Origin of the sequence: Streptomyces caeruleatus (assembly GCF_001514235.1) — a bacterium.
In the GTDB taxonomy this organism is placed as follows: domain Bacteria; phylum Actinomycetota; class Actinomycetes; order Streptomycetales; family Streptomycetaceae; genus Streptomyces; species Streptomyces caeruleatus.
This window is the reverse complement of record NZ_KQ948940.1, coordinates 1-111,293: the sequence shown is the minus strand read 5'-3', so window position 1 is coordinate 111,293 and position 111,293 is coordinate 1. Positions and strand designations below refer to the sequence as shown.

Sequence of the window (111,293 nt, the reverse complement as noted above, 5' to 3'; positions counted from 1 at the left end):
ATCGACTCCAGAAGCAGGGGCTTCTCGTCGATCTTGTGGGGCCGGTCGTAGAACGTCCGCACCGAGAAGACCTGCTGGTCGCCCTCGCCACGGAACATGAAGTACGTACGGAACTGCTCCCACGGCGCCGCGAGGTCACCCTCGTCGTCGACGACGTACTTCAGCTCCATCTGGTCCAGGAGCTGCTTCACGAGGTCCTGATCCGGAACGACGGGGCCGGCCGGCTGTTGCGGCTGCGGCTGCTGGCCCCCGAAGTTCGGAATCGAGGACGGGTCGATGGTCACCGTGATTTTCCCTTCGTACGGATTCAGTCATCCTCCCCCATGCGGGGTAGGGGGTGGCAACCCCCGACGGCCCTGTCAGCCCTGGGCTGACACGATCCGGTCACCCCCGGATGACGGTGCCATGACCGGCGCGCGGCATGATCGCGACATGCGGAGGAGAAGAGAACTGCGGTGGCTGCTGTGGGGCCTGTGGCTGGTGTGCCTGGGGGTCGCCATCTGGTTCGTCGTGGTCGTGATCATGCTGTGGGCGGACGCGACGCCGCTCGGCCAGCTGCAGAACTGACACCGGCCCGCCGCCCCGGCCGGGTACCCCGGATCACAGCGTCTTCCCGCTCGCCGGCCCCACGATCAGACCGTCCCCGAAGGCGTCCACCCGGACCGTGTCGCCGTCCTTGACCTCACCGGAGAGGATCTCCTTGGCCAGACGGTCGCCGATGGCGGTCTGGACGAGGCGGCGCAGGGGGCGGGCGCCGTAGGCCGGGTCGTTGCCCTCGTCGGCGAGCCAGGCCAGGGCCTCGTCGGTGATCTCCAGGGTGAGACGCCGCTCAGCCAGGCGCCCCGCGAGCCGGTCGATCTGGAGCCGCGCGATCCGGCCGAGCTCGTCCTTGCTGAGGGCCGAGAAGACGACCAGGTCGTCGAGCCGGTTGAGGAACTCCGGCTTGAAGGAGGTGCGGACCACCTCCAGCACCTGTTCCTTCTTCTCCGCCTCGCTCGTGACCGGGTCGACCAGGAACTGGCTGCCCAGGTTGGACGTCAGCACCAGGATGGCGTTGCGGAAGTCGACCGTACGGCCCTGCCCGTCCGTCAGCCGCCCGTCGTCCAGCACCTGGAGCAGGATGTCGAAGACCTCGGGGTGCGCCTTCTCCACCTCGTCGAGCAGGACGACGCTGTACGGCCTGCGCCGCACCGCCTCCGTGAGCTGGCCGCCCTCCTCGTAGCCGACGTACCCGGGGGGCGCGCCGACCAGCCGGGCCACGCTGTGCTTCTCGCCGTACTCCGACATGTCGATGCGGACCATCGCCCGCTCGTCGTCGAAGAGGAAGTCGGCGAGGGCCTTGGCGAGTTCGGTCTTGCCGACGCCGGTGGGGCCGAGGAAGAGGAAGGAGCCGGTGGGGCGGTCCGGGTCGGCGATGCCGGCGCGGGTGCGGCGTACGGCGTCGGCGACGGCCTGCACGGCCTCCGTCTGCCCGATGAGCCGGCGCCCCAGCTCCTCCTCCATGCGCAGGAGCTTCTGGGTCTCGCCCTCCAGGAGCCGGCCGGCCGGGATACCGGTCCAGGCGGCCACGGTGTCGGCGATGTCGTCGGAGCCGACCTCCTCCTTGACCATGGTGTCCTTGGCGGCCTCCTCCTCGGCCTGCGAGGCGGCCTCCAGGTCGCGCTCCAGGGTGGGGATCTCGCCGTAGAGCAGCTTGCTCGCGGTGTCGAAGTCGCCGTCGCGCTGGGCGCGTTCGGCCTGTCCGCGCACCTCGTCCAGCCGTTCCTTCAGCTCACCCACGCGGTTGAGGGACTCCTTCTCCTTCTCCCAGCGGGCGGTCAGGCCCCGCAGCTCCTCCTCCTTGTCGGCGAGGTCGCGGCGCAGCTTCTCCAGGCGCTCGCGGGAGGCCGGGTCGGTCTCCTTGCCGATGGCCAGCTCCTCCATCTTCAGCCGGTCGACCGACCGCTGGAGCTCGTCGATCTCGACGGGGGAGGAGTCGATCTCCATCCGGAGCCGGGAGGCGGCCTCGTCGACGAGGTCGATGGCCTTGTCGGGGAGGAAGCGGGAGGTGATGTACCGGTCGGAGAGGGTGGCCGCGGCGACCAGCGCGCTGTCGGCGATCTGCACCTTGTGGTGGGCCTCGTAGCGCCCCTTGAGCCCGCGGAGGATGGCGATGGTGTCCTCGACGGTCGGCTCGGCGACCAGGACCTGCTGGAAGCGCCGCTCCAGGGCGGGGTCCTTCTCGATCCGCTCGCGGTACTCGTCGAGGGTGGTGGCGCCGACCATGCGCAGCTCACCGCGCGCGAGCATCGGCTTGAGCATGTTCCCGGCGTCCATGGCGGAGTCGCCGCCGGCGCCTGCGCCCACGACGGTGTGCAGCTCGTCGATGAAGGTGATGATCTGCCCGTCGGAGTTCTTGATCTCCGCGAGCACGGTCTTCAGCCGCTCCTCGAACTCACCGCGGTACTTGGCCCCGGCGACCATGGCGCCGAGGTCGAGCGCGACGAGCCGCTTGTCCTTGAGGGACTCGGGCACGTCCCCCTTGACGATGCGTTGGGCGAGCCCTTCGACGACGGCGGTCTTGCCGACGCCGGGCTCACCGATGAGGACGGGGTTGTTCTTGGTGCGGCGGGAGAGCACCTGCACGACCCGCCGGATCTCCTGGTCCCGCCCGATGACAGGGTCGAGTCGCCCTTCCCTGGCGGCGGCCGTGAGGTCCGTCCCGAACTTCTCCAGCGCCTTGTACTGCCCCTCGGGGTCGGCGGTGGTCACCCGGCGCGCGCCACGCGCCTTCTGGAAGGCGTCCAGCAGCTTCTTCGGGGTGGCCCCCTGCTGGGCGAGCACCTCGCCGGCGCGTCCCCCCTTGGCGGCGATGCCGATGAGCAGGTGCTCGGTGGAGAGGTACTCGTCCCCGAGCTCCTTGGCCCGCGCCTGGGCGTCCGCGATCACGGCGAGCAGCTCACGGCCCGGCTGCGGGGGCGCGACGGTGGACCCGGTCACGCTGGGCAGCGCGGCGAGCGCCTTCTCCGCGCCGGACCGGACGGAGGCCTGGTCGGCGTCTACGGCCGCCAGCAGATCGATGACGTTCTCGTTGTCCTGCCCCTGGAGCAGAGCGAGGAGCAGATGGGCGGGGGTGAGGTCCGCATGGCCCTCGGTCAGGGCCCGGTTGCTGGCCGCGTTGATCGCGTCCCGGCTCCTGTTGGTCAGCTCGGCGTCCAATTGGCGTTCTCCTCCTGGCGTCAGCGTCTCCCAGTACTGACTGAGTCAGCGTACACAAAGTTGAGTCTATTCCGCTCAAGTCAGCTCCAGGGTAGTCGTGGGAGGCGTACGGCGGCTAGGTTCCGGGGCATGGCCGCACACCCCCAGGACCCGGGCGCGCCGGACGCGCCGTACCTCGCCTTCTGGCAGGAGAAGCACGTCTGCACCCTGACGACCCTGCGCCCGGACGGCACCCCGCATGTCGTACCCGTCGGAGTCACATACGACCCTCAGGCCCGGCTGGCTCGGGTGATCACGAGCAAGTCGAGCGCGAAGGTACGCCATGTACTGGCCGCCGGCCCCGACGGGGCCCGCGTCGCTGTCTGCCAGATGGAGGGCCGCCGCTGGGCGACCCTGGAGGGTCGCGCGACCGTCCGGACCGAGCCGGAACAGATCGCGGACGCGGAGCGGCGGTACGCGGACCGGTACGGGCGCACCCCGAGGCCGAACCCCGAGCGGGTGGTCATCGAGATCGCGCTGACTCGGGCGATGGGGCGGGGGTGACATGGAGGGGGCGACGCCGAGGGGAACGCGTGAGGGGAACGCGGCTGGATCCGGGGCAACCGCCCCCCGGACGGCCCCCGGACGGCCGAATACCGGGCAACCGGTTTTGGCCACGGCCGCAACCGGTGGATACGGGTAAATGTCCGCGGAAACTGCAGCGGCGTCACCGTGTTCAGGTCACGGTGACGCCGCTGCGGGGGGAAGCGCCTGAGCGATCTGTTACGACGGGGGAATCGCGTCAGGCACTGCGGGGGGTGGCTGAGACTGTCGTTGGGGCCGGGGCCTCCGGTTCCACCAGGCGGTGGTCGCGCTGATCGAGGTTGACGAAGATCATTCCGTACCGGATGGCACACCGAACGGGCTGCGGCGCCCCCCGAGGCCGCCGCAGACACCGGTACGCCCGGACGTCCTCGTCGTCGTCCCGCGTGACGACGACCGGCTCGCCGAAGACGGTCACCATCAATGAGTCACCGGGGTGGGGGATCGCGGTGACCAGGTCGATGAAGTGCCAGCCGGAGCGGTAGGCGGTGGCCATTTCTCTACGGAAGGAGCGGTCGTCGGGTGGGGTGGTCACGTCAGCTCCCAGCTCCCTTTACCGCGGACGCGCTGGACTCGGCCGCGGCCGGCCACACGCTGTCCGCAAGGACATGAGTCTTGGCGCTTACCGGCCAGACACTGTCCCCCGCCCGACTATCACCCTTCGCACCGAGGAGGCCACTCAGAGTCCCGACGGCCACGACGGTGGAGAAGATGGCGACAAGCGCCGAGCGAAGCATTCTGTTACGCATAGTCGGCTTCGTCCTCACTTGAAGGTCCCCTCTTCCCCCGTCCAGTAAGACGATGGCTCATTCAGGCACGTCATGGCCACACAATCGATGCATCATGTTCCTGCATGTTCAGGACCCTGGGGGGTGGAGATTTAGGAATGAATCGGACGAATGTGACACATCCCCATGCGGTGACCGAGCTGTGTGAGGAAGGTGGCCGACTTTATGCGACCGCCCTCCGAGCGGGACGCATCTCCCGGGCAGACGCAGAACCGGCCCCCTGCTTGGAGGAGCTCTCCCTCCTTCACCCCGATTCTGACGACCCGAACTGGCTGCGCCCCGTGCCTCCGTCGGTTGCCCTCGCCCAGCGACTCAGTCCCATAGAGCACGAGATCACCGAGCGCAGGCGGCTTTCGATCGAACTGTCCGATGCTTTCGCGCCGTTCATGGCACTCAGTTCTCAGGCCACGACCAGTGACTCGATCACGGTGCTGGAAGGAAGCGAGCGGATCAACGCGGCGCTCAACCTGGCCACGGCCCAGTGTCAGACCGAAATGCTCACGGTCCAGCCCAGCGGCCACCGCCCCGAGCGCAGTCTGATCCAGGGACTGGAGCGTGACAGGCCCTTGATAGAACGCGGTGTGCGGATCAGGACCCTCTATCCACACACGGCCCGGTACAGCCCGGAGCGACTCGCCTACGTGGATCAGCTCTCCGATGGCAAGGTCGAGCACCGGACCATCGACGGAGTGGTCGAGCGACTCATCATCTGCGACGAGACCGTGGCCTTCATCCCCACTCGAGACGACCAGAAGGTCGCCCTGGAACTCCGCCACCGGGGACTCATCCGCTACCTGATCAAGGTCTTCGAGTTCATGTGGGACCGGGCAGTTCCGCTGAGCGCGGGCGCGCCCTATGAAACCGCACCCGACGGCATCACGGACATCCAGCACTCCATCGCCAAACTCCTGGTGGAAGGTCATGTCGACGAAGCCATCGCACGTCGACTGGGCATGAACGTACGCACGTGCCGAGCCCACATAGCCAAGCTGGCTCTGGTCCTTGGCAGCGGCAGCCGTGCCCAACTCGGCTACCTGATCGCGCAGTCGGGCATCCTGAACGGAGATCACCGACCGTCAGGAGAGGGCCCTGCGTGAGGGTTCCTTGTCGGTGCAAGAGGCCACCCCGTCACCTGCCTGCTGCACTCAGGCCTGCTCCCCGGAGACTGCTGCGAAACGTCGCCGAGGACATCGCCCACTCCCGACTCGCCGCACCCTCGGCAGCACAAGCCGCGCCCAACTCGGCTACCTCATCGGGCGGTCCGGGATCCTTGATCAGGCAGGCTGAGTGACGGCCGCTGCGTGACGTCCGCGGCCCGTGGCGGCCGGTCCAGGCCTGCCTGAGCTATGCGAACGCCCAGTTGCGTACGGCTCGCCGCGCCCAGCGTCTCCGAGAGCCGGGCGATGTGCGCACGGCACGTGCGGACGCTTATGCCGAGCCGCTCCGCGATCACCGCGTCCTGGTGTCCCTCCGCCAGGAGCGCGGCGATGGACTGCTCGCGGTGGGAGATGCCTTCGATGCCGGTGTCGGGGAGGGGAGCCGTGAGCGGGATCGCGAGGCGCCAGAAGCGCTCGAACACCGTCAGCAGGTAGTGGACGAGGGCCGGGTGGCGCAGTTCCAGCGCCATCGTGCGGTCCGCGTTCGCGGGGACGAAGGCGACCGTACGGTCGAAGACGATGAGCCGGTCGATCACCTCGTCCAGCGTGCGCGCCTCCACCGAATCACCCATCAGCTCCAGGTAGTTGAGCAGGCCCTGGCCGTGGCGCGCCACATGCGTGTACAGGTCGCGCATCCGCACACCGCGTCCGCGCAGTTCCAGGGCCCGGTGCAGGCCCTCGGTCAGCTCGTGCTCCGGGCGGATGCCGCCGGGCTGCACGGTCAGCACCTCCGTGACGCACGCCTGGGTCGCCTCGTCCAGCGCCGCCTGAATGCGGGCGGAGCCGTCCAGCACCCGGATCGCCGCGCCCTCCGCGCCGACGGCTGTCGACAGCGCGCCGAGCCCCGCGTACCACTCGAACGCCGCCACCGCCGACCCCATCCGCCGCTGGCTCGCGCTGACCTCGTCGTACACGCCGCGCAGCAGCCGTGTCATGACCTCCTGCGGGGAGGTCGGGACCAGCCAGTCCATGTCGTCGGGGTCGGGGTGCAACAGGGCCAGTTCCAGCAGACAGGGCACCGGCTCGGCGTCCCGGCGCGGCACCCGGCCCCGCCGTACGGCCCGGGAGTACACGCGGTCCCCGGCCTCGCACAGCCGGTCGGCGCCGTGGGGATGTTCCTGAGTCCCGTGCCCGGCCATCGCCCATCCACCCCCGGTTCCTGCCTCTTCGCCGGCTCGCTCACCTCCGGAGCGCGGTGCCGACATCCTGCGGGACACCTCTGCCGGGCGGGGCCCAGGAGCCTCTCCGGCGGTTCATGCCGGACAGGCCCCGGTCGACGGGCCCACCGTGCCGGACCCGTCGTCCTACGGTTCGTTCGCGCTTCCGCAGCGCAACTATGCGCGGACAGGCCGTGCTCCGCAACACGGCTCACCCGGGGACGGCGGCCGTTAACCACCGTTGCGCCCCGCTATTTCCGGGCCTCCGCCAACTGACTTGCAGCAAGCTGATGGTGCCGGGGCGGGGGCGGGCTACGGCATCGGATCGGCGGTCGAGCGGGCGGGACACGGCGCGTCGCGGGGCAAGGTCACACTCGCGAACGCCGCCGGACAGGAACCTGGTTCGGCGGTGACACGAGGGGACGCACTCGCAAAGCGCGGGACCACGACGACACCCCCCGCGCCGAGCCGGCCGGGGGGTGGTCGATGAGCGCCGGAAGGCCCGGCGGGTGCGCTACTTGCTGAGGCCGATCTCCGAGCAGGCCACCTTGTACTTGGTCGTGCAGATCTCCGACAGCTTGTAGATCCCGTCGGCGACGACGGTCTGCTTGATGTTCTTCTGGGTCAGCGCGACCACGGGGACCAGCAGGGCCGGGACGCCCTTGTCGGTCGGGCTGTCGACCTGGTCCTGGGTGAGGGAGTCGAACTGGATGTCGTGGCCCTGGACCTTGGCCACGGCCATCTCGGCGGCGCTCTCGGCCTCCTGCGGGTACGACTTGTACACGCTCATGTACTGGTCGCCGGCCACGATCCGCTGGACCGCGTCGAGTTCGGCGTCCTGTCCGGTGATCGGCGGCAGCTGGGTGACGCCCGCGGCCTCCAGGGCCTTGATGATGCCGCCGGCCATGCCGTCGTTGGCGGAGTAGACGCCCTTGATGTTGTTGACGCCGACGTCCTTGATGGCCTGGGCCATGTTGGCCTCGGCGTTCTCCGGCTTCCAGTCCTTGGTGTCGTAGGACCTGGCGATGCCGACCGTGCCCTTGAGCTCGGAGAGCGCGCCCGCCTTGAACTGCTTGGCGTTCGGGTCGGTGGGCGAGCCGTTCATCATCACGATCTTGTCGGACGAGTCGACGCCGGAGCCGCCCATGGCCTCCAGCAGCGAGCGGCCCTGGACCTCGCCGACCAGTTCGTTGTCGAAGGAGACGTACGCGTCGATCGGGCCCTCGGCCAGGCGGTCGTAGGCGATGACCGGGATCCCGGCGTCCTTGGCCTTCTTGACGCCGGTGGCGATGGCGTGCGCGTCGACGGCGTCCAGCAGGATCACGTCGACCTGGTCGTTGATCATCTGCTGGAGCTGGCTCGCCTGCTTCGTGGCGTCCGCGTCGGCGTTCTTGTAGACGACCCGGCCCTGCTTGTCGGTGAGCTCCAGGACCTTGTTCCGGATGATGGGGAAGTCGAACTTGTCGTAGCGCGTGTTCGCCGTCTCCGGCAGCAGCAGCCCCACGGTGATGTCGTTGCCCTTGGTGGGACTCGCCTCGCTGCTGTTCCCGGTGACGCCCAGTGCCCCGCACGCGGCCAGCGAGAGGGTCATCGTCGACGCGGCGGCCACCGCGGTGGCGGTACGGCGCAGGGGGCGCAAGGGACGCATACAGGAGCTCACTTCTGGTGCCTTCGGGACACGGGCGCGTCAATGCGCCCAGATGTCTGAAAAGACAACGCGCCGACAGCCCCCAGCGTCAAGCGGAACTACTTAACGAGTGCGCAACACCACGCTCCGCTGCGATGTAAAGGCATGACGGAACGTCTCCAAACGCCCGTTACAACCCCTCCACCAAAAATCGATCAAGGAACTGGTTGAGAACTGCACAACCAATGCCATACCTCGCGAGTCGTGATCACGACAGCTCGCCCAGCGCTGTCCCGGACTCGACCAGAGGATCGAATGAACCCAGCCAGACGCACGACCGCCGCGGCCGCGACGACGGTCGTGCTCGCCACCGCGGGCACGTTGCTCACGACGGCCCCCGCCGCGTCCGCCGCCGTGACCTGCGCCTCGCCCGTCTTCAAACGGCAGTTCTTCGCGAACACCACCTTTTCGGGCACCCCGAAGAGGACGGACTGCGACACCGCGATCGACCAGAACTGGGGCACGAGCGCCCCGGCCTCGGGCCTGCCGAAGGACAACTTCTCCGTCCGCTGGACCGTGACCCGGGACTTCGGCTCCGGCGGCCCGTTCTCCTTCGCCGCCTCCGCCCAGGACGGCATCCGCGTCTACCTCGACGGCAGCCGCAAGGTCGACCTGTGGAAGAACGTGTCGACGACCGCCAAGAAGACGGTCAACGTCACCGTCCCCGCCGGCAAGCACACCCTGCGCGTCGACTTCGCCAACTGGACCGGGACCGCGAACGTCAAGTTCGCCTACACCCCCCGCACTTCGGCGACCGTCGACAAGGTCAAGCCGCTCGTCCCGACCGGCACCACGGTCGCGTACGACAAGGCCACCGGCCGGGCGAAGCTCACCTGGGCGAAGAACAAGGAGATGGACCTCGCCGGGTACCGCGTCTACCGCCGCCTCAAGGGCGCCGCGTACGGCGGCACCCCGCTGGCGACGACCGCCTCCACCACCCACACCGACACCACGCTGCCGGTGACCGGGGCGGCGTACTACTACGAGGTCCGCGCCTACGACAAGGCAGGCAACGAGTCGGCCGGTACGGCGGACCAGCTCGTCACCACCGTCGACCGCACCGCGCCCGCCGTGCCCGCCGCACCGACCACCGCCTCCGAGGCGGAGGGGCTGCGGGTCGGCTGGAGCGCGGTCGAGGGCGCGGCGTCGTACCGGGTGTACCGGGCGTCGACCGCGAGCGGCACGTACGCCCAGGTGGGCAGCACCGCCCAGGTCTCCCACCTGGACACCTCGGCCGTGGAGGACACGACCTACTACTACCGGGTGACCGCCCTGGACGCGGCCGGCAACGAGTCCGCCCGGTCCGTCGCCGTCAGCGGCAAGCGCCGGGACCTCACCCCGCCGTCCGCCGTCACCGGGGTGACCGTCACGCCGACCGAGTACGGCTTCCGGGTGCGCTGGGACGCCAACCCGACCGCCGACCTGGCGAGCTACGCGGTCCGCCGGGGCGAGCTCCTCGGCGACGAGGAGGAGAAGGTCTGCTCCCTGTACCCCGGCTTTTACGTGTCGGCGGAGACCACCTCGTACGACTACGCCGTCCTCCCCGACGGCGAGGAGAGCTGCTTCATCGTCGACGCCATCGACGACGCCGGGAACTCCTCCTTCCGGTGGACCGGCGAGGCCCAGATCGTGGTCGCGACCGAGCTGGACACGACGCCGGCCGTGGCGACGCCGGACGGCTCCCCGCTGACGCTGGAGGCGACTCCGGCCGAGGGTGACGAGGGCAACCGGCTGACCTGGAGCGGGCTCGGCGAGGAGGCGCCCGAGGCCGCGGGCGGCTACCGCCTCTACCGCTGGAACCCGGACAGCTCCGCCTACGAGAAGATCGCGGACACCGGCGCCGGCGCGTTCGAGTACTTCGACACCGGAGCCGAGCGCGGCACCACGTCGTACTACTGGGTGACGGCGGTGGCGACGGACGGCACGGAGTCGCTCCCCGCCGCGGACTGGGCGGTCACCGCACCGGCGGCCTGACCCACCCGCCGCGGCCGTACAACCAAACGGTGTAGCCGCTGGTCCTGTTCGGCGACGGTTGATCACCGCCGTCGCCGAACAGGACTGAAGGACCGTATGAACCCAGTCAGACGTACGACCGCGGCCACCGCGACCGCCGTCGTGCTCGCCACCACGGGCGGCCTGCTCACGGCCCTCGCCACGCCCGCGTCCGCCGCCGTGACCTGCACGTCGCCGGTCTTCAAACGGCAGTTCTTCGCGAACACGGCGTTCTCCGGCACTCCGAAGAAGACCGACTGCGACAACGCCATCGACCAGAGCTGGAGCGGCGCCCCGGTCTCCGGACTGCCGAGGGACAACTTCGGCGTCCGCTGGACGCTCACCCGGGACTTCGGCTCCGGCGGCCCGTTCTCGCTGGCCGCCTCCGGGCTGGACGGCATCCGCGTCTACGTCGACGGCAGCCGCAAGGTCGACCTGTGGAAGAACACCTCCACGACCGTCTCCAAGACGGTGAACGTCACCATCCCGTCGGGCAAGCACACCCTGCGCGTCGACTACGTCAACTGGACCGGCAGCGCCAAGGTCAAGTTCGGCTACTCGCCCCGCACTTCGGCGACCGTCGACAAGGTCAAGCCGCTCACGCCGGCCGGGACCGCGGTGACGTACGACAAGGCCACCGGCAAGGCCAAGCTCACCTGGGCGAAGAACAAGGAGATGGACCTCGCCGGGTACCAGGTCTACCGCCGCCTCAAGGGCGCCGCGTATCCGGTCAAGCCGCTCGCGACGGCCACCTCGGCCGCCACCTCGTACACGGACACCCCGCCGGCGACCGGCGAGACGTACTACTACGAGGTCCGCGCCCAGGACAAGGCCGGCAACGTCTCCGGCGGCAGCACCGACCAGCCCGTCACCACCGTCGACCGCACGGGCCCGGCCGCCCCCACGGGGCTCACCGCGCACGGTGACCTGTGGGGCATGATGATCGAGTGGGACGCCGCGCCGGACGCGGTCTCCTACGAGCTCTTCGAGAAGGACCAGGCCACCGGCTCCCTGACCCTGCTCAAGCAGCAGACCGGGACCTCCTTCGTCCACCACGTCGGCCACGACGAGACCAAGCACACCTACCTGGTCCGGGCCCTGGACGCGGCCGGGAACGCGGGCGCCTACTCGACTCCCGTCACCTCCGACGGCATCGACCGCACGCCCCCGGACGCGCCGCAGAACCTTGAGGCGACGGCCACCTACGACGCGGTGCGGCTGCACTGGACCATGCCGGAGGGCCGCCTCTCCGACGAGATCAACAACGACGCCTACTTCACCGTGCTGCGCTCGCCCGGCACCACGCTGGGCGCGGACGCGGTGGCCGTGCCCTGCGACGTGAACACGACGCTCAACAGCGCCGCCGGCGAGTACTCCTTCGGGTGCGCCGACGGGGAGTTCGAGTTCGGCACCACCTACACCTACGCCGTCGTCATCAACGACTGGCAGGACAACCGTTCCGCGCCCTCCAACACGGTCACCGTCACCACCTCCGACCGCACCGCCCCGCTCCCCCTCACCGGCCTGACGGCCACGCCCCGCGCCGACGGCACGGAACTGCGCTGGAACACCCCGGTCGACGACGACATCTCCTCCTACCGCGCGCTGCGCGGGGTACGGCAGGACGACGGCACCGTGAAGTGGATCGGCGAGCTGGCGCACTGCGTGGACCGGGCCGACGACCCGCTGGCCATGCTCTGCATCGACATCCCGGACGGCGAGACCTACGTCTACACCGTCATCGCCGAGGACGTCTGGGGCAACGAGCTCTCCGCGACCGACCCGTCGATCCCGGTCGTCACCGCCACCGAGCTGAACATCGTCCCGGCCGAGCCCATCGACAAGGACTTCGAGGCGGGCGGCCCGCTGTACGGCGGCGGAGGCTGGACGATCTCCGAGGCGGCGAAGCCGATCGAGTGGCACTGCTCCGGCGACGTCTGCGCCCAGGTCACCGAGTACCGGGTGAGCCGCTGGAACCCCGGGACCCAGACCTACGACCTGCTGGGCACGGTCTCCCCGACCACGGCCTACTACCAGACCTTCAACGACACCACCCAGCCGCTGGGCTCCGTCTCCTACTACCGCGTCGTCGGGGTCCTCGCCGACGGCACGGAGACCGGGGCGGCGCATCCGTGGAAGATCCGCCCGGACCTGCTCTGAACCTTCGCCCGGTCAGCCCCGCTTCGGTCCCGTGATCGCCTCACCGATCACGAAGCCCTTGGCGGGGCCTTCGGGGATGGTGACTTCGGTGCCGTAGGGGACGCGGTGGACTCCCACCCAGTCGGCCTTGTCAGGGTCAGGCTCGGTGAGAACAGTGACGGTTCCGTGGCTGTCGTAGTCGTCGATGATGACGTAGACGGGGATACCTGCGCGCGCGTACTCGCGGCGCTTGCGGACACGGTCGCGGTCCTGGTTGCGCTTGCCGGGTGAGACGACCTCGACGATGAGGGAGACGGCGGAAGCGGCCACCCCCAGATCTTCCTCGTCACCGTGCGGCTCCAGATCTTCGGGGGCGATAAGGACGTCAGGAATCCATCCCCTGCGCTGGTGGATGACGTTGGTGTCCTGAAACGCCGCGTGCTCTCCCTCCCCCAGGAACCACGTCAGTGCGTTTCGTAGGCGATTGACGACCTGGGCGTGGGATCGGCGACCGGTGGGCGACACCTCAATGGCTCCCTCGATGATCTCGGCGCGGTAGCCCTCGGGGAGTTCCATGGCCTTCCACAGCTGCCATAGGACCTCGTCCGGATCGGGTACGAGTACGGATTCAGCCTTTGCCTCGGACATGGTCTCGGGCCTCTCATGTGCGAGAGCGGTCAAGGTGGCACCTCCTCCTCAAGTGTGGGCTGGGTGTGCTCGGGGCACAAGCAACGCGATCACGGTAGGGACGGCGTCGGTGCTGACCAGCCCAGATGTCCCTGGTTCACCCGTTCGAGCAAAGCTGGAACGTTCCCCCCGCTCCCGCCATCGAGCTCGAACCACACCCCCTTCGCGAACCGCCCCGCCCGCTCGTCCGCGACCCCCCACTTGTCCGCCATCTCCTGGACGAGTGCGAGCCCTCGTCCCCAACAGGCGACAACCGTTCCCGCCGGGTGAGCGACAACCGGCGGGTCCGGGCTCTCGTCGAACACGCCGACCCGGAAGCGGGTCGGGGTGAGTCGGATGCGGAGCATGGCGGTGCCCTTGGTGTGCAGGTGGACGTTGGTGACGAGCTCCGAGGTGCACAGGGCGGCGGGCATGACGAGGTCCTCGCGGTCGTGCGTGAAGAGGACTGCGCGTACGAAGTCGCGGCAGAGGCGCGGGGCGGTGACGTCGGCCGGGGCGAACAGGCTGTATTCGTGGGTGAGTTGGGTCAGGCGGTGCGGGACGTGGCGGGACGGGTCCAAGGGTGGGGCTCCTGTCAGATCCGGATGAGGGACGCCCGCGATGGCTCCGCCCGGGCCCGGCCGGATGCCGGTTCGGGTGCACTTTCGCTTGTGGGCAGGGGGAGTTGAGTGACGCCGTTGCGTTATCGACGCCTCACTCAAGGTAGCGATAAAGGGTTCTCGCGAGCAACCTATTCGCTTGAGCCGGTGGACTAACGCCCGCACACAGGGCAGACTTTGACCGATCACAAGGAGAACCCGTGGGACTGCGCACCACCGTCAGCGAACGACAGCGGCGACTCGGCTTCGAACTCAAACAACTGCGCGAGCAAGCCGGTTTGTCCACAACTGATGCCGCTGACCAGATCGGCATGACGCGCGGACAGCTGGGCCACATCGAGGCCGGCCGAACCTCGGTCCTCACTGGGCGGCTCCTCGATCTCTGCGGCGTCTACGGTTGCTCGAAGGAGCCCTTCGTTGAGGCACTGGTCGCGATGTCCGAGTCCAGTGGCAAAGGGTGGTGGCGTGCGTACAGGAAACACCTGGGGCCGGATCCGCTGAACCTGGCCGAGCTTGAATCAGGGGCCGTGGCCATCAGGACACACGAGCCACTGTTCATCCCGGGCCTCTTCCAGACCGAGGACTACACACGCTCCATCTTCACGAGCCCCGACCTGGGCTTCACGAACATCGAGCAGGCCTTGCGGTTCCGCATGGAACGGCAGCACATCCTGACGCGCGACGACCCACCATCCGTGCACGCCGTCATCCACGAGTCCGCGTTGCACATGCGGTTCGGCAGCACCGAGGTCGTCCGGGAGCAACTGCTGCACCTGATCGAGCTGGCGCGGCTGCCGAACGTGACCATCCAGATCTATCCGTTCACGGCCCGGGCGCACGCTGCCCTCACCGGCAACTTCGCACATGTCATCCCGGCAGAACCGAGGTTGGGCACCGTCGTGGTCGAGCAGCTCCTCGGCTCCCACTACTTGGTGGAGCAGCGTCAGCTTGATGAGTACAGCTCTCTGTTCAACCACATCGCGGAGAACGCCCTCGCACCCATCGACGTATCGTTGGCCCCGGAAACACACTCGGTGAAGGACTCGCTGGCCCTCATCCAGCATCTGCTCTACACCCTCTGAGGAGGCCCCGATGCCCGAACTGCACTGGCAGAAGTCGTCGTACAGCGGCGGCCCCGAAGGCAACTGCCTCTACGTCGCCACCGCCCCCGACGGAACGATCCGCCTCCGCGAGAGCGACACCCCGGAGATCATCCTGGCCACGGCCCCCGAAGGCCTCGCCGCACTCCTGCACACCCTCAAGTCCGGTCCCGCCGACGCCCCAGCTGACCGCACGACGACGAACTGACTACCCGTCAGCGAACGAGAGGCAAGGAAAATCCCATGCCGAAGGGCCCGGCACCCGCACCCGCCTCCGCGGCCACCGACGCGAGCGACCCCCACGCGTACGACGCGTACGAGGACGACCGGCATGAGGAGAAGCCCGTCGTCGAGACCGTCATCGAGGAGGAGCGGTTCGGCACGATGACGGTCCGGCTCGACATGGAGGTGGGCGAGGTCACCGTCGAGGGCGAGTCGGTCCCCCGGATCGGACTGGTCCGCGCGAAGGAGACGGAGGCCGCCGACGAGCACATCCCGATCGGCACCCGTGACGCCAGACTGCTCACGCTGACCGTGGACGGCGAGGAGGCCGTCATCGACCCCGCCAAGGGCCGGCTGACCCGCCGCTCCTACCGGGTCGACGTCCGCCACGCGGACCACACCTGGCGCCTGGTTCCCGACTCCATCCCGGGCAGCCGCCTGCTGCGGGACGACGAGCACATCGGCGACTTCTCCTCCGACGGCGACGGACGCGTCCTCGCCGAGTGGCGCGAGGACGCCGAGCCGGGGGCCCTGGACGCGGCCCTGGGCTACGCCCTCGCCGCCGCCTTCGGCACAGGCGCCCAGCCCATGTGGATCCTCACTGTGGAGGCGGCCAGCGAGATGCTGCCCGGCTGAAGGCGACCGGGAACGACCGAGCCCCCTCCGCGCCGCTGCTCCAGGGCCACCGACAACAGCCCCTCGCCGTACGCGCAAGGGCCCGGAGGTTCGTCAGAACCTCCGGGCCCACACACAGACGACCGCGCGTCAGTCGGACTGCTGCTTCCGCCTGGGCGGCCGCCACACCACCAACGCACTGGTCTGCTGCACTTCCTGATACGGCACCAGATCCCGGCGATACGACGCGTGCACCGCCGCCTCACGCTGCTGCATCGCCGCCGCGGCCCCCTCGACGGCCGACTGGAGCTCGGCAACCCGGGACTGCAGCGCCGCGACCTGGTTCTCCAGTTCGATGATCCGCTTGATGCCGGCCAGGTTGATGCCCTCGTCCTGCGACAACTGCTGGACGGTGCGCAGCAGTTCGATGTCACGGGCCGAGTAGCGCCGGCCCCGGCCGGCGGTGCGGTCGGGGGAGACCAGACCCAGACGGTCGTACTGGCGCAGGGTCTGCGGGTGCAGGCCGGACAGCTGGGCCGCCACCGAGATGACGTAGACCGGGGTCTCCTCGGTCAGTTCATACGGGTTGCGTCGACGACCGTCCATCTGACTCATGCTCCCTTCGCGGCCTGGAACAGCTCCGCCCGCGGGTCCTCGCCCGCGGTCGCCTCGCGATACGCCTCCAGTGCGTCACGAGCCTTCCCCGAAAGGTCCTTCGGGACACTCACCTCGACGGTGACCAGGAGGTCGCCGCGGGTGCCGTCCTTGCGGATCGCGCCCTTGCCCCGCGCCCGCATGGTGCGGCCGTTGGGCGTGCCGGGCGGCAGTTTCAGGGTGACCGGAGGTCCGCCCAGGGTGGGGACCCTGACCTCGCCGCCGAGGGCCGCCTCCGTGAAGGTCACGGGGACGGTCACCGTGAGGTTGTCCTCCTTGCGGCCGAACACCGGGTGCGCGTCGACGTGCACGGTGACGTACAGGTCACCGGCCGGGCCGCCGCGCTCGCCCGGCGCTCCCTTGCCACGCAGCCGGATGCGCTGCCCGTCCGACACCCCGGCCGGGATGCGGACCTGCATGGTCCGGGACGACTTCGCCCGGCCGCTGCCCTTGCAGTCCGGGCACGGGTGCTCGGCGATCAGGCCGCGCCCCTTGCAGTCCGGGCAGGGGTCGGTCAGCGAGAAGCCGCCGCCCGAGCCCCGCGCCACCTGGCCGGTGCCGACGCAGGTCGGGCACACGCGCGGTGTGCCGTTCTTGTCGCCGGTGCCGGCACAGGCCTTGCAGGGTGACTGGGAGGACATGCGCAGCGGGACCGTCGCACCCTCGATCGCCTCGGTGAAGCTGAGGTTGACCTCGGTGTCGATGTCCTGGCCGCGCCGGGGCTGGGTACGGGTCGTGCCCGTGCCGCCGCGGTTGAACAGGCCCCCGAAGACGTCACCGAGTCCGCCGCCGAAGCCGCCGGCTCCCCCTTGGCCGCCCTGGGCGCCGCCTCCGAAGAGGTCGCCCAGGTCGAAGTTGAAGGAACCGCCGCCCGCGCCGCCCGGCCCGGGGCGGAAGCCGCCGTTGCCGAAGAGGGCGCGCGCCTCGTCGTACTCCTTGCGCTTCTTGGGGTCGCCGAGAACGTCGTTCGCCTCGGAGATCTCCTTGAAGCGCTCCTCCGCCTTGGCGTTGCCCTTGTTGGCGTCCGGGTGGTACTCGCGGGCGAGCTTGCGGTACGCCTTCTTGATCTCGGCCTCGGTGGCGTCCTTGGGGACGCCGAGGACCTTGTAGAAGTCCTTCTCGATGAAGTCCTTGGTGCTCATCCTCGACGTCCCTCCTCTCTCGTCGTCAGTTCAACGTCAGCCCTCGTCCGGGCCACCGCTCTCCTTGTCGTCGGCCGCCTCGGTCGCCTCGTCGGCCTTGATCTGCGCGCCCGGCTGGGGCTCGGCGACGGCCACCCGCGCGGGGCGGATGGTGCGCTCGCCGATGCGGTACCCCGGCTGGAGAATCGCGACGCAGGTCGTCTCGGTGACGTCCGGCGCGTACGAATGCATCAGGGCCTCGTGGATCGTCGGGTCGAAGGGCTCGCCCTCCTTGCCGAACTGCTGCAGGCCCATCTTCGCCGCGACGGTCTCGACCGACTCGGCGACGGACTTGAATCCGCCGACGAGTTCGCCGTGTTCCCGTGCGCGGCCGACGTCGTCGAGCACGGGCAGGAGCTCGGTCAGGAGGTTCGCGATGGCGATCTCCTTGACCGCGATCCGGTCACGCTCGACGCGGCGGCGGTAGTTCTGGTACTCGGCCTGGAGCCGCTGGAGGTCCGCGGTGCGCTCACCGAGCGCGGTGCGCACCTGGTCCAGCTGGGCCACCAGACCCGCGTCTGCTGCTCCGTCCCCGGCCGGGGCCGCCCCCTCCGCGTTCGCAGAGGGTGCGGCCTTCGACTCGGCGCCGTCGGGGGTCGCGCCGGAGGGGACGTCGGGCTTCTCCTCGAAGCCCGGGGTCTCCTCCGTCATTACGCGACACCGTCCTTGCGCTCGTCGTCCACGATCTCGGCGTCCACGACGTCGTCCTCGGCGGCCTTGCCGCCGGGGGCGGCGCCCTCCGGACCGCCCGCGGCCTGCGCGCCCTGAGCGTCGGCGTACATGGCCTGGCCGACCTTCTGGGAGACCGCGGCGACCTTCTCGGTGGCGGTGCGGATCTCGGCGGTGTCCTCGCCCTTGAGCGCGGTCTTCAGCTCCTCGACGGCGGCCTCGACCTCGGTCTTGACCTCGCCGGGGACCTTGTCCTCGTTGTCCTTGAGGAACTTCTCCGTCTGGTAGACGAGCTGCTCGCCCTGGTTGCGGGACTCGGCGGCCTCGCGGCGGGCGTGGTCCTCCTCCGCGTACTTCTCGGCCTCTTCGCGCATCCGGTTGACCTCGTCCTTCGGCAGCGAGGAGCCACCGGTGACGGTCATCTTCTGCTCCTTGCCCGTGCCAAGGTCCTTGGCCGTGACGTGCATGATGCCGTTGGCGTCGATGTCGAAGGCGACCTCGATCTGCGGGACACCGCGCGGGGCCGGCGGCAGACCGGTCAGCTCGAACATCCCGAGCTTCTTGTTGTACGCCGCGATCTCGCGCTCGCCCTGGTAGACCTGGATCTGCACGGAGGGCTGGTTGTCCTCGGCGGTGGTGAAGATCTCGGACCGCTTGGTCGGGATCGTCGTGTTCCGCTCGATGAGCTTGGTCATGATGCCGCCCTTGGTCTCGATGCCGAGGGACAGCGGGGTGACGTCGAGGAGCAGGACGTCCTTGACCTCACCCTTGAGGACACCGGCCTGCAGGGCGGCGCCGATGGCGACGACCTCGTCCGGGTTGACGCCCTTGTTGGCGTCCTTGCCGCCGGTCAGCTCGCGGACGAGCTCGGCGACGGCGGGCATACGGGTGGAGCCACCGACGAGGACGACGTGGTCGATCTCGTTGATGGAGACGCCGGCGTCCTTCATGACGTTGAAGAACGGGGTCTTGCAGCGCTCCAGCAGGTCGGCCGTCAGCTGCTGGAACTGAGCCCGGGTGAGCTTCTCGTCCAGGTGCAGCGGGCCCTCGGCGGAGGCGGTGATGTAGGGCAGGTTGATCGAGGTCTCGGTGGACGAGGACAGCTCGATCTTGGCCTTCTCGGCAGCCTCACGCAGACGCTGCAGCGCCATCTTGTCCTTGGCCAGGTCCACGCCGTGACCGGACTTGAACTGCTGCACCAGGTAGTCGACGACGCGCTGGTCCCAGTCGTCACCACCGAGGTGGTTGTCACCGTTGGTGGCCTTCACCTCGACGACGCCGTCGCCGATCTCCAGCAGGGACACGTCGAAGGTGCCGCCACCGAGGTCGAAGACGAGGATCGTCTGGTCGTCCTTGTCGAGGCCGTACGCGAGCGCGGCCGCGGTCGGCTCGTTGACGATACGAAGGACGTTGAGACCGGCGATCTCGCCGGCTTCCTTCGTCGCCTGACGCTCGGAGTCGTTGAAGTAGGCGGGAACGGTGATGACCGCGTCCGTGACCTTCTCGCCCAGGTACGACTCGGCGTCGCGCTTCAGCTTCTGCAGGATGAAGGCGGAGATCTGCTGCGGGTTGAAGGGCTTCCCGTCGAGCTCCATCTTCCAGTCGGTGCCCATGTGACGCTTCACGGACCGGATGGTCCGGTCGACGTTCGTGACCGCCTGACGCTTGGCAACCTCGCCGACGAGCACCTCACCGTTCTTGGCGAAGGCGACGACGGAAGGCGTGGTCCTGGCGCCCTCGGCGTTGGTGATGACGGTGGGCTCGCCGCCTTCAAGAACGCTGACGACCGAGTTAGTCGTGCCCAGGTCGATGCCGACCGCACGTGCCATGGTGAATTCCTCCAGCTGACTTGAGTGGAACGGACTCAAGTGTGCATGACGGCTTCCACTCGGTCAACAGAGCTGAGTCGACCCCACTCAACTCTTATCCGTTCCTTACACGCAACCTGGCTCCTACCTGCGACGACGTGGCCTGAGCGGGCGGGCGGACCGTACCCCCTACGGGAAAAGAGGGTTGACGGCGAGGACCGTAAGGCTTGATGTGCAGGAGGGCGAACACGGCGATGAGGGCGACGCCTCCCACCCACAACACCCGGGCCTCGGCCATCCATCCCATGTGCACGAGGACGCCGACGAGCACCGCGGCGAAGGCCCCGAGCCCCAGGAGAACGGTCACGCCCTGCGGGGTGAGGCCGACCCGGCGCAACCGGTGGGCGACATGGTCGGGCCCGCGCCGCAGCAGCGGCCGTCCGGCCAGCCGGCGGGACAGCGCCACGAGGAGTACGTCGGCGGTGGCGAGGGCGGTGAGCGAGTAGAGCACGGCGACGCTCGACACCGGGTCGTGCCCGGCCCGGATGATCACGGCCGACGACGCCAGCACGAACCCGACGAAGAGCGACCCGCACGCCCCGAGCCCGATCCGCGCGGGGTGCCAGTTCTGCATGAGAAAACCGGTCAGGGCGGCGGCCAGCACGCTCAGCAGCACGGCGAGCTCGTCCATCACCTCGGCCGCCGCACAGACGCCGACGCCGAAGGCGGTGACGACCCCGACGGCGCCGACCAGGGCGTCCGCGTGGTCGAGCGCCTTGAAGCCGACGGTGACGAGGACGATCCAGCCGACGGCCGGCACCCCCAGCAGGAAGCCCGTGTCGCCGTACGGCACCACACAGGCCGCCGCCACGGCCGTACCGCCGACCAGGAACCGCGCCTTGACCCGCCGCACGTCCGCGACCAGACCGAGTACGGCGACGGCACCCGCGGCGATCAGCAGCCGGCCGATCTCCGAGCCGAGCGGGGCGAACCGCGTCCACTCGCCGGCGGCGGCCACCAGACAGGTGACCAGCGCCACGGCCACCCCGCCGAGCAGCGGCAGCGGCCGCTGGCGTCGGCGGTCGAGGATGCCGAAGCGCAGGGCGGGCAGCCGGAGGAGCGCCGCGAGGGCGGCGGCGAGGAGGAGGGCGGTCGTGGCGGCTGCGATCCCGTAAAGCACGGGGATAGGTTAGTGCCGTATATACCATTTCGGGATGAATAACACGATCGGTTCTCGATCGCTTCTTAAGGCAACCCTCAGCGACTCACATCACTCCGCCCCTGGCTACAGTGCGACGGAGGATGGGGGTAGTCTCAGACGGACTGCATAAGTTACCGCTTAGTAATGTCGAGGACCCCCTCGAACCACCCCTCGCAGGCCCGAGGAGCCCCGAAATGCAACTCGCCGCGATCATCGTGTCGCTGGTTCTGATCGTGGTCGGCGTGGCCCTGTTCGCCCGCGCCCTCCTGCAGATCTACACCTTCATGCGGCTCGGCCAGAACGTGCCCGCCGGTACCCGTACCGACGAGCCCGTCCAGCGCACCGTCACCGTGGCCAGGGAGTTCCTCGGCCACACCCGGATGAACCGCTGGGGCATCGTCGGTGTCGCGCACTGGTTCGTGGCGGTGGGCTTCTTCTCGCTGCTGCTGACGATCGTCAACGCCATCGGCCAGCTGTTCCAGGCCGACTGGCTCCTGCCGGTCATCGGCGACTGGGTGCCGTACAACGTCTTCGTCGAGTTCCTCGGCACGATGACGGTGCTCGGCATCCTCACGCTGATCGTGATCCGCCAGCTGAGCCGACCGGGCAGGGCGGGCCGCAAGTCCCGCTTCGCCGGTTCCAACACCGGCCAGGCGTACTTCGTCGAGAGCGTCATCCTCATCGTCGGCGTCTGCATCTTCATGCTGCACGCGCTGGAGGGCGCCCAGCACCACGTGGACGGCTACGAGGCCTCGTTCTTCATCTCGTACCCGGTGGTCTCGGCGCTGGAGGGCCTGGACCTCTCCACGCTCCAGAACCTCACGTACCTCTTCGCCGGTGTGAAGATCGCGACCTCCTTCATCTGGATGATCACGGTCGCCCTGAAGACCGACATGGGTGTGGCCTGGCACCGCTTCCTGGCGTTCCCGAACATCTGGTTCAAGCGCAACGCCAAGGGTGAGACCTCGCTCGGCGCGCTGCTGCCCATGACCTCCGGCGGCAAGCCGATCGACTTCACCGACCCCGGTGAGGACGACGTCTTCGGTGTCTCCCAGGTCGAGCAGTTCTCCTGGAAGGGTCTGCTGGACTTCTCCACCTGCACCGAGTGCGGCCGCTGCCAGTCGCAGTGCCCCGCCTGGAACACGGGCAAGCCCCTCTCCCCGAAGCTGCTGATCATGTCGCTGCGCGACCACGCGCACGCCAAGGCCCCCTACCTGCTGGCCGGCGGCGGCAAGACCATGGAGGGCGAGGAGAAGGCGTCCGAGGAGCAGCTCAAGGACGTCCCCGCGGCCGCCCTCGCGGAGGCCGAGCGTCCGCTGATCGGGACCGCCCAGGAGAACGGCGTCATCGACCCGGACGTGCTGTGGTCCTGCACCACCTGCGGCGCCTGCGTCGAGCAGTGTCCGGTGGACATCGAGCACATCGACCACATCGTCGACATGCGCCGCTACCAGGTGATGATCGAGTCCGCGTTCCCGTCCGAGGCGGGCACGATGCTCAAGAACCTGGAGAAGAAGGGCAACCCCTGGGGCCTGGCCAAGAAGCAGCGCCTGGAGTGGCTGAAGGAAGTCGACTTCGAGGTGCCGGTCGTCGGCAAGGACATCGAGGACCTCACCGAGGTCGAGTACCTGTACTGGGTCGGCTGCGCCGGCGCCCTCGAAGACCGCGCCAAGAAAACCACCAAGGCCTTCGCCGAGCTGCTGCACATGGCGGGCGTGAAGTTCGCCATCATGGGCGGCGACGAGAAGTGCACCGGTGACTCCGCCCGCCGCCTGGGCAACGAGCCCCTCTTCCAGGAGCTCGGCATGGAGAACGTCATGGCCCTGAACATGGCGTTCGGCGAGGAGATGGACGAGGACGGCAAGGTGACGCCCGAGTCGGCGAAGCCCAGGTCGGCCAAGAAGATCGTCGCGACCTGCCCGCACTGCCTCAACACGATCGGCAACGAGTACCCGCAGATCGGCGGCGACTACGAGGTCATCCACCACACCCAGCTGCTCCAGCACCTGGTGGACGAGGGCAAGCTGGTCCCGGTCACCCCGGTCGAGGGCATCATCACCTACCACGACCCCTGCTACCTGGGCCGCCACAACAAGATCTACACCCCGCCGCGCGAGATCATCGCCAGCGTCCCCGGTCTGCGCAACGAGGAGATGCACCGCCACAAGGAGCGCGGCTTCTGCTGCGGCGCCGGTGGTGCGCGGATGTGGATGGAGGAGCGGATCGGCAAGCGCATCAACAACGAGCGCGTCGACGAGGCCCTCTCCACCAACCCGGACATCGTGTCCACCGCCTGCCCGTTCTGCCTCGTCATGCTCACGGACTCCGTGAACGGCAAGAAGAACGACGGCAAGGCCAAGGAGTCCATCCAGGTCGTCGACGTCGCCCAGCTGCTGCTGGAGTCCGTCAAGACCCCGGTCGACCCCGAGGACACGGCCGCCGCGGAGAGCGAGCCGGAGCCCGAGCCGGTGAAGTAGGCGGGCCGGACAAGCAGCCGAGCCCGACAGCACTACGGCGCCCCCTGTTCCGTATGGGACAGGGGGCGCCGTGTTGCGGCAGGCTGTAGGCAGGAACTGATCGGAAAGGACCTCCGACGTGATCATCTTCGGCACCAAGGGCTACCTCTACCAGCTCGCGATACTGACGCTGGTGTGCGGCCAGTGCGGCAACCCCTCCGCGCACACCCTGCGCAAGCGCGTCACCAAGTTCACGCTGTTCTTCGTGCCGCTGTTCCCCGTCTCGACCAGGTACGCGACCCAGTGCACCTTCTGCGGCGCGGAACAGAAGGTCACCGGGGAGCAGGCGGAGCAGCTGCAGGCGCAGGCCCTCTCCGGCGGGCAGGGCGGTCAGCAGCCGTACGGACAGCCGCGGCAGCCGTACCAGTCCTGATCCGCCGCCGGGCATCCGCCGGCCGCGGCGGACGCCTGGCCGCTGCCGACGCCGGACGGTTTCACCGCCCCGGCGCCCGCGGAGCGGGACGAGACCCTTTCCGTGCGAACGCCCCGGGCCGGGTTACGACTTCGGCTGCTTGGGTCCGTTGATCGCGTCGGCGGCGTGCCGGGGGCCGGGCCGGGAGGAGAACTGGCCGACGAGTTCACGGAAACAGACCAGGGCGGTGATCGGCGGAATTCCGACGACGACCATCGCCAGCAGGGAATCCGCCGACTGCCCGATGCACAGCGCCACCGCGGTGCCGGAGGAGATCAGCATGACGGCCCAGGAACGGCGGGCGGTGCGGCGCTGAACGGATGCCCGCAGAATGGACAGACCTGCGAGCAGCCACGGCCCGTATACCGTCAGGGGCCACCAATGGGCCAGCTTCGGCGACACCACGAGCAGCGCGATGGAGCGCAGCTGATCGTACGAATACGAGATGGACCAGGTGAGCATCGTCACCGCGCACAGGGTGATGAGTGTGACCAAGACCGAGACGGTGAGGAACCTCGGGTTTCGGGTGAGCGTGTGCGCGCCGGGCTGTGGGCGCTTGCGGTGGACCGGGCGGGGCAGTGGCTGCCTGTCCTTGTCCTGCCGGGAGTCCTGCCGGGGCGGAACGGGATCCGGGGTGTGCGTGGCACCCAGCATCTGTGCCAGCTCCTGGTCCAGGTCCCAGCCCTCCGGCGACATCACCGGATCCTGCACCTGCCAGAGGTTCTGCATATCGAGCTGCTGCGTGTAATGAGCCTGTTCGTCTACCGCGTCATAGTCGGCCCTCATTGCTAGAACTGTTCCCCTTCCAGCGCCGCCCGAAGATATTCGCGCTCCATACGACTGATGGTTTTCAGAAAGTCCTCCAGCAGATCCGAGCAGTGCGTGATGCTTTGCGCACTGGTCTGATCAGCTGTCCGACACGAACGGAGCGGATCCTCAGCTGCATGCTTTTCCTGCCAAGTCACGCCCACCTAACGAGCGCCACACGGGGCAGGACATCTGGCATTCGGGGGAATATGCGTCAACGGTGATTATCTGGAATATCCAATGACAGGGCCCGTTCGCCGAAATTCAGAATATATATCACGCGGTCTTATCGAGGGACTTACGATTACCCGTCCCGCTGGACCCGGCGATCATCCGTTCGAACCGCGCGCGCGGCGAGGGCGAGTGCGGGGCCGGCGGCGAGGAGGAGGGCGAGGGCCGCGTAGCCGTAGGTGAGGGTGGCCAGGGAGGCGACGGCGGCGACCAGGAGCGGGCCGCCCGCGTCGCCGAGTTCACGGCCGAGCTCGGCGGAGCCCATGGTCTGGCCGAGCCGTTCGGCGGGGGTGGCGGCGGCCAGGGAGGCGAAGCCGAGCGGGGTGATCAGGCCGGTGCCGGTGCCGATCAGGGCCGCGGCGGCCAGGACGCCCGCCAGACCGGGCAGCATCGCGGCCGCCAGCCCCGCAGCCGTGGTCAGCAGCCCGGCGGTGAGGCCGGTGCGGGCGGTGAGGCGGCCCGCGTCCAGGGCCCGCCCGGCCCTCGGCTGGACGACGGCCGCGCAGGCCGCCAGCACCGAGACCGCGGCGCCGGTCGCGACCGTGCCGAGTCCGGCGGCGGCGCCCGAGACCGGCAGGAAGCCGACGCCGACGGAGAGCGCGGCGGTCGCGGCCGCCAGGGCCGCCGTGGGCCGCAGGAACGCCGGGTCGGCGAGGCGCCGGCCCAGGTCCAGCACCGTCTGCCGCCGCTTGGGCAGGGGCGGTACACGCGGCACGGCGAGCGCGGCCCAGAGCGCGACCGCCACGCCGAGCACCGCCAGCACGGTGAACAGCAGCCGCAGCCCGCCGGCCCACACCAGGAGGCCGCCGAGGAGGGGGCCGAGGGTGTATCCGATGGACTTGTGAAAGCCGTAACTGCCGAACGCCCGCCCGTGCTTGGCCGCCGGATTGAGCCGGGCGACCAGCGCCGACGCGGACGGCGAGAACGCGGAGGCCGCGGCCCCCTGGCCGAGCCGGGCCGCCCACAGCCAGCCCGGGCTGTCGGCGACGACGTACGCGGCGGAGGCCACCGCGAACGCCACCAGCCCGCCCAGCAGCACCGGCCGGGCACCGATCCGGTCGGCGAGCGTCCCGAACAGCGGCTTGAGGACGACCTCGGCACCGTCGTACAGCGCCAGCAGCCCACCCAGCACCAGCAGCGAGGTCACCGCGTCGTCGGAGTGCCCCCCGAGGTTGGCGGCGATGCCGTGCGCGCCGAAGGCGGTGGTGAACCCGGCGGCGTAGAGGGGCCACATCTGGGAGGCGGCGGGGGCCGCTTGCCGGGTGGACGGGTTCCGGGGCGTGGTCACACGGGGAATGTAGCGGCCGTCACAGCGGGTATCGAGAGGGCCCGGCGTCGCTCCGGCCGGGCGGCAGGATGCCTGAGCATGAGGCGGGCGGCCGCCCCCTGCGCCGGCCCCGCCGGTAGCGTGGCGATCATGGCGGACTGGAGCCTTCGGGCGGCGGTGGGCGCGGACGTCGAGGTGATCGCCGAGGTGCGGGCCGTGGTGTTGCGGGCGGATCTGGAGCGGCTCGGGCGGTACGACGAGCACCGGGTGCGGCAGCGGCTGCGGGACGGATTCGACGCGGCCCACACCTGGGTGATCGAGGTCGGCGGTACGTTCGCCGGCTGTGTGGCGCTGCGGCCGGACGGGGACACCCGGTGGCTGGAGCACTTCTATCTCGCCCCGCGGCTGCAGGGCCGGGGCATCGGCTCGGCCGTCCTGCGCGAACTGCTGGAGCGGAGCGACCGCGACGGTGTCCTCGTCCGTCTGAACGTGCTTCAGGGCAGTGCCGCCCGGCGGCTGTACGAGCGGCACGGGTTCACGGTCGAGTCGGAGGACCCCGTGGACGTGTTCATGGTGCGCCGGAGCGGCGCCGCCGCGAGGTAGCCGTACCGAGGCCGGTGTCAGTCGTCGTCGTCGACGAACGTGACCGTCTCGTCGAGCGGCGCGCGGCCCGTGCGCGGGGCGTTCGCCGTGGCGTCCTCGAAGCCGATCGACATGCCGCAGAAGAGGATGAGCTCGTCCGGGGGCGAGAGGATCTCCGCGACGGAGCGGTGGTACTTGGCCCACGCCATCTGTGTGCAACTGTGCAGACCCTCGCCCCGCAGCAACAGCATGACCGTCTGCAGGAACATGCCGACGTCGGACCACTGGGCCGGCCCCAGGTCGCGGTCGATGTAGCAGAACAGCGCGGCCGGCGCGCCGAAGCAGTCCCAGTTCGCGGACGCGGCCCGCTGGCGTGCCTCGATGTCCTCGCGCGGGATGCCGAGCGCGCCGTAGCGCTGCTCGCCGAAGGCGGACCGGCGTTCGCGGTAGGGGGACTTCAGGTCGGGCGGGTACTGCTGGTACTGCGGCTCGTCCCAGGGATCGCCCGTGGCAAGGCGCTCACCGGCGCACTTCTTCAGCGCGGCCAGCGGTTCGCCGGTCAGTACGTAGGCGTGCCACGGCTGGAGGTTCGACGCCGACGGCGTCCAGGCCGCGGTGGACAGGACGCGCTCCAGCACCTCTCTGGGGACCGGCCGGTCGGTGAACTCGCGTACGGCCCGTCGGCTCGTGACCGCTTCGAAGACGTCCAAGATCGTCTGCCTCCCGTTCCAATGTCGTTGCATTCGCGACGGTATCATTCAATACCATCTCGTGCTTAACTATGGTCGAGTACAAGCCATCACGTCGTACGACCCTCTTGGAGCAAGCCCATGGCCACGCTGCTGCACATCGACTCGTCCGTGCTTCCCGGCGAGGCGTCCTCGTCCCGTTCGGTCGCGGCCGCCTTCCGCCAGGCCTGGGAGGAGCAGCACCCCGACGGCACGGTGATCCACCGCGACCTCGCCGCCGACCCCGTCCCGCACATCACCGCCGTCGCCTGGTCCGCCGGTTACGCCGCCCCGGCCGAGCGCACCCCGGAGCAGTCCGCCGCGTTCGCCGTGCGCGAGGCGCTCATCGAGGAACTGGAGCAGGCGGACGTCGTCCTGATCGGCGCCCCCATGCACAACTTCTCGATCCCCTCGACCCTCAAGGCCTGGGTGGACAACGTGCTGCTGCTCGGCCGCACCGCGGGCGAGAACCCCTCCGCCAAGGGCACGCCGGCCGTCGTCGTCGCCAGCCGCGGCGGCTCCTACGCGCCGGGCACCCCGCGCGAGGGCTTCGAGTACGTGCGGAACTACCTGGAGGCCGTGCTCGAACGCACCCTCGGCCTCGACCTCGACTTCATCGTCCCCGAGCTCACCCTGGCCCCCCGCAACCCGGCCATGTCGGAGCTGGTCCCCCTCTACGAGGCCTCGCGCAAGCGCGCCTTCGAGGAGGCGGCCGTCAAGGCCAAGGAGCTCGCGGAGCGCCTCGCGGCGTGCCCCCCGGACCGGACGCCGTGTGACGCCTCACCCCCCGGGGGTCACACGGCGTCCTCACCCCTGCCGCTCATCCCTCCTGGGGATGGGCCTCCTGGGGATGGGCCTCCTGGGGATGGGCGAACCGGGTCAGCAGGTCCGTCAACAGCTCGGCCTCGCCGGCCCCCAGCCCGGAGACCAGGCGTCCGGCCTGCGGCTCCGCCGCCACATGGGCCGTGTCGAAGAGCTCCATGCCCTGCGGCGTGATCTCCACCGCCCGCACCCGCCGGTCCCCCGGCACGGCCTTGCGGACCGCCAGCCCCTTGCGCTCCAGGTCGTCCACGACCCGCATGATCCCCGCCTTGTCGGTCCCCGTCGCGGCGGCCAGGTCGCGCTGCACCGTGGGCCCGCGGTTGACCAGCACGATCAGCACCGAGAAGTGCCGCAGCTCGATGCCGAGCGGCCGCAGCGCCTCGGTCATCACGGTCTGCGCGCGCCAGTGCGCCCGGCGCAGCAGCAGACCGAGAGCGAAGGGCGACTGGTCACCCGGGCGGTCGGTCGCGCGCGGGGCGGCGGCTGCGTGCGGAACGTCGGCGGTCATGAGGCCACAGTACCGCCACCCACTCATTCGATACGGTATCAATTGAAACCAAATGGGACAGCCCCGCAGGACTGGCTCGCACACTGGCGCGCACTGGACTATCGCCCCCACCCGAACACGTGCATCATGACCCAGTTGTTGACCCTGGTGCTGACGAGGTGAGCGGTGCGCGCGCGAAGAAGCGGGAAGTGTACGGCGGCCCTGACCAGCGCCCTCGGCCTCGCCCTCGCGGTCGCCGCCTGCGGCCCCAAACAGCACGACGACGCCCAGTCGGCCCGGCACACCCCCGTCCACGTGGCCGACGCCCCCGCCCAACTCCCCGTCCCGCACGGCAAGGGCAGCAAGACCCCCGACGACTTCAACGGCGACGGCCACCGCGACCTGGTCCTCAACGACCTGGTCAAGGCGCAGGCGCACGCCGACGACGCGGGCATCGGCATCGTGTACGGCGGTGAGCGCGGACTCACCCCGGGCGCACGGCAGTTGCTCAGCCCGCGACGGCAGGCGGCCCCGACCAAGGGCCGACTCCCAGCCGTCTTCGACGCCGAGGCGACCTGCGACCTGGACGGCGACGGCTTCACCGACCTGGTCGTCTCCACCGACCCGCCCTTCGACGGCCAGGGGCAGCCTCCGGTGCCGTTGCAGATCCTCTACGGCTCCCCGAGCGGCCTCACCGGCAAGGCGGTCAAGCTGACGATCCCGGCCCGCGCCCGCGTCGGCAACGACTGGCCCGACCAGCCGGTGTGCGGCGACTTCGACGGCGACGACGCGCAGGACCTGGTCGTCCACGCCTCGGGCGGCCAACTCAGCTTCCTGCGCGGCCCGTTCACCCGCAAGGGCAGCCCCCGCACCGCCCCCGCCCCCATCCAGTCCCCCGGCAACGCCCCCACGGGCCCGGCGGCCGACGTCGACGACGACGGATACGACGACCTGATCGTCCGTACGGCGGAAGGCACCGGCAAGTCCGCGGTCGTGCTGGGCGGCCCCACCGGCCCCACCCGCACCGGCGCGACCCTGCCCGCCGGCATCGACGTGGCCCTCGGCACCTTCGGCAAGGGCAGGGCGGCCCTGGACGCGGCGATCGGCACCATGGGCGAAACGTCCCTGCGCTACGACCTCCCGGCCGCCACCACGCGCGGCACCCTCACCACCCCGGGCTCGGTGCTCGACGCCGCCGACTTCGACGGCGACGGCCTGAGCGAACTCGTCACCAGCGGCAGCCAGTTGCGCGTCCTCCACGGCCGTACGACCGGCCTGACCACGACCGGCATGGTCACCGTCCGGCCCCCCGCCCAGGGCACCACGCGCGTCGTCACAGTCGGCGACTTCGACGGGGACGGGCGGGCGGACCTGGTGGTGCGAACGTACGTCGGCGAGACGAAGGACACGGTGGCCGTGTACCCGGGGATGAAGAAGGGGCTGGTGGCGGCGGAGCCGTCGGTGCGGTTCTCCAGCTCGGAGTTTCTGGTGCGGTAGCCGAAGGCCGAGTTCCTGGTGCGGTAGCCGAGGTCTGGAGTTCCTGGTGCGGCAGCGGAGGCTCGAAGTTCCTGGTGCGGTAGCCGAAGGCCGGATTTCCTGGTGCGGCAGCGGAGGCCCGGAGTTCCTGGTGCGGTAGCCGAAGGCCGAGTTCCTGGTGCGGTAGCCGAGGCCCGGAGTTCCTGGTGCGATAGCCGAAGGCCGGATTTCCTGGTGCGGTAGCCGAGCCGGCGGCCACCCCGGTCAGTCGGCCACCCGGGCGCCGATCGCCCTGGCGCGGCGGCGGGCCTCGGGGCTGAGGCCCTTGCGGCGGGGGTCGGTGCGGGGGTCGTAGGCGGTGGGCTGGGTGAGGCACTCCAGTCCGCGCAGGCCGGGCTTGGCGACGACGCAGGCGAACCGCGGGTCGCCCGCGTACCAGAGTTCGGCGTCGTAGTCCTTCAGGGCCTCATGGGTCCAGGGCCGGAACAGCACGTCAGCGAGCTTCAGCGACACCGTCCGCTCCGGCTGGTAGGGGTCGGGCAGCACGAAGACCGCCTTGCCCTTGTCGACCCGGACCGCACCCGGCTGCTGACGCCAGGGGTAGACGGCGAGGACGCGCCGCATCCGCATGCCCCGGGCGAGGCGGCCGAGGGCCCGGACCTCCAGGACCGTGAGGACGAGCAGGACGAGCACCATGGGCACCACGGCCGCCACCGGCAGCACGACCGTGGCGTACAGCGCGGTCCACCAAAGGGCCATCCAGAGCAGGAACTTGGCCAGGTTCCCCACCGTCCAGCGGCGGAGTGCGCTTCGGGTGCCCGGCGTGTCCCACGCCACCGGGCCGTCGAAGCCCTGCTTGTCGAGGTTCGTGGTCATGTGGCGTCCCGGGTCGGCCGAATTCGGAGGCGATGTCATCCACGACGCTGCCCGCGCCGAACGGGCCCGATCATGCCATGAAACGGTAAAGAGCCCAGGCCACGGTCACGTAATCCACACCTCTTCCGACACCCGCGCCCGGGGAACATTCCGGCACCGCCCCCTCGTTCCCCTCAGGCCGACCGTCCCACGACCGAGGAGTGCCTTGCCGGACACGTCGTCCAACGCATCCACCACCACCCCCCTGCCCCCGCTGCCCCCGCTGCCGCCACTGCCGCCACTGCCGCCGCTCGCCACCCAGGCCGAGCACCTGATCTCCCTCGGCGTGCACGAACTCGCGGGCATACCGGCCGCCGAACTGCGCGCCTTCGCCGAGGGCTCCCACGCCGACGACAGCAACGCCCTGCTCGCCGTCCACCCGGACCGCCTCCCCGCCTCCCCCCTCGCACCCCTGCTCCGTCGCGACGACAAGCCCGGCTTCGTCGTCGTCGACATGCCCGACGTCGACGACTTCGCCCCGGACGCCGTCGAACTGCCCGACACGCACCTCTACGTCGTCAACGGCATCGACCGCGGCGACCGCATGGCCAACTGGAGCCCCGAGGAGGCGCTGCCGGCCCTCGTCAAGGAGAGCCGCTCCCCGCTGCTGCTCACCGAGGGCATCCACTGGGTGCTCCAGCAGCCGGAGGCCCTGGAGCGCAACCGCTGCTTCATGACGATCGGCTCCCGGCTGCGCAAGGCCAACGGCACGCCGGACGCCCGTACTCCGGCGATCTGGATCAGCAACGGCACGGGACGCGACGGCCGCGAGCGGCGCAACGCCCCGAAGGTGGGCTGGTGCTGGTGGGGCAACCGGCACACATGGCTGGGTTTCGCGTCCGCGACGGGCCGCCGGCACCGGGCGTACTGACCCGAAGCGGCGTACAACCATCCGCACACCTCAGAGGTCTCCTGCACCGCGATCACCCCGTTAAGCCCAGGAGAACACCGGGCCAACGGGGGTGGTCGTCCCCATTCGGCAGGCATTCGTATCCCGCAGGAGAACCGCATGCGCAAAAACGTCCGTACAGCCTTGGCGACCGCGGCCGCCGGCGCACTCACGGGCGGTCTGCTCGTCGTCGCCGCCGGTCCCGCGGCAGCCGCCTCCGGCCTGGAGGGCGACTTCAACGGCGACGGGTACCAGGACGTGGCGGTCTCCGCGCCGCGCGCCTCCGTGGCCGGCCACGCGACGGCCGGTTCGGTGACCGTCCTGTACGGCTCCCCGACCGGCGCGGGCGCCACCAAGATCCAGACTCTCTCCCAGAACAGCGCGGGCGTCCCGGGCGGCGCCGAGGCCGGCGACGGCTTCGGTTCGCACACGACGGCCGGCGACTTCAACGGCGACGGCTACGCCGACCTGGCCGTGGGCGTGCCCGGCGAGGACGTCGGATCGGACGCCAACGGCGGCACCGCGGTCATCCTGTGGGGCGGCTCCACCGGCCTGTCGGGCGGCACCACGGTCTCCGACCCCGCCCCCAGCAGCCACGACTCCTTCGGAGCCCCGCTCGCCGCCGGCGACTACAACGGCGACGGCCGTGCCGACCTCGCCATCGGCTCGGACCAGAACACGGTGGACATCTACCGCGGCGGCTTCACCAAGTCCGGTGGCACCGGCGGCCGTTACAAGGTCACCACGCCGGTGCTGAAGGTGCAGGGCAACGACATCTTCAACCTCACGCCGGGCGACGTGAACAACGACGGCCGCACCGACCTGCTCGTCGACGGCTACGAGGGCGAGACGAGCGGCGACTACCACTTCAACGCCAACTACTACCTGCCCGGCTCCACCGGCGGTGTGACCACCTCCGGCGCCCGGAAGCTGCCCGCCGGGATCATCTCCGACATCGGCGACATCGACAACGACGGCTACGGCGACATCGTCATCGGCAACCACTGGGACGCCGCCTCCTCCAGTGCCGGGGCCGCGAAGGGCGGTGCCGTCCAGGTCGTCTGGGGCACGTCGTCCGGGCCCACCGGCGGCACGGGAACCCTGGAGCAGAACAGCTCCGGCATCCCCGGTACCAGCGAGACGGGCGACGCCTTCGGCTGGGAGCTCTCCCTCGGGGACATCAACGGCGACGGCTACGACGACCTGGCCATCGGCTCGCCGGGCGAGGACCTGAACGGCATCGCCGACGCCGGCATGGTCTCCGTCCTCTACGGCTCGACGTCCGGCTTCCAGGGCGCCGCCGCCCAGTCCCTGGCCCAGGACACGCCCGGCGTGCCCGGCGGCAACGAGACCGGCGACGGCTTCGGCGGCGAGCTGCTGCTCACCGACGCCACCGGCGACGGCAAGGCCGACCTGACGGTCGGCCTGCCCTGGGAGAACAACAGCGACGGGTACGTCGTGGCGTTCGCCTCCGACGGCTCGAAGATCAACACGTCCGGCCGGGGCATCGGCCTGACCGCCGCCAAGGTCTCGACGTCCGGCACTCCGCTGTTCGGCAGCCAGATGGCGGGCTGATCCACAACTCGGCGTAGGGCATTACCCGGAGCGCTCCCTGAGCCGGGCTGCGGCTTCCCTTAGGGGATGTCACAGCTCGGCAGCAATGCCGGGCCCGAACCGCAGGGCCCGGCACGCGATTCTCCGGGACCAGGTACGTTCGAAGACGTGGCTGGATTCAGGATCGGACGGGGCAGCCGGAACAACGGCACCCCGCAAACGCGCCCCCAACAACCTCCGTACGGGCAGCAGGCGCCCCAGGGGCCGTCGTACGGCTATCCCCCGCCGCCGCAGCAGCCGTACGGCGGCTCGGGCGGTGGCGGTGGCGGCTGGCCGCAGGCGAACGGCGGCGGTCAGGGCGGCTACCGCGGCCAGGGCGGTCACGGCGAGCCGGAGTACTTCGGCGACGGCGGCTACCCGCACGGCCCCGGCGGCACCCCTGACCCGTACGCGGCGAACAACCCGGGCCACACCACGGCGTTCTCGGTGGGCGAGGACCCCTACACCCAGGGTGAGACCTACCACGCGGGCGCGGCCCCGGCCGCCCCGGTCGGCCCCCGCCTGCACTGGAAGGCTTTGCTGCGGGGCATCGTCCTCTCCCCCGGCCAGACCTTCCTCCAGATGCGGGACTACACGATGTGGGGCCCCGCCCTCGGCGTGACGTTCCTCTACGGCCTGCTCGCGGTCTTCGGCTTCGACGGCGCACGCAACGACGCGATCAACGCGACCCTGTCGAACGCGGTCCCGATCGTCCTGACCACCGCCGTGGCGATGGTGATCTCGTCCTTCGTCCTGGGCGTGGTCACCCACACCCTGGCCCGCCAGCTCGGCGGCGACGGAGCCTGGCAGCCCACGGTCGGCCTCTCCATGCTGATCATGTCCCTCACGGACGCCCCCCGTCTGGTCTTCGCGATGTTCGCCGGCGGCGACGCGACGTTCGTGCAGGCCCTCGGCTGGGCGACCTGGGTGGCGGCGGGCGCGCTCCTCACCCTGATGGTGTCCAAGTCCCACGACCTGCCGTGGCCGAAGGCCCTGGGCGCGAGCGCGATCCAGCTGATCGCTCTGCTGTCGATCGTGAAGCTCGGCACGTTCTAGACGCAGCAGGAAGCAGGTGGAGGGCCCTCGGCGCACCCGCGCCGAGGGCCTTTGTTCGCTTTGCGCCTCCGATGTTGAAACTTTGTGTGTACATACGTTGACCTGTGTTCGGATCATCTTCTAGCTTGCGGGAACCATCGAGCCCGCCGAAGGGGATGCCGTGCCACGAGAGAACCACCGCCGGACAGCTTGCGTCGCCACGTTGCTGGCCTGCGCCACGGCCTTCGGGGGCGCACTCGCCGCCTCCCCCGCCTCGGCGTCCCCCGCATCCGCCTACGGCAAGCCGGCCGTGCCGCCCGTCAGCGACTTCCATGGCGTCAACTGGGCCGACCCGCGCGACAACTACGCCGACGACGCGGTCGTACCGTCCGGCCTGTCCACCACGGACAGTTACGCCACCACCTACGCCAAGTCCAAGGCGATCATCGGCGGCTTCGCCAAGCTGGGCGCCAACACGGTCCGGCTGCCGGTCAACCCGACCTCCGTCAACGGCCCCTTCTGGAAGTCGTACAAGGGAGCGATCGACGCCGCCTCCGACAAGGGGTTCAAGGTCATCCTGGGCTACTGGGAGGCCGACAACGCCAAGGACGGCAAGATCGACGACCAGGCCGCCTGGGACAAGATGTGGGCGCGGATCACCTCCGCCTACGCCCGCGACTCCAAGGTGTACTTCGAGCCGATGAACGAGCCGTTCGGCTACACCGCCCAGGAGTGGACCGACGTCGCCGCGAAGTGGGTGACCACCCATCGCAACGTGCCCCGTGACCGGATGCTGATCGGCGGCTACAAGTACAGCGAGGACGTCAAGCCGGTCTGCGCCGATCCGCGACTCAAGGGCACCCGGCTCGCCCTGCACAACTACGGCTTCTGGCACACCGACTGGACCAGCGTCGACCAGTGGAAGGCGGACTTCAAGGCGCGCATCGGCGACTGTGCCTCGCGCACGATCCTCGACGAGTTCGGCGCTTCCATGACCACCGGCCTGGACTACAACGGCCCGGTCAACGGCTCCCACGAGGTCGCCTACATCCAGGCCGCCACGGACACCATCCGTGAACTGGGCCTCGGCTCGGTCTACTGGCCCGGCCTGCGCAACGGCGACACCTACTCCCTCACGACCCTCCAGGGAACGGGCACCGACCTCAGCCTGAGCCTGAACAACCAGAGCGGCCTGGACCGCCTGCACTGGGCCTGGCGGCAGTAACCGGGGACCGGGGCCGGCTCGCCTCCCCCACCGTCCCTGCCGGATCGGCGGCCGGGACGGTGGGGACTGCGGGGCCTGTGGGGCCTGTGGGGCCTGTGGGGCCTGTGGGGACGCCTCAGCTCAGACGGCTTCCTTGTTGGCCTTGGCCGCGTCCCCGGACCTGTGGACCGGCGGCAGAACACTCCACGGGAAGTTGATCCACTCATCGGTGCGCTTCCACACGTAGTCGCACTTCACGAGCGAGTGGGACTTCTCATAGACCACGGCGGACCGCACCTCGGCGACATGCTCCACACAGAAGTCGTGGACGAGCTTCAGCGTCTTGCCGGTGTCGGCGACGTCGTCCGCGATCAGCACCTTCTTGTCGGTGAAGTCGATCGCGTTGGGGACGGGGGCGAGCATGACGGGCATGTCGAGGGTGGTCCCCACGCCCGTGTAGAACTCGACGTCAAACACGGAAGGGCCTCCCACCTGCTGTGATGCAGGAGGGAGGCCCGAAAACTCAGCGAAAACTCAGCATTGAGGGTCAGCAACCCTCATCATGCAGCCACCCTGAGCCGACTCCGGAAGGCGTCTGCTAGTGCCGCCTCGAACGCCCCCGTGATCCGCTCCTCTGCGCCCTCAACAAGGTGCGCGTAGACCTGCTCGGTGACCTTGGTGGAGCTGTGCCCCATCCACTGAGCTACCTCCCACAGGGGTACGCCCGCCGCAATGGCCATGCTGGCGAAGTAGTGGCGGAGGGCCTTAGGCGTGTAGCCCGACTCTGCGAGTCCAGCCTTCCTGATCGCGTCGTTCCAACGGTCCGTGTACGTCGTCCGCGAGGGGTGACGGTCCCGGTAGGTCTCTGACTCGTAGTACCAGCCCGGTTCCCCCCACGGCTCCCAGAAAGCCCGATGCTTCTCCAGTTCGTCAGCCACCGAGGACGGGACAGGGACCCAACGCCCCTTCCTGGACCACTTCGGTTCGTTCTTGACGTTCGTCCCTCGGCTGGCTCCGTCGTTCTTCCCGAAGTTCGTGAGCTGGTTCTGAACGAAGTACCAGCCCTCTCGGCGATCCAGGTGAGACTGAGAGAACGCGAGAGCCTCGCCCACACGGAGACCGCAGCCCGCCTGAATCCAGATGGTCGACTTGTAGACCGGACGCATGGCCTCATAGATGGCCATGACTTCGGCAGTGGTCGGAATCTCCTCATCCTCAACCGGCCGATAAGCGGACTCGTTCCGGCCGTTTACGGAGATTTCTTTTCCGGCGTACTTCGGGACGATCTCCGCCTCATAGCAGTACTTGAGGAACGATTTCAGCACGGTTTTCCGGCCTTGAATGCCGTAAGGCTTGTAGCCCCGTTCCTTCTGGTCCGCCTCCCACGCGACGATGTCCGAGGGCTTCATAGAACCAATTCGCCTAGTGCCAAACATGGCAGCAAAGTGGTTCTTGTAAATGCTCTTGTACTGAACGATGGTGGACTCTTCCCGCGTCCCGAAGTTCAGCCACTCATTCCAGCAGTCCTCAAAGGTCCGCTTAGAGTGCTTGCGGTCGACGTACACGCCAAGGCGCTTGTCATTCTCGACCTTGGTTGCGAGTTCTTTCGCCTCAGTCTTCTTGTTGTGAGGGAACGACTCTTCCTTCTGGGCACCGCTGGCGTCTCGGAACCGGACAACCCACGAGTGGCGGCAGCGCGGCCACTGGCCCACCTTGCAGTCACAGCGCTTGATGATCGAAGCCACGAGGCTTCAACTCCCTTACAGACTTGGGTCGGAGCCCTATCTCCGACCTCAGCACCATGTTTTACACGCCAACTCCCCCTAGCTACAAGCCTGTTGGGCGAGCCAGTGATCAACATCACGTTCGCGAAATCTGAGATGCTTGCCCACCTTGTAGGCAGGTATCCCCCAATCACGCCACTTTGCGTAGAGCGTTCGCTTCGAAACAGCCAGCCGCTCGGCTGTGTCATCCGGCGTCAGAAGCCGGTTGGATCCACCCGCAGCCATACGCCTCTCCTCTGTGCGGTAGCCTCACGTCGACCCCTTGCGGGTCGGAGCCGCCCTGAAGCCCTATCTTCAGGGCGGCTCTTTCTTTAAGTGCCCATCCTTCTTTTCCGCTTTCCCTTTCCGGCCCCCATTTGCTCGGAAATTCATTACGCGGCATATCTCCACCCTTCGGCGATCATGTCTCTTCTGATTTCGCGTAGGGCGGCTAGGTCTTCGGCTATGCCGACTGCCATGTCTGCTTCGGCCGGGGAGTGTCCGGAGCCGATGTAGCGCCAGGCGGATTCGGTGACGGTGTCGCCGTCCTCCACGGCGAGGACGCCGCCGCCCTGGTAGTCCGCGCGGACCGCGCGCAGAGCGCCGTAAGTGGTGGAGTACTGGCGGGATTTGGTGAGGACGTGGCCCCGGTAGCCGAGCGTGTGAGCCCAGGCCCGCAGGTTGAGCGCCTCCAGTTCCACCAGGCCGCCGAGGCGCCAGCAGGCTGCCATGAGGGCGCGCAGGTGGGCGTTGACCGGGGCGAGGCGGATGCTGTCGAAGTCGTTGATGCGGTAGTCGATGCCGCCCGCGTCGCCGACACTCTTGGAGACGTATTTCGCGACGTAGGCCGCAACGGCGTTGTCGGTCACCGCCGATGATTCGGTGAATGCGTCGCTGCGGATCGGGTGGACGTCGAGCTGTTTTCCCCACCTGACAGTCCGCTCGCCGGTTGCCGGGGAGTAAGGGGTGTGCACCTCGACCAGGTCAGCAGCCGACCGCACGGCGCCTTCAAGGAGTTCGGTCGTGGCCCACAACGGCGGGGGCGAGGAAGGGCCGTCAGGCCCGTCGAGCCGGATCACCGCATGGAAGTGCACGGCGCCCCGCTGTTGGTACTCGGCGACCTTCGCGAAGGACACGGTCAGGTGCTCGCGCAGACGGGTTTGCGTGATCCCTGCGGCGGTTGCCAGATGGCGCCGGAGCATGTGGCAGTAGCGGTTCCACAAGGTGCCGGCGGAAGCGTGCCACAGGACGTGTCCGGTGTAGTCGTAGCAGTCCGGGCAGAGCGGCTGGCCCACCGCGGAATCGGTGTCGGTGTGCTGGTGGCCGCAGCCGAGGGGCCGCCCGTGTTCGCAGGTGCCGCCGTCTCGTCGAGGCCGGCACACAGCCGTTTCAGGACCGCTTGCGCGGTGCACGGCGCCGAACGAGGGGGCGGTGAGGGTGACGAAGAGCCGGGGGTGACGCTGCACGTCGTCTGTGACGCCCTTGCCGCCCAGGAGGCCGGAGCGGACGAGGTGGAAGGTGTCGCCCGCGTGGAGGTAGGAGCACGGTTGGCAGCGTGTCTCTCGCCGGTTGCGGCAGCGGACCGGCATCCGGCTTCCGGGTTCGTCAGCCGTGTCGTAGTGCCGCAGCACCTCTCCGGTGACCGCGTCACGGGTGGTGGTGTGTCCGGCGAGGTAGATCGGGTGCGCACACCCGCCAATGGATTTGATCTGTTCGAGCCAGCGCGAGAAACCGGGCTCATGGACGAGCCGGATAAGATCACGTTCGGTGGGTGAGAGAAGGCGCAGGCGCTCAGCCTCATTGAGTACTGAGCGCCGCGCCTCATCCGATATCGCATGCATGGGTGGTCCCCTTTCGCGAGGGATGGGCGCGGCGGTCATGGGGTCAGCTCCTGTTTTGGCTTGTCTCAGCTAGGAATTCGACTTGGCTTTGATCAGCCAGAAATGGAGTCTGTCGGCGGGAACTGTCAAGCCCCGGTCATATAGGTCCAGTAAACCCATCCCTTTCTGCCCTTGTTGGGTCCAGTGCCGACCTTTCCGTAAAGCCAACTGGCGTCCTTTGTCATACAGGTCGGGGTGTATCGGGTCCCCTTGGAAAGTATTCCGAGTGACGTGTACTTCGTTCCCGGACCGGAACGGAGGTTCACGGCCTTGGTCGCCTTGTTCGGGACCCCGTAGGCCGGAACACAACCCTTGGGTAGAGAGGCAGCGGAAGCGGTCGGGGCGGTGGCGATACCAGCACCAAGGACGCTCAGTCCGAGCACGGATGCTGCAAGGGAACGGGTGAGATTCTGTCGGAGCTTCATTTGTTTCTCCTCTGAGAGAGCTTCGAGGCGGCATTTCGCTGCCTCGCATTTTCCTTTCCGGCGCCTGCCGAAAATGGGGACGAATGGGGGTACATGTCGCCCCTGCTAGTTCCAGCCGACGTAATCGGACTTGACCCAGCCCCATTTCCCGTTGTTCGGCCCGCTCGTGACTTTGCCGTAGCTCCAGTCATGGTTTTTGTCGCAGTACTCGGTGAATCGGGCACCCTTGTACAGGATTCCGAGAGAGGTGTACTTCTTCCCTGGGCCGGTACGCAGGTTTACATCGCCGGTAATTTCCATTTTCTGCGGCCAAGCCCATTCCCAGGTACACGACTTGGGCAGCGATGCAGCCGAAGCAGTCGGGGCAGCGAGCACGGCGCCGCCGACGAGCAGGGACGTGGACGCGGCTGCCGCCGCAACGCGGTGCACGATTCGCATTTTCTCTCTCCTTGATTCTTCAGCCGTTCAGGGGAGTACTGCATCGATGTGCAGTTGGTTGCGTGTCTCAGGTGTTCTTCAGGTAGGCGATGCTGACCCAGCCCTTTCGCCCCTTGTTGGCGCCTGTCTCGACCTTTCCGTAGTACCAATAGAAATCTGTCGTGCAGTTCACGCGGAATCGGGTTCCCTTTGACAGGATCCCGAGAGACGTATAGTTCCTCCCGGGCCCCTTTCGGAGGTTCACTGCCTCCGTCGCCTTCTTTGTGTTGTGGTAAATCTCCAAGCAGTCTTTCGGCAGGGATGCAGCCGATGCGGTCGAGGCGGTGGAAATACCCGCTCCGATGACGCTGAGGCCGAGCGCCGCAGCAGCAAGAGAACGGGTGAGAGCGGGACGTACGTTCATAGCGTTTTCTCCTTTGAGGGTTGCGAGGTGATGCCACGTCACCTCTGGGACTCTTTTCGGATTCAGCCGAAAAAGAGGCTTCCGATGGCCTTGACGATTGCCCACACGGGATAGGCGAAAGGCGTCCCGGCGAGGAGGAATCCGAACAGTGCGATCAGCGTTGCCTGGTAGGCCCTGATTTCCCGTGAGCGGGAAGTCAGGACGACGTACAGGAACAGGAATGAGTCGATGACCCAGATATGTGTCTGTGTCATGCCGCGATTCCTCCTTTCTGGAAGGTGACGGGGTCGGGTTGGGTCAGGAACGGATCCTGGGGCGGATCGCTCCGGCCGATCTCGACCGCAGCGGACGTGCTGACGAGGCGGGAACGGGCGCGCATCCACCGGCCGCCCATGGCGACGACGGCCACGCCTTGTTCGTCCTCGGTGATGTTCTGCGCGGTGATCACGGCGTCCGGGTTGATGTCGCCCAAGGTCATCTCTGCCGACGCCGCGTCGTGTGCTCGGTGGGCGACGCGTCCGCCGAGCTGGGCGCGCAGCGCGGTCACGCGGGGGCCGAGGTCGGAGCCGACCCGCTGTCCGGCGATGACCAGGTGGACGCCGAGCGCCGCGCCGAGCTGGGCGATGCGCAGCAGCAGGGTTCCGCACTGCTCCGCCTCATCCTTCGATTCGCGCGAGCCGTCGGTCAGGTACAGCTCTGCCAGCTCGTCGACGATCACGACCAGGGGCACGGGGCGTTGTTCCTCGGGCAGTTCCCAGACCGATCGCTTGTCCCAGGAGCGGCACCACTTCATGCGTGCCTGGATCTCGTCGACCACTCCGGCCAGCACGCCGAGCGCCTGTGTCCGGTCGACCGCCAGCGCGGAGAGCCGTCCGCCGAACAGACCCAGCTCCATGCCGCCTTTGCAGTCGATGCCGACCAGGGCGACCCGCTGAGGCGCCAGCGCGAGCACCAGCGCCGCCAGGAGGGACGACTTTCCCGACTGCGTGGCCCCCGTGACGAGCCAGTGGGGGGTGCGCCGCAGGTCGATCAGCCACGGGCCGCCATCCTCGGAAACGCCCACGTCAGCAGCGAGGAGCACGGGGGCCGGCGAACGGACGGACGGGGCATCTTCGGCCAGCGGATCCCGGGCCGTCACCTCGATGACCACCTGACCCCGGCGAGGCGAGGTGACCCGCACGCTGTGCACGCGCCAGGTGTGTTCCATGGCACGGGCCGCCGCGTAGAACGGCGCCGGGGTCTGCCCGGGATGCAGCAGCACCCGCAGCGTCAGCCCGGTTGCCGTGGGCATGGGCCAGGTCAGGCGGGGAGGCTTGGGCTTGAGGGCCTGGCCGTGCACCACGAGGTCACGGCCGATCACCCGACGGTCGGGCGACGTGCTCACCGAGAGATGGTTGAGGTAGGCCAGCCGCCGCCAGGTCACGACGATCCGCAGGGCGGTTCCGGGGTAGCCGACCAGCCACCAGCGCCACGGCCACCGCCGCACCGGCACACCCCGCGCTTCCAGACGCGGCTCCCACCACTTCTGGGTGAGCACGCCCACCAGGATCAGCGCGGTCAGGGTCCACACCACCAGCGATGCGGGCATCAGCCGTCGCCGCCCTTGCCGTCCTCTGCCCTGGTACGCGCCAGCACGAGCCGCGCGCGCATCATGGCCGTCTGCGCATGACGGGCCGTCAGGGAGAGCAGGAAGCGAAGCGTGGTGTTGTCGTCGCTCGTGCTCAGCAGCGCCTCGGTACCGGACAGCGTCCGCAAGTCCCGCAGCAGCGAGCCGAAATGCCCGTCTACGCAGAACACCGGATCGTCATCCGCGTCGGGCACGTCCGCGTCGTCCAGACCCGCCGCCGCCCGCATTTCCCGGGCCATCCGTTCGGCATCCTCGGCGAGCGAGACCACGCACGGTTCCTTGCAGGCGAACACCTCGGACTCATCCGCAGGGTTGCGGCCCACCGCAACGGACGTGACCCGTGCGTCGAGGAAGCTCGTCCCGCACACCACGCAGGCCAGACCGTCACCCTCGGGACCGCTGATGTTCCAGAAGTAGCGAGTCATCAGGAGTCACCACCCGACGACTTCCCGCGCGGACCAGCCGCAGGCGCCGCAGCGGAGCCCCCACCAGGACCCGGAGCAGGCGTGATCGCGTCCGCCCGGTAGGTCGTACCGGACCGGCCCTCCAGCGACCAGTCACGGCCCCACAGGTTCGTGACCCTGACCTCGGCGCCCTCCGTGAGTCCCTGCGGCTGCCCGACGGTCGTCACGTCGATCGTGTCGACCCGGCGCCCTTCCGGCTGCCGCACGGCCAGACCCGTGACCCACAACGGGTTGCCCTCACGGTCCCTGCGCTGGTCACCTTCCTGCGTCGTACGCGGCTCCGGCGCGATCTCACACCGGATCGTGCCCAGCCGGCCCACGTCGATCGGCTTGTTTTCCAACGGGTTCACCTCATCTCAGAACACACCCACACGACCACTCATCCGCATGGGTTGACGTCCCCACCCGGACACTCATCCGGATGGGTTGGGCCACCATCATCACCTCAACAGCGGAATCAAGTCAACCACTCATCCGCATGGGTGGTTCTGATCTATACCTCAGACTGCCAACCACTTATCCTCATGAGTGCACCGCGCGCCCTATACCACGCACCACTGACAACCAACGCGGCACGACGACCAGAAGGACATCAGCAGCCATGACAGAGCGAGAGCACATCGAACGCGCCCCCTCCATGTACATGCAGGTCGCACAGCGCATGGCCGACGACATCCGCAAGGGCCGCTACCAGCCCGGCGACCTCCTGCCGTCCGAAACGCAGATGGTCGAGATGTACGGGGTCGGCAAGCACACCGCCCGCTCCGCAGTGGCCGAACTGCGCCGCATGGGACTGGTCGAGTCGCAGCAGGGCAAGGGCAGCATCGTCCTGGCCGTGGGCGGAGTCCTTCCGGCCACCCGCATTGACCGGTCCATCCACCGGACGACGAAGGGCAGTTGGAGCCTTCCGGAGACCAAGGAGACCCAGGCGCCCGCCGTCAGCAGGTGCGCACTGGACGGCCCCCCGGCAGACCTTCTGGACCAGCACGACCAAGACGCGATCAGCGTCGACCGCACGCTGTACAACCCGGCGACCGGCGCCCGCATGGCACACCGGGTTCTGATCCCGCTCGCCACCGCCGCCGACGTTCCCACCCTCGCCGAACAGCCGGACGCTGAGGTAGCCGAGCTGTACCGCCAGCTTGCCGAAGCCGGGCTCACCCTGTCGTTCACCGACCACGTCACCGCCCGCACCCCCTACCCAGACGAGCGCGCGTCCCTCGGACTCAGCGACGCAAGCCCCCTGCTGATCACCTACCGTGTGACCGCCGACGCCGACCAGGACCGCCCGCTACTGTGCGAGGAACTCAAAGCCCCCGCCGCCACGTGCCAGCTCACTTTCCCCGTGATGCCGACGAAGGCCGCCGCCAAGCGCGCCCCACGCCGTCGAGCCCAATCGGCGTAACTTCTCTTTACTTGTTTCGAGCCCAATCGGCGTAACTTCTCTTTACTTGTTTTTCAAGGGCGCGCCTTCGGCGCGCCGGGCGGCTCTGGCCGCCCCGGCCGGGCGTGCGGCCTCCGGCCGGTCCCGTCCGGACGACCAGCCGCCCGACACCGCAAGCCACCCCGCCCAAGCAGAGAAGCCCCCGCGGAATTCGCCGCAGGGGGCTTTGTCGTCTGCTCTGTCAGCCACCGGAGGAAGCAAGCCACCCGACCGGCCCGGCCGACACTCCCCCAAGCTGGCGCCAACGCCCTTCGCTCACAACCGGGTTCGTACAACGAGGCCAACGCCGCTCACCGTGGCACACAGCGACGTAACGAACCCAGTTCGGGCCGGTGGTACCAGGGACGCTATAGCGCGCCCCTGGACCCCGCCCAGCGTGGCAACCTCACGCGCGAATGCGGGTCTCGTCGTGGTCCAGGTCCGTGCGCGCGTGAGGTCACCACGCACGTGATCAGCATCTTTCCCCCGTCGAGGGGTGCCGGCCCAACCTCCGGCCATGTGCCGGCCACGGTGCAGCAGCCGCCTACCTTCGGCAGGTTCTCGCGTGCTGCTCGGCTGCGAACCGTGCGGGACCCATGCCCGTGATCAGGATCGGACGAGGACACCCTTCACACCGAATGAACTCCCCGCGCCTGTCCGTCTCGATCCACACATGTGAGCCCGCCGCCGTCCGCCAGACGTCATGCCGCCCCATGCCCTAACTCCCCTTCCCTCTCATCCGCCGCCCTCCGGAACTCGACCACCCGCGCCCCCGGTACGGCCGCAGCCCCACGCAGCCGACGAGCAATCAGCCGCCCACTCTCCGGGCGAAGCCACACCACGGGCTCACCACGCGGCCCCACATGCGCCACCGCCCGCAGAAACCGCGCATCCACGCCCAGCGCCGCCAGGGCCGCGTTCAGCTCTTCGGCAACCTCGTCAGCCTCCCGCCACGGCGACACGAGATCAACGCCCGGAACGAACGAGGCATCCCCGAGGTCGCCGTACCCCCCGCTGTCCGGCGACGTGTCCTTTTCCATCGCGTAACTCTCCAGCCACGGCCGCATAGTCACGACGGCCGCCAGTCCTAGCCAGGTCGAAAACGTCTATCCCGAGAAGACCGGGCCGCGAATCACCCCAGTCCGGTTTCCGCACGACTACTCTCCGTGCAGAGGTCTCCCCTACCAGCCCAAGAGACCAATGGGTCTGTGTTACGACACCCCTTCAAATCCAACAGAGACCCAAGGCGTGAGCAGTGCACCACCAGACGCTCACACCGTCCGCACAACCCAAGCCGCAGGTCAACGCGAGGTGACGCTGACGAACGACCACCAAGGCATGCCGCTTCACAGGCGTGGAGCACCCTGCCCGCGCAGCCCCTCCTTCCATCGAAAGAGACCGGACAGTCTGTTTAGACGCGCCTAGTTTGGGGCTCTATCGTCAATGCCGTCAAGCGACCCATACCTGAGGAACTGTCAGGTATCACAGCCAGTACTCAGTGGGGCGCGGGCCAAGCCAAGGAAGTCCGAAGCAATTCCGTTACCGGGGAACGCAGTTGAACAGCAGACGGTCAATCCGGCGCCTTCGCGCCCTGCGGCGGTCGTGTCCGAATTTCACGTCAGAAGCACTCAGCATTCAGCCGGAACGCCTTCGCGCACCTCGGCCTACCCTCTGCCTAGCCGCCGCCCGCCCTACAGCTCCCCCTGCCGCACCCCCAACCCGTTGTCGAGGGGGTACCCGGACTCCTCAAACCGTTGTCGAAATCGGGACCAGTCACATGCAGGCCCGAAAATGATAATCCTTAAGGTGAGATTGAATGGCTGATCTTCAGAAACCGCGTCGACGACAGTCCAAGCGCGCCAAATCGACCAGGCAGGGAATCATGTCCGCCGCAGGCCTGGCATTCGAAGAAAAGGGATACGAAGGGGCGACCGTCAACGAGATCATCGAAGTCGCAGGCACAACGAAAGGAGGTTTCTACTTCCATTTCCCAGGAGGCAGACGCGATTTGGCGGCAGCAATTCTGGATTCGACACTGACCATGGAAGGCGTACAGCAACAGGAACTTAAGCTCCAAGAAGTGGTCGACACCGGCGCCATCCTGGCCTACAGGATCACCCAGGAAGCAAGCCTCAGGGCAGCCCTGCGCCTGTCGCTCCACAAGGGCGCGCGGGACACCTACGGGACACCATGGCCCAAGTGGGTAGAAATCAACACCATCCAGCTGACCGAGGCCCAACAGCGAGGTGAAGTCCGAGCCGGGGTATCACCTTCGGACCAGGCCTATCAGATTGCGGGATCCTGGTCCGGGCTCGTACTCGTCAGTGAGGCAGTCGACGGCCATTTCGGGAACATCGAAGAACGAGTGTCGCAGATGTATATGAACCTGTTGGGCTCTATTGCACACCCAGCGACCCTGCCAGAAATCGACTTCTCCACCGATCGCGGCTGCCGACTCTACACAGCCTTCCTCGATCGAGAGGATTCCTCAGCACCCAGCGACACAGCCTAAGCAGCACGCAAACACGACGACTCCACACGCCAACCGGCACAGCAAACGGCCCCCTCATGAACGCAACCAGGAGGGAGCCGTTTACCTAAATCACCTTTCCCAGGCAGTCGGTCAGTACAGGTACTCCTCCGTGACCCAGCCGACATAACCAGCGGGCAGACCGCCGGCCGAATCGGTCTGCAACATCACCAGATCCCACCACTGCCCTCCACCGTCCCGGGCAGAGGTGATGACCTGCACGGGCTCACCCGCGTATATCTGACCGAGGATCCCCGAGCCCGTACCAGGCCCCAGGCGAACCCGGAGTCCATCCACAGTCGCCGTACGCACGGTCGCGTAGTTCACGCCGACGTCACCGCGAGTCGACACGGACACCTCCGACGGCGTCACCGCCGAGGCCGCCGAGGCGCCCACCAGGCCGACACCCGCGACCAGGGCACCCGACACGACCAGCGTCTGCAGAGCCTTACGCCCCATGATCAATTTCCCTTCGCTCAAAACGACATGAGCGGTCTGGTTCCATCCTGCGAAGCCAGCCACTCATCCGGATGAGTGGCCAGCATCAGATGCCACCCCAGGAAATGTCAACCACTTAACCGGATGAGTTTAGGGGAGAGGGCACCCGCCGTTGCGCATGCAGGAGGCCCGCCGCTCCCGATGAGGACGCCGGGCACGTGATCGGAGGGCGCCGAGTCCAGCACTAGCTGTCGGTCCAGTCGGGATCTTCTTCCTCTGTGGGAAGGTCCCGGTGCCCTTCAGACCAGTGGTTGACCCATCCGCACAGGCCGCAGGCGTACCGGCCGTCCACGCCAGACAACAGAGTGCCGCACTGGCGGCACTCTGTTGTGGTGATCTCAGGCAGCAGCTCGGGTGACCGCTCGGAAGAAGACTTGGAAGTCACGCGCAGAGACTACCCAGAACCCTGGAGCACACCCAGACGACCACCCACACTGGTTCGAACAAATCCAGGTACCACCAGGCCCCTGGATTGCTGACGCCCCACAGTTGCCGCACTGCATATCCCGCCACCTCCATGAGCGCCGCAGACCCCGCAATGCCAACCACCGTGGCCATCCTCGCTGGTCTGCGCCCCGCAGTTCGGACAGTTCACGAAGACCGTTACCCCTTCCACAGAGGGAGCAGACGTACGAGAGTCGCCATCCTGGAAGCCGTCCCACCCGAGGTTGGCGTTCATTGGGGGGAGTGGGACGGCAGCCCCCTTGCCCGGACTCGAACCGGGGTCACTGTGCGCGGGAAACCCCTTCAAGGAAAGCGCGCAGAGTCAGTGCTCTTCCTGACTGAGCTACAAGGGGTACGGTGCCCGTGTCCGGGGTCGGACCGGATGTCAGCCGACGCGGCCGTTGATTTTCGCGATTCGGCTGTGTTTCACAGGCTCTCTGTCGCACATTCGCTGTTCCCCCCGTTTTGAGGATCGCCCAACTTAGGGAGAGCGACAGAGAATTGGAAACCCACCCTGCCCGGAGTTCAGGGGGAAGGATCATCCGGGCAGGGCGGGGGCTAGTTGCGCTTCCGGGTGAGCCACGCGAGCATTCCGGCGTTCTCCGCCAGGACCCTGCGGCGGAAGGCTTCCATCTCGGGATCGACCACGTTCCAGGAGTGGTCGCGGGGGTGGTCACGGTAGAGCGTGCACGCGTCGCCGTCCGGTCCGCCCTCGATCTCGCAGTGCGCCAGCGACTCGAACCGCATCGCTCCGTCCGCTGTCCAGCGCGCCCACAGTGCCTCTTGGGGCTTGTGCTCCCAGTCCCATACGAAGCCGGCGTGTTCTCCCTCGTGCCAGAGGCCGAGTTCGCATCGAGTTGCGTCGGGCGCGTAGGTGTCAAAGTCCTCGCTTTTGAGCCGTGCTTGTCCGGCAAGGATGGCGAAGAGGAACGGGGCCATCTGCACATCGGCCGTGGCCGTGCACTGACGCATCAGGACTCCACACTTTCGGCATGCTTGATAAGGATTTCGGCCACCCGCTCAGCGTGGTCTGCACGCATGCGCCCCCACGTCACATACGGCGTGCCGTTGCGCACATAAGGCAGTACCTCGCCGCAGGCACTTGCAGGGAGGCCGATTTTTGCCAGAGCTTCCGCGATTGCCTCAGCGGCATAGGCAGAGTCAGCGCTGAGATTTCGGTTGGGCTTCACGGTCACTGCCAGTCTCCGGGCTCGAATCGGTATGAACGGCCGATGACCTCGGTGTAGGCCAGATGGCCAGGGTTGGCCTTGAGGTGAGCGGTGGCCCATTCTGAGCCGTCCGTTTGGCTCTCGCTGCCTTTGCTGCTGTCGCCACAGTGCTTGCACTGCATGGCGTAGTTCGTGGGTTCGGCGTCCTGGGCCGTGTCCGGCCTCAGCGTGTGCTCACGGAACCGGTAGGTTGCGCGCGCCATCACGCGCCCTCTGGCCGGCCGGTGCAGTGCTGACAGCCGGGCACCCCGCACGGAGGCAGCGAGCCAGACGGGACCGCAATCACGCTGGACCGTTCATCAAGGGTCCCGGCGTACCCGGCCCACCAAGGAGCCCGAGTCGCCGTCTCCAAGCCTTCCGTGTCATCGGCGAGGCCGTCTGGCTCAGGGGTCGGCAGAGGCCGCAGTCGGCGCTTCACGCCTCTACCTCCATGGGTTTTCGGCGATTACATACAGGGGGTTCGACAGTCCGCCGATCCGGTGCGTCAGCGGTTCGCCCGGCCACCGGTCAGACTCCGCAGACATACGCACCGGCCAGACGGAAAGGGTGTAGGTGCAGTCCTCATCCGGGACCCTGACGAACAGAGGGAAACCACCCTTGATGTGCTCGCGTGCCCCACGTTCCTCGTCGGGATCGCTGGCCCACACGCGTAACTCGGAAGGCGCGTCGGGATAGGGCACCGAATCGCATTCGATGGCCCAGAACCCACGAGAGAATGCCGGATAGTCGGCGGGGTCGGGATCGAGCCGGTTGGCGATGCGCAGCGCCTCACCGCGAAGCCACCGGAGAACCAGCACAGGGGAAATGGTCTGGAAGGTGCCCAAGACGTACTGCACGGTCTCACCCGTGCCGTACACCGGCCCCTCCGCGCGTACCTCCGCCCAGTAACCCGGTGGCTGTGACTTGCCGGAAGTACCGAGCCCCGTTGCCAGATCAGCGCGCACGCTGGTTCTCCTTCTCCACCAGGGGGCGAAGGCGTTGCATGGTCACGCTGAATGACCGATCGTCGGGGCCGTCGTAGCGATTCGGCTTCTCCTGCTCCTCACCCGGGAGTGAGCACTTCGGTCTTCCGCAATCACACAGCAGCCAGTCCGGTGCCGACCGGATCAGGGGCTCACCATGCCCGGCAGAGTCGTCGACATTCACTCCTGAGGCCCCTTCCGGTCCGTGGCGCGTCGGTGGGGGTGCTGCGCGATGATCCGGTTGGAGTCCCGCGCGGCTCCGTCAGCGCCACGAGGGTGCGCGGATGTACGGCCGTTCGCTGCCGCCTTGCAAGTCACGCACCCGTCAACGGGAACAGGCTCAGGATGGGACATGGGGACGGCCGGAGCGGTCGCCATGCCTTCGCTTCGGGGCACAACCAGCAACCTCCCCAGACCCGCAAGCGTCGCTCTCAAGTTGTCCCGAGTCGGTACCGCGTACGGCCCCCTGCGGACGCCAACGGGGTACGGCGTCCACTGGTTGAGCCATGTTTCGGCAGGTTCCGGGCGGAGCCTCCAGAAACCGCCGGCCGCTACGAGTACTGCCAGCTCCGCCACATCGTCAGCCCCAGGCAGAGCCATCCCCTGATCGGACACGACCGCTCCTCTCCGTAGTGCTTCCACTACCAAGGCGATTCAGCGTGGCCTACAGTCAGCGTGTCTTCAACTTGTGTGGTTTGCACGGAGAGTTAGGCGGTGGCTGTTGAACCGGAAACAGTTAGACCCCAAAAAGTCACCAACGGCGGCGTTCGGTGGGCGTCTACGCAGGTTGCGGGATGAACGCGGCTGGACTCAGGACGAGTTGGGCGTCCGCATGGGGTACTCCGGTACGCATATTTCCGCTGTCGAAACTGGCCGGCGGTCTCCAACTTCGCACTTCTCGCACAGTGCTGACAGGGCGTTTGGAACCGGAGACAAGTTCGAGCGCCAAGGCAGAGCGGTGCGCAACACCGCCCTGCTTGAGGGGTTCCCGGAGTACGTGACACACGAGTCGCGTGCGACAGAGATCAGGCTCTTCGAGCTGGGGATCGTTCCGGGATTGCTCCAGACTCCGGAGTACGCAGCCGCCATCACTAATGGCGCCGTGCGTCGGGGAGCGATCACGGAGCAGCAGGCAGAAGAGCGGTTGGCGCTGCTCGCAGAACGGCAGGCATCACTACTGCGGACACCTGCACCGCTGGTCTACGCAGTTCTTGACGAAAGCTGCATTCGACGCGTGGTCGGAGGCCCCGAAGTCATGGCGGCTCAGCTGGACAGTCTGACCGTGTTCGCCGAATCGCCTTCCACGGTTTTCCAAGTGGCCCCGTACATCCTCGGCGAGCGACGGTCCTTCGATCTTCCCGTAACGCTGCTCACCCTGACCGACCGGTCATGTATCGCGTACTCCGAGTCAGCGCAGCAAGGGCGCCTGGAGCGCGATATGAAGTTAGTACAGCCCATGTTGACGGCCTACCATCAGTTGCAGGCTGAGGCCGCCTCACAGGCGGAGTCTGTAGCCATGATCAACCAGTTGTGAAAGGGCACCCCGTGACGACCGAATCCCCGCGTTGGTTCTCGTCCTCGTACAGCAGCAACGGCGGCCAGTGCATCGAGGTCGCCGCAAACCTCGTCGCCTCACGTGGCGTGGTCCCCGTCCGCGACTCCAAGGCTCCGAGTGGTCCAGTTCTGGACTTCCCCGCCGACGTGTTCTTGTCCTTTGTGACGAGCGTCAGGGCCGGAGACCTTGGTGCCGTCTGACAACCGTCTCCGGCACCTGCCGGCAAGAGTGGCCCCATCGTGCGGAGCGCGGTGGGGCTTCTCTCTGTGGGACATCTCACCTGCCTGAACGAGTGCCCCCAGGCTCAGCAGAAACTCAGCAGAGCAACCGGTCAGACCTACATCCAAGGGGTACCAACAAGCACGACAGCAAAGCCCCGACCAGGCAGTTTGCCCAGGTCGGAGCCACGTGCTACTAGGCCGCCAAACTAAACTCGACGTTCACCAGATGCAGGTTCTTGCACTCGAGCGCGTAGGCGAGCCCACCGGCGACGAACACGCCACCGCGGGCGATGCTGAGCACGATGTCCGGCTCGTACCCGTCGTCCGCGATGGTCTGCGCGAGCTCACGGACGGCGACGCCGAACCGCTCGTAGGTCAGGTTCTCCCGTACGCCGCTCATACCTGGGTCCGATGGAAGTTCTTGAAGGACCGCGAGGCGGTGGGCCCGCGCTGGCCCTGGTACCGGGACCCGTACCGCTCGCTGCCGTACGGGAACTCGGCGGGCGAGCTGAGCCGGAACATGCACAGCTGCCCGATCTTCATCCCGGGCCAGAGCTTGATCGGCAGCGTGGCGAGATTGGACAGCTCAAGGGTCACGTGCCCGCTGAACCCCGGGTCGATGAACCCGGCGGTGGAGTGGGTGACGAGCCCGAGCCGCCCGAGCGAGGACTTCCCCTCGAGGCGCGAGGCAAGGTCATCGGGCAGAGTGATGACCTCGTACGTCGACGCGAGTACGAACTCCCCGGGGTGCAGGATGAACGGCTCGTCGCCCTCGGGCTCCACGAGCCGCGTGAGATCCGCCTGCTCCACGGAGGGGTCGATGTGCGGGTACCGGTGGTTCTCGAACACCCGGAAGTAACGGTCCAGCCGCACGTCGATGCTCGACGGCTGCACCATGGATTCGTCGTAGGGATCGATCCGTACCCGCCCGGCGTCGATCTCGGCCCGGATGTCCTTGTCTGAGAGAAGCACGCCCCGAGGATACGCAAGGCGCGCGGAACGACCACAATCACGGTCTCCACGCGCCTGGCGCTGCGCTTGCTGTAGTGCCTGTTGTTCGCTGGTACTGCCGGTACTGCCGGTACTGCCGGCGGTGCCGGTATTGCTCTACCGCTTCCCCAACGCCACCGGCACCGGCACCACACTGCGGAGCCGGGCGCAGCGGGGGCACCGGAGGAGCCGCCCGGGGCCGAGACGCTCGGCCTGCTGCATCGGGAACGAAGCGGTGCTGAACACGTGCCCATCGGCACAACGGACGACGGTGCGCTCCATCAAGTCCTAGAGTCCCTTCCCCAAGAGCCGCGTCAGGCTGCCTGCCTGCCTGACGACGAGAGGCCACATTACGGGATCAAAGGGACGGCCCTCCAGGCGGCACTCCGACCCCGCCCTGACCCTCTCCGACCGCTCCACCGTACGCCCCAACTCCGGTACCCCGCAGTCACATCCACCCCCTGAAACGCCCTCAGGCCCCACGGCATCAGCGCCGGGGGCCGGTGATGAGGTACAGTGACCAGGCAATCGGACACCGACTCCGGATGATCTCGGAACGGGCGTCTTACGCGGGTGTAGTTTAATGGTAGAACATCAGCTTCCCAAGCTGAGAGCGCGAGTTCGATTCTCGTCACCCGCTCCATGATGAAACCCCAGGTCTACGGCCTGGGGTTATTTGTTGTCTAGACCATTTTGGGGGGCGCCGTGCCCTTTGCGTGCCCTTACAGCGGCTAACACAATGAGCCGAGTTGCCGGTGAGGGATCAGGCGGCAGGCGAGCTTGAGGAACGCTTCGTGTCCGCCCGCCGTTCCTATCGGATCCGCAGGCGTCGAAAGCCGTGCAGCCACGCAAAACGCGAGCGATGGCCGGCACGATGCCGCGCTTGCGGACCTGGTCGCGGTAGATGTCGTGGTCGTAGCCGCAGTCGGCGAACAACGAGTCTCGCTTGCGGCGCGGACGGCCCACCCGGCCGCGGACGGGCGGGATCGCGTCGAGCAAGGCCATGAGCTGGGTGACGTCGTTGCGGTTGCCGCCGGTCAGCAGGACCGCGAGCGGGGTGCCGTGTCCGTCGGTGATCAGGTGGATCGTTCCCATCCCGAAGGCGTCGCCAGCACGTCATGCCTGAGCCGAAGCCAAGCAGCGACTCCAGGCGGTCCCACAGCTCATCCGACACGATCCACGGCGACATCCCCACGACAGACCGAACGCTCAACTGCCCTGTCGGCAACGACCATCAGCGCCGATCCACGTCATTGTGTTAGCCGTTGTTAGGGGAACGGGCGTTCCAGCCGCGTTGTGGATATCCAGGCGTCACATGCCCCAACGCAAGCACATTTGACCATCACGCCATTTTCACAGATTCTCCCCATCAATATTCTCCGGGACTTTCGAGGATATCGCGGATGTCAATGAATTCCAGGGGTGCTTCTGGTGCCGACGAGACTCCTGCGGATAAAGTATTGCGCGCTGCTCGCGACGGCGATCGGTGAGGTTGATGGCGGGGGTGGGCGGACCGTGGTTGCGCTGCGCAGACGCGCGATCCGGGGCGGCTCTACCCAAGATGCTGAACGCGCTTCCCCTTTCCCCGTCCGACGTCACACACAGTGCTCCCGCAGCATCCGCAAACAATCATCACAAATGCGGTCCCGCTCAGCGACGGTGGGCTCCTTTTCTTCTCCATCGTGTTCGCGACCGGTGTACGTGCCCGGGGCTGCGGCGGGCGTGCAGCGAGAAACGAGGGCTTCGTTTTCATGACAAGAGAACCGTGGAGTGTGATGCTGTGAACCGAGTCGGCAGAGACTCGCGCCAGTCGGCCCGCAGGCTTGCGGGGCCGCTGGCGCGCATAGGGTTATCCGTTCTCTTATTGGCGGGCGGCGCTGTGGGGGCGACGGCCGGACCGGCCGCCGCTGCGCCCGACGACGGCACGCTGACGGTCCAAGTGCTGCGGGACTTCTTCGGGACCGGCGTGATCAACACGACGATGGACGTGCCGCAGCAGGGCATGAGTGTGGAGATCTCCGACCCCGCCGGGAACCACGTCAGCGGCGTCACGGACACCACCGGAAAGGTCGTCGTGGCGCCGTCGGAGGCGCTGAGCGGCGGCCAGTACCGCGTCGATGTGAGCGTCCCCGCGCCGTACAGCGACTATCTGCAGGCGGCGCCCGCGTCGACGGCGGAGAACCACTTCGACAGCTTCACGTCGTTCGTGGACGTGTCGGGCGGGAAGGACGCCTCGGTGGTGACCGGAGTATGGAATCCGGCCGACTACACGACGTCTGACTCGCGCTATTTCGTACCGGTCCACAACGGCGCCAACGGAACCGACACCCGGGCACTGGTGGCGTTCGGGACGAACGTCCGGGGCACGTGTCCGACCGATGTGGCGTGCCCGGATACGCTGGCCACGCAGGCCCAGGTGGGCACGACGTTCGGGCTGGCGTACGACAAGAACCAGAACCGGGTGTTCCAGAGCGCGTTCGCCCGACGGTACGCCGCCTACGGGCCACGGGGCGCCGGCGCGATCTACACGGTGCCGGCCGACGGCTCGGGCGCGCCGGAGCTGTTCGCGCGGGTGCCGGGCGCGGCGGTGACGCCGCATGACGCCACGAACATGGTGAAGGACGGCGGGTTCACCGACGCGCCGGGCAAGGAGAGCCTCGGTGGCCTGGCGCTGTCGGCGGACGGCTCCACGCTGTACGCGGTGAACCTGCTGACCCGCAGCCTGGTGAGCTTCGACGCGACCGGGGACTCCGCCCTGCTTCCCGAGGCGTCGGTGCGGATCCCGGACCCGGGGTGTGCGAGTTCCGGCGACTGGCGGCCGTTCGGTCTCGAGTACCACGACAACAAGCTGTACGTCGGCGGTGTGTGCAGCGCGGAGAGCACGCAGCGGCGCGCGGACCTGAAGGCCGTCGTCTACGCCTACGACGGCGAGCGGTTCACCACGGTGCTGGACCACCCGCTCACCTACAAGCGCGGCAGCGTCTACGGTTCCGGCGACAAGGCCACCCACTGGAACCCGTGGAACACCAGCCTGAACACGTGGGACGACCGGAAGTCGGGCAACATCTTCATCGATCCGCAGCCGGAGCTGGCCTCCCTCACCTTCGGCCGCGACGGTTCGATAATTCTCGGTTTCCGCGACCGGTTCATGGACGTACTCGGTTGGGGAGGAAAGGACCCCCGCCCGGGGAACGACACGGTGGAAAACGGCATGTCCGGTGGTGACATCACCATGGTCTGCGCCACGCCCACCGGTACGTTCGAGTGGGAAGGCACCGGCAGCTGCCCCAACCACGCCACCCCCGCCAACAACGGCGGCCAGGACGCCGATGTCGTCGAGTACTTCCCGGGCGACTCCTACACCACCGCGCACCAGGAGACCGCGCTCGGGTCGGTGGCCTATATCCCGCAGCAGCAGTGGGTCGTCAGCACGGAGTTCGACCCGGTCGTCAATGTCGCGACCTCCGGGACCGGCTACCACAACATCACGATCGGTCAGGGCCCTGGCAACAACCCGACCGCCAACGGGTTCCAGTTCGTCAGCCCCGGGCAAGGCGGGTTCGGCAAGGCTGGCGGACTCGGTGACATCGCGTTCACGGCCGCCAATGCGCCGATCCAGATCGGAAACCGCGTGTGGTTCGACGGCGACCACAATGGGCTCCAGGACCCCGCGGAAACGCCGCTGCCGGGGGCCACGATCAACCTGTTGGACGCGGACGGCAAGCAGGTCGCCACGACCAGCACCGATGCCGCCGGTGAGTACTACTTCGGTGGTGTCGGCGCCGAGTACCAGCTCACGCCGGGTGCGAAGTACACGGTCCAGTTCGACGTGTGCACCGCCGACACCGGCAAGGTGCCTGGCCGGCCCGCGACGAGCGAGCTGCGGTTCACGCTCCCGCAAGCCGGGGACAGCCGTGCGCATGACTCCAATGTGACACCACCGACCACAGGGCAGCTGTGCGACGGCAGCGCGCCGGTCACGGCCCCGGACCAGCCGGGCGAGGTCGATCACACGATCGACGCCGGGGTGTACATCCCGAAGGCGGCCCCGTCACCGTCACCGACCCCGACGCCTACTCCGAGTTCGCCACCCGCCTCTACGCCGCCTTCGTCCGCGCCGCCTGCCAACCAGGCCCCGGCCGGTGGCGGCAAGGGATCGATGGCCAACACCGGCACGTCCGGGCTGCCGGAGATGATCGCTCTGGTCGGTCTGCTGGTGGGTGCGGGCCTGGCCACCACGTTCATGAGTCGGAAGCGGCGCGCTCGGCAACACTGAGCGAACCGAGGGCTGAACTCACGTCTCGGCCGGTCCGCGAGGGCCGGCCGAGACGCCGTCCGGCACCGGACCGCCGAGTGCCGCCGCGACCGCACGGCGGCCGAACCGTGCGGGGTGACCGAGAGGGTGAACCAGAAGAGTGGCAGCGTCGAGGCGCGTGCGGAGCGTCAGAAACCAGCAAGCTCCACCGGGTCGTACGGTCGGCAGGCGCCGATGGCCGCGGCCACGCTGGGCCGCGGCCGTCATCGCCCTGGTGGCCGTCGTAGTGGCCGCGTTCCTGGTCGCCGACCATGAGCCCGAGGCCGGCGGTCCACGCACCGTGACCTCGGACGAGGCGAACCGGCTGGCTATCACGCGGTTCCGCAACTACGAGGCGCACGGCCGCGCGGTGACGATCACTGTGCCGGGCACCGCCGGTGGGCTGACCGTCACCGGGTCCGTCGACTACAAGGGCGAACTCGGTTACGGCGTGGTGCACGGCATCGGGCGCGACACGTCCAGCGACGGGCTTGTCCAGTGGACGGCCGACTCGGTGTTCGTCCACCCGATGGCGAACGCCCCGGCGCACGCCCCCGCGTCGCCGCCCCGCTCGGGCTGGTACAGCCGCCCGTTGCAGTCGTCCGGCAGCGCCCTGGACACGGCGCTGTCCATCGCACTCGGACTCGGCAGCGACCGGCCGGACAACGCCGAACTGCTGCCGCAGAACGGTGCCGCCTGGTGGGGCCGGGGCGAGGTGGACGGGCATCCGGTGGACGTCATGACCGGGCCGACCTCCCGTGACCGCCCCGGCACAGCGGGCAACGTGCGCTACTGGGTCGGGTCGGACGGCACCATGTACCGGGTCCGCGTCAGCGTGAGTTCCGAGTCGGAGCCAGTGGTTATCGATTTCGACACCCAGAAGTACGTTCCGGTGACTCCGGTACCCGGAGTCACCCCGGCGCGATAGCCACGGTTCAGGACGTCCGCACCCGCGCGTCCGCGGCGAGCAGGGCCGCCGACGGCAGCGGGATGTCCGCCGTGTCCGGGAGGTCCGGGACGGCCGGGACAGCGGTGGCGCCCGCGGTGCGGGCATGGGGGAACTGCGGCTGCGGAGCAGGCGCCGCGACCTCGGTGAACGGAATGCCACCGGGTGCCGTCGGCGTCGTCCACCGGCCGTCCGGCGAGGGCGACTTGGCCGGGAGTGGGCAGGTCGCGGTGGTCGCGAGCCGGGCGGGCACCGTGGTTTTCAGATCGTTGCCGCGCAGGCAGTTGCCCCGGCCCCGCGTGGCGCTGGGGAACGTCCAGCCGACATCGACGCCGTTGCCGGTGAACATGTTGTCCACGATCCGGTTGCCGATCGCGGGCATGTCGGCGGTCGCGGTGATCACCAGCCCGGCGTTGCTGTTGCCGGCGATGCGGTTGCGGATGAACTGGTTCTCGCTGCCGCCGTCGACGCCGATACCAGTGCCCCACCCTCCGTCGGCCTGCTCCGGGGTGGCCTTCTGCTGGTTGGCGGCGATCAGATTGCCCGCGATGACGGAGCCCCGCTGCGGGACCAGCTTCTCCTGGTGGTCGGAGTTGGTGGTGAGTCCGACCCGGTTGCCCACCAGGCGGTTGCCGACCACGTACATGTCTCCGCTGGCGTTGGTGCCTTCGTAACCGACCGCGTTGAGTTCGGCGATGTTGTCCCGCACCACGATGCGGCACGGCTTGCACTGCCCGACATAGATCCCCGAGTCGGCACCGCCTGACGTGTACGAGTGCTCGATGACACCGTTCTGCGTGGAGAACGCGTAGATACCGTACAGACCGTTGCGGGTCGCGGTCACGTACGAGACCAGGAACGACTTCAGGAAGGTGACGGGCTCGTCGCCGGTGTCGTAGCCGCCGCTCTGCCCCGGCATCCCGGCGGCCGCCTTCGCCGAACCGGTGACCAGCACCCCGTTCTGCGTGTTGTTCTCGACCGTCAGGTTCTGCACGGCCACCCCGGGCGCCGAGACGACAACACCGTTCGGCTGCTGCAGCCGTCCGTCGATGACGACCTTGTCCCGGGACTCGCCACGAAGAGTGATCCGAGGCGTGGTGATCCTCACGGACTCGTGATAGACGCCGGGAGCGACCAGGACCAGGTCACCGGGGCGGGCCAGCGACACCGCGTCCGAGATCGTCGGGGCGTTGCCAGGCACTCGGATCGTCACGTGTTCACCGCTCGGCCGCTGCCCTCTGCTCGATCCGCCGTCGCTGCTGCAGCCGACCACAAGTGTCAACGTTCCCAGCATCGCCGCCAACACGCGAAGATCTGTCCGAGGCATGATCACAGTCTTTCATGGCGCTCAATTCCCCGCCAGGAACAGGGGGTTGACGGGATCGCACGATTCGGGTGTGGCACCCTGCACACCATGCACCGAGCCGATCACCACCCGTCGCGCCGCAGGTTCCTCGATGTCACCGGCGCCATGGTGGCTGCCGGTCTGACCGCCGGGTGCACATCGGGCGCCGCCCAGCGTGGGCGGCCCGCCTCTACCGCAGCGGCCACGCCCACGCCGGTGGCGGCGACGGGCCGGCACCAGGCGGGCATCACGCTCCCCCAGCCTGCTCAGCCCAACCTGCTCGCCGTGGTGGCCGACCTCGGTGCCAAAGTGGCCGCCGGCCCGCTCCTGGCCGACCTCGGCCAGGCAATCCGCGCACTCACCAGCGGCAACGATCCGCGGCTGCTGGGGCTGCCGCCGGGTGACCTCACCGTGACCGTCGGGGTGGGCCCACGGCTGGTGCGCGCGGTCGGTGCCTCGCTGCCCGGCGCGGCCGACCTCCCACGCTTCTCCCGCGAGCGGATCGCGCCCCGGGCACGCGGCGGCGACCTGCTGATACAGATCTGCGCCGGCGACGCACTGCTCCTGCCGGTGGTCGCCGCCGCGCTCCTGGACCAGGCCGGCGACCGCGTCCGTGAACGCTGGCGGCAGTCCGCACGCCGCGGCGCGAACGTGCCCCTCGGCAACGGCCTCACCGCGCCACGCAACCCCCTCGGCTTCATCGACGGCATCGTGGGCCCGCACACCAAGGCCGAGCAACAACGCGACCTGTGGCTGGCCGGCCCCTCCGAGGTCGCCGGCGGCACCATCGCCGTACTGCGACGCATGGAACTCGACCTGCCGCGGTTCGCCGCACTGTCCGTGGCCGAACAGGAAGCGGTCTTCGGGCGGCGCCGCGCCAGCGGCGTCCCCCTCTCCGGCGGCACCGCCGCCGCGGGCCCGAACCTCGGCGCCAAAACGCCGGACGGACGCTATCTCGTCCCCGCTGACGCCCACGTGCGCAGGGCGCACCCTGCCGTGGTCGGTGTCGGCCACATGCTCCGCCGCTCCTACGGCACCGACGAGCCCGCCGCCGGCCTGCTCTTCATCAGCTTCCAGAACGACCTGCGGACCTTCACCGCCACCCTCACCCACATGGACACCTCCGACGCACTGCTGCGGTTCACCGTCACGACCGCCAGCGCGACCTTCCTGATCCTCCCCGGCTTCGATCGCAAGCGCCCTCTCGGTTCCCAGCTGTTCGGCTGATCGCAGAAGGCCGGCCGACCGGCGAACCGGCTCGGAGCGGGAGCGAGCCGGGAGCGAGCCGGGAGCCGGGAGCCGAGGGGCGCCAGGAGCTCAAAGGCGCGCGGCTCAAGGCGCTTTGTTCGCCTGGGATCAGGCGATGGTGAGCGGCCCTCCGTTCAGGTACGCCACCAGCGGTCCGGTCATCTGGGAGCATGCAGGCGGATGCAGGACCAGTCCGTCGGCGCAGGCGGCGAGATGGCGCACCTCATCGGAGGCCATGACGTCGAGGTCACCGAGCAGTTCGACCGCGCGCGGAACCACCCGGGAGAGGATGTCCTGCACGCAGTACCGGACGTACAGCGAGTCGGCGAGCGTCGACTCGTCCGCGCCGTCGTCGATCCGGCGGGCGACACCCTCCGCGGCTGTCATCGCGCCCTCGGTCTCCACCAGCAGCCGGACCCGTTCGGAATCGGGCACTCGGTCGTTCAGCAGCACCCGCTCGACCAGTGCACTGGCCGCTCCGAGGTAGCTGCCCGTCATCAGTAGCTGGAACCACGCGATGCCCTCCTGATGCTCTGACCTCCTGCCGATGGCCGTCAGCTGTCGGAGCGGAACGCGCCGTGGACCCTCAAGTCGCCTTGGATCGACACCTGGTCGTCGTTGACGTGCACGAGCCAGTCAGTCCCGTTTCGGACCGACAGGCGCCCGTTGGCGTTCACCTTCCCGAGGAACACCGAGTCCCCGTCGACGTGCAGGTCCCCGTCGGCGTTCACCGTCCCCTCGAACTGCGACACCCCGTGGACGACCAGTCGCGGCGGGCCGTCCTGCGTCTCCAGCACGTTGTCGACGGTCAACTCGTACACCCGGGCATTGGGCACGCGGAGTCCACGAGCGCACAAACCCCTTGCGGGAGCGGGCACTTGATCGCCGAGGGGCCTGCGTCAGAGCGGGAGGTCGTCGGGGAGTACCCGGAACGCCTTGTAGCGGCCCAACGGGCGTACGGCCCGGAAGTCTTGTCGGTCGAGGGTGAGAATGGCGTCCGTGTCGTAGTCGGCGGCAAGCGCCACGTTCACCGCGTCGGCGAGGTCGAGGTCCAGCGCGCGGTAGCGGACACGGACAGACTGGGCGGCGCCCAGGTGGTCTTCGGTGATCTCCGGCACGACGACACGACCCCGGCTCATCCAGCGCCGCAGGTCGTCGACCGCGCTGAGGGCGGCCTCCCTGCCGAGCTCACGCGTCGCCACGTGATCCAGCTCGGCCAGCAGGAGCGGCGACATGACCAGCAGGCCCGCCGCCATGATCGCCTCGTTTGCCGCTTGGTGTTCCGGATGAGCCGAGTCCAGGGCTGCCAGAAGGCCGGACGTATCGGCGATGACGATGATCACGCGGCGGATCCGGAGCCCGGGTCGGTCTCACGCCGGACGGCCTCGGCGACCGTGTCGCGGACCTCCGGCTTGGCGAGCGTGCGGCCCGGCCCCTCGAAGGTGCGCGAGAACAGCGGCTCATCCCAGACCCGGTTCGCCATGGCTGCAAGGTGGATGCCCTGACGGATGATCTCGGCCTCGCTTATGCCTCGGCGCTTGGCTGCCTCCTTGATGATGGCCAGGTCCTCGGGGTCGGCGTAGACGTTGGTGCGCTTCATGGACATGTACCAAGCGTAGTCCATGTACCGGATTGATGTATTCGCGCACTTCGCCATGTCCGGTTGCCGAGGATCAGCCGAGGGTCAGTGGCCTGGGGTTTGCTTGTTGTCTAGTCCATTTCGGGGACACTGCGCCCTCGGGAGTTCGCCGGGGTGTGTGAACTGCGCAAATGCGAGGGCCTGTTGGGCTGTTACCGTCGGCCGTATGGCCGGAGCTGACGAGATGTACGACCCGACTCGGCATCCCGACCTGCGCGCGTGGCTCGCCGCGCGCGAGGGTGCTCACGCCGTCTGGGCCGCACGGACCTCCTTCGGCGGCGTTCTCGACTTCTCACCGGCCTCCCTGACGATCCTGGACGACCTGGTCCGGGAAACCGCGGACAGCATGGAGGAGATCACCGACCGGCGCATGACACCCTTCGTTCAGGGCGCGATCTGGTACGTCGGGGAAGTGTTCTGCCGCCACAAGGGGATGGTGTGGAAGTACATCCCGGACCTCGTCAGCGGACAGCTTGAGCCGTTCTTCGACGCGGGCGCGGAGACGTCCGCCTTCGATCACCCCTGCGTCGGCGCGCCCGGCGACCCGGACAGCTACGTGTACCCGCTGAACGCGCTCCGGAGGATCCTCCTCACGGAGGATGAAGTCGGCGACAAGGTCGATGACAGCCTCCTCTCGATCTTCGCCGACCCCTTCGGGGAAGACGACGAAGACGACGACGAGGAGATGGACCCGTCGGCCGGGTGGGGGTGAGGACCACTCACCAGAGCGCCGAGGCAGCGTCTCCTTCACCAACAAGGCCCAGGTCAGAGACCCGGGCCTTGTTGCTGTCCTCTCCGGGCGGGTTGGCTCAGCGGGTGACCATGACGGCGTCCAGGATGACGGTGGATCTTTCAGGTGTGCTGCCGGAGAGGACCCGCAACTGCACCTTGTGGGTCGTGATCGTGGTGCCGAGTGTGCGGGTGAACACCACTTGCCGGTAGGCGGTCTTCGCGGCGTAGGTGTTCACCGTGCCGACCGTCTTTCCGTCCACCACGACCGCGAAGCGCCCGCCGTTCGACTTCCGGGTCGCCACAATGCGCAGTTGGGTGCCGTCCGCCGAGAAGGAGACGTACGCGCCCTTGGTGGCGGAGGTACGTTCGGTTCCGGACCAGGCGGAGGTTGCCGCCACCGACTTCCAGGTGCCCGTGTAGTGCAGGGCCGTCGCACGGTCGTCGACCGGGATGCCGGTGGTCGCCGCCTTGCTCCAGGGGCCGGTTTGGCCGGCGTCGTCGTGGGCGCGGACGTAGAACCGGTAGGTGAGTCCAGGCACCGGCTTCACGGGGCTGCCCGCTTTGCCGAAGACCGCGGACGTGGCCGTGGTGGAGGTGCGCCAGGTGTGCAGCGGCCCGAGCTTCCAGACGCCCGCGCTGTCCCGGGTGGCGACGCGCCAGCCGACGTCGTACGACTTCACGCCCGCGGTCTTCGCCGACCAGGCGACCGGCACGGCAGCGCTCGTCGCCGCGCTGCTCGCGACGGTCGGCGCGGTGACGGAGGCGGCGGGGACCACGCGGCGCAGGGTGACCTTGCCACTGACGTCGGCTGCCGCCCGGCCGGTGACGGTGTCGCGTGCGGTCAGCGTCCAGGTGTACGCGCCCTCGGCGGCTGCTCCGCCCGTTTGCGACGTTCCGTTCCACACCGGTGCGACCTTGCCATTGGAGGCCGTACCGGTCAGGGAACGCACCTGCGTGGTGCCGGACTTGAGGGTGAGCGTCCAGCTCACCGGCCGGTTGTAGGCCCAGGTGGGGGTCCAGGTGTCCGCCGAGCCGTCGCCGTTGGGGCTGAAGCCGGACGGGGCGGCGGCCGAGGCCGCGGTGGGGACGCCCGCCCAGGTCACATGGGTGACGCCGGCGTCGTCCATCCAGGCCGCCCAGGGCGCGTCACGGTCGACCGCCCACCGGTCGGCGGCGGCGGAGTTCGCCTTCGCGGGGAGAGCGAACAGGGGCTGCGCCGCGGTCGTCGTTCCGACCAGCGGCTGGGCGTTCAGCGTGACGGCGCCACCGTCCGAGGACTTGGTGAAGGTGTAGAGAACGTCCGTGCCGAGGATCGGTGTGTGGACGGAGGCGTCCACTGCGGTGCCGGTCGAGCTGCCCGCCTTGAGCAGCAGGCCGGTCGTGGAGGCGGCCCCGCAGGTGGTCAGCAGGATTCGGGAGCCGCGCACCTGGAGGCCGCCGGGAAGGCAGCTCACGGTGGCGACGGTGGTGGCGGTGCCGGTGGTCAGGTCGGTCCGGCGGATCGCCCAGGTGGACGTGGTGCCGTTCCGTACCGAGGAGTACACGGCGCCGCCGTCCAGCGCGGAGCCGGCAGGCACCCGCTGCCTGGCGTCGTCGGCGAAGGTGTCGAGGAGGAGAGTGCCGTCGGACGCGGTCGTCTTGTCCGTCAGCAGGACGTGCGCGCCGTCGAAGTCCACGACGTTCACGTCCGAGGGGTCGGAGAGGTCCAGCTGGGTGCCGACCAGCTTGCCGTTCTCGTACACCTGGAGGTGGGCCAGCGCGGGGGGACCGCCCTGCACGACCAGGACCCGTCCTCCGGCGGCGGCCAGAGTCTGGTGGACCAGCCCGTCGGAGTAGGCCAGTACCCGGGACGGCGTGCTCGCCGCGGCGCCGGCCGGGCCGGCCGACAGGTTCGAGCGGAGCAGGACGCCCCTCTGGCGAGAGGAGTCGTCGGCCGTGTAGAGCGCACCGTGGGACAGGGCCAGGGCGTCCAGCCTGGCGGGTCCTGCCGGGATCGTGGTGGCGTCACCGGCTGCGGTGGAGACCCGGCCGTCGGCGAGGGTCTGGATCGCGGCGTCCGTATCGGGCCGGTAGAGCGTCACGCGCATCTTGCCGTCGTCGCCGACGGAGAGGTCGGTGAAGGTTCCGCCGAGGTCCTGCGCCGCGGTGGAGCCGTCCCTGGCCATCGCGAACAGCTCGGATGTTCCGTCCGTGTCGAAGTGGTACCAGGCGAGCGTGTCGTCGCTGATCCAGTGCGCCCCACCGACGGGCAGGTCGACCGTGGACGAGCCGTCCCCGGGCGCCGACCGCCGCCACTCGGTCAGGGTCGAGCCGTCGATGACTCCGACATGGCTGGGGGTGAACTCCAGGCCCTGCGGCAACTCGTCGGTCGTGGGCTCCGCCACCGTGACCGTCGCGCCGTCGGCGAAGTCGACGTAGACGATTCTGTGGTCCCAGCCGGGCGCGGTCCGCCGGAGCACCAAGGCGCCGTGTGCGTCCGAGGCGAGGATTTCGTACTGCTCGTCATCGGACAGCAGCGTCCGGTCCTCGCCGCCGGGTGTGCGCAGCAGCAGGCGCACTCGGTAGGCGGAACCGTCGTCGTAGCTCTGCTGGACGAGGATGCCGTTGCCGGCCTGGCCACGGTAGCGCTCGTCCCCGGCGGCTCCCGAACTGTCGTAGGTGATCGGGAGAACGTCCTCCTCACCGGAGTCGAGGTGGCGCAGCGTGACATGGTCGGCGAGATCGCCGTTCGGGTTGGCGGAGGTGGCGACGGCCGCCAACCCGTCCTGCACGGACACCGCGTCGACGTTCACCGATTCATCGGTGTCCGCGAGCCGGCCGAGGTCCTGGGGGGTGCCTCCGGAGACGGCGAGCCAGCCGTGCGCCAGCGTGTCGGCGGAGGTCTTCTGCCGCCAGACGACCGCCTGACCGGAACCGGATATCTCGTCTGCGGCGGGCACGGAAGTCGTCCGCGCGGCCAGCGTGGTCGACACCTCGGTCGGAGCCACGGCAACGGCCGCGACAGGGGTGACGGCCTGGGCTACGGCGAGCGCCGTGAGGGCAGCCGGGACAGCAAGGAAGCGGCGTCTGTGGGACGGCATGGAAGCCCGATCTCTACTCGAACAGCAAGGCACGGATCATGACACGGAGGTCTGCCACGCACAGCGGCCGGATCTTGTTTCTCACCGGGCCGGGCACCTCTCTTACCAAGCGGAGGATTTCGGTATCGCGTGCTCGGCCGGGGATGGGCGGACGGACCGATTCCATGGCGAAGGACCTCAGCCGACGGTCCGCCGCGCCTCGCGGATACAGGTGTCCAGGATGTCGATGGCCGTGTCGACGTCGTCGTCACTGTGCTCCGCCATGGCCTGCAGACGGAAGCGGGCAGCGTCGGAGGCGACGGCCGGCTGCTCGACGAGGTGCGCGACGAGACCGGCCCGGGCGATGAGACCGGAGGCCGTACGGCCGGTGGGGGTGTCGCCGATCAGGACGGGGACGACCGGGCAGACCACATCGCCCATCACCTCCAGACCGCGCGCCGTCAACCCCTCGCGCAGCCGGGTGGCGACGGCAGAGACCGCCGTCCGGCGCCGGGCGCCCTCCGCGGAGGTCACGACGGACAGGGCGGCGAGGGCCACCGCGGTCTGTACGGGGGTGATGGCGCTGGAGAAGGTCTGCGGACCGCCGAACATCCGCACGTACTCCCGCGCCGAGGCGGACGGTGTGGCCAGGAAGCCGCCCGTGGTGGCGAACGTCTTGGAGAAGGCGCCGACGACGAAGTCGACCTCGCCGAGAATGCCGTGCACCTCCAGCTGCCCGCCGCCCCGCTCGCCCATCGCCCCGAAGTCGTGCGCGACGTCGACCATCAGATGGGCGCCGTACTCCCGGCAGATGCCGAGGAGTTCGGCCAGCTGCGGGGTGTCGGAGTCCATGGAGAACACGCCCTCGGTGACGACGAGGACGGCGCCCGCGGTGTCGGTGGCACGGATGCCCCGCAGGTGACGGCGCACGGCCTCGTTGTCCAGATGCCGGAAGAACTCCACGCTCGCCCCGCTCGCGGCGGCGCCCTGGCGCAGCGAGTCGTGGGAGAGCCTGTCGAGCAGGATGTGGTCGCGACGGTGCAGCAGCGACCGTATGGTGCCGAAGCCTGCCGCCCAACCGGTCGGGAAGAGCGCCACATGCTCGGTGCGCAACGCCTCGCCCAGCCCGGTTTCCAGTGCCTTGCTGATCGGGGTTGCGCCGCCCAGGGCGGGGGATCCGGCCGTCAGTGGGCCGTAGTCGCGCAGGGCCTGGTGGGCGGCGTCGAGAACGGCCGGATGGGCGGTGAGGGAGAGGTAGTCCTGGCCGCCGAAGTTGGGGCCCTGGGTGACCACTCCGGTGTCGGAGACGACCGTGGCGCGGGTGGTCAGGGCGGCGGACTCGTAGCGGCGGAAGTACGGCCACAGCTCTGCCTGTTGACGGTCGAGCTGCCAGGCGAGGTACGCGTCGTTACGGGTGGTCAGATCGGGCCCGGACACCGTGCGGAACCGCATGATGTCCTTCTCGCGAGCATCGGCCCGCCGGTCGTCGAGCGGCCGGGCCCCGGCGGGGGTGGCGGAGGTGGGCACCGTGGTCGTCATGATCGTCGTTCTCCTCCTGGCGGTCCGGTGAGGCCCGCGCTGCGTGGGGGCGCCCCGGTCAAGGGCTGCTACGACGAAGCTACGACTGGTGAATCACTCAACTGTGTTGCTCTGACGCCCCCTTGACGGGCAGCAAGCCTTTTCTGACGTGGGATTGACGCGCCCCGACACCCGGAGCCGCGAGAAACGGCTTGCCCCACTGGCCGTGACCATCAGGACAGCTGTCTATCCGCGATCCGGACCTGACGAGGAAGTGCCGCCCGAGGTCGGTTCGGGTTTCGTGTAGAGGACCTCGCGGGCCTGCTCCGCGGCGCGGAGGATGCTCTCGCTGATGAAGTCGCTGAAGCGGGCGATGTTCTCGAGGCGTGCGGCGGCCGGCGTACCGGGGCCGAGGACCCTGACGCCCCGCCGGGCGGTCTCTGCAACCTGGCCGACGCCGCGAGCACTGGCGATCGTCGACTGGTACCAGACGTCGTCGTCGACGTAGTAGCGATCACGACGGCGCTCGTCGCGCTCCCGGCGGATGAGGCCCTGATCTTCGAGGAACGTGACCGCCTTGGACACGGACGCCGGGCTGACCTCAAGACGCTGGACGAGCTCGGACGCGGTGAGGCTGCCCGCGTCGGTGATGAAGAGACAGGTCAGCACGCGGGCAGTCATCTTGGGCACGCCCTGTCGCATGAAGAGGGTCGTGAACTCCTCCTCGTACTCGCGCACCGCCTCGTCGTCGGGCCCGTAGCCCTGCACCGGCGCCCCCTGCCCCCGCGGCTGGGTGCGCTTGCGCCGGTGGGCGCGACGCTCGGTCGCGCGGTGGGCCAGGTCGGCGCGGTAGGCGGTGGGGCCGCCGTTACGCATCACCTCACGTGTGACGGTCGAGGTGGGGCGGTCGAGACGTCGGGCGATCTCCGCGTAGGCAAGGCCGTCGGCCACCCCCGAGGCGATCTGCTGACGTTCCTGCTGAGTGAGCCTGCCTCCCGGCATCGCGATCTCCCTTCATCTGTCCCTGACGCCGCCAGCGTAGCGTTCACCCGACCTCCAATGCAACACAACGGTAGCGGACGTTGCGTTGCACCTACTCCCATCGCAACGAAATAGCGGCGATGGCCTGCAGGAACGTGATTCGCGTGCAACAGCGTTGTTGCCGCATAGGCAAACGCAACGTAGCGTTTGCGTTGTCAGAAACGACGAGTGCACGAGGAGAGCATGATGCAGAAGTTCGACACCACCGCCCCGATCTCCGCCCACCTGGACATCCCCGCCGGACGTATCCACCTCATCGCCGCCGACCGGGCCGACACCACCGTCGAGGTCCTGCCCGCCAACGCCTCCAAGAGCCGCGACGTGAAGGCCGCCGAGCAGACCACGGTCGCATTCGACGAAGGCGTGCTGCGGGTCGAAGCCCCGGCGGGGAAGAACCAGATCCTGGGTGCGTCCGGCTCCGTCGAGGTGACGGTCCAACTGCCTGCCGGCTCCCGCATCGAGGCGAAGGCGGCCGCCGCCGAGTTCCGGGGCGTCGGACGGCTCGGGGACGTGACCTTCGAGGGCGCGCAGGGCCCGGTCAAGGTCGACGAGGCCGCGAGCATCCGCCTCACCGTGCACGACGGCGACGTCACGATCGGACGGCTCTCCGGCCCGGCGGAGATCAGCACCCAGCGGGGCGACATCCGGATCGCCGAGGCCGAGCGCGGCACGGTGGTCCTGCGCACCCGGATGGGCGACATCTCCATCGACGCCGCTCGCGGAGTCTCCGCCGCCCTGGACGCGGGCACCGGTTACGGCCGCCTCCACAACACGCTCAAGAACAGCGAGGGCGCCGGCGCCGGCCTGACCATCCACGCCACCACCGACCACGGCGACATCACCGCCCGCAGCCTGTGAAGAAGGAGCCATCCCTCATGACCAACCTGGCCATCGCGGCGAACGGGCTGCGCAAGTCCTACGGCGACAAGGTCGTGCTCGACGGCGTCGACCTCGCCGTCCCCGAAGCAACGATCTTCTCCCTGCTCGGCCCGAACGGCGCCGGCAAGACCACCGCCGTGAAGATCCTCTCCACCCTCATCTCCGCCGACCCGGGCACCGGCGGCATCCACATCGGCGGCCACGACCTGGCCGCCGACCCCCAGGCGGTGCGGGCCGCGATCGGTGTGACCGGCCAGTTCTCCGCCGTGGACGGGCTGATCACGGGGGAGGAGAACATGCTCCTCATGGCGGATCTGCACCACCTCTCCAGGAGCGAGGGACGGCGGGTCACCGCCGAACTGCTGGAGCGCTTCGACCTCACCGCGGCCGCCAAGAAGCCCGCCTCCACCTACTCCGGCGGCATGAAGCGCCGCCTCGACATCGCCATGACCCTGGTCGGCAGCCCCCGGATCATCTTCCTCGACGAGCCGACCACCGGTCTGGACCCGCGTTCCCGGCACAACATGTGGCAGATCATCCGCGAGCTCGTCTCCGACGGCGTCACCGTCTTCCTCACCACCCAGTACCTGGAGGAGGCCGACCAGCTCGCCGACCGCATCGCCGTCCTCAACGACGGCAAGCTCGTCGCCCAGGGCACCGCCGAGGAGCTCAAGCGGCTCGTCACCGGCGGCCATGTACGACTGCGCTTCACCGACCCGGCCGCGTACCAGAGCGCCGCCCTCGCCCTGAGCGAGGTCACCCGGGACGACGAAGGTCTGACGCTGGAGATCCCCAGCGGCGGCACCCAGCGCGAACTGCGCGCCATCCTCGACCGACTGGACTCGGCCGGCATCGAGGCGGACGAGCTGACCGTGCACACCCCCGACCTCGACGACGTCTTCTTCGCCCTGACCGGCAGCACCGTGCCGAACCAGCCGAACCAGCCGAACCAGCCGAACCAGTCCACGCAGCCCACCCAGCCCAAGGAGGCTGTTCGATGAGCTCCCTCGCCCTCGCCGTCCGCGACTCCTCCACGATGCTGCGCCGCAACCTCCTGCACGCGCGGCGCTACCCGTCCCTGACCCTGAACCTGCTGCTGACGCCGATCATGCTGCTGCTGTTGTTCGTCTACATCTTCGGCGACACGATGAGCGCGGGCATCGGCGGCGGCGCAGATCGCTCCGAGTACGTGGCGTTTCTCGTGCCGGGCCTGCTGCTGATGACCATCGGCAGCACCACGATCGGTACGGCGGTGTCCGTCTCCAACGACATGACCGAGGGCATCATCGCCCGCTTCCGCACGATGGCCATCCACCGTGGTTCCGTGCTCATCGGGCACGTCGTAGGCAGCGTGCTCCAGGCGGTCATCAGTGTGGTGCTCGTCGGCGCCGTCGGCGTGGCCATCGGCTTCCGTTCCACCGGCGCCACGGCCCTGGAGTGGATCGCGGCGTTCGGGCTGCTCGTACTGTTCGCCCTGGCGCTCACCTGGATCGCGGTCGGTATGGGCCTGGTCAGCCCGAACGCGGAGGCGGCCAGCAACAACGCGATGCCGCTCATCTTCCTGCCGCTCATCTCCAGCACCTTCGTCCCGGTCGACGCGATGCCGGGGTGGTTCCAGCCGATCGCCGAGTACCAGCCGTTCACACCGGCCATCGAAACCGTGCGCGGGCTGCTGCTCGGCACCGAGATCGGTCACAACGGGTGGCTCGCGGTCGCCTGGTGCCTGGCTCTCACCACGCTCGGCTACTTCTGGTCGAAGTCGGTGTTCAACCGCGACCCGAAGTAACCGCCATGACAGCGCGGGCCATCCCCCGCACCTCGCACCACACCAGGGCGGCGTACACCGACAGAGCGTCGGAGTACGGCCGCCCTTTCGTGTGCGACCGCAGCCCCCAGGGCCGGCCCTTGGACAGGTCTTGCGCGGGTGATGGCGCACTGTGGGGGCAGCCCATCAGCAGCCGGGGCCGGCGATCGGATCGGTCACGGGTGTGCGACCCGACATCGTTCGAACTGGCGCCGCCGAACCTGCCGAACGAGTCGAGCCATCCGTTGGTGCATGCCGCAGGCTATCTGTTCCCCCACAGAGCTTAAATCTGCTCTTGCCAGAGTAGACATTGAGCTCTGGCACGGTTAGCCTTTTCTCGTTGACACCGGTCAAGCGAAGCCCGGCAGACACGAACTGGCGGGTTGCACCACCGAGCAGTACCGCAGTACCGCAGTACCAGTTCACCAAGTGGTTGGTTCAGAGGAAGAACGGAGGAGCAGACGCCATCAGGATCGCCCGGTCCGAGAAGCACTCGCCCGGGTACCGCAAGACCCCGGATTGGAAGGTGGTCCCCGGTCACGCAGCCGCGATCCCCGCACCCCCCTTCAGGGCCGGTAGCGGAAACAGAAGGTCGGCACCGCATTAGGGCCGACAGATGGTGTTGAATTTCCTTCGGGGCCCTGGTGCCGTACGGCATCAGGGCCCCTCGACGCGTTGCGCAACGAGGTGACATGACAGCAGATATCCCCCTCAGTGATCGTCTGGACGACGATGACTACCCCGCATACACGATGGGGCGGGCCGCCGAGATGCTCGGCGCCACCCCGGCCTTCCTCCGAGCCCTTGGTGAGGCTCGTCTGATCACTCCGCTGCGCTCGGAGGGCGGACACCGCCGGTACTCGCGGTATCAACTGCGGATCGCGGCGCGCGCCCGCGAACTCGTCGACAGGGGCACCCCGATCGAGGCCGCCTGCCGCATCGTCATCCTTGAGGACCAGCTCGAGGAAGCTCAGCGCATCAACGCCGAGTACCGCCGCCGGGCCGGGCATGAAGCGCCCGGCAGTTCCGTTCCCGATGCCGGCTGATCACGTGAGAGCGTGCAGGTGGTGCGCGTTGTCCAGTCCGATTCGGGATCGGCGTGCCCTCTGTGCGCCATACGCGGCACCGGCGTTGTTGATCAGCACGGTGACGTCCTGCGCCTGTGCGGCGGCGGCCGCCACGGAGGCCGGGTCGGTGACCTCCAGCGCCCGCGGGACGGCGTCGGGGTGCGTCACGCTCCGCGGGTCGCGGGCCGTGGCGTAGACCTTGGCGGCACCGCGCACCCCTGAAAACCGATCGGTTTTCACTTTGTCCGCTTCGGGTTAATCTCGCGCTATGACCACCGAAGTGAAACCAACCCCCAGGGAGCGACTGCTGGAGGCGGCGGCCACGCTCACCTACCAGGACGGCGTCGGTATCGGCGTCGAGGCGCTGTGCAAGGCGGCGGGGGTGTCGAAGCGCTCCATGTACCAGCTGTTCGAGAGCAAGGACGAACTCCTGGCGGCAAGCCTGAAGGAGCGCGCCTCCGCCTACGTGGCGACCCTCCTGCCCGCGGCGGACGACGGCCGGTCACCCCGCGAGCGGATCCTGCACGTCTTCGAGCGGGTGGAATCGCAGGCAGGGGCGCCCGAGTTCCGCGGCTGCCGGTACCTGGCGGTGCAGATCGAGCTCAAGGACCAGAGTCACCCCGCGAGCCGGGTCGCCCATCAGGTCAAAGCGAACCTGACCGCCTTCTTCCGCGCCGAGGCCGAGCAGGGCGGGGCGGGCGATCCCGATCTGCTGGCCCGGCAGCTCAGCCTGGTCTTCGACGGCGCGAGCGCCCGCGCGGGAATTCAGGCCGACGACCTGACCGGGCTCGTCGCGCCCACCGTAACCACCCTGCTCGACACGGCAGGCGTGCGCTGACGGATCGCCCGTCCAGAACACCTCCTCACCGCCCGGCGCCCGGGGGAAGCCCGATGGCCGCGAGCGTGTTGCCGAGCATGCCGCAGGCGAAGAAGCTTGCGGTCTTGTCGGCATCGGCGCCCAGCGACTGGTGCACGGTGCCCCGGATCCTCATCCAGCCGGCCCGGACGGCCTCGCCGATCAGGTCGTCGCCCCGCGCCTCGGCGGCCGCCACCGTGACGTATCCCTGCATCTGCATCAGGAGCGTTTCGGGGCGCGTCGAGATCAGCCGCGCGTAGGCGCTCGTCATTGCCAGAAGGGCCCGCTCGTCGTCCTCCGCCCCGTCGGCCGCCCTCTCGAAGGCCAGGCGGGTGTCCTCCATGCTCCGCTCCAGAGCGGCGACGAAGATCGCCTTCTTGTCCGGGAAGAGGCGGAAGAGATACGGCTGCGTGACGCCGACCCGCCTCGCGATCATCGCGGTGGTGGTGCCGTGGTAGCCGGTGATCGCGAACTCGGCGACCGCCGCACGGATGACGCTCCCCCGCCTCTCCTGCGCACTGATCCTGCCCATGACGCCCTCCCCTGCTTGGACTTGCACTCGGAAACCGATCGGTTTACTGTAGTGGAAACCGATCGGTTTCGCGTGAGAGCGGGAGTCCAGGATGACGACAGACCGGCCAGTGGCACTCGTGACGGGTGCGTCATCCGGCATTGGGAAGGAAACCGCGCTCGCACTGGTCGCAGCGGGGTTCGACGTGGTCGGCACGAGCCGTGACACCTCACGCGTCACCCCACTCGACGGTGTGACCTTCCTCGGCCTCGACGTCGCCAGTGACGTCTCGGTCGCCGCAGTGGTCCAGGAGGTGAGCGAGCGGTTCGGGCGGATCGACGTCCTGGTCAACAACGCCGGCGTCGGCTCGACGGGCGCGGCGGAGGAAACGTCCGTCGCGCAGGCCCAGGCCGTCTTCGACACCAACGTCTTCGGGGTCATGCGCATGGTGAACGAGGTTCTGCCGCACATGCGCGCTCAGCGACGCGGACGCGTCATCAACATCTCGTCCGTGCTCGGGTTCCTGCCCCAGCCCTACATGGCCGCCTACGCCGCCTCCAAGCACGCGATCGAGGGCTACACCGAGTCCCTGGACCACGAGGTCCGTGACCACGGCGTCCGGGCGCTCATCGTCGAACCCGCCTACACCAGGACCGGGTTCGAGGCCAACAGCGCGAAGCCCGACACCCCCCTGCACGCGTACGCGAAGCAGCGGCAGACCGTCGACCGCGTGATGGCGGACGCGGTCAGAGGCGGCGACGCCCCCGCCGTCGTCGCCCAGGCGATCGTCGCGGCGGCGACCGACACGAAGCCGAAGCCGCGCTACACCGCCGGGCCCCTGGCCGGACGCGCACGCGTACTGCGCCGCCTCGCTCCCCCCGGGGTCTTCGACAAGCAGATCCGCAAGATGAACCAGCTCGCCGGCTGACGCACAGGCGCTGCCCGGGCTTTCTGAACAGCCGACCCACCCACCCCCCCCCCACCAGACAGAGGACACGTTGATGTCAGACCGCAATCCCATCCTGATCACCGGTGCCGCCGGCGAAATCGGCGGCGTGAGCCGGACGATGGTCGACATGCTGCTCGCACAAGGGCACCCCGTGCGCGCCTTCGTACGGCAGGACGACGAACGCGCGCAGTCCCTCCGTCAGGCCGGCGCCGAGGTCTTCGTCGGTGACCTGCTCACCATCGCCGACGTGACCGCCGCCCTGAAGGGCGTGCGGCGCATCTACTTCAGCATGAGCCTGTCGCCCTACTACACCGACGCCGTCAGCCTGATGGCCGCGGCGGCACGGGCCCAGGGCGACATCGAGGTGTTCGTCAACATCTCCGAGTACGAGCAGTCGTTCATGACCTTCGACCACATGACCGCGCCCGAGGAAGAGCGGCGCGCCCGGCTCGGCGGACTCGTCGCCAACTGGTCGCCGCAGCAGCGGGCCCACTGGGTCGCCGAGCAGGTGCTGGAGTGGTCCGGCGTCCCGACCGTCAACATCCAGGCGGCCTTCTTCGTCGAGAACCCCATCATGACCTGGCTGGCTCTCAGCTCACTGGCCGACGGCGAACTGCGCCTGCCCTTCGGCGACCACCGGCTCGCGCCCATCGCCGGTTACGACGTCGCGGAACTGTGCGCGAAGATCCTGGCCGACCCGGCGCCGCACATCTCCAGGTCCTACGCGCTCACCGGCCCGGAGCTGAAGGACATGCACGGGATCGCGGAGGACTTCACGGCCGTGCTGGGACGCCCGGTCACGTATGTCCCCGAGGACATCGAAACCTGGAACAAGGCCTACGTCGACACCCACATGTCCGCGTACCCGCACATCGCGGAGCACCTGAAGACCCTGACCCGGATCATCGGCCGCGGAGGATACGGCGGCATCACCGACGAACTGGAAACCCTGCTCGGACGCCCGCCGAAGACCGTGCGCTGGGCGCTGGAGAACCACCCCCGCATCCAGAAGCTCGCGGCTGCCTGACGGTCCCCGGCGGGGGGCTGTGGCCGGTGGCGTTCAGCCCGGACGGGCGCCGTCGCTACCCGGCCCGCCCCCGCAGCGTCTTCGCAGTGACCGCGATCCCGGCGAGGACGGCCGTCAGCAGGGTGCCGATGACGGCGGTCGCGAGGGTGCCGGTGTTCAGGTGCAGGGCCACGTCGGACGAGGTGGCCTCGGAGAGGCCGGCTGCCATCGCCGCCAGCGGGGGCAGCGTCACCAGGACGCCGAGGGCGGCGCCGACGACGATGACCAGGGCGGTCTCGCCCGCCGAGAACAGGAGCAGCTGGCGCACGGTGCCGCCGGCGGACCGCATCACCCCGAGGTCGCGACGTCGGCCGTGGGCGGCCACGGCCATGCTGTTGGCGACGGCGATCACGCTGTAGCCGACGGCGATCGTGACCAGCATCATGGCGAGACTCTCGGTGAGCCTGGCGTCGGTGTCGTAGTCGGCCAGCGCGTACTCGGCGGCGTCGTGCAGCGCGGTGCCCGGGACGGAGTCGGTGGCCTCGGCGTCACCGGGGACGAAGATGTCGTCGGTGAGCGCGGCCGGGTCGTGGGCTCGCACCAGGTCACGGGAGACCACGAAGTCACCGCGGGCCGGGTCGTCGGGCAGGACCGCGCCGACGCGCAGGACGACGGTGGTGCCGTCGGTGAACCGGACCGGGACGTGCTGTCCCTTTCCGACGCCCAGGGCCTTGGCGGTGCGCTCGCCGAGGACGGCCTCCCCCGGCTTGTTCCACCGAGGGTCCCGGCTTCCCAGGACATCCAGGACGGTGGCGTCGGCCGCGTTTCGGGCGTGCTCCGCGTCCTTGGTGGTCTTCGCGTACTCGGTGGTCTTCGCGTACTCGGTGGCCTTCGCGTACTCGGTGGCCTTCGCGTACCTGGTGGCCTTCGCGTACCTGGTGGCCTTCGCGTCCTTCCACACGAACGCGCGAGTCGGCAGGGCGGCCTTGCCCACCGGGTTGGCGGCGACCACCTCGTCGGTGTTGCCGGGCGTGCCGTCCGGGGTGACGATCGTCTGGCCCGAGACCTTCAGGGCCTCGCCCGCCGGGTAGGCCACCCGTCGGCAACATCTTCAACAAGCTGGATCTGCCGGTGGACACCGACGGCCACCGGCGCGTGCTGGCGGTCCTCGCCTTCCTTCGCTCGTGACACGCGACGCACAAGCCACAAGTCCCGTGTGGAGGCGGGCGGTTGGCCGCCGAGGATCCTGCGTCAGTGCGGAAGGTCGACGGAAGCCATGAAGTTCAGCATCCGGCGGTTCATCTCCTGCGCGTGGTCGATCTGCGGTCCGTGTCCGGTGTCGGTGATGATCTCGGCGCGGGCGCCCGGTATCAGGCGCGGGACGCGCTCCAGCTGCCGCTCGGGGTGCAGCAGGAGGCTGCGCTTGCCGAGTGCCAGATAGAGCGGCGTACGGATGGTGGACAGCTCCGACTCGGACAGCGGGAGCGGGGCCGGGCGACGGATGCGGTAGGCGCGGACGGCGGTCCTGACCATGGTGCGCAGCTCGGGCATGACCAGGACCGGTTGCTCCAGCCAGGCCGCCAGTCGCGGGCGCAGCGCTGCGGGCGCGAAGCTCGCGAAGAGGCCGGCGAAGAGCCAGACGAAGAAGCGCAGCCCCACCTTCTCCAGGCCGCCCGGGTCGAGCAGGGTGACCGAGGCGAGGCGTTCGGGCCTGCGGTGCGCCTGGTTCAGGGCGAGCCAGCCTCCGTAGGAGATGCCGACGAGGTGGACGCGTTCCAGCCCGAGCCCGGCCAGCGTCTCGTCCAGCCACTGTGCGGCCCGTTCGGGCTGGTGGATCGGCTCGCGCTGGACGCTGCGTCCGGGGTCGCCGGGGGTGTCGACGGCGTAGACCGGTCGCTCGGCGCTGAGGTCGGGGGTGTTCGGGTACCACATGGCGGAACACGAGCCCGCTCCGTGCACCAGGACGACCGGGGTGCGGGACCGGGCCGCGGGGTCGGCGGGCCCGTAGCGGTACACGTGGGTGGTACCGAACGCGGTTTCCACGTCCTGCTCCGCCTGGGCGGGCGCGCCCAGCGCGTAGACGGCGTCACAGGCGGCGAAGTAGCGCTCGCGCCAGGTGTCGCTCACATAGCGGCCGACGTCGGCCTGGGTGCGGGCAGTGGTCTCGGACACGGCCACCTCCGGGGGTCGCGGTTTTCGTGGTACGAACGTATCACGATGTTGATACGGCTGTACCATGAAAGGCCCGGTGCGGGCCGGCGGACGACGAGCGGAGGCTCAGGCGATGCCCAAGCGGGTGGACCATGCGCAACGGCGCACCGAGATCGCGGAGGCGCTCGTCCGGGTCGCCGGGCAACGCGGGCTGCATGCCGTGGGGATGCGCGATGTGGCAGCCGAGGCGGGCGTGTCACTGCGGCTGGTGCAGTACTACTTCGAGACCAAGGAGAAGTTGCTGCTCTTCGGCCTGGAACACCTGACCGGGAAGTTCGGGGAACGGCTCGCCGCCCGGATCCGGGCCGCCGGGGACGCGCCGGGGCCGCGCGCCATGGTCGAGGCACTGCTGATGACGGCGCTGCCGGCCGACGAGGAGAGCCGTGTCTTCCACCACCTCTACACCTCGTACGCCGTGCTGGCCGTGACCGACCGTACGCTCGCGGCCCAGCCCTTCGTCAAGGACCCCGACGCGGCCGAGGACGCCCTGACCGACATCCTCCGGCAGGCGCAGGCCGCCAATCTGCTGCGGCCCGGTGTGGACGCGCGGCTGACGGCGGCCGGCCTGCTCGCGATGTCCGCGGGGCTCGGCACCGGCATCCTCGTCGGCCAGCGCAGTCCCGAGTCCGCCACCGCGGTCCTGGACGACCATCTCGACCGCGTCTTCCGCCCGGCCGACGCGGCTGGTTGAGGCGAACATCGTGACGGGTTTCCCCGGCAGGGACGTGAGGTGCAAGCTGGAAGGGAGGCCGCCTCGCGATCCTTGGGAGCGGGCTCGGGAAACGCGGTCTCGCCACTCCGAGAGAGCTCTCCAGGGCTCGGCAGGAGGGAAGCGAGATGACAGAGCAGGTCACCACCGGCGGGACCGGAACGCGCTGGCACCTGACCGGTGACTGGTTCGACGTGTGCAAGTGCGCCATACCGTGCCCCTGCACGTTTGCGCAGCCACCGACCTACGGCGACTGCGAGGGCGTGCTGGTCTGGCACATCCGGGAAGGCAGCTTCGGCGACGTACGACTCGACGATCTCAACGTCCTGATGCTCGGCTCCTTCGTCGGCAACCCCTGGGCCGGGACGCACACCGAGCCGTACGCCGCGATCTTCCTCGACGAGCGCGCCGACGAACAGCAGCGCGGTGCGCTCGGAGCCATCTTCGGCGGTGAGGCGGGCGGCTGGCCGGCGGAGTTCGGGGCGATGTTCCACCCCGAGATGCGCGGCATGGAGATCGCCCCCGTCCACGTCGAGATCGACGAGGACCTCGCCACCTGGCGGGCCGAGGTTCCCGGCCGGGTCACGGCCACCGCCGAAGCGCTCACCGGCCCGACGACGCCGGACGGCGCACGCGTCCAGGTGCACAACGCCCCGGGCGCCGAGGTCGGCCCCGGCCAGATCGCCACCTGGGGGCGGGCCACGGCCGACCGCGCCGACGCGTTCGGCTTCTCCTGGGAACGCTCGGGGAAGTCGAGCAAGTACTTCCCGTTCCAGTGGAGCGGTCCTGATTCCTGACCACCTGCCCAGTGACCGAAGAGGCAGGCGAACTCGCCGGCCTGTCCGGCGCCGGGCGCGTCACATGTCGTCCATCGCCGGCATCGAACCCCGCAACCCCGGCAGCAGCCAGTCCTGGAACGGCGCGAGCACGGCCAGCACGAGGAACGCGACGCCCACGACCCGGCCCAGCGCCGGACCACGGGACCACAGCTTCTCCACGAAGATCACCACGGCCAGCGCGGCCATCGCCGCCACGTTCATCACGCCGAGCGGGATCAGGACGACCATCAGTCCCGCGCAGCAGCCGACGCAGTAGGCGCCGTGGTGCACACCCACCCGCAGGTCGCGGGCCGGCTGCCGGAAGCCGGCGTAGCGCACCAGGTGGCCCATGGGATCGCGGCAGTGCCGCAGGCAGACGTACTTGAGAGGGCCGAGCTGATACAGGCCCGCGAGCAGGAACGCCACCGCGCCGATCCACCGTCCGGCGTCCGCATGATCGTCCAACAGGCCGCCGGTGAGCGCCAGGGCCGCGTAGACGAGCAAGCCGAAGACCGCCCACACCAGCAGATACCCGCCCACGAACTCCACGGTGCGCACGGTCCGCGTCCAGCCCGAGGACCGCCGGCCGATCCCCCGCACCCAGGTGATGGCCACCGGCGCCATCGACGGCAGCATCATGGCCGCCATCATCGTCACCCACAGCAGCAGGAACAGCGGCAGCGCCAGCCCCATCGTGCCCGGCTCGACTCCCATGTCCCCGGCCTGGCTCGTCGTCAGCGCCCAGGCGGGTACCGCGATCAGGACGACCAGGAACCAGGCCGCCGCGAGATCCCGGGCAGGCAGCAGGCCACCCCCCGCTCCGGTCGGCGCGGGCGACCGGGCGGACACGACGGCGGAAATCCGGCCTCGACGCATCGGCGTGCACTCCTGCGGACGGTTCCAGGACATCACGCATCCCTGGGCGCCGCGACCTCCGGGGACCGGGCGGCGAGCACTCACGCGTTCGAAATCCCCACTCGGTGGCCGATGCGGCTGGACGGGTGCAGTTCGGCACCTGACTCCGGCGCCCTCCGCCCGGAGCGGCGCGCCGCCGGATTACATGGGCCTGCGCCTCGGCGCGGGGCGTGCCGGCGTCGTTCACGGCCCCGGATCCGACGAATGAAAGAGCGCAATGGCAGAGCGCGACCCTCGCAACCGCACTGGCCGCAGCCCGCTACTTCGCGGGCTCGCCGCTGCCGTGCTCGCGGCCGGCATGCTGCTGGCCTCAGCGGGACCCGGACACGCAACCGGCGCGGCCCCCGCGCCCGGCGCACCGTCCACGTCGGCACCCGGCGCACAGTTCACGCCGCTGACCGCGGCGGTGATGACCGAACCGACGCCGTTCGTCGCCACGGACGGCAGGACGCACCTCTCGTACGAACTGCTCACCACGAGCTCACTGCCCAGGAGCGCGCCGTTGCGGCTCGACCGTGTCGACGTCCGGGACGCCCGCACGCACCGGGTCGTCGGCTCGCTGAGCGGGCGGGCACTGGCCCAGGCCGCCAATCCGGTGGGCGATCCTCTGCCGGGTGCGGACGCGTACACCCCGGCGCCTCCGGCGCCGACGCCGACCGTCATCCAGGGCTCCCAGCAGTGGATCATCTGGCTCGACCTGGTCCTCCACCGCGGTCAGCCGGTGCCCCAGGTCCTCGAACACCATCTCTCGGGTGCCGTCCTTTCCCCCTCCGGCCCCGCGGCCTTCGAGGAGACGGTGCAGGTCACGCGGACCGCCGGCCGGCCGCCGTTGAACCTGAACCCGCCGGTCCGTCCCGGCACCTGGTACTCCAGCGAGTCCTGCTGCGGCAACACCCACCACCGGCGCGGGCTCGCCCCGATCAACGGCCGTTTCCATGTGCCGCAGCGCTTCGCGATCGACTGGTACAAGGTCGGCCGGCGGGGGCAGACCTGGGAAGGCGACCCCACCCGGCTCACCAGCTATCTGAGCTACGGTCAGCCGGTCGTGGCCTCCCTCGGCGGCCGAGTCGTGGAGGTCCGGGACGGCCTCCCGGACCAGCCGCCGCCCCTCACACCGCCCACCCCGCCGATCGAGGACACCGTCGGCAACCACGTCACCCTGGAAGTCGCGCCGGGCCGCTATCTGCTCTACGCCCACCTGAAGCCCGGCTCCCTCAGGGTCCGGGAGGGCGACCGGGTCGCATCCGGCCAGGTCCTCGGGCTGATCGGCAACAGCGGCAACTCCGCCACCCCGCACCTGCACTTCCAGGTGATGACCACGGCCGAGCCCTTCCCGACCGACAGCCCGCCGTTCACCTTCCGGCGGTTCCGCGTCCTCGGACAGGTCGAACCCCGGCTCTGGGACGACAACCTGGGCCTGCAGCCGACCGGCGTCCTGCCGATCACGCCCTCGCCGTACGCCGGCCTGCACCGTGCGCGGTATCCGCTCGACCGCGAGGTGCTGGAGTTCTGACCGGACCGGACTCCGGCCGGACCGACGGCCGGACCGACGGCCGGACGAAAAGGCCCAGGTCGGAGACCTGGGCCTGCCTCGCAGAACTGGAGGTCCGAGGACCGTCAGGGCTGCTCGATGGTGATGAAGGGGTCCCACTGGAAGTACCCCTGCAGGTTGCGGTGGTGGTCCAGTATCTGGAAGTAGAAGTGGTACACGACCTTGCCGGTCCGCTTGACGGTGGTCCGCCAGTAGTGGTCCTCGTACTGCTGGGTGATGAAGGCCGGCGTGCCCTCGCTTCCCTCCTGCGGCATCGGGTAGACGCCGTCGATCACCTCGATCTCCGGTGCCCTGATGAGCAGGTGCTGGTTGTCGCTGCTGACGTACCGGTAGAGGAGTGCCTTGTAGTCGCTGCCGAGCGAGATCGTCGTCTCCCGCCACTTGATGGTGTCCCCGGGTTCGGCCCGGAGGTTCAGCTCGGCGCCCGACGTGCCGATGATGTGGTCGTGGCGCGTCGTCATGTAGATGAGGCTTTCGTCGACGTAGGTCGGCGCGTCGGGGTTCCTCGACGCGTTGGGGTTCCGCTCGACGATCGTGGCCGCGTCGAACGCGATCAGTACGTTGAGATCAGCCATTTCCTGCCCCTTCGGGTACCGGTTTCTCCAGGCACACCGCCTTGGTGTGCCCCTTGCGTCAGGTGGTCGTGTCAGGTGGTCGTGGCGGGGTTGGGCACCTTGTACGCCATCGCCCGCGGGTAGTCGCGCCGGCGCAGGCGTACGCGGACCAGCAGCGGTCCGGCGTTGACCGGGTCGGCGGGGTCGGCGAGGCGGGCCAGCAGGGCGTCCAGCTCGGCGGTGTCCGCGACGGCCAGCCCGCTCGCCGGGGTGTGCTTGCCGGCGAAGACGGCGGCGAGGCGGTCGTAGTGCCAGGGGTGGAGGACGTTGTAGAAGTCCGGGCCGGTCTGGTCGTGCCCGTTGTGGCCACCGCGGCCGTCGGGGTCGTCGGGGTCGTCGGGGTCGCCGTGGCCATCCCGCTCGGCGTAGTACGACGGGTGGACCAGCATCTGTTCGATGCCGTAGAAGTGGCCGTTGTCCAGGACGAACACCACCGAGCGCAGCCCGTGCCGGGTGTGGGTGGAGAGTTCCTGGCAGGTCTCCTGGAAGGCGCCGTCGCCGACGAACACCATCGGGCGGGCCCCGCCGCGCTCGGGGGCGAGTGCGGCGCCGGTGGCCGCGCCGACCGACCAGCCGATGGACAGCCAGCTGACCTGGGACAGGAATGCGCCGGCGGGCAGGGACAGGTTCATCGAGCCGATGAGGGAGAAGGCGGCGTCGGAGACGACCGTCCAGTTGTCCCGGGTCTCGTGGCCCAGGAAGTGGTTGATCCGGTCGAACACGCCGTCGTAGGTGAGGTGTTGCGGGTGCCGGATGCGTGAACCGCTGGGTGCGCCGCTGATGTGGAGCGAGGCCCGGTGGTGTTCCAGGGCGGCGGGGCGGTTCTCGGGCGCTCCGTGGTGGGCGTGGGCCTCGGCGTAGTAGTCGGCGGTCAGGCCGTCGGTGCCGTAGGCCTTGACCAGCGCGTCCTGGAGGGCGGGCAGCAGTTGTCCGAGCTGGACGTCGGGAAAGTAGGAGGTGCCGACGCTGACGCCGCCGTTGGCGGCCATCACCCAGTCGGTGCCGACGCACTGTTCGCCGCCGAGGTTCTTCGAGGTGGACCAGGCGCCGAGCCCGATCCGGCAGGTCGCCCAGTCCTTGAAGACCCAGTGCACGTCCGGGTGGCTGGCACGGCCGTTGTAGACGCCGTGGAACTGCGGCAGGTCCTCGTCGACGACGGCCTTGGCACCGACGGTGGTGCAGAACGGCACCCCGGTGGCCTCCACCAGGTCGGTGAGCTGCCCGGCGAGGCGGAAGCGGTCGGTCTCCTCGCCGGCCCACACGATCGGGCGGGGCCTGCCGTCCGGGCCGGGGTGTTCCTCGATGAGGGTGAGGATCGCCTGCACGGCGTTGTCGAGCATGGCCCGGCCGCGCGCGCCGAGCGGCCGGTCGCGGCGGACGAGCGGCGCCTCGGGCTCGGCGCAGGGCTCGTCCCACAGGTCCTCCATGACCTCCAGGTAGACCGGCCTGCGCTCGGTCAGACAGGCGGTGAGCGCGGCGTCGATCTGGCCGGGGGCGAGGCCCGGATGGGAGATGACCTGGGCGTCCACGGTGACCTGCCGGTAGACGTCCAGGTTGGACTCCGTACGGGGGCTCATGTGGGAGGTGAGCAGGCCGAGGGCGCGCTGGTTCTGCCACTGCTCGTACGGCGGGGAGGCGTTGACGGCGACGAGCGGGACCCGCTCCACGTAGGCGCCGCCGCAGGCGTTCAGCAGGTTGAACGCACCCACGCTGTAGGTGACCGCGGCCGCGCCCATGCCGTGGATACGGGCGTAGGCGTCGGCGGCCTGGCCCGCCCCGCCCTCGGTGGGGGTGCCGACCCACTCGATGTCGCCCTCGGCGCGCAGGGTGGTCAGGAACGGGCCGAGGTGGTTGCCGGGGACGCCGAACAGGTGGGTGATGCCCAACTCGGCCAGACGGAGGGCGAGATAGCGGGCGACCGTGCAGTCGGGGGGAATCGCGGTCACGAACGGCCCTCCCCCTGCTCCGGGCCCGGTGTGGTGACCGGCGGGGCCCGGTGGACGGCGACGGCGGCGCGGACGGCGCTCTCCAACGCGCCCTCGATCCAGGCGTGTTTGAGGGAGGTGTGCTCTCCGGCGAAGTGCACGGGGCCCTCGGGCCGGGAGACGTCCAGGTGGAAGCTGGTCATCTGGTGCGCGGTGTAGATGGCGGCCTCGCCGAAGGCGTACGGGTCCCGGGCCCAGCTCTTGGTGGCGCCCCGGCCGCTGAAGAAGACCTCGATACGGCGGCCGTGCAGGGCCTGGAGGTTGCGCAGGGCGTAGACGTAGCGCTCCGCGTCCCGCATGGAGTCCCAGCGCGCGGCGTCGTCGGACCAGCAGTACGAGGCGAGTACGACGCCGCCGGTGCTGCCTTCGACCCGGTGGGAGGGGTAGTACATGAACCGGTTGGGGTTGTCGGTGGCGGAGCCCCCGCCGAAGGCGTGCGTGGCGGGGCGGACGGCGGGGCCGCGCAGCGGCATGGTGCTGTCGATCCGCCGCATCTCCTCGGTGACCTCGCTGTCCTTGACCGCGGCACCGAGCAGGCCGGCCTCCGGGTCGGGGAGGGTGATGCGGGGCACGTCGTCCGCCCCGGCACCGGTCCCGGACCCGGACCCGGACCCGACGCCGAGCCGGTAGTACTCGTAGAGGCCGGGCGCGATGTTCTCCAGTTCGCCGCGCCAGTCGTCCTCGGTGAACTCCCACCACCGGTGACTGAACTCCAGCAGCACCTTCGTGGCCTGGTCGTAGTGGGTCTCGATGACGGCGCGGCGCTTCTTGTACGACATCGAGGGGACGATCTCCACGAAGCGCAGGGCGGAGAACGGGATGGTGACGATCGCCAGGTCCGCCGTCCACAGGCGGGGCGGGCCCTGTGGATCGTGCTCGGCGACGGTCTGCACGGCCACGCCCCAGCCGTCGGGACCGACGGCACCGGTGCCCTCGGGGTCGGTGTCGCGGCTGGGGTCGTGGTATTCGAGGCGGATCATGCGGTGACCGAGCCGCACCTCGTCGCGCAGGCCCTGGTGGAGGGCGTGCGGCAGACGCCAACTGCCGCCGGGTATCTCCCAGTAGCGGACGCCTGGGTTGATGTCGCTGCGGCTCAGGAAGCTGTGGAAGAAGGAGAGGTGCAGCCGTGAGGACATGTTCTCCAGCGTTCCGACGGCCTCGATCGCCTCGTCGCTGAGCCCGGCGTGGTCGCGCAGGAAGCTGCCCATCGAACAGCCGTCGAAGTCGCGGATCACCCGGGCCCAGCCCTCGACCCACGCGTCGAAAGGCTTGTTGACGCGCTTTCCGTCGACGACGTCGGAGTAGTAGTCGCGCACGCTCTCCAGCGCGTCGTCGACCATTTTCACGACGGGGGCGCGTACTTCGTCGTCGGTGAGGTGGAAGCCCTCGTTGATCCGCTCGGGACCGGCGGTGTAGTCGGCCCGCCGTACCTGGACACGGTTGGCGCGGATCCAGGAGTTGCCGCGCTTGTCGGGTTCGCGGAAGTCGGGGCTGTCGTCGCCGTAGGTCCAGGTCCGGCCGGTGAAGGAGGTGTACGTCACCGGGGGGACGGGGACGTCGGGGCCGCTGCCGGTGGCGGGGTCCACGTCCACGTTGTAGAACTGGCGGCGGCCGAGCCCGAGTTTGTCGACGAGGGCGAGGACCAGCGGGTGGAAGTCGGGCAGCCGCATGGCTCCGGCCTCGGCGTACTGGGCGGGGTCGGCGAAAGGCTGGTGGCTCTTGGTGGCGCGGAAGGTCTTGATGCGTCCGCCGACGCGGCTGGCGTTCGCTTCCAGGATGGTGACGTCGTGCCCGGCGTCCTTGAGCAGGCGGCCGGCGACGAGGCCGGTGATGCCGGCCCCGACGACGAGGATCTTCTTGCGCGGGTAGCGGGTGGCGCCGACGTGGCCCGTGTCGATCAGGGTGTGGAGATAGTCGAGCTTGAGGTCCTTGTCGTCCGGGCCGATGAGCAGGAGTTCGCGGGCAAGTCGAAGACAGGTCTGCCAGCGCGCACGGGTGGCGGAGTTTTCCCGTGATTTGTCGGTCATAGCTTGCGATCGTAAGGATGAAGAAACGGTTTCTTGGCCGCCCTCGCGAATAAAGTCCAAAAGGCGACGATCGCACTGCTTGACGGAAATTCGGCTTGCCCGAATTCCCCTTGGCGGACGGATGATCCACCGGGGACGGATGGGGAAAGAGAAACGAAGCCGAATCGATTGTCCGCCACGGAATGGGGAATTCCCGGCGCCCCGGTGGTCGTGGTCACGCCAGCCGACCGAGGCGGGAAGGGCGCCGGAACGGTGATTTTCCGTCCGGTCGTCGACGCGGCCTGTGCGGGGGCGGGGGGGCGCCCCGTCGCCCCGGCGACTGCCTCAGCTGCGGACGCGGGGCGCCCGGCTACTACATCGAAGCTGAACCCGAGCACCTGCTCCCACTGACGGGGCCCTGGCCCCGCCGCCCTCCCGGCGGGGACTTCGTCAAGCACGTGGAGCGGCGGCCGTACTCCTGAGAGCATCCGGCCACCGCCCCTTCCCCCGTGCGACCGGGCCGGGTACTACTCGATGGTCCAGCCGACGCTGCCGACACCCGTGCTGAACCAGGCACAGGTGGCGGAGGACTGACCGTACTGGCCCGGGTTCAGGGTCACCCAGTCACCGGAGACGTCGGGGGCCCGGCCGCAGACGACCTCGGCGCGGAACCGGATGGTGCGGTCGCTGTTGTTCGTGCAGCTGGCGATGCCACGGTCCGTGTCGACACCGTGGACCGCGCCACGGCAGTCGACCGCCCCCGCGGCCGACGCCGGGGCGGCCAGGGCGCCGACGGACAGGGCCACCGCCGAGACGGTGGTGGCCAGACCTGCGGCGAACATCTTCTTACTGCGGATCATCTTCGTGCCCCCGAGAGGTTGCGGTTTGCATGTGCTCACCTCACTGAAGAGCACGGGAGCGGTCCCCGGTACCTGACATCTGTCAGGGCCCCCGGCCCAGGCTCTGCCGCGCACGCGTCAACTGCCGTCCACGACACCGGGGTTAGGTCGCCATTCCGATTCGAGGATGCTGAACGTCTCGGAGTCCCGCCAGCCGTCCCGGATCAACGTGGTGTGCCGCTGCCGCCCCTCGTATGTCATGCCGAGCTTGCCCAGCAACCGGGACGACGCGACATTGCGGGGGTCGCAGGTCGCGTAGATCCGGTGGAGTCCCAGTTCCCCGAAGCCGCGCGACAGAAGCTCTTGCCCGATCGCCGTGCCCACGCCACGCCCCCAGGCCTTCGGGTGCACGACGTAGGCGATTTCGCCCTGCCGATGGCGACGGCTGCGAAGGTGCAGCTCACCCATGCCGACGAGTTCGTCCTCGAAGCGGGCGATGTAGGCGAATCTCTGCTGCGGGGCGTGCGACCAGGCTTCGACGGCGGTTTGCACGAACGCCCGTGTCTGGTCCGCGGTGTTCGGTCCCCAGGGCTGGTAGCGACAGGCCTCCTCAAGGCCGGCCCAGGAGTGCACCGCTTGCCAGTCGCTGAGCGTGAGTTCGCGCAAAGTCACCGTGGATGGGCTCACAAGCGGATCTTGCCAGATCTCGTTGACGCCGCTGTCACCAGACGATGGCGTCGTCCATCTCCTGCTGCCAGTAGGTGACCTTGAGCGAGTCGTCGACGTAGACGCCCTTCGCGGGCAGCGACGGGTGGGCTGTCGTGCCGACGCTGCCGCTCAGGGAGCGGCCGTAGAAGGAGACGGCCAGGGACTTCTCGGTGCGGCCGCCCGAGGCGCTGCCGTCGGTGGCGGACAGGCTGACGGAGGCGTATCCGGACTCGCCCGGTTCGAGGGTGACCACCGCCTGCGGCTGCGACTCGTCGATGACCGGGGGCACGGACTGGGCCTCACCGAAGCGGACGGCGGGGTAGCCGTAGAGGAAGCATGTCTTGCTGCCGGTGTTGGTCACCGTGAGCAGCATGTGGTTCACGGGGCGATTCAGCGGGGCGGCGACCGTCTTGGTGTTCGAGCCCTCGCACGTGACGTCCTTGAGGGATGCGGTGGGCGCCTTCGTCGCGGGGGGCTTGGCGCCGGAGGTCGAGTCGGCGGCCGCGTCGCCACCGGAGGTGGCCGAACCGGTCGAGCCGGTCGAGCCGGTCGAGCCGGTCGAGGCGGTCGAGGCGGTCGAGCCGGTCGAGGCGGTCGAGGCGGTCGAGGCGCCGGTGGAACCCGAGGAGCCCGAGGAGCCCGGGGAGCCCGGGGACGCGTCGGTGGCGGCGCTCGTGTTCGTGGACGGGCCCGTGCTGCGGACGCCTGTTCCGTCGTTGCACGCGGTCAGCGAGAGGGTGGCCATCGCGACGGTCGCGGCGACGGCGAGGACACGGGTGCGGGGGGTACGGGGGGTACGGGGAGTACGGATGTCGGACATGTGGCGGCGCCCCTTCGGTGTTCGGGTTGCGGTGGTGGTTGGATGACCGAAGCTTGTGAGGTGATCCGTCCCAACTGCCACTCACAGCGGGGAGTTAGGGACGACGGAACGCCGGAACGCGCTCTGACCAGGGGGAACGTCAGGGCTCTGGAACGCGTGCATGGGACGCGGGGACAAGGGGAATCGAGTGTCAGGGGCAAGGAGGTCGGGGGAAACGGAGGCGTTCGCGGGGCTGTTGCGGGACCTCAAGGACCGCTCGGGGCTCAGCTACGGGGCGCTCGCCAAGCGTCTGCACATGAGTACGTCCACGCTGCACCGCTACTGCAACGGCACCGCCATACCGACCGCGTACGCACCAGTGGAGCGCCTCGCGAGGGTCTGCCGGGCGACGCCGGAGGAGCTGGTGGAGCTGCACCGGCGCTGGATCCTGGCGGACGCGGCACGCAGGCGCGGGACGGATCAGGCGGTGGCGGGCTCGGTGCAAGGCGCGGACACCGCAGCCGACGGGCCGCAAGCAGCCGCCCCCGCCACCCCGTCGGCCGAACCTCACGGACGGAGCGATGGCGACGGAGGTGGAGGTGGAGATGGTGATGGTGATGGTGATGGTGATGGCGCGGGTGACCGCGGTGATCCCGTCGTCGTCACGTTGCCGGGCAGCGCCGGCACGCAGGCGCGCCGCTCCCTCCGTCGCCGTACCGCGCTGATCGCCTCCGTCGCGGCCGCCGCCGTGCTGGGAGCCGTGGTGCTCGTCGCGCAAGTGCCGTTCGGCGACGGCGGGGACGACCGGCCGGCGGGGCGGGGGGTCACCGCGACGGGGAAGACGGCCGGCACGGCCGGTACCGGGAAGGCCTCCGTCGCCCCGTCCCCGAGCGGGAAGACGGGGAAGCCGTCCGCATCGGCCTCCGCCTCCCCCACCGGTTCCGCGGACACCGGGCCCGGCACCTCGGCCGATCGCGGACGCGGACGCGGTCAGAACTCCGCCTCCGCGAAGCCCGACGGCGACCACGGCGCCGTCCCGCTGACGGTCGGCGTCCGGCCCTACATCTACGACAGCCCGTGCAGCCAGCACTTCCTCGTCGACAGCGAACCCGGACAGGTCGGTCCGCCGGCCGGTGAGCAGGACGCGCAGCGCTGGGCCGACGCGTACGGGGCGATCTCCTCGAACGAGCAGCGGGTCGCCCTCACGGTCCAGGGCACCGGCGCGGAGACCGTCGTCCTGGAGGCCCTGCACCTACGCGTGCTCTCGAAGGGCGCGCCGCCCGACTGGAACGAGTACGCGATGGGCAACGGCTGCGGCGGTGGCGTCCAGTCCAGGTCGTTCGACGCCGACCTGGACAAGGGCAGCCCCACACTCACCGTCGCCAACGGCCAGCGCGACTTCCCGTACAAGGTCAGCGAATCGGACCCCGAGGTCTACTACGTCACCGTCCACACCACGGCGTACGACGTCCGCTGGGACCTCACTCTGGACTGGTCCAGCGGCAGCCGCAGCGGCACCGTCCACATCGACAACGACGGCACCCCGTTCCACACCAGTGCCAAGGCCGGCGGCAAGGCCTACGACTATCCGCTGGGCGGCAGCGAGTGGATCGAGGCGACGCCGAACCAGTAGCGAACGGTGAGGTGTTCGGTCCCGGGTCCGCCGCCGCCGCCCGGAGCCGTCAGGCCGGCCAGGGCTTCCATTCCTCCGCCAGGATCGCGTGCACGACCGAGTCCCGCCACCGGCCCGCCTTCTGGATGTGGCCGCGGATCGTGCCCTCCTCCGTCATGCCGGCCGCGGTCATCGTGCGGGCCGAGGCGGTATTGAGGGGGGAACGGGCGCCCCAGACGCGGTGGAGGGCCAGATCCTCGAAGGCCAGGGCCAGCAGGAGGCGTACGGTCTCGGTGCCGTGGCCGGTGCCCCAGGTGTCCGGGCGCAGGGCGAAGCCCATGGTGGCCGCGCGCTGCTGGTGGGGGTCCATCGCCAGCCGGGCGAAGCCGATCAGGTCGCCGGAGGGCGGGGCGATCACGGCCAGCGCGTACTCGGTGCGGGGCTGCGCCGTCGCCGCCGCGACGGAACGAGCGACGATATGGCCGGTCTGTTCCCGGGTGCGGGGTTCGAACGACAGGTGTTCCGTCGCCTTGGGGTCACCATAGACGGCGAGCACCGCGTCGACGTCGTCGACGGTGAGTTCGCGGAGGCCGAGACGCGGGCCGGAACGCTGGACCGGGTACATACGGAAACCCTATCGACGCGGCGGAGAGGGGAACGACGAGCGCCGGGGCGGGAACACCGCGATCTCCTCCCCCAGGTCGCGGGCCACGACCGCGGTACGCGCACGGGAGGCCGCCAGCGCCTGCCGGACCCGTTGCGCGGACACGATGATGCCGTTGTTGCGGTACACCGGCTCCAGGTCCAGCACCGGGCGGATGACCTGTGCGGCACCGTCCACGTCCCCGCCGTGGAGCAGGACGAGGGCCTGGTTGCACTGGGCGCCGGCCAGGTCGCCGAAGGCCCAGTTCGGGTTGTCCGGGTCGCTGAACCCCCGTACGGCCTCCTCCGCCTCGCCGAGCAGGACGGCGTCGCCGTGGCCGAGGTGGGCCTCGGACTCCACGGCGTAGTACACCTGCTTCTCCAGCGAGTAGGTGAGCAGGCCGCCCAGTTCGTCCAGGTCGTCCGGGACGGAGCTCTCGCGCCGTTCGAACGCCGTCCGGTTGGCGATGCGTACGGTCTCCTCGTCGCCCAGGATCGCGGCGGCCCGTGCCTGGAGACCGAGCAGCCACAGCCCGACCGTGCCGCGCAGGTCCGCGGAGAGCGCCGCGCCCTTCTCGGCGTAGAACAGGGCGTCCCCGGGGCGGTCCGCCCAGTACTCGATCAGGGACTGCAGGCCGTGCACCAGCGCCAGCAGCCCCGGGTGCTCGGCGTCCCTGGCGAAGGAGGTGGCGAGCAGGCTCATGGTCCTGGCCTGCTCCCGGTCCTCCATGTCGTTGAAGCCCTTGGCCACGAGGAACGCCAGGATCCCGGCGAGGAAGTTGAGGTCGCCGAGCTGCGAGGGCCGGTGCCTGCCGGTCTCCAGGTTGAAGATCACCTGGTCCTGGGCGTCCAGCAGGTCGTCCCAGATCGTCGAGAGCGGGACACGCGGATAGTCGGTGATCAGCCGGGCCACGTGGTCGTGGAGCACCGGGAGCGTGCTGTCACCGACCCTCTCGCGGTCCGTCTGGAGTACGTACTTGCGCGCACGTCGGACGGCCATGGCACCGCTCCTTCTCATCTCGCTCATATCCATGCCGGGTCGGGCGGGCGAGGCGGCCGGCGGCGAGGGGCCGGCCACGGGGACGGGGGCAGGGGCCTGGGGTAAGACGCCGGTCGCCGGCACGTCGGTCCACAGGGCGTCGATGGTGTGGCCGAGCATCTCGACGATGACGGGACGGAAGACCCGCTGCGGCCTGCGCCCGTCGTAGAACCATCCCTCGAAGGTCTTCGGAGCCGGGTCCACGTGCCGCAGACCGAGCCGCTCCGCCGCCCTCCTGTAGTGCGGGAGGAATTCTTCGGCGCTTCGGATTCCCCGCCTCTGGAGCTCCAGCCGGAAGAACAGCACGGTGCCTCCCCACGAACCGTCCACCGGACGCGTCGGCCGGACGGCCGACCGCGTCGCCCGTGTCTCCGCCGTCCCGAGATTAGAGCGTTCTGTCTCTCAACTTGCCCCGTACGGGCCCTGATTAGTAATTCCGAGGTCGGTCCGAGGTGGGTCAGAGGTCGGGTCGAGGTCGTCGGGGGGCCGTACGGCGGGTGAGGCGGAGAGTGGGGGTGGTCCGGGGGTGGTCCGGGGGCGCTCCGGGGGTAGAGCCGTCCGGCCGGGCTTGTCACGCTCGCAGCAGGCGGCCCGCCTACCGGCCCGCCGGTCCGGCGACCGATCGCGCCACCTGCCGCCGGACCTTCCACACCACCTTCCAGCCGACGGGGGAAGTACCGACATGACGATGCCGACGACGACGGAACCACGGCGCCACACCTTCGCTCCGACCCCGAGCCCGGCCCCGCGCACCCTCGTGGATCGTGTGCGCGACCTGCAGGGTCCCCGCAGCGGCGGCTGGGCCCTCGTACCGCTCGGCGGCCCGCTGTTCGACGCGGTGATCACGGCGGGCGGCGAGACGGGCCGCCGGGTGATCGCGCGGATGGACGAGATCGAGCGCGCCGGCCTCGGCGCCCAGGGCCCCGCCTGCGGACCGGTCGTCGAGGACCCCGACCGGGGCTGGCTGATCTGGCTCGTGCCTCCCGGCACCAGCGAGCGGTGGCGGCCGCACGGGGAGGTGGCCTGTCTGGGCCGGCCGCACGTTCTCTTCCTGCCACCGCTGACCCGCACCCGGCCGCCCGGCGTCTTCTGGCGTCGGCGCCTGCACGGCGACCGGCTGGTGTCACCGGCTTCGCTGTACGACCTCTTCAGCCTCGACCGCGTGCCGGGCGAGGGGCGGGACGCCTTCCGCTGAGGACGGCCGCCGGCAGGAAGCACCGATCCCTCACAGGCGCGCCCCCGCTGCCGAAGATGCAGGCCCTACGCTGATCTCCGTGAGACAGGCAGGCGTGGGGAAGGGTGATCGGCGATGACGTCCCTGAGCATCGGGGACCCGGAGTCCATAGGTGAGTACACCCTTCTCGGTCGGCTCGGGGCGGGCGGTATGGGGGTCGTCCACCTGGGCGTCTCCGCCTCGGGACGGCAGGTCGCGGTCAAGGTCGTGCACGGGTCGTACGCGCAGGAGGAGGAGTTCCGTACGCGCTTCCGGCAGGAGATCGCGGCGGCGCGCAGAGTGAGCGGTGCCTTCACCGCGCCGGTCGTGGACGCCGACCCGGACGCCGAGCGGCCGTGGATGGCGACGCTCTACGTGCCGGGGCGCAGCCTCGCCGAGGTCGTGAAGAAGGACGGTCCGCTGGACGGGCGGGAGTTGCGCGCGCTGGGGCTGGGGCTCGCGGAGGCGCTGCGTGACATCCACCGCGTGGGCCTGGTGCACCGGGACCTCAAGCCGGCCAACGTCCTGATGACCGAGGACGGGCCGCGCGTCATCGACTTCGGCATCTCGCGCGCCGCCGACAACCAGAGCCTCACCATGACCGGGCGGGTGATCGGCACTCCGCCGTTCATGTCGCCGGAACAGCTCGCCTCGCCCCGGGACGTCACCCCGGCCTCGGACGTGTTCTCGCTGGGGTCGCTGATGGTGTTCGCGGCCGTGGGCGCCGGGCCGTTCGACGCCGACAGCCCCTACCTGACCGGCTATCAGGTGATGTACGAGTCCCCGGACCTCGCCGGGGTTCCCGAGGCGCTCCTGCGTATCGTCGAGCGCTGCCTCGACAAGGACCCGGCCGCCCGGCCGGAACCGGCTGAGCTGCGCCGTATGTTCCAGGCGCTGTCGGATTCCGACGCCGCCGCCCCGGCCCCGACGGCCACGGAGGCGGAGGGGTCCACGGAGAACGCGGAGGCCCTGGAGGCCGCGAGACCCCGGCAGCCCCGGCCGTCCCGGCCTCCCCGGCCCCGGCCCCATCCCCGAAGCACGGCCACCACCCCCGCCCACCCCGGCCCCCGCTCCCGCAAGGGCCTGCGCGGCCGGATACCGCTCACCGGGCTCGGTGCCGCACTGGCCGTCGTGGTGAGTGTGGGGGTGGGTCTCTTCGTGGCCGGTCAGGACACGACCACCGCCGCCCGGCCCACCGCCTCCGACGCCACCACCCGTGCCGCCTCCCTGCCCGCCGGCTGGCAGCCGTGGAGCACGGCCCTGCGGTCCGACGTCAAGGGCGTCCCCCTCGACTACCAGGACCCCGGCTGCCTGGCGGGCAAAAACGCCCTGTTCTGCGGCGGTACCGGCTTCACGGCCGCCAGGGTCGACTCGGCCTCCGGCCGCGTCCAGTGGCGCTTCGGCACCCGCCCGCAGGGGGTCAAGCCGATCGGCGTCCGCGACGGGCTGGTCTACGTGTACGAGGATCCGGACGACTCGGTCAGACGCGTGGTGGCCCTCGACGCCGAGACCGGCGAGCGGCGGTGGCAGCGCGACATCAGCAAGTCCGAGGACGCCATCCTGTACGACGGCGGACTGCTGACCATGTCTCCCGATCCCCCCCTACCCGGCCTCGACCCCGTCCTCGTTCGTCGCCTACGGGCCTTCCGGCAAGGAGCTGTGGCGGGCGCCCTCGCTCGACGCGTACTGCTCTCCGTCGGTGCTGGGCGGCGCCCCCTACGCCCTGTGCTCGACCGGCACCGAGCCCGGCCAGGCCCCGGTCGACCTGATGAGGATCGGCCCCGGCAGCCTGACCGAAACGGCCACGCTGCCCCGCAAGGCGCTGGCACTCGGCGCTGTCGGCGGGCGTCCGCTGTTCCTCGCCCCGCAGACCGCGAAGGACGTCTACGACGCCGGGTACGAGCGGCCCTACAACGCCTTCCTGCTCGTGGACCCGGACACCGGGAAGGTCAGGCGGATACCGCTGGCCAGTCCGCTGACCGGTACGGCCACCCTGGTGGACGGTGTCGTCTACTTCGTCCGGACCAACGGTTCGGTCACCGCTGTGTCGGCGGACAGCGGCAAGCAGCTCTGGCAGAAGGCGACGGACATGGAGAGCCTGTCCGCGCCCGCGGTGTCGGCGTCGTACAAACGGGTCTACTTCGCCAACCGCTTCGGCCGTCTGCTGGCGCTGGACAGCCGTACCGGAATCGAGGTCTGGCGCACCTCCGCGCTGGACGACGCCGGGGACAAGGCGCAGGAGACGCCGCCGGGCGTACTGCTCGTCAAGGACGCGATCGTGGCGACGGCCGGTGACACGGCCTTCTCGCGGAGTCCGGACGGGCCCAACTGACGGGCCGGCAGGCGCGGGACGCCGTTGTCAGCCGTCCGCCTCGGGCAACGAGGTGCTGTCGGGGGCGAGTTCGCAGGTGCCGGATCTCGCTGTGCCGTCCTGTCCCCTCAGTTCCACGACGACCTGGCCGTCGACGTCCCGGCTGTAGGCGATCGTGCAGGTCAGCTGGCGTAGAGCGGTGTTGTCCAGGGGCTTGAGGGCCAGGGGCAGGTGGGTCGTGACCCGGCCGTCCGAGGAGGCTTCGACCTTGACGGTTGCGCCACGGCCAAGGGTGGGGAGGGCCGTGGTCAGGCCGGCGGCCCGGTCGTCCTCCTGCGGGCCGGCGAGCAACGCCGAAACGACCTTCTCCGTCGGCACCGGTCCCGCCGGGTCGTCGGGGTTCTGCTCTCCGGAGCCGAACTCGGCCCCCGAGGGCCGCGTCGACCGGATCACGGTGCTCAGTCCTCCGTCGGGGGACCGGAAGAAGAGCAGCATGTCGTGGTCGCGGTCGAGGAAGGCCTGGAAGCTGGCGGGGCCGCCCGCCTCGATGACGTCGGTCTCCTGGATGCCGCAGCCGCCGAGCAGCGGCACGGTCGCCGCGACGGCCAGGGCGACGGCGGCCACCGCACGTCCGCGCGTGCCCCCACGTCTCACCGGCCGGCCTCCCCGCCTCGCCCCCCGGACTCCTCCGTGTGGAGCGGGATTTCGACGGTGAAGACGGCGCCGGCCCCCGGCAGGTTCCCCGCCCGGATCGTTCCGTCGTGCAGTTTCACGTTCTCCAGGGTGATCGCCAGGCCCAGGCCGCTGCCGGCCGAGCGGGTGCGGGCCGCGTCGGCCTTGTAGAAGCGGTCGAAGATGTGCGGGAGGGCTGCGGGGCGGATGCCGGGGCCGCTGTCCTTGACCTCGGTGATCAGGACGGGCGCGGACGGGGAGCGTGTCTCGGTGCGCAGGCTCACCGTCACGGGCGCGCTGCCGTGGCGCAGGGCGTTGCCCACGAGGTTGGCGAGCACGAGGTCGAAGCGGCGCGGGTCGAGGCGGGCGCGGATGCCGTCGGGGAGGTCGGTGCGGACCCGGTCGGTGTCGGTCCAGTGCCGGTTCGCCAGGGTCTTGCGGATGGCCTCGGCGACGTCGACCTCGTCGGCGTTCAGTTCGGCGGCGCGGGCGTCGAAGCGGGAGATCTCCATCAGGTCCTCGACGAGCACGGCGAGCTTCCCGGTCTCCGCGCTGACCAGCCGGACCGCCCGGGCGGTGTCGGCGTCCAGGTGGTCGGCGTCCTCGTCGAGGACCTCGGTGACGGCGAGCATGCCGGCGAGCGGGGTGCGCAGTTCGTGGGAGACGTCGGAGGCGAAGCGGCGGGCGCGGGCCTCGGCGTCGCGCAGTTCCCGTACGGAGTGTTCGAGTTGGGCGGCGGACTCGTTGAAGGTGTGGGCCAGGTCCGCCAGTTCGTCGCTGCCGCGGACCGGGATCCGGGTGTCGAGCCGGCCGCTGCCCATGCTCTGGGCGGCCTGGCGCAGTTCCCGCACCGGGCGCAGCACGCTGCGCGCGGCGATCAGGCCGGGGATCAGCGCGACGGCGAGGCCGGGCAGGGCGCCGTCGCGGGCGGCCGTCAGGAGGGCGTCGACGTTGACCTGTTCGTCGGTCATCGGCATGACGGCGTAGAGGACGAGTCCGCTGGACAGCAGGCTGTACGGGCCGGTCTTGAAAACCATGGGCATGGCGATGGTCAGATAGGGGACGCCGTCCTTGACGACCCGCTCGAAGCTGCCGTGCGGGTCGGCCCGTGCGGCGCGGCGCAGTTCGGGGGTGATGACGGTGGAGACGGGGTTCTCGCCCGAGGAGGCGCGGACCGAACCGTACTCGGCGAACACCACCCAGGGGTGCGGCTTGCCCCTTCGGGCGATGTCCCGCAGGAGTGACTCCAGGTCGTCCCCGCCCCGCACGGGCAGTGCGAAGCCCGTCTGCTGGACCTGGTCGCGGAACGACGTGACCGCCGTGTCCTGCGCGGTCTGGAGCACCGCGTTGCGGGCCTCGCGGTAGGTCAGCGCGGCCGTCGTGCCGGCGCTGACGGCGGCGACCAGCAGGAAGGCGAGCAGCAGCCGGGTGCGCAGCCCGAACGCCCTGGCCCGGCGCGACCGCCGAGGGCCGGTGCTGCCGGTGCCGGTGCCGGTGCCGGTGCCGGTGCCGGTGCCGGTGCCGGTGCCGGTGCCGGTGCCTGTGCCTGTGCCGGTGCCGGTGCCGGTGCCGGTGCCGGTGCCGGTGCCTGTGCCTGTGCCTGTGCCTGTGCTCACAGCGGACCGAAGCGGTAGCCGAAGCCCCGCAGTGTCTGGACGTAGCGCGGGCTGCCGACCTGGTCCTCGATCTTGCCGCGCAGCCGGGCGACGCAGGCGTCCACCAGCCGGGCGTCGGCGTGGTAGCTGTGGTCCCAGACGTGCTCCAGCAGCTGCTGCCTGCTGAACACCTGCTCGGGGGCGGCGGACAGGTGCAGCAGGAGCTTGAGTTCCGAGGGCGCGAGCGCGAGGGGGCGGCCGGCCTTGGCGACGGTCAGTCCGACGCGGTCGACGGTGAGTTCGCCGTGCACCTCGATGTCCGGCCGGCCCTGGCCGCCGTCGTCCAGGCGGCGCAGTACGGCACGGATGCGGGCCTCGATCACCTCGGTGCGGGCGGGCTTGACGATGTAGTCGTCGGCGCCGGCCTCCAGGCCGATGACCACGTCGAAGTCGTCGCCGCGCGCGGTGAGCATGATGATCGGCAGCTGGCTGCGCTCACGGACCCGCCGGCAGACCTGGACGCCGTTCATCCCGGGCAGCATCAGGTCCAGCAGGAGCAGGTCGGGGCGGAACTCGGCCATCGCGGCCAGGCCGGCCTCGCCGGTCGCGGCCGCCCGTACCTCGTGGCCGCGGCGGCGCAGACCGAGTTCGACCCCTTCGCGTACGGAAGGGTCGTCCTCGATGAGGAGCACGCGGGACATCGGCGGTTCTCCCTCGGTGGTGGTCAGACGCGGGTACGGGTCACCCTGCGGCGCACGCCGCCGAGCAGCGCGAGCAGTTCGGCCAGGCGCAGCGGACGGGCGAGCAGGGCGAAGGTGAGGATGACGGCGGTCGTGCCGGCAACCGTGGAGACCACCGCACCCGCCGCCGCGGTTCCCCGCACCGCGAGGTGGCCCAGCGCGGTGGCGGGAACGGCGGCGAGCAGCAGCCGTACGTGCGCGCCGGCGGCGGCCGAGCGCAGGGGACGGGCGACGCCGAGGCGGCGGGCCAGCACGCGGCCGGTCAGCGCCCAGCCCGCGCACAGCGCCAGTGAGTACGCCGCCGCCATGCCGGTCACGGCCCAGCGGGCCGGCAGCAGGTGCGCGGCGGCCACGGACAGTCCCGCGTTGAGGGTGACGATGACCAGGTTGAGCAGGAACGGCGTACGGGTGTCGGAGAGCGCGTAGAAGGCGCGGGACAGGACGTACTGGCCGGACAGGGCGATCAGTCCCGGCGCGAAGGCCGTCAGGATCCCGGCCATGGCGGCCGTGTCGGCGGCGCTGGTCCTGCCGTGGCCGAAGACGAGGGCCATCACCGGCTGGGCGAGGGCGAACATCGCGCAGGCGGCGGGGACGACGGCCGAGGCGCACACGCGCAGTGCGTGGGAGACGTCGCGGCGTACGGCGTCGGTGTCCCCGTCGGCGGCGGCCGCGCTCATCCGGGGCATCAGCGCGGTCACCACGGAGACGGTGATGATGCCGTGCGGTACGACCCACAGCACATAGGCGTTGTTGTAGGCGCTGTAGCCCGGGCCGCCGTCCAGGCCCGCGGTGGTGGCGAGGCGGGTGGTGACCCAGTAGGCGGCCTGGTTGGCCAGGACCAGCAGCACCAGCCAGCCGGCCGCGCGCAGCGGGCGGGTCAGTCCGCTGCCGCGCCAGTCGAAGCGGGGCCGCCAGCGGAAGCGGGCCGCGCGCAGGGCGGGGACGAGGGCGAGGGCCTGGGCGGCGATTCCGGCGGTCGTGCCCCAGCCGAGGACGGCGGTCTCGGTCGGGGTGAGGGTGTCGCCGCCGCCCAGGGACAGCGCCAGGTACAGCCCGAACACGGCCATGACGACGAGGTTGTTGAGGACCGGCGCCCACATCATCGCGCCGAACCGGCCGCGCGCGTTGAGCACCTGCCCGAGCAGGGTGAACAGCCCGAGGAAGAAGATCTGCGGCAGGCAGTAGCGGGCGAACGCGGTGGTCATGGCCGCCTGTTCGCCGGTGTAGTCGGTGTACACGTCGATGATCGCGGGGGCCGCCCAGACCGCGGTCGCGGTGATCGCGAGCAGGGCGGCGACGCAGACGGTGACGAGCCGGTCGGTGTACGCGGCGCCGCCGTCGTCGTGTTCCTTGGCGGCCTTGACCAGTTCGGGCACGAAGACGGCGTTGAGCGCGCCGCCCAGGAGCAGCATGTAGACGATGGTGGGCAGGGCGTTGCCGACCGCGTAGCCGTCGGGGACCGGTCCGATGGTGCCGATCGCCGCCGCGACGACGGCGGACCGGGCGAAACCGGTGGCCCTCCCCGCGATGGACCCGACGGCCATGACGGCGCTGCCGCGCGCCGCGGAGACGCTCTTCGTCGCCGCCCCCTCCGTCGCCCCTTTCGTCTCCGTCGTCCCCTTCGCCTCTGTTCCGGTCGGCGTCATCGGCGGTTCAGGTACGCCTGGAAGGCACGGTAAAGCGTGTGGTTGGCGCTGCCGGCCAAAGGTCTCTCCCATTCCCCCAACGTCTCGACGACGTGTCCCCCGGTGCCGAGCTTCCACCGCAGCAGTCCGTACGCACGTTCGTCCGGATCGAGTGTGGAGGGTACCCCGCGCATGTCGTAGACGTCGGCGCCGAGGGCGTGGGCGTCCTGGAGCATCCGCCACTGCAGGGCGTTGGAGGGGCGGACCTCGCGGCGGTGGTCGGCCGAGGCGCCGGTCTGGTACCAGGCACGGCGGCCCACCGTGATCATCGTGTGGGCGGCGAGGACCTCCCCTCGGTGCCGGGCGAGGTAGAGCTTCATCCGGCCGGGTTCCTCGGCGTTGAGGGCGGCGTACTGGCGCTCGTAGTAGGCGAGGGAGCGGCCGAGCCGGAAGTCGTCGCGGCGCTCGGTGACGCCCAACAGCCAGTAGAACTCGGGGAGTTCGGCCGCGCTGCCGACCACGACCTGCACGCCCTCCTTCTGGGCGCGCCGGACGTTGCGGCGCCACTCCTGGTTGAGCCCGGTCCACAGGTCCTCGGGGGTGCGTCCGGCGAGCGGTACGTGGAAGACGTGCCGGGGCTGGGCGTCCCCGTCCCCTCCGGTGCCGTCGTCGCCGCGGCGCCGCCAGCCGCGGGCCCGCAGCCGTTCGGCGACGGCGGTGCCGAGCGGGTCGACCTCGCTGGCGAGGACGTCGCCGAGGCGTCGGCCCGGTCCGGTGAGCGGCTTGAGCAGGGCGGCGTCCCAGCGCCGGTAGGCGGGCGACGGGCCGATGCGTACGGCGAAGGCGCCGGCCCGGCGCAGGTGGTCCAGCAGCGGGTCGAGCCAGCCGTCGACGTCGGGGTCGGTCCAGTCGGCGACGGGCCCTTCGGGGAGGTAGGCGAAGTACTTGCGGGTGCCGGGGAACTGCCGTAGCAGCACCAGGGCCACGCCCGTCAGCGCGCCGGCCTCCGGATCCGGGCCCCAGCCGAGGAGTTGGGCGCGCCAGCCCTCCTTGACGTGGGCCCAGGACGGGCACTGCAGGAATCCGGCGCCGAGCGCGGCGCCGTCGGGGGACGCGAGGAAGGCGCGGTAGGTCTCCGCGGTGACGGGGCGCAGGGCGAAGCCCCGGTTCCGTGCTGGGCACACACGGCTGGGCGGCACGAGCAGCGCTGACACAGTCCGATCCTCTCCTTCTCCCCGGCTCGGTCGCGGGGACACACAGGAGGCTCACAGCGGTCCATGACCGCTCCGTCCGGCGAATGTGACCGGACCATGACCGTTCCTCACCAGTCGCCGTCACATCGCCGCAAGGCGGCTGACCTCGGCTTTTACGGCTCTACAGTCACGACATCGCCGCATCACCCACCCTTCTCGCGTCCTCCCGGAGGTCCCGTTGTCGCGCATCCGTGTCCTGCCGCGCAGCCGTGTGCCCGCCCCTGCCCGCGTCCGGGCCGCCGTCGTGGCCGCCCTGCTGCTGCCCCTCGCCGCCTGCTCGTCGAGCGGCTCGCCCGGCACCCCGGACGCCGAGGGGAAGCCGAAGGCCGACGACCGTCCTGTCACGGTCACCGTCACGCCCGCCGGAGAACGCGTCCCGGCCGGAAAGCCCGTCAAGGTCACCGCCTCGGGCGGCCGACTCACCTCGGTGACCGTCACCGACGGCGAGGGCCACCGGCTCGCCGGCAAGGTCGCCGCCGACGGCCGCTCCTGGGTCTCCGACCGCAAGGCCGTCCCCGGCGCGGCCTACGCGGTGACGGCGGCGACCCGGAGCGAGGGCGGCACCGCCAAGAGCACCAGGGCCTCCTTCACCACGGCCCCGGCCGCCAAGGTCAACAAGGTGGACTGGCGGCCCGGCACCGGCTCCACCGTCGGCGTCGCCCAGCCGATCTCCCTGGTCTTCGACAACCCGGTCCGGAACCGCGCCGAGGTCGAGAAGCAGCTGCGGATCAGCACCTCGGACGACACCGAGGGCTCCTGGGGCTGGATCCGCGACTGGTCGGGCCGCGACCGGGTGGACTGGCGGCCCAGGGAGTACTGGAAGCCCGGCACCGAGGTCACGCTGAACGCCACCCTGAACGGCACCGACTCGGGCCCGGCCGGCGGCTGGTTCGTACGCGACTACGCGACCACCTTCACCGTCGGCGCCCGGCAGATCGTCAAGGTCGACCTCGACCGCCACCGACTCACCCTCGAACGCGACGGCGAGACCGTCCGGCGCATACCCGTCTCGGGTGGCACGCCGGGCGGTGACAAGCGCTCCTGGCGCGGGACCGCCGTGCTCATGGCCAAGGAGGGCACGATCAACATGAACTCCGAGACGGTGGGCCTGGGCGACGCCTACGACAAGATGGTCGACTACTCGATGCGGCTGACCTGGTCGGGCATGTACGCCCACGCCGCCCCGTGGAACGCCCGCTGGTTCGGCAACGCCAACCGCAGCTCCGGCTGCATAGGGATGAGCGACGCGAACGCCGCCTGGTTCTACGGGCAGGTGCGGCCGGGCGACCCGTTCGAGATCACCGGCGAGGACACCAAGGGCGTCGTCGACCCCGGCAACGGCTTCGGCGCGTGGAACCTGTCCTGGAGCGAGTGGGGGGAGAAGAGCGCGCTGCGTTGAGGGCGGGAGCGGGCCCCAGGATCAGGCCGTCGACTTCGGCGCGTAGATCCAGCTGCCGTTGGACAGGTCGGAGGACGTGATGCCGAGCCCTTCGAAGGCCAGGCCCTCGCCGACGGCGTAGACCTCGTCCTCGGCGAAGAGCCAGACGCGGGGGACCTGGTCGGTGACGTGCGTGAGGATCGTCCGGGCGGCGGCCCAGCGGGGGGGCGTCGGAGCCCGTGGTGGCAGATGACCCTCTGGGCCGTGCGTCGAGGGTCGTCCAGTTGGCGATGTTGATCTTCTGAGGGCGGACATGGGTCCGGCCGACGAGCTTGCCGAGCAGGGAGGCCGGGGCCGGGGTAACTCGCGCCGAAGCCGGAACGGCACGTGACACCGGTCACTTCGTGCTGGAAGAACGTGGCGTACCACTGGTTCGTCGTGACGGGCCGCAGTGGGATCCGCACGCCGAGCGGCTGCATGTTCCGCTGGATGCTGGGGACGGACAGTCAGGCCAGGGGTGGTCCTCGACGTACTCGACGCTCGCCGAGAAGCGAACGCATCCGCCCTTCTTAGCCTCCGACGCCACCGCCGTCACCACGATGGGCAGCGCGAGCACTTGGACCGCGATGTGGCCGCGACAGGGGCTGCCAGGTCGCCCATCTGCCGGGCCTGTCCATGCGGCGGACCGCTGACCTTCTACCCGGGCGAAGGAAAGACCGACACCCGCGACGCGCCATGCTCAGCGACGGCACCTTCTACGAACCCCGAACCACACGCCTCACTTGACGACAGGCATGGAGGCCCCTTTCCGTCCCCACACCCAGTGAGGGGTGCGGCTTGATCCTCGCGCACGGCTACGACAGAGCGCAGCGAGCTTCCCAGGTACAAGGCGTGCCCGACTCCTCAGGAACCGGGCAAGGGACATCGTGGGTGATCGCTCCGTCCCCGACGATCTCGCTGCGGGGCCCTCACGTAGAGGTTTGGACCGGCCCGAGCGGCAGCTGCCGGCCGGTGTTCGGCGGTTGTACGCCCGTGAGCTTGTGGGCGTGTTCGGCCAGGAGCGGGGCGAGTTCGGGATGTCCTCCGCGCGAGGCCACTTGGAGGAGCTGGGCGACGGCGACGAGTTCGCCGGTCCGGCCCGGTTCGGTGTCGAGGATGTGGGCGAACTCGGCACGGAGGCGAGCCGCGGTCTCAGGCGCGCGCAGGGTGTAGGCGTGCATCATGCCGACATCGAACCCAACCGGCATGCGCCCCCATCCTTCCCAATCGAGAATGGTGAGGGGGTGCCCGGTGAGGTTGCCCCAGTGCAGTTCCGTGGCAAGTCCAGGCGTGTTGCTTCTTGTCTTCCGGGATGGGCCTCGGGTGCTTGGTTGACGACTGTCCGGAGTCGACGACAGGCCTGCCATATTGAGGAGGTTCTCATGGACCGGATGCCGTAGGAGAGAGCTGATGCAGTGGACCCCAGAGGGGCCCGATCAGGTGCTGATCGCGAAGGTCTTCGAGGAAGCGGCGGCCCGGTTCAGTGCTCGTCCGGTCGGTGAGCCGCGCTTGGGCTGGCGGGGGCGGACGTTCGGTCGGCTGGTGGAGCGTCCGGGCGGGAAGGCATGGCTGCGGGTGGTTGCCGCGCCTGCGGAGAAGGTGCCGGAGAAGTTGTGGTCCGGAATGGCGACGGCTCAGGCAGTGACCGGAGTCCGCAAGCCGGAACTCATGGACGTCTGGGAGACCGCCGAGGACGGCCTGCGGTTTCGCGCGGAACTGTCGACGTTCGTCCCGGAGTCGGTGTGCTCGGCCACTCCTGAGCTGCGGGAACCGATCAGTCTTCCGGATCAGTGGTGGCGCCAGTTCCGCTCGTCACTCGATGCGGTCGCTGTGACCGCAACGGACCGTGTCTCGGTCCGGCAGGATCTGGTGACCCGTCGTCTGACTTGGGTCAGCGACGGAACCGTGCCGACCGAGGTCAAGGTCTTCACCGCGAGTCATGGCGACATGCACTGGGCAAACGTGACATCCGGGACCTGCGTGTTGCTGGACTGGGAAGGCTGGGGCCTGGGTCCGGCGGGGTTCGATGCGGCGATGCTGCATGCGTACTCGCTGTTGGTGCCCGAGGTCGCCGCTCGTGTCTTCGAGACGTTCGCGGACGTGCTCGACACCCCCTCCGGCCGCCAGACCCAGTTGTTCGCGGCGGCGGAACTGCTGGTGATGGTCGGACGGGGTGATCATCCCGAACTTGAGGGTCCGCTGCGGCGGCAGGTCAGCGGCCTGCTCGCGGCAGGCGGCATCGGCTGACCGCTAACTGCTGTTGCGGGACATGACGTCGGTGGCACAGGCCAATGCCGGTGAAACCGAGGTGCCTTGACGGGTATCGGTCCGGTAGCGTGCGAGCCATGTCGAGTCCTGAGTCAGACGACGTGGGGGCTTTCGGTCACGCCGTCAGCCCCCTGAACCACTGAGAGGGCGGTACGTGACTTGATGTCTGTATTGCCCTGTCGGTTGGGGTAGGCAGGCTGCTCGGGGGGCCGCCGGGCGGCTATGGCCGCGGCTGGGCGAACAATCCCTGCTCGGTCTCGACCAGGATGCCGCGCTCGGTCAGCCGCTTGAGTTTCAGGCGGGTGTTGTTGATGTTGTTGGGCGCGATCTCCATGCCCATCGCCTCGCAGATTTGCCGTGCCCGCAGCGGGGTGTCGGCCGCGGCGAACTGACGGATATCGGCGAAGGACTCCCTTACGGAAGGCGGACCTGGTGGATGGGCCGCCGCCGGAAAACCGTCACAGGCGTCAGCTGTGGCCGAAGGCCGCCGCGGTGGCCACGCACGAGAGCGATGTGCTCGCCGAGGTCACCGAACGCAGGCTGCTGACCAGGAACCTGCGGACCGTCAACGCCCCGACGGACCCGACGGTCCTCGAGCCGGTGATCGCCGGTGTGACCACGGGCTCAAGGGGGCGGGCGCAGTGTCGCCGGTCGGCGCCTGTCCATGGGTGAGTGGGGCTGCCGCATGGACAGGCGTGACCGTGGGCCTCAAGCCGCTTCGAGGAAGGGGTAGTCGGTGTAGCCCTCGGCGCCCGGCCCGTAGAACAGTTCCGGCCGCGGCTCGTTCTCCGGGTGGCCACCCTGCCAGCGCTCGACCAGGTCGGGGTTGGCGATGAGGGCCCGGCCCACGACCACGGCGTCGGCGTGGCCGGCCTCGATCTGCTGGAGCGCCCGCTCGCGGGTGGTCTGCCCCCCGCCGAGGGGGCCGTTGTTGACGATCAGCTTGCCGTCGAAGCGCCGCCGCAGCTCCTGTACCAGGTCGCCGCCCGGCTCGGTGTGCAGTACGGAGAGGTAGGCCAGGCCCAGCGGGCGCAGTTGGTCGAGCAGGGTGCCGTAGGTGGCCAGGACGTCGTCCCGGTCGGTCTCGAAGACGTCCCCGAAGTCGATCTCCGGCGAGATCCGCAGCCCGACCCGCTCGGCACCGACGGCCTGGGCGATGGCCGTTGCGACCTCGACGACGAAGCGGGCGCGGTTGTGCGGCGAGCCGCCGTATTCATCGGTGCGCTGGTTGGCCGCCGGGGAGAGGAACTGGTGGAGCAGGTAGCCGTTGGCGCCGTGGATTTCCACGCCGTCCGCTCCCGCCTCGATGGCCCGGCGGGCCGCGGTGACGAAGTCCTCCAGGGCTGCACGGATCTCTGCGGTGGTCATCGCTTCCGGTACGGGGTAGGGCTGCTCGCCCTTCTCGGTGAACGTCTCGCCGGTCCTGGCGATCGCGCTGGGGGCGAGGATGCGGCGGCCGCCGTTGATGTCGGGGTGGGTTTGGCGGCCGGCGTGCATGATCTGCAGGACGATGCGGCCGCCCTCGGCGTGCACCGCCTCGAACACCCGCTGCCAGCCGGCCGCCTGCTCGTCGGTGGCGATGCCCGGCTCACCGACAAACCCCTGCGACGCGTGGTCGGGGTAGGTGCCCTCGGCGGTGATCATTCCGACGCTCGCCCGCTGCCGGTAGTACTCGACCATCAGATCCCCGGGGATGCCGGAGGAACCGGCCCGGACCCGGGTCAGCGGTGCCATGACGATGCGGTTGGCGAGCTCGATCTTCCCGAGAGAGACGGGGGAGAAAAGTGACGGAACGGATGAAACTTCTGAAGCGTTGACAGTCATGGGTTTCTTTCTGCAATAGGGAGGGAAACGGGATGAAGGTCTGCGACGCAGGGGGTCTGCGCCGTCCCGGCAAAGGCGCGAATGCGGTCCTCGGGCAGGCGCGGGCCCGCTGACGGTGACGCGGTTCCAGGACCGCGATCGGGGTGTGGGTGGTGTGGGCGACGAACGCGGTGAGAGCCGCATGCCGTCAGCGTCGGTGTCGGTGTCGGTGTTGACGCCGGTTCAAGCGCAACTGCCCGCCGGAGTACGGGCGTTCGCTCCTTGCGCACGATCAGCAGCCAGCCAGGCGACGAAGTCAGGGGTGCCGCCGCCCGCCGGCCAGTCCAGTGGGCGGGTGACGCCGGTGTTGAAGGTCGCACGAAGGCGGCCGACCACCTCCGCGGCCGTTTCGCTCCGGTACGTCCTCGGCTCGGTCGCCTGTGTTGTGGTCATGGGGTGTGCTCCGTTCTTGATGCACGCCGCGCCGTCAAAGGCGTTGGGGGCATGCCGTGGTACCGGTGATGGGCAACCCGGTGGATGACGGATGAAGGGTCAATCCGTGCCTTCACTGTAACCCATGTACGCGTTGGTGCGAACATAGGGCAGGGGTTATTCTTTCCCCATGGCCAGTCGCACCTCGTCCCCCCTCGTTCACCCCGACACGGACGACCTCGACCTCTTCAAGATCATGAGCGCGCTGACCGACGAGACCCGGCTCACCATCGTCGTCACCCTCTCCGTCTCCCCTGGCCTGGCCTGCAGCGGCTTCACCCAGGACGTCACCGCGTCCGTACTCACCCGCCACTTCCGCGTCCTGCGCGAGGCCGGCCTCATCCGGCAGCACGACGTCGGCACCCGCCGCTTCAACACGCTGCGCAAGGAAGATCTGGACCAGCGGTTCCCCGGACTGCTCGACCTCGTCCTCAAGGAGAGCGTCGGCCGCGTGGAGCCCTACGTGAACGCCGAGAGCGCCTGACGCTCCGGCATCGCTCCGCGGCCGCGACGAACCGGACCCACCGCAGCCAGGCGTCCAGCTTGCGGCCGACTTCGATCACGTCGAACAACACCTCATGCGCCGAGCGGCAGTAACCGGTGCCCCAGCAAGGCGATACGCCACCGGCCCCGACGTACCCGCTTACACGGAGGCGGCTTCCGAGCGGTGAGCGCCGACCTGCGCCACGCCGGCACGCTCCTCGGAGTGTTCAGCGACACACGCCTGGTCACACGGGGCATCCTCACCGAACCCGAGCCCGGCCTGTTCGCTCAGCCCTGCCCCTGACCGTCCACTCGCCCCGCCGACCAGGGCTCCTAACCCAGGCCCAACCCCGAAACGGACATCAGCTCACATCCGGCACTCTGAGTTCGTAGCCCTTGTCGTCGCGCCGCATTCTGTGGCGGGACGAGTGCGTTCGTCCTTGGGGCTGGCCGCGGTGACGAGATGACTTTCTCGTGCCTCTCCTCACCTCGGAGCCACTCGATGCCTTTCCCCCTGTACCTGCTTGCCATGGCGGTCTTCGCCATGGGCACCTCGGAGTTCATGCTCGCGGGCCTGTTGCCGGACATCGCTTCAGATTTCGACGTCACAGTCGGGACAGTAGGCGTGCTCACGTCAGCCTTTGCGATCGGCATGATCGTCGGCGCCCCCCTTGTGGCTGCGCTGGCCCGCAACTGGCCCAGGCGCTCCAGCCTTCTCGGGTTCATCTTCGCTTTCGCGGCAGCTCACGCCGTGGGTGCCATCACCACGAGCTTCCCGGTCCTGTTCGCCACTCGAGTCGTCGCCGCGCTCGCGAACGCGGGGTTCCTTGCCGTCGCCCTGACGGCCGCCGCCATGCTGGTCCCGCCCGACAAGAAGGGACGTGCGCTGGCCGTACTGCTGTCAGGCACGACGGTGGCCACGATCGCCGGTGTCCCGGGCGGATCGGTACTCGGCACGCTGCTCGGCTGGCGGGCCACATTCTGGGCTGTCGCCGCTCTCTGCCTGCCTGCAGCTCTCGGCATCCTGAAGGGGATCCCAGCGGAACGGGTGCAAGAGGAAGCGACGGGCAGGACAGTCTTGCGAGCCGAACTCGCCCAGCTCACCAAGCCGCGGCTGATCCTGGTGATGCTGCTCGGCGCGCTGGTGAACGCAGCAACGTTCGGTAGCTTCACCTTCCTCGCCCCCGTTGTGACCGACACCGCCGGGCTGGGCGAGTTGTGGATCTCTGTCGTTCTGGTGCTCTTCGGTGCCGGTTCCTTCGTTGGCGTCACCGTCGCCGGCCGGATGTCCGACCAACGTCCCGGTCTGGTCATCGCAGTCGGTGGTCCACTGCTGCTCATCGGCTGGCTGGCCCTGGCTGTGCTGGCCGACGAGCCGGGCGCCCTGTTCACCCTCGCGTTCATGCAGGGCGCGCTGTCGTTCGCGCTGGGCAGCACGCTGATCACACGGGTCCTCTATGAGGCCGCAGGAGCTCCCGTCATGGCAGGCTCGTATGCGACCGCGGCACTCAACGTCGGTGCCACCGTCGGCCCCCTCATCGCCGCGACCACCCTCAACACCGGAGTCGGGAACCTCGGGCCGCTGTGGGCGAGCGGCCTGCTCGTCGCGGTCACACTGATCATCGCGTTCCCGCTCCGTGCTGTGGTCGCAGCCGACCGCGGTGCCGAGGTGCTCCAATGACGCGTGCGAACGCTCCCTCGAACATCGAGGGACGCCGAAGGCTCCTGCCTGCGCACGAGCGTCACCATCGTCATGGCCAGCAACAACTAACGGACAGGCTGCGGACGGCGCCGGCGGGGTAGTGGCCGGACGGTGTCCCCGGGCTGGTTGTGCTCGCGAAGCTGCTGGTTCTCGACCTCCAGGACGTGGACGACGCGGGCGAACTGCTTCATTGCCCCTCGCAGCTTGCGTCGTTCTTCCTGCAACTCGCGGACTTTTTCCCTGAGTTCGTCGTTCTCCTGCTGCAGTTTCTCCGCGACCACGGGCCGGGAGCCCTGCGCCTTCACCAGCGCATAGAAGAGGTCCTTCATCCCGGTGTGCTTGTGCGTCAGCTTGTTGCGCTTGAGACCGGCTTCCTCGGCGAGGGACTTGATCGTGAGCTGGCCGTCGGACCGGAGAGGAGTTCCGGCGAGCAAGCGGACCATGGCCTCGGTGATGGCCTTGACCTCTTGAGCGTCGGACGCCTTCCCTTCACCGGCCGCAGCGATCTGCTCCATGGTCGTGCCGATCATGGCCGCGATCCAGGCCGGGCCCTGCGGATCGGGGTTCTGGTCAACGGTCATGCTCCGGCCCTCACGACGATCCGGGTGGCTTCGTGCTTGTCGATCACGGACTGCTGTGCGTCCCTGCGCTGCCGCAGCCGCAGTTCGATGGGACGGGGGTTGAGCCCGTCGTTGATCTCGTCGTTCAGTTCGGACACTTCGTCCTTCAGTTGTTCGATCTGGCTGTCGGAGCGGGCGATGTTCGCGCAGGCTCGCTGGCATCGGTCATGGCTGGGGGCGGGCGGCGGCCGGTGGCCGGGACGGCCCCGGTGCGGGTCGCAGAGGGCCTTGAGCGGGTCCTTGTTGCAGATCAGCATGGCCTGGGTGTCGGCGAAGACCTGCAGTCGGGGGTTGTTCAGCAGGGACTTCGCCTGCCGTTCGCTGAGGAATCCGCCGGGATAGGTCCGCTCGAACTCGCGGACGGCGTCGATGAACCGGGAGGCGGCCGGGCCGCTGACGCCTTCGCCCTCGCGGATCCGCTCTGCGGCCTCTTGGAGGGTGTCGGCTATTGCGTGGGCCCGCTCCAGGTCGAGGATGTCGAGCATGTCGGAGGTGGATCGGCCT

107 protein-coding genes, 2 tRNA genes and 7 pseudogenes (1 of these 116 running past the window's edge) are annotated in these 111,293 nt (G+C 69.3%); 46 read left to right on the top strand and 70 right to left on the bottom strand.

The window, feature by feature from the left end; translation table 11 throughout:
• Positions 1 to 284 carry the 5' portion of a YbjN domain-containing protein gene (locus AQJ67_RS37585; protein WP_062723971.1) on the bottom strand. 244 nt of this gene lie to the left of the window's left edge, so the window shows 284 of its 528 coding nt (coding positions 1-284); it begins with the start codon at positions 282 to 284; the stop codon falls past the left edge of the window.
• 148 nt (positions 285 to 432) lie between these two features.
• Here AQJ67_RS37585 and AQJ67_RS50290 point away from each other — a divergent pair, with 148 nt between their 5' ends.
• Positions 433 to 567, top strand: a complete 135-nt coding sequence (locus AQJ67_RS50290; protein ID WP_279616919.1) for a hypothetical protein — start codon at positions 433 to 435, stop codon at positions 565 to 567.
• A 33-nt stretch (positions 568 to 600) separates the two neighbouring features.
• Here the strand turns inward: AQJ67_RS50290 and clpB are convergent, their stop codons facing one another.
• Complete coding sequence (clpB, locus tag AQJ67_RS37580) at positions 601 to 3,198, bottom strand: ATP-dependent chaperone ClpB (RefSeq protein ID WP_062723970.1); 2,598 nt, start codon at positions 3,196 to 3,198, stop codon at positions 601 to 603.
• Between the two features lie 129 nt (positions 3,199 to 3,327).
• Here clpB and AQJ67_RS47990 point away from each other — a divergent pair, with 129 nt between their 5' ends.
• Entirely contained in the window at positions 3,328 to 3,741 is a 414-nt protein-coding gene (locus AQJ67_RS47990; RefSeq protein WP_062723969.1) for a pyridoxamine 5'-phosphate oxidase family protein, read from the top strand.
• A 238-nt stretch (positions 3,742 to 3,979) separates the two neighbouring features.
• Here the strand turns inward: AQJ67_RS47990 and AQJ67_RS37570 are convergent, their stop codons facing one another.
• Complete coding sequence (locus tag AQJ67_RS37570) at positions 3,980 to 4,315, bottom strand: Rieske (2Fe-2S) protein (protein WP_079056428.1); 336 nt, start codon at positions 4,313 to 4,315, stop codon at positions 3,980 to 3,982.
• Positions 4,316 to 4,633: 318 nt separating this feature from the next.
• Between AQJ67_RS37570 and AQJ67_RS37565 the strand changes: the two genes are divergently transcribed.
• Positions 4,634 to 5,665 carry a helix-turn-helix domain-containing protein gene (locus tag AQJ67_RS37565; RefSeq protein ID WP_079056426.1) on the top strand — a complete coding sequence of 344 codons (1,032 nt, stop codon included), beginning with the start codon at positions 4,634 to 4,636 and terminating at the stop codon, positions 5,663 to 5,665.
• 152 nt (positions 5,666 to 5,817) lie between these two features.
• Here the strand turns inward: AQJ67_RS37565 and AQJ67_RS37560 are convergent, their stop codons facing one another.
• Both AQJ67_RS37560 and AQJ67_RS37555 read right to left on the bottom strand, forming a co-directional pair.
• A complete protein-coding gene (locus tag AQJ67_RS37560) occupies positions 5,818 to 6,864 on the bottom strand; it encodes a helix-turn-helix transcriptional regulator (RefSeq protein WP_062723966.1) in 1,047 nt (348 codons plus the stop codon).
• 532 nt (positions 6,865 to 7,396) lie between these two features.
• On the bottom strand, positions 7,397 to 8,530 hold the full coding sequence (locus AQJ67_RS37555) for a sugar ABC transporter substrate-binding protein (protein WP_208615112.1): 1,134 nt from the start codon (positions 8,528 to 8,530) through the stop codon (positions 7,397 to 7,399).
• A gap of 294 nt (positions 8,531 to 8,824) precedes the next feature.
• Here AQJ67_RS37555 and AQJ67_RS37550 point away from each other — a divergent pair, with 294 nt between their 5' ends.
• Together AQJ67_RS37550 and AQJ67_RS37545 are read left to right on the top strand one after the other, a co-directional pair.
• A complete protein-coding gene (locus AQJ67_RS37550; RefSeq protein ID WP_062723965.1) occupies positions 8,825 to 10,543 on the top strand; it encodes a PA14 domain-containing protein in 1,719 nt (572 codons plus the stop codon).
• A gap of 96 nt (positions 10,544 to 10,639) precedes the next feature.
• Positions 10,640 to 12,721, top strand: coding sequence for a fibronectin type III domain-containing protein (locus tag AQJ67_RS37545; RefSeq protein ID WP_062723964.1), 2,082 nt, complete (start codon positions 10,640 to 10,642; stop codon positions 12,719 to 12,721).
• 12 nt (positions 12,722 to 12,733) lie between these two features.
• On the opposite strand, the gene AQJ67_RS37540 is transcribed toward AQJ67_RS37545, so the two are convergent.
• Together AQJ67_RS37540 and AQJ67_RS37535 are read right to left on the bottom strand one after the other, a co-directional pair.
• Positions 12,734 to 13,348 carry a Uma2 family endonuclease gene (locus AQJ67_RS37540; RefSeq protein ID WP_107123086.1) on the bottom strand — a complete coding sequence of 205 codons (615 nt, stop codon included), beginning with the start codon at positions 13,346 to 13,348 and terminating at the stop codon, positions 12,734 to 12,736.
• Between the two features lie 89 nt (positions 13,349 to 13,437).
• Positions 13,438 to 13,947, bottom strand: a complete 510-nt coding sequence (locus AQJ67_RS37535) for an ATP-binding protein (RefSeq protein ID WP_244190728.1) — start codon at positions 13,945 to 13,947, stop codon at positions 13,438 to 13,440.
• A 239-nt stretch (positions 13,948 to 14,186) separates the two neighbouring features.
• Between AQJ67_RS37535 and AQJ67_RS37530 the strand changes: the two genes are divergently transcribed.
• Genes AQJ67_RS37530 through AQJ67_RS37520 form a run of 3 tightly spaced genes read left to right on the top strand, consistent with a single transcriptional unit; the run spans position 14,187 to position 15,944 of the window.
• Positions 14,187 to 15,068: a helix-turn-helix domain-containing protein gene (locus tag AQJ67_RS37530; RefSeq protein WP_062723962.1), complete on the top strand. Its 882-nt coding sequence runs from the start codon at positions 14,187 to 14,189 to the stop codon at positions 15,066 to 15,068.
• Between the two features lie 10 nt (positions 15,069 to 15,078).
• Positions 15,079 to 15,294 (top strand): DUF397 domain-containing protein, encoded by a 216-nt coding sequence (locus tag AQJ67_RS37525; protein ID WP_062723961.1) that lies wholly within the window; start codon positions 15,079 to 15,081, stop codon positions 15,292 to 15,294.
• A gap of 35 nt (positions 15,295 to 15,329) precedes the next feature.
• Positions 15,330 to 15,944, top strand: coding sequence for a hypothetical protein (locus AQJ67_RS37520; protein WP_425264208.1), 615 nt, complete (start codon positions 15,330 to 15,332; stop codon positions 15,942 to 15,944).
• Between the two features lie 129 nt (positions 15,945 to 16,073).
• Here the strand turns inward: AQJ67_RS37520 and AQJ67_RS37515 are convergent, their stop codons facing one another.
• The 5 genes from AQJ67_RS37515 to AQJ67_RS37495 all read right to left on the bottom strand — a co-directional run bounded on the left by AQJ67_RS37515 (position 16,074) and on the right by AQJ67_RS37495 (position 21,415).
• Complete coding sequence (locus AQJ67_RS37515) at positions 16,074 to 16,529, bottom strand: heat shock protein transcriptional repressor HspR (RefSeq protein ID WP_062723960.1); 456 nt, start codon at positions 16,527 to 16,529, stop codon at positions 16,074 to 16,076.
• A gap of 5 nt (positions 16,530 to 16,534) precedes the next feature.
• Positions 16,535 to 17,719, bottom strand: coding sequence for a molecular chaperone DnaJ (dnaJ, locus tag AQJ67_RS37510; RefSeq protein WP_062723959.1), 1,185 nt, complete (start codon positions 17,717 to 17,719; stop codon positions 16,535 to 16,537).
• Between the two features lie 36 nt (positions 17,720 to 17,755).
• Positions 17,756 to 18,409, bottom strand: a complete 654-nt coding sequence (gene grpE / locus AQJ67_RS37505) for a nucleotide exchange factor GrpE (protein WP_062723958.1) — start codon at positions 18,407 to 18,409, stop codon at positions 17,756 to 17,758.
• Positions 18,409 to 20,256 carry a molecular chaperone DnaK gene (gene dnaK, locus AQJ67_RS37500; RefSeq protein ID WP_048584191.1) on the bottom strand — a complete coding sequence of 616 codons (1,848 nt, stop codon included), beginning with the start codon at positions 20,254 to 20,256 and terminating at the stop codon, positions 18,409 to 18,411. Before dnaK ends, grpE begins: the two co-directional genes overlap by 1 nt.
• A 94-nt stretch (positions 20,257 to 20,350) precedes the next feature.
• A complete protein-coding gene (locus tag AQJ67_RS37495; protein ID WP_062723957.1) occupies positions 20,351 to 21,415 on the bottom strand; it encodes an MraY family glycosyltransferase in 1,065 nt (354 codons plus the stop codon).
• A 215-nt stretch (positions 21,416 to 21,630) separates the two neighbouring features.
• Here AQJ67_RS37495 and AQJ67_RS37490 point away from each other — a divergent pair, with 215 nt between their 5' ends.
• Together AQJ67_RS37490 and AQJ67_RS37485 are read left to right on the top strand one after the other, a co-directional pair.
• Positions 21,631 to 23,913 carry a (Fe-S)-binding protein gene (locus AQJ67_RS37490; RefSeq protein WP_062723956.1) on the top strand — a complete coding sequence of 761 codons (2,283 nt, stop codon included), beginning with the start codon at positions 21,631 to 21,633 and terminating at the stop codon, positions 23,911 to 23,913.
• A 118-nt stretch (positions 23,914 to 24,031) separates the two neighbouring features.
• Positions 24,032 to 24,325: a zinc-ribbon domain-containing protein gene (locus tag AQJ67_RS37485; RefSeq protein ID WP_062723955.1), complete on the top strand. Its 294-nt coding sequence runs from the start codon at positions 24,032 to 24,034 to the stop codon at positions 24,323 to 24,325.
• Positions 24,326 to 24,448: 123 nt separating this feature from the next.
• On the opposite strand, the gene AQJ67_RS37480 is transcribed toward AQJ67_RS37485, so the two are convergent.
• Together AQJ67_RS37480 and AQJ67_RS37475 are read right to left on the bottom strand one after the other, a co-directional pair.
• Entirely contained in the window at positions 24,449 to 25,150 is a 702-nt protein-coding gene (locus tag AQJ67_RS37480) for a DUF2637 domain-containing protein (RefSeq protein WP_062723954.1), read from the bottom strand.
• Positions 25,151 to 25,475: 325 nt separating this feature from the next.
• Positions 25,476 to 26,636 carry an MFS transporter gene (locus tag AQJ67_RS37475; RefSeq protein ID WP_062724054.1) on the bottom strand — a complete coding sequence of 387 codons (1,161 nt, stop codon included), beginning with the start codon at positions 26,634 to 26,636 and terminating at the stop codon, positions 25,476 to 25,478.
• A 183-nt stretch (positions 26,637 to 26,819) separates the two neighbouring features.
• On the opposite strand from AQJ67_RS37475, the gene AQJ67_RS37470 reads away from it, so the two are divergent.
• Positions 26,820 to 27,272, top strand: coding sequence for a GNAT family N-acetyltransferase (locus tag AQJ67_RS37470; protein WP_062724053.1), 453 nt, complete (start codon positions 26,820 to 26,822; stop codon positions 27,270 to 27,272).
• 17 nt (positions 27,273 to 27,289) lie between these two features.
• Here AQJ67_RS37470 and AQJ67_RS37465 read toward each other — a convergent pair whose 3' ends face one another.
• Positions 27,290 to 27,961, bottom strand: a complete 672-nt coding sequence (locus AQJ67_RS37465) for a nitroreductase (protein ID WP_062723953.1) — start codon at positions 27,959 to 27,961, stop codon at positions 27,290 to 27,292.
• A 120-nt stretch (positions 27,962 to 28,081) separates the two neighbouring features.
• Here AQJ67_RS37465 and AQJ67_RS46160 point away from each other — a divergent pair.
• A pseudogene (locus tag AQJ67_RS46160) lies at positions 28,082 to 28,729 on the top strand (FMN-dependent NADH-azoreductase); the annotation flags it as partial.
• Positions 28,730 to 28,799: 70 nt separating this feature from the next.
• On the opposite strand, the gene AQJ67_RS37450 reads toward AQJ67_RS46160, so the two are convergent.
• Positions 28,800 to 29,309 (bottom strand): MarR family winged helix-turn-helix transcriptional regulator, encoded by a 510-nt coding sequence (locus AQJ67_RS37450; protein ID WP_062723950.1) that lies wholly within the window; start codon positions 29,307 to 29,309, stop codon positions 28,800 to 28,802.
• A 165-nt stretch (positions 29,310 to 29,474) separates the two neighbouring features.
• Between AQJ67_RS37450 and AQJ67_RS37445 the strand changes: the two genes are divergently transcribed.
• The gene (locus tag AQJ67_RS37445; RefSeq protein ID WP_062723949.1) at positions 29,475 to 30,785 is read left to right on the top strand and encodes an FG-GAP repeat domain-containing protein; all 1,311 of its coding nucleotides are present in this window, start codon (positions 29,475 to 29,477) and stop codon (positions 30,783 to 30,785) included.
• A 243-nt stretch (positions 30,786 to 31,028) separates the two neighbouring features.
• Here the strand turns inward: AQJ67_RS37445 and AQJ67_RS37440 are convergent, their stop codons facing one another.
• Positions 31,029 to 31,640, bottom strand: coding sequence for a hypothetical protein (locus AQJ67_RS37440; protein WP_062723948.1), 612 nt, complete (start codon positions 31,638 to 31,640; stop codon positions 31,029 to 31,031).
• A gap of 244 nt (positions 31,641 to 31,884) precedes the next feature.
• Between AQJ67_RS37440 and AQJ67_RS37435 the strand changes: the two genes are divergently transcribed.
• The 4 genes from AQJ67_RS37435 (at position 31,885) to AQJ67_RS37420 (ending at position 36,421) form a co-directional block, all read left to right on the top strand.
• A complete protein-coding gene (locus tag AQJ67_RS37435) occupies positions 31,885 to 32,550 on the top strand; it encodes a DUF5701 family protein (RefSeq protein ID WP_062724052.1) in 666 nt (221 codons plus the stop codon).
• Between the two features lie 138 nt (positions 32,551 to 32,688).
• Entirely contained in the window at positions 32,689 to 34,143 is a 1,455-nt protein-coding gene (locus tag AQJ67_RS37430; RefSeq protein ID WP_062723947.1) for an FG-GAP-like repeat-containing protein, read from the top strand.
• A gap of 66 nt (positions 34,144 to 34,209) precedes the next feature.
• A complete protein-coding gene (locus tag AQJ67_RS37425) occupies positions 34,210 to 35,217 on the top strand; it encodes a Yip1 family protein (protein WP_079056424.1) in 1,008 nt (335 codons plus the stop codon).
• 160 nt (positions 35,218 to 35,377) lie between these two features.
• A complete protein-coding gene (locus AQJ67_RS37420; protein WP_062723945.1) occupies positions 35,378 to 36,421 on the top strand; it encodes a glycoside hydrolase family 5 protein in 1,044 nt (347 codons plus the stop codon).
• Positions 36,422 to 36,541: 120 nt separating this feature from the next.
• Here the strand turns inward: AQJ67_RS37420 and AQJ67_RS37415 are convergent.
• The 11 genes and pseudogenes from AQJ67_RS37415 to AQJ67_RS37385 all read right to left on the bottom strand — a co-directional run.
• Positions 36,542 to 36,871 (bottom strand): annotated as a pseudogene (locus AQJ67_RS37415) (phosphoribosyltransferase); the annotation flags it as partial.
• 89 nt (positions 36,872 to 36,960) lie between these two features.
• Positions 36,961 to 38,145 (bottom strand): tyrosine-type recombinase/integrase, encoded by a 1,185-nt coding sequence (locus AQJ67_RS37410; RefSeq protein ID WP_062723944.1) that lies wholly within the window; start codon positions 38,143 to 38,145, stop codon positions 36,961 to 36,963.
• Positions 38,146 to 38,223: 78 nt separating this feature from the next.
• Positions 38,224 to 38,409, bottom strand: a complete 186-nt coding sequence (locus AQJ67_RS46155) for a helix-turn-helix domain-containing protein (RefSeq protein WP_079056422.1) — start codon at positions 38,407 to 38,409, stop codon at positions 38,224 to 38,226.
• A 146-nt stretch (positions 38,410 to 38,555) separates the two neighbouring features.
• The gene (locus tag AQJ67_RS37405; protein WP_425264207.1) at positions 38,556 to 40,043 is read right to left on the bottom strand and encodes a replication initiator; all 1,488 of its coding nucleotides are present in this window, start codon (positions 40,041 to 40,043) and stop codon (positions 38,556 to 38,558) included.
• Positions 40,044 to 40,129: 86 nt separating this feature from the next.
• Entirely contained in the window at positions 40,130 to 40,468 is a 339-nt protein-coding gene (locus AQJ67_RS46150) for an SH3 domain-containing protein (RefSeq protein WP_244190727.1), read from the bottom strand.
• A gap of 105 nt (positions 40,469 to 40,573) precedes the next feature.
• Positions 40,574 to 40,906 (bottom strand): SH3 domain-containing protein, encoded by a 333-nt coding sequence (locus tag AQJ67_RS46145; protein WP_244190726.1) that lies wholly within the window; start codon positions 40,904 to 40,906, stop codon positions 40,574 to 40,576.
• Positions 40,907 to 40,973: 67 nt separating this feature from the next.
• Complete coding sequence (locus AQJ67_RS46140; RefSeq protein WP_244190725.1) at positions 40,974 to 41,309, bottom strand: SH3 domain-containing protein; 336 nt, start codon at positions 41,307 to 41,309, stop codon at positions 40,974 to 40,976.
• Between the two features lie 62 nt (positions 41,310 to 41,371).
• On the bottom strand, positions 41,372 to 41,563 hold the full coding sequence (locus tag AQJ67_RS37400; protein ID WP_062723942.1) for a hypothetical protein: 192 nt from the start codon (positions 41,561 to 41,563) through the stop codon (positions 41,372 to 41,374).
• Entirely contained in the window at positions 41,560 to 42,897 is a 1,338-nt protein-coding gene (locus AQJ67_RS37395) for an FtsK/SpoIIIE domain-containing protein (protein ID WP_062723941.1), read from the bottom strand. Before AQJ67_RS37395 ends, AQJ67_RS37400 begins: the two co-directional genes overlap by 4 nt.
• Positions 42,897 to 43,361 carry a hypothetical protein gene (locus AQJ67_RS37390; protein WP_062723940.1) on the bottom strand — a complete coding sequence of 155 codons (465 nt, stop codon included), beginning with the start codon at positions 43,359 to 43,361 and terminating at the stop codon, positions 42,897 to 42,899. Before AQJ67_RS37390 ends, AQJ67_RS37395 begins: the two co-directional genes overlap by 1 nt.
• Complete coding sequence (locus AQJ67_RS37385) at positions 43,361 to 43,741, bottom strand: hypothetical protein (RefSeq protein ID WP_062723939.1); 381 nt, start codon at positions 43,739 to 43,741, stop codon at positions 43,361 to 43,363. Before AQJ67_RS37385 ends, AQJ67_RS37390 begins: the two co-directional genes overlap by 1 nt.
• 260 nt (positions 43,742 to 44,001) lie before the next feature.
• On the opposite strand from AQJ67_RS37385, the gene AQJ67_RS37380 reads away from it, so the two are divergent.
• The gene (locus tag AQJ67_RS37380) at positions 44,002 to 44,805 is read left to right on the top strand and encodes a GntR family transcriptional regulator (RefSeq protein WP_062723938.1); all 804 of its coding nucleotides are present in this window, start codon (positions 44,002 to 44,004) and stop codon (positions 44,803 to 44,805) included.
• 719 nt (positions 44,806 to 45,524) lie between these two features.
• On the opposite strand, the gene AQJ67_RS37375 is transcribed toward AQJ67_RS37380, so the two are convergent.
• The gene (locus tag AQJ67_RS37375; protein WP_208615111.1) at positions 45,525 to 45,863 is read right to left on the bottom strand and encodes a hypothetical protein; all 339 of its coding nucleotides are present in this window, start codon (positions 45,861 to 45,863) and stop codon (positions 45,525 to 45,527) included.
• A 776-nt stretch (positions 45,864 to 46,639) separates the two neighbouring features.
• On the opposite strand from AQJ67_RS37375, the gene AQJ67_RS37370 reads away from it, so the two are divergent.
• Positions 46,640 to 47,335 (top strand): TetR/AcrR family transcriptional regulator, encoded by a 696-nt coding sequence (locus AQJ67_RS37370; protein WP_063807408.1) that lies wholly within the window; start codon positions 46,640 to 46,642, stop codon positions 47,333 to 47,335.
• 111 nt (positions 47,336 to 47,446) lie between these two features.
• Here the strand turns inward: AQJ67_RS37370 and AQJ67_RS37365 are convergent, their stop codons facing one another.
• From AQJ67_RS37365 to AQJ67_RS37350, 6 genes are all read right to left on the bottom strand, one after another.
• The gene (locus tag AQJ67_RS37365) at positions 47,447 to 47,812 is read right to left on the bottom strand and encodes an SH3 domain-containing protein (protein WP_062723936.1); all 366 of its coding nucleotides are present in this window, start codon (positions 47,810 to 47,812) and stop codon (positions 47,447 to 47,449) included.
• Between the two features lie 738 nt (positions 47,813 to 48,550).
• Positions 48,551 to 48,648: transfer RNA gene (locus AQJ67_RS47985), tRNA-OTHER, on the bottom strand.
• Between the two features lie 205 nt (positions 48,649 to 48,853).
• Positions 48,854 to 49,267 (bottom strand): hypothetical protein, encoded by a 414-nt coding sequence (locus AQJ67_RS37360; protein WP_062723935.1) that lies wholly within the window; start codon positions 49,265 to 49,267, stop codon positions 48,854 to 48,856.
• Positions 49,267 to 49,491 (bottom strand): hypothetical protein, encoded by a 225-nt coding sequence (locus tag AQJ67_RS47235; protein ID WP_107123084.1) that lies wholly within the window; start codon positions 49,489 to 49,491, stop codon positions 49,267 to 49,269. Before AQJ67_RS47235 ends, AQJ67_RS37360 begins: the two co-directional genes overlap by 1 nt.
• The gene (locus tag AQJ67_RS37355; protein ID WP_062723934.1) at positions 49,488 to 49,727 is read right to left on the bottom strand and encodes a DUF7848 domain-containing protein; all 240 of its coding nucleotides are present in this window, start codon (positions 49,725 to 49,727) and stop codon (positions 49,488 to 49,490) included. Before AQJ67_RS37355 ends, AQJ67_RS47235 begins: the two co-directional genes overlap by 4 nt.
• 219 nt (positions 49,728 to 49,946) lie before the next feature.
• Positions 49,947 to 50,468: a hypothetical protein gene (locus AQJ67_RS37350; protein WP_244190724.1), complete on the bottom strand. Its 522-nt coding sequence runs from the start codon at positions 50,466 to 50,468 to the stop codon at positions 49,947 to 49,949.
• A 736-nt stretch (positions 50,469 to 51,204) separates the two neighbouring features.
• Here AQJ67_RS37350 and AQJ67_RS37345 point away from each other — a divergent pair.
• Complete coding sequence (locus tag AQJ67_RS37345) at positions 51,205 to 52,020, top strand: helix-turn-helix domain-containing protein (protein WP_062724051.1); 816 nt, start codon at positions 51,205 to 51,207, stop codon at positions 52,018 to 52,020.
• Positions 52,021 to 52,031: 11 nt separating this feature from the next.
• Positions 52,032 to 52,241: a DUF397 domain-containing protein gene (locus AQJ67_RS46130; protein ID WP_079056420.1), complete on the top strand. Its 210-nt coding sequence runs from the start codon at positions 52,032 to 52,034 to the stop codon at positions 52,239 to 52,241.
• A gap of 229 nt (positions 52,242 to 52,470) precedes the next feature.
• On the opposite strand, the pseudogene AQJ67_RS37340 reads toward AQJ67_RS46130, so the two are convergent.
• Positions 52,471 to 52,662, bottom strand: a pseudogene (locus AQJ67_RS37340) (phosphoribosyltransferase); the annotation flags it as partial.
• On the bottom strand, positions 52,659 to 53,234 hold the full coding sequence (gene dcd, locus AQJ67_RS37335) for a dCTP deaminase (protein ID WP_030054451.1): 576 nt from the start codon (positions 53,232 to 53,234) through the stop codon (positions 52,659 to 52,661). The gene dcd and the pseudogene AQJ67_RS37340, both read right to left, overlap by 4 nt.
• Positions 53,235 to 53,821: 587 nt before the next feature.
• Between dcd and AQJ67_RS37330 the strand changes: the two genes are divergently transcribed.
• A tRNA-Gly gene (locus AQJ67_RS37330) sits at positions 53,822 to 53,895 on the top strand.
• Positions 53,896 to 53,924: 29 nt separating this feature from the next.
• Here AQJ67_RS37330 and AQJ67_RS46125 read toward each other — a convergent pair.
• Positions 53,925 to 54,347, bottom strand: coding sequence for a transposase (locus AQJ67_RS46125; protein WP_079056419.1), 423 nt, complete (start codon positions 54,345 to 54,347; stop codon positions 53,925 to 53,927).
• A gap of 784 nt (positions 54,348 to 55,131) precedes the next feature.
• Between AQJ67_RS46125 and AQJ67_RS37325 the strand changes: the two genes are divergently transcribed.
• On the top strand, positions 55,132 to 57,528 hold the full coding sequence (locus AQJ67_RS37325; RefSeq protein ID WP_062723932.1) for an SdrD B-like domain-containing protein: 2,397 nt from the start codon (positions 55,132 to 55,134) through the stop codon (positions 57,526 to 57,528).
• A gap of 265 nt (positions 57,529 to 57,793) precedes the next feature.
• Positions 57,794 to 58,474, top strand: coding sequence for a hypothetical protein (locus AQJ67_RS37320; protein WP_062723931.1), 681 nt, complete (start codon positions 57,794 to 57,796; stop codon positions 58,472 to 58,474).
• 7 nt (positions 58,475 to 58,481) lie between these two features.
• On the opposite strand, the gene AQJ67_RS37315 is transcribed toward AQJ67_RS37320, so the two are convergent.
• A complete protein-coding gene (locus AQJ67_RS37315) occupies positions 58,482 to 59,819 on the bottom strand; it encodes a right-handed parallel beta-helix repeat-containing protein (protein ID WP_167366247.1) in 1,338 nt (445 codons plus the stop codon).
• Between the two features lie 87 nt (positions 59,820 to 59,906).
• On the opposite strand from AQJ67_RS37315, the gene AQJ67_RS37310 reads away from it, so the two are divergent.
• Positions 59,907 to 61,064: a Dyp-type peroxidase gene (locus AQJ67_RS37310; RefSeq protein WP_062723929.1), complete on the top strand. Its 1,158-nt coding sequence runs from the start codon at positions 59,907 to 59,909 to the stop codon at positions 61,062 to 61,064.
• Between the two features lie 129 nt (positions 61,065 to 61,193).
• On the opposite strand, the pseudogene AQJ67_RS37305 reads toward AQJ67_RS37310, so the two are convergent.
• The 4 genes and pseudogenes from AQJ67_RS37305 to AQJ67_RS37290 form a co-directional block, all read right to left on the bottom strand.
• Positions 61,194 to 61,607, bottom strand: a pseudogene (locus AQJ67_RS37305) (acyl-CoA dehydrogenase); the annotation flags it as partial.
• 32 nt (positions 61,608 to 61,639) lie between these two features.
• A complete protein-coding gene (locus AQJ67_RS47230) occupies positions 61,640 to 61,921 on the bottom strand; it encodes a bactofilin family protein (protein WP_159058910.1) in 282 nt (93 codons plus the stop codon).
• A 63-nt stretch (positions 61,922 to 61,984) separates the two neighbouring features.
• On the bottom strand, positions 61,985 to 62,428 hold the full coding sequence (locus AQJ67_RS37295) for a PIN domain-containing protein (protein WP_062723926.1): 444 nt from the start codon (positions 62,426 to 62,428) through the stop codon (positions 61,985 to 61,987).
• Positions 62,425 to 62,691, bottom strand: coding sequence for a ribbon-helix-helix domain-containing protein (locus AQJ67_RS37290; protein WP_062724050.1), 267 nt, complete (start codon positions 62,689 to 62,691; stop codon positions 62,425 to 62,427). The genes AQJ67_RS37295 and AQJ67_RS37290 overlap by 4 nt, the downstream gene beginning before the upstream one ends.
• 199 nt (positions 62,692 to 62,890) lie before the next feature.
• On the opposite strand from AQJ67_RS37290, the gene AQJ67_RS37285 reads away from it, so the two are divergent.
• Complete coding sequence (locus AQJ67_RS37285; protein WP_062723925.1) at positions 62,891 to 63,436, top strand: hypothetical protein; 546 nt, start codon at positions 62,891 to 62,893, stop codon at positions 63,434 to 63,436.
• 97 nt (positions 63,437 to 63,533) lie between these two features.
• On the opposite strand, the gene AQJ67_RS37280 is transcribed toward AQJ67_RS37285, so the two are convergent.
• The 3 genes from AQJ67_RS37280 to AQJ67_RS37270 form a co-directional block, all read right to left on the bottom strand.
• Positions 63,534 to 66,536 (bottom strand): hypothetical protein, encoded by a 3,003-nt coding sequence (locus tag AQJ67_RS37280; protein ID WP_159058909.1) that lies wholly within the window; start codon positions 66,534 to 66,536, stop codon positions 63,534 to 63,536.
• A gap of 177 nt (positions 66,537 to 66,713) precedes the next feature.
• Positions 66,714 to 68,054: an aminotransferase class I/II-fold pyridoxal phosphate-dependent enzyme gene (locus AQJ67_RS37275; RefSeq protein ID WP_062723923.1), complete on the bottom strand. Its 1,341-nt coding sequence runs from the start codon at positions 68,052 to 68,054 to the stop codon at positions 66,714 to 66,716.
• Between the two features lie 225 nt (positions 68,055 to 68,279).
• Positions 68,280 to 69,035 (bottom strand): GbsR/MarR family transcriptional regulator, encoded by a 756-nt coding sequence (locus AQJ67_RS37270; protein ID WP_062723922.1) that lies wholly within the window; start codon positions 69,033 to 69,035, stop codon positions 68,280 to 68,282.
• A gap of 225 nt (positions 69,036 to 69,260) precedes the next feature.
• Here AQJ67_RS37270 and AQJ67_RS37265 point away from each other — a divergent pair, with 225 nt between their 5' ends.
• From AQJ67_RS37265 to AQJ67_RS37250, 4 genes are all read left to right on the top strand, one after another.
• A complete protein-coding gene (locus tag AQJ67_RS37265) occupies positions 69,261 to 69,932 on the top strand; it encodes a DUF4097 family beta strand repeat-containing protein (protein WP_062724049.1) in 672 nt (223 codons plus the stop codon).
• A gap of 17 nt (positions 69,933 to 69,949) precedes the next feature.
• A complete protein-coding gene (locus AQJ67_RS37260) occupies positions 69,950 to 70,954 on the top strand; it encodes an ATP-binding cassette domain-containing protein (protein WP_062723921.1) in 1,005 nt (334 codons plus the stop codon).
• On the top strand, positions 70,951 to 71,739 hold the full coding sequence (locus tag AQJ67_RS37255) for an ABC transporter permease (RefSeq protein ID WP_062723920.1): 789 nt from the start codon (positions 70,951 to 70,953) through the stop codon (positions 71,737 to 71,739). The genes AQJ67_RS37260 and AQJ67_RS37255 overlap by 4 nt, the downstream gene beginning before the upstream one ends.
• A gap of 710 nt (positions 71,740 to 72,449) precedes the next feature.
• Positions 72,450 to 72,803, top strand: a complete 354-nt coding sequence (locus AQJ67_RS37250) for a MerR family transcriptional regulator (protein WP_062723919.1) — start codon at positions 72,450 to 72,452, stop codon at positions 72,801 to 72,803.
• Between the two features lie 63 nt (positions 72,804 to 72,866).
• On the opposite strand, the pseudogene AQJ67_RS37245 reads toward AQJ67_RS37250, so the two are convergent.
• A pseudogene (locus AQJ67_RS37245) lies at positions 72,867 to 73,037 on the bottom strand (short-chain dehydrogenase); the annotation flags it as partial.
• A gap of 55 nt (positions 73,038 to 73,092) precedes the next feature.
• Between AQJ67_RS37245 and AQJ67_RS37240 the strand changes: the two are divergent.
• Complete coding sequence (locus AQJ67_RS37240; protein ID WP_062723917.1) at positions 73,093 to 73,662, top strand: TetR/AcrR family transcriptional regulator; 570 nt, start codon at positions 73,093 to 73,095, stop codon at positions 73,660 to 73,662.
• Between the two features lie 25 nt (positions 73,663 to 73,687).
• Here the strand turns inward: AQJ67_RS37240 and AQJ67_RS37235 are convergent, their stop codons facing one another.
• The gene (locus AQJ67_RS37235; protein ID WP_062723916.1) at positions 73,688 to 74,212 is read right to left on the bottom strand and encodes a TetR/AcrR family transcriptional regulator; all 525 of its coding nucleotides are present in this window, start codon (positions 74,210 to 74,212) and stop codon (positions 73,688 to 73,690) included.
• A gap of 91 nt (positions 74,213 to 74,303) precedes the next feature.
• On the opposite strand from AQJ67_RS37235, the gene AQJ67_RS37230 reads away from it, so the two are divergent.
• Both AQJ67_RS37230 and AQJ67_RS37225 read left to right on the top strand, forming a co-directional pair.
• Positions 74,304 to 75,119, top strand: coding sequence for an oxidoreductase (locus tag AQJ67_RS37230; RefSeq protein WP_079056418.1), 816 nt, complete (start codon positions 74,304 to 74,306; stop codon positions 75,117 to 75,119).
• Positions 75,120 to 75,192: 73 nt separating this feature from the next.
• The gene (locus AQJ67_RS37225; protein ID WP_062723914.1) at positions 75,193 to 76,167 is read left to right on the top strand and encodes an NmrA family NAD(P)-binding protein; all 975 of its coding nucleotides are present in this window, start codon (positions 75,193 to 75,195) and stop codon (positions 76,165 to 76,167) included.
• 55 nt (positions 76,168 to 76,222) lie between these two features.
• On the opposite strand, the gene AQJ67_RS46120 is transcribed toward AQJ67_RS37225, so the two are convergent.
• Complete coding sequence (locus AQJ67_RS46120; protein ID WP_079056417.1) at positions 76,223 to 77,242, bottom strand: ABC transporter permease; 1,020 nt, start codon at positions 77,240 to 77,242, stop codon at positions 76,223 to 76,225.
• A 2-nt stretch (positions 77,243 to 77,244) separates the two neighbouring features.
• Between AQJ67_RS46120 and AQJ67_RS49840 the strand changes: the two are divergent.
• Positions 77,245 to 77,334, top strand: a pseudogene (locus tag AQJ67_RS49840) (DNA-binding response regulator); the annotation flags it as partial.
• A 63-nt stretch (positions 77,335 to 77,397) separates the two neighbouring features.
• Here the strand turns inward: AQJ67_RS49840 and AQJ67_RS37215 are convergent.
• Positions 77,398 to 78,318 carry an alpha/beta fold hydrolase gene (locus tag AQJ67_RS37215; protein ID WP_425264206.1) on the bottom strand — a complete coding sequence of 307 codons (921 nt, stop codon included), beginning with the start codon at positions 78,316 to 78,318 and terminating at the stop codon, positions 77,398 to 77,400.
• A gap of 112 nt (positions 78,319 to 78,430) precedes the next feature.
• On the opposite strand from AQJ67_RS37215, the gene AQJ67_RS37210 reads away from it, so the two are divergent.
• Both AQJ67_RS37210 and AQJ67_RS37205 read left to right on the top strand, forming a co-directional pair.
• Complete coding sequence (locus tag AQJ67_RS37210) at positions 78,431 to 79,048, top strand: TetR/AcrR family transcriptional regulator (protein ID WP_062723912.1); 618 nt, start codon at positions 78,431 to 78,433, stop codon at positions 79,046 to 79,048.
• A 146-nt stretch (positions 79,049 to 79,194) separates the two neighbouring features.
• Positions 79,195 to 79,863 (top strand): DUF1326 domain-containing protein, encoded by a 669-nt coding sequence (locus AQJ67_RS37205; protein ID WP_062723911.1) that lies wholly within the window; start codon positions 79,195 to 79,197, stop codon positions 79,861 to 79,863.
• A gap of 60 nt (positions 79,864 to 79,923) precedes the next feature.
• On the opposite strand, the gene AQJ67_RS37200 is transcribed toward AQJ67_RS37205, so the two are convergent.
• On the bottom strand, positions 79,924 to 80,796 hold the full coding sequence (locus AQJ67_RS37200) for a DUF2182 domain-containing protein (protein WP_244190729.1): 873 nt from the start codon (positions 80,794 to 80,796) through the stop codon (positions 79,924 to 79,926).
• A gap of 220 nt (positions 80,797 to 81,016) precedes the next feature.
• Here AQJ67_RS37200 and AQJ67_RS37195 point away from each other — a divergent pair, with 220 nt between their 5' ends.
• Positions 81,017 to 82,312: a M23 family metallopeptidase gene (locus tag AQJ67_RS37195; protein WP_079056416.1), complete on the top strand. Its 1,296-nt coding sequence runs from the start codon at positions 81,017 to 81,019 to the stop codon at positions 82,310 to 82,312.
• 104 nt (positions 82,313 to 82,416) lie between these two features.
• Here AQJ67_RS37195 and AQJ67_RS37190 read toward each other — a convergent pair whose 3' ends face one another.
• The 6 genes from AQJ67_RS37190 to AQJ67_RS37165 form a co-directional block, all read right to left on the bottom strand.
• On the bottom strand, positions 82,417 to 82,926 hold the full coding sequence (locus AQJ67_RS37190; protein ID WP_062723910.1) for an inclusion body family protein: 510 nt from the start codon (positions 82,924 to 82,926) through the stop codon (positions 82,417 to 82,419).
• Positions 82,927 to 82,997: 71 nt separating this feature from the next.
• Positions 82,998 to 84,911 (bottom strand): thiamine pyrophosphate-binding protein, encoded by a 1,914-nt coding sequence (locus tag AQJ67_RS37185; RefSeq protein ID WP_062723909.1) that lies wholly within the window; start codon positions 84,909 to 84,911, stop codon positions 82,998 to 83,000.
• Complete coding sequence (locus AQJ67_RS37180) at positions 84,908 to 86,977, bottom strand: flavin monoamine oxidase family protein (protein ID WP_062723908.1); 2,070 nt, start codon at positions 86,975 to 86,977, stop codon at positions 84,908 to 84,910. The genes AQJ67_RS37185 and AQJ67_RS37180 overlap by 4 nt, the downstream gene beginning before the upstream one ends.
• 506 nt (positions 86,978 to 87,483) lie before the next feature.
• Positions 87,484 to 87,816, bottom strand: a complete 333-nt coding sequence (locus AQJ67_RS37175) for a hypothetical protein (protein ID WP_062723907.1) — start codon at positions 87,814 to 87,816, stop codon at positions 87,484 to 87,486.
• A gap of 117 nt (positions 87,817 to 87,933) precedes the next feature.
• Entirely contained in the window at positions 87,934 to 88,482 is a 549-nt protein-coding gene (locus AQJ67_RS37170) for a GNAT family N-acetyltransferase (protein ID WP_079056415.1), read from the bottom strand.
• Positions 88,483 to 88,516: 34 nt separating this feature from the next.
• Positions 88,517 to 89,323: a DUF4232 domain-containing protein gene (locus AQJ67_RS37165; protein WP_062723905.1), complete on the bottom strand. Its 807-nt coding sequence runs from the start codon at positions 89,321 to 89,323 to the stop codon at positions 88,517 to 88,519.
• Between the two features lie 187 nt (positions 89,324 to 89,510).
• On the opposite strand from AQJ67_RS37165, the gene AQJ67_RS37160 reads away from it, so the two are divergent.
• A complete protein-coding gene (locus tag AQJ67_RS37160) occupies positions 89,511 to 90,935 on the top strand; it encodes a helix-turn-helix domain-containing protein (protein WP_062723904.1) in 1,425 nt (474 codons plus the stop codon).
• Between the two features lie 49 nt (positions 90,936 to 90,984).
• On the opposite strand, the gene AQJ67_RS37155 is transcribed toward AQJ67_RS37160, so the two are convergent.
• Together AQJ67_RS37155 and AQJ67_RS37150 are read right to left on the bottom strand one after the other, a co-directional pair.
• The gene (locus tag AQJ67_RS37155) at positions 90,985 to 91,539 is read right to left on the bottom strand and encodes a GNAT family N-acetyltransferase (RefSeq protein WP_062723903.1); all 555 of its coding nucleotides are present in this window, start codon (positions 91,537 to 91,539) and stop codon (positions 90,985 to 90,987) included.
• 9 nt (positions 91,540 to 91,548) lie between these two features.
• Positions 91,549 to 92,901 carry a hypothetical protein gene (locus AQJ67_RS37150; RefSeq protein ID WP_244190723.1) on the bottom strand — a complete coding sequence of 451 codons (1,353 nt, stop codon included), beginning with the start codon at positions 92,899 to 92,901 and terminating at the stop codon, positions 91,549 to 91,551.
• Between the two features lie 382 nt (positions 92,902 to 93,283).
• On the opposite strand from AQJ67_RS37150, the gene AQJ67_RS37145 reads away from it, so the two are divergent.
• The 3 genes and pseudogenes from AQJ67_RS37145 to AQJ67_RS49835 all read left to right on the top strand — a co-directional run bounded on the left by AQJ67_RS37145 (position 93,284) and on the right by AQJ67_RS49835 (position 96,140).
• Positions 93,284 to 93,790 (top strand): hypothetical protein, encoded by a 507-nt coding sequence (locus AQJ67_RS37145; protein ID WP_159058908.1) that lies wholly within the window; start codon positions 93,284 to 93,286, stop codon positions 93,788 to 93,790.
• Positions 93,791 to 93,904: 114 nt separating this feature from the next.
• Positions 93,905 to 95,296: pseudogene (locus tag AQJ67_RS37140) on the top strand (serine/threonine-protein kinase); the annotation flags it as partial.
• 280 nt (positions 95,297 to 95,576) lie between these two features.
• Positions 95,577 to 96,140, top strand: a complete 564-nt coding sequence (locus AQJ67_RS49835) for an outer membrane protein assembly factor BamB family protein (protein ID WP_425264212.1) — start codon at positions 95,577 to 95,579, stop codon at positions 96,138 to 96,140.
• 27 nt (positions 96,141 to 96,167) lie between these two features.
• Here the strand turns inward: AQJ67_RS49835 and AQJ67_RS37135 are convergent, their stop codons facing one another.
• From AQJ67_RS37135 to AQJ67_RS37115, 5 genes are all read right to left on the bottom strand, one after another.
• Complete coding sequence (locus AQJ67_RS37135) at positions 96,168 to 96,773, bottom strand: hypothetical protein (RefSeq protein WP_062723901.1); 606 nt, start codon at positions 96,771 to 96,773, stop codon at positions 96,168 to 96,170.
• Positions 96,770 to 98,227 (bottom strand): sensor histidine kinase, encoded by a 1,458-nt coding sequence (locus AQJ67_RS37130; protein ID WP_062724043.1) that lies wholly within the window; start codon positions 98,225 to 98,227, stop codon positions 96,770 to 96,772. Before AQJ67_RS37130 ends, AQJ67_RS37135 begins: the two co-directional genes overlap by 4 nt.
• A gap of 176 nt (positions 98,228 to 98,403) precedes the next feature.
• Positions 98,404 to 99,087, bottom strand: a complete 684-nt coding sequence (locus tag AQJ67_RS37125; protein WP_062723900.1) for a response regulator transcription factor — start codon at positions 99,085 to 99,087, stop codon at positions 98,404 to 98,406.
• A gap of 23 nt (positions 99,088 to 99,110) precedes the next feature.
• Positions 99,111 to 100,772, bottom strand: a complete 1,662-nt coding sequence (murJ, locus tag AQJ67_RS37120; protein WP_079056412.1) for a murein biosynthesis integral membrane protein MurJ — start codon at positions 100,770 to 100,772, stop codon at positions 99,111 to 99,113.
• Positions 100,769 to 101,965, bottom strand: a complete 1,197-nt coding sequence (locus tag AQJ67_RS37115; protein ID WP_062723899.1) for a lipid II:glycine glycyltransferase FemX — start codon at positions 101,963 to 101,965, stop codon at positions 100,769 to 100,771. Before AQJ67_RS37115 ends, murJ begins: the two co-directional genes overlap by 4 nt.
• A 226-nt stretch (positions 101,966 to 102,191) precedes the next feature.
• Between AQJ67_RS37115 and AQJ67_RS37110 the strand changes: the two genes are divergently transcribed.
• On the top strand, positions 102,192 to 103,403 hold the full coding sequence (locus AQJ67_RS37110; protein ID WP_425264211.1) for a L,D-transpeptidase: 1,212 nt from the start codon (positions 102,192 to 102,194) through the stop codon (positions 103,401 to 103,403).
• 21 nt (positions 103,404 to 103,424) lie between these two features.
• Here AQJ67_RS37110 and AQJ67_RS37105 read toward each other — a convergent pair whose 3' ends face one another.
• Complete coding sequence (locus AQJ67_RS37105) at positions 103,425 to 103,697, bottom strand: hypothetical protein (protein ID WP_062723897.1); 273 nt, start codon at positions 103,695 to 103,697, stop codon at positions 103,425 to 103,427.
• Positions 103,698 to 104,350: 653 nt separating this feature from the next.
• Entirely contained in the window at positions 104,351 to 104,629 is a 279-nt protein-coding gene (locus tag AQJ67_RS37100) for a hypothetical protein (RefSeq protein ID WP_063807407.1), read from the bottom strand.
• A gap of 232 nt (positions 104,630 to 104,861) precedes the next feature.
• Between AQJ67_RS37100 and AQJ67_RS37095 the strand changes: the two genes are divergently transcribed.
• Both AQJ67_RS37095 and AQJ67_RS47975 read left to right on the top strand, forming a co-directional pair.
• Entirely contained in the window at positions 104,862 to 105,668 is an 807-nt protein-coding gene (locus AQJ67_RS37095) for an aminoglycoside phosphotransferase (protein ID WP_159058907.1), read from the top strand.
• Positions 105,669 to 106,181: 513 nt separating this feature from the next.
• Entirely contained in the window at positions 106,182 to 106,361 is a 180-nt protein-coding gene (locus AQJ67_RS47975; protein WP_133258245.1) for a hypothetical protein, read from the top strand.
• Positions 106,362 to 106,397: 36 nt separating this feature from the next.
• Here AQJ67_RS47975 and AQJ67_RS37090 read toward each other — a convergent pair whose 3' ends face one another.
• Both AQJ67_RS37090 and AQJ67_RS46115 read right to left on the bottom strand, forming a co-directional pair.
• A complete protein-coding gene (locus tag AQJ67_RS37090; protein ID WP_062723895.1) occupies positions 106,398 to 107,513 on the bottom strand; it encodes an alkene reductase in 1,116 nt (371 codons plus the stop codon).
• Between the two features lie 222 nt (positions 107,514 to 107,735).
• Complete coding sequence (locus tag AQJ67_RS46115; RefSeq protein ID WP_079056411.1) at positions 107,736 to 107,945, bottom strand: hypothetical protein; 210 nt, start codon at positions 107,943 to 107,945, stop codon at positions 107,736 to 107,738.
• A gap of 169 nt (positions 107,946 to 108,114) precedes the next feature.
• On the opposite strand from AQJ67_RS46115, the gene AQJ67_RS37085 reads away from it, so the two are divergent.
• A complete protein-coding gene (locus AQJ67_RS37085; RefSeq protein ID WP_009342689.1) occupies positions 108,115 to 108,468 on the top strand; it encodes an ArsR/SmtB family transcription factor in 354 nt (117 codons plus the stop codon).
• 501 nt (positions 108,469 to 108,969) lie between these two features.
• Entirely contained in the window at positions 108,970 to 110,148 is a 1,179-nt protein-coding gene (locus AQJ67_RS37080) for a Cmx/CmrA family chloramphenicol efflux MFS transporter (RefSeq protein WP_062723894.1), read from the top strand.
• A gap of 86 nt (positions 110,149 to 110,234) precedes the next feature.
• Here AQJ67_RS37080 and AQJ67_RS48745 read toward each other — a convergent pair whose 3' ends face one another.
• A complete protein-coding gene (locus tag AQJ67_RS48745) occupies positions 110,235 to 110,750 on the bottom strand; it encodes a hypothetical protein (RefSeq protein WP_208615109.1) in 516 nt (171 codons plus the stop codon).
• Positions 110,747 to 111,293 (bottom strand): hypothetical protein (locus tag AQJ67_RS37070; protein ID WP_208615108.1); only part of this gene is annotated, 547 nt, incomplete at its 5' end. The genes AQJ67_RS48745 and AQJ67_RS37070, both read right to left, overlap by 4 nt.

Bases quoted from the DNA above. Each gene is read 5' to 3' on its own strand.
- AQJ67_RS50290 (WP_279616919.1), top strand. From the start codon at position 433: ATGCGGAGGAGAAGAGAACTGCGGTGGCTGCTGTGGGGCCTGTGGCTG.
- AQJ67_RS47990 (WP_062723969.1), top strand. From the start codon at position 3,328: ATGGCCGCACACCCCCAGGACCCGGGCGCGCCGGACGCGCCGTACCTC.
- AQJ67_RS37565 (WP_079056426.1), top strand. From the start codon at position 4,634: ATGTTCAGGACCCTGGGGGGTGGAGATTTAGGAATGAATCGGACGAAT.
- AQJ67_RS37560 (WP_062723966.1), bottom strand. From the start codon at position 6,864: ATGGCCGGGCACGGGACTCAGGAACATCCCCACGGCGCCGACCGGCTG.
- AQJ67_RS37555 (WP_208615112.1), bottom strand. From the start codon at position 8,530: ATGCGTCCCTTGCGCCCCCTGCGCCGTACCGCCACCGCGGTGGCCGCC.
- AQJ67_RS37550 (WP_062723965.1), top strand. From the start codon at position 8,825: ATGAACCCAGCCAGACGCACGACCGCCGCGGCCGCGACGACGGTCGTG.
- AQJ67_RS37545 (WP_062723964.1), top strand. From the start codon at position 10,640: ATGAACCCAGTCAGACGTACGACCGCGGCCACCGCGACCGCCGTCGTG.
- AQJ67_RS37540 (WP_107123086.1), bottom strand. From the start codon at position 13,348: ATGTCCGAGGCAAAGGCTGAATCCGTACTCGTACCCGATCCGGACGAG.
- AQJ67_RS37525 (WP_062723961.1), top strand. From the start codon at position 15,079: ATGCCCGAACTGCACTGGCAGAAGTCGTCGTACAGCGGCGGCCCCGAA.
- AQJ67_RS37520 (WP_425264208.1), top strand. From the start codon at position 15,330: ATGCCGAAGGGCCCGGCACCCGCACCCGCCTCCGCGGCCACCGACGCG.
- AQJ67_RS37515 (WP_062723960.1), bottom strand. From the start codon at position 16,529: ATGGACGGTCGTCGACGCAACCCGTATGAACTGACCGAGGAGACCCCG.
- dnaJ (WP_062723959.1), bottom strand. From the start codon at position 17,719: ATGAGCACCAAGGACTTCATCGAGAAGGACTTCTACAAGGTCCTCGGC.
- grpE (WP_062723958.1), bottom strand. From the start codon at position 18,409: ATGACGGAGGAGACCCCGGGCTTCGAGGAGAAGCCCGACGTCCCCTCC.
- dnaK (WP_048584191.1), bottom strand. From the start codon at position 20,256: ATGGCACGTGCGGTCGGCATCGACCTGGGCACGACTAACTCGGTCGTC.
- AQJ67_RS37490 (WP_062723956.1), top strand. From the start codon at position 21,631: ATGCAACTCGCCGCGATCATCGTGTCGCTGGTTCTGATCGTGGTCGGC.
- AQJ67_RS37480 (WP_062723954.1), bottom strand. From the start codon at position 25,150: ATGAGGGCCGACTATGACGCGGTAGACGAACAGGCTCATTACACGCAG.
- AQJ67_RS37475 (WP_062724054.1), bottom strand. From the start codon at position 26,636: ATGTGGCCCCTCTACGCCGCCGGGTTCACCACCGCCTTCGGCGCGCAC.
- AQJ67_RS37470 (WP_062724053.1), top strand. From the start codon at position 26,820: ATGGCGGACTGGAGCCTTCGGGCGGCGGTGGGCGCGGACGTCGAGGTG.
- AQJ67_RS37450 (WP_062723950.1), bottom strand. From the start codon at position 29,309: ATGACCGCCGACGTTCCGCACGCAGCCGCCGCCCCGCGCGCGACCGAC.
- AQJ67_RS37440 (WP_062723948.1), bottom strand. From the start codon at position 31,640: ATGACCACGAACCTCGACAAGCAGGGCTTCGACGGCCCGGTGGCGTGG.
- AQJ67_RS37430 (WP_062723947.1), top strand. From the start codon at position 32,689: ATGCGCAAAAACGTCCGTACAGCCTTGGCGACCGCGGCCGCCGGCGCA.
- AQJ67_RS37425 (WP_079056424.1), top strand. From the start codon at position 34,210: ATGTCACAGCTCGGCAGCAATGCCGGGCCCGAACCGCAGGGCCCGGCA.
- AQJ67_RS46155 (WP_079056422.1), bottom strand. From the start codon at position 38,409: ATGGCTGCGGGTGGATCCAACCGGCTTCTGACGCCGGATGACACAGCC.
- AQJ67_RS37405 (WP_425264207.1), bottom strand. From the start codon at position 40,043: ATGACCGCCGCGCCCATCCCTCGCGAAAGGGGACCACCCATGCATGCG.
- AQJ67_RS46150 (WP_244190727.1), bottom strand. From the start codon at position 40,468: ATGAAGCTCCGACAGAATCTCACCCGTTCCCTTGCAGCATCCGTGCTC.
- AQJ67_RS46145 (WP_244190726.1), bottom strand. From the start codon at position 40,906: ATGCGAATCGTGCACCGCGTTGCGGCGGCAGCCGCGTCCACGTCCCTG.
- AQJ67_RS46140 (WP_244190725.1), bottom strand. From the start codon at position 41,309: ATGAACGTACGTCCCGCTCTCACCCGTTCTCTTGCTGCTGCGGCGCTC.
- AQJ67_RS37400 (WP_062723942.1), bottom strand. From the start codon at position 41,563: ATGACACAGACACATATCTGGGTCATCGACTCATTCCTGTTCCTGTAC.
- AQJ67_RS37395 (WP_062723941.1), bottom strand. From the start codon at position 42,897: ATGCCCGCATCGCTGGTGGTGTGGACCCTGACCGCGCTGATCCTGGTG.
- AQJ67_RS37390 (WP_062723940.1), bottom strand. From the start codon at position 43,361: ATGACTCGCTACTTCTGGAACATCAGCGGTCCCGAGGGTGACGGTCTG.
- AQJ67_RS37380 (WP_062723938.1), top strand. From the start codon at position 44,002: ATGACAGAGCGAGAGCACATCGAACGCGCCCCCTCCATGTACATGCAG.
- AQJ67_RS37375 (WP_208615111.1), bottom strand. From the start codon at position 45,863: ATGGAAAAGGACACGTCGCCGGACAGCGGGGGGTACGGCGACCTCGGG.
- AQJ67_RS37370 (WP_063807408.1), top strand. From the start codon at position 46,640: ATGGCTGATCTTCAGAAACCGCGTCGACGACAGTCCAAGCGCGCCAAA.
- AQJ67_RS37365 (WP_062723936.1), bottom strand. From the start codon at position 47,812: ATGGGGCGTAAGGCTCTGCAGACGCTGGTCGTGTCGGGTGCCCTGGTC.
- AQJ67_RS37360 (WP_062723935.1), bottom strand. From the start codon at position 49,267: ATGCGTCAGTGCACGGCCACGGCCGATGTGCAGATGGCCCCGTTCCTC.
- AQJ67_RS37355 (WP_062723934.1), bottom strand. From the start codon at position 49,727: ATGGCGCGCGCAACCTACCGGTTCCGTGAGCACACGCTGAGGCCGGAC.
- AQJ67_RS46125 (WP_079056419.1), bottom strand. From the start codon at position 54,347: ATGGGAACGATCCACCTGATCACCGACGGACACGGCACCCCGCTCGCG.
- AQJ67_RS37315 (WP_167366247.1), bottom strand. From the start codon at position 59,819: ATGCCTCGGACAGATCTTCGCGTGTTGGCGGCGATGCTGGGAACGTTG.
- AQJ67_RS37310 (WP_062723929.1), top strand. From the start codon at position 59,907: ATGCACCGAGCCGATCACCACCCGTCGCGCCGCAGGTTCCTCGATGTC.
- AQJ67_RS37290 (WP_062724050.1), bottom strand. From the start codon at position 62,691: ATGTCCATGAAGCGCACCAACGTCTACGCCGACCCCGAGGACCTGGCC.
- AQJ67_RS37285 (WP_062723925.1), top strand. From the start codon at position 62,891: ATGGCCGGAGCTGACGAGATGTACGACCCGACTCGGCATCCCGACCTG.
- AQJ67_RS37280 (WP_159058909.1), bottom strand. From the start codon at position 66,536: ATGCCGTCCCACAGACGCCGCTTCCTTGCTGTCCCGGCTGCCCTCACG.
- AQJ67_RS37275 (WP_062723923.1), bottom strand. From the start codon at position 68,054: ATGACGACCACGGTGCCCACCTCCGCCACCCCCGCCGGGGCCCGGCCG.
- AQJ67_RS37270 (WP_062723922.1), bottom strand. From the start codon at position 69,035: ATGCCGGGAGGCAGGCTCACTCAGCAGGAACGTCAGCAGATCGCCTCG.
- AQJ67_RS37265 (WP_062724049.1), top strand. From the start codon at position 69,261: ATGCAGAAGTTCGACACCACCGCCCCGATCTCCGCCCACCTGGACATC.
- AQJ67_RS37260 (WP_062723921.1), top strand. From the start codon at position 69,950: ATGACCAACCTGGCCATCGCGGCGAACGGGCTGCGCAAGTCCTACGGC.
- AQJ67_RS37255 (WP_062723920.1), top strand. From the start codon at position 70,951: ATGAGCTCCCTCGCCCTCGCCGTCCGCGACTCCTCCACGATGCTGCGC.
- AQJ67_RS37250 (WP_062723919.1), top strand. From the start codon at position 72,450: ATGACAGCAGATATCCCCCTCAGTGATCGTCTGGACGACGATGACTAC.
- AQJ67_RS37240 (WP_062723917.1), top strand. From the start codon at position 73,093: ATGACCACCGAAGTGAAACCAACCCCCAGGGAGCGACTGCTGGAGGCG.
- AQJ67_RS37235 (WP_062723916.1), bottom strand. From the start codon at position 74,212: ATGGGCAGGATCAGTGCGCAGGAGAGGCGGGGGAGCGTCATCCGTGCG.
- AQJ67_RS37230 (WP_079056418.1), top strand. From the start codon at position 74,304: ATGACGACAGACCGGCCAGTGGCACTCGTGACGGGTGCGTCATCCGGC.
- AQJ67_RS37225 (WP_062723914.1), top strand. From the start codon at position 75,193: ATGTCAGACCGCAATCCCATCCTGATCACCGGTGCCGCCGGCGAAATC.
- AQJ67_RS37210 (WP_062723912.1), top strand. From the start codon at position 78,431: ATGCCCAAGCGGGTGGACCATGCGCAACGGCGCACCGAGATCGCGGAG.
- AQJ67_RS37205 (WP_062723911.1), top strand. From the start codon at position 79,195: ATGACAGAGCAGGTCACCACCGGCGGGACCGGAACGCGCTGGCACCTG.
- AQJ67_RS37195 (WP_079056416.1), top strand. From the start codon at position 81,017: ATGGCAGAGCGCGACCCTCGCAACCGCACTGGCCGCAGCCCGCTACTT.
- AQJ67_RS37190 (WP_062723910.1), bottom strand. From the start codon at position 82,926: ATGGCTGATCTCAACGTACTGATCGCGTTCGACGCGGCCACGATCGTC.
- AQJ67_RS37180 (WP_062723908.1), bottom strand. From the start codon at position 86,977: ATGACCGACAAATCACGGGAAAACTCCGCCACCCGTGCGCGCTGGCAG.
- AQJ67_RS37175 (WP_062723907.1), bottom strand. From the start codon at position 87,816: ATGATCCGCAGTAAGAAGATGTTCGCCGCAGGTCTGGCCACCACCGTC.
- AQJ67_RS37165 (WP_062723905.1), bottom strand. From the start codon at position 89,323: ATGTCCGACATCCGTACTCCCCGTACCCCCCGTACCCCCCGCACCCGT.
- AQJ67_RS37155 (WP_062723903.1), bottom strand. From the start codon at position 91,539: ATGTACCCGGTCCAGCGTTCCGGCCCGCGTCTCGGCCTCCGCGAACTC.
- AQJ67_RS37145 (WP_159058908.1), top strand. From the start codon at position 93,284: ATGCCGACGACGACGGAACCACGGCGCCACACCTTCGCTCCGACCCCG.
- AQJ67_RS49835 (WP_425264212.1), top strand. From the start codon at position 95,577: ATGAGGATCGGCCCCGGCAGCCTGACCGAAACGGCCACGCTGCCCCGC.
- AQJ67_RS37125 (WP_062723900.1), bottom strand. From the start codon at position 99,087: ATGTCCCGCGTGCTCCTCATCGAGGACGACCCTTCCGTACGCGAAGGG.
- murJ (WP_079056412.1), bottom strand. From the start codon at position 100,772: ATGACGCCGACCGGAACAGAGGCGAAGGGGACGACGGAGACGAAAGGG.
- AQJ67_RS37105 (WP_062723897.1), bottom strand. From the start codon at position 103,697: ATGTCCGCCCTCAGAAGATCAACATCGCCAACTGGACGACCCTCGACG.
- AQJ67_RS37100 (WP_063807407.1), bottom strand. From the start codon at position 104,629: ATGCCGGTTGGGTTCGATGTCGGCATGATGCACGCCTACACCCTGCGC.
- AQJ67_RS37090 (WP_062723895.1), bottom strand. From the start codon at position 107,513: ATGACTGTCAACGCTTCAGAAGTTTCATCCGTTCCGTCACTTTTCTCC.
- AQJ67_RS46115 (WP_079056411.1), bottom strand. From the start codon at position 107,945: ATGACCACAACACAGGCGACCGAGCCGAGGACGTACCGGAGCGAAACG.
- AQJ67_RS37085 (WP_009342689.1), top strand. From the start codon at position 108,115: ATGGCCAGTCGCACCTCGTCCCCCCTCGTTCACCCCGACACGGACGAC.
- AQJ67_RS37080 (WP_062723894.1), top strand. From the start codon at position 108,970: ATGCCTTTCCCCCTGTACCTGCTTGCCATGGCGGTCTTCGCCATGGGC.
- AQJ67_RS48745 (WP_208615109.1), bottom strand. From the start codon at position 110,750: ATGACCGTTGACCAGAACCCCGATCCGCAGGGCCCGGCCTGGATCGCG.